Annotated in this window: 79 protein-coding genes and 1 other RNA gene (2 of these 80 cut by a window edge); 26 read left to right on the top strand and 54 right to left on the bottom strand. The window is 61.8% G+C overall.

Annotation, left to right across the window (positions count from 1 at the left end):
- The 4 genes from pyrG to rlmD all read right to left on the bottom strand — a co-directional run.
- Window positions 1-736, bottom strand: the beginning of a protein-coding gene (gene pyrG / locus MHZ97_RS07565; RefSeq protein WP_103794805.1) for a glutamine hydrolyzing CTP synthase. 902 nt of this gene lie to the left of the window's left edge; only the first 736 of its 1,638 coding nucleotides appear in the window; its start codon is at window positions 734-736; the stop codon falls past the left edge of the window.
- A gap of 229 nt (window positions 737-965) precedes the next feature.
- Entirely contained in the window at window positions 966-1,754 is a 789-nt protein-coding gene (mazG, locus tag MHZ97_RS07570) for a nucleoside triphosphate pyrophosphohydrolase (RefSeq protein WP_239314225.1), read from the bottom strand.
- A gap of 60 nt (window positions 1,755-1,814) precedes the next feature.
- The gene (gene relA, locus MHZ97_RS07575; RefSeq protein ID WP_239314226.1) at window positions 1,815-4,046 is read right to left on the bottom strand and encodes a GTP diphosphokinase; all 2,232 of its coding nucleotides are present in this window, start codon (window positions 4,044-4,046) and stop codon (window positions 1,815-1,817) included.
- Between the two features lie 33 nt (window positions 4,047-4,079).
- Window positions 4,080-5,393, bottom strand: coding sequence for a 23S rRNA (uracil(1939)-C(5))-methyltransferase RlmD (gene rlmD, locus MHZ97_RS07580; protein ID WP_239314227.1), 1,314 nt, complete (start codon window positions 5,391-5,393; stop codon window positions 4,080-4,082).
- 77 nt (window positions 5,394-5,470) lie between these two features.
- Between rlmD and barA the strand changes: the two genes are divergently transcribed.
- Complete coding sequence (gene barA, locus MHZ97_RS07585; protein WP_239314228.1) at window positions 5,471-8,200, top strand: two-component sensor histidine kinase BarA; 2,730 nt, start codon at window positions 5,471-5,473, stop codon at window positions 8,198-8,200.
- A 29-nt stretch (window positions 8,201-8,229) separates the two neighbouring features.
- A complete protein-coding gene (locus MHZ97_RS07590) occupies window positions 8,230-8,370 on the top strand; it encodes a hypothetical protein (RefSeq protein ID WP_158253386.1) in 141 nt (46 codons plus the stop codon).
- A 23-nt stretch (window positions 8,371-8,393) separates the two neighbouring features.
- On the opposite strand, the gene lplT is transcribed toward MHZ97_RS07590, so the two are convergent.
- The 12 genes from lplT to MHZ97_RS07650 all read right to left on the bottom strand — a co-directional run bounded on the left by lplT (window position 8,394) and on the right by MHZ97_RS07650 (window position 31,609).
- Entirely contained in the window at window positions 8,394-9,596 is a 1,203-nt protein-coding gene (lplT, locus tag MHZ97_RS07595) for a lysophospholipid transporter LplT (RefSeq protein ID WP_239314229.1), read from the bottom strand.
- Window positions 9,593-11,743, bottom strand: a complete 2,151-nt coding sequence (aas, locus tag MHZ97_RS07600) for a bifunctional acyl-ACP--phospholipid O-acyltransferase/long-chain-fatty-acid--ACP ligase (protein ID WP_239314230.1) — start codon at window positions 11,741-11,743, stop codon at window positions 9,593-9,595. The genes lplT and aas overlap by 4 nt, the downstream gene beginning before the upstream one ends.
- Window positions 11,744-11,820: 77 nt before the next feature.
- Window positions 11,821-13,209, bottom strand: coding sequence for an efflux transporter outer membrane subunit (locus tag MHZ97_RS07605; protein WP_239314231.1), 1,389 nt, complete (start codon window positions 13,207-13,209; stop codon window positions 11,821-11,823).
- A gap of 3 nt (window positions 13,210-13,212) precedes the next feature.
- Window positions 13,213-16,314 (bottom strand): efflux RND transporter permease subunit, encoded by a 3,102-nt coding sequence (locus MHZ97_RS07610; RefSeq protein ID WP_239314232.1) that lies wholly within the window; start codon window positions 16,312-16,314, stop codon window positions 13,213-13,215.
- A complete protein-coding gene (locus tag MHZ97_RS07615; RefSeq protein ID WP_239314233.1) occupies window positions 16,311-19,514 on the bottom strand; it encodes an efflux RND transporter permease subunit in 3,204 nt (1,067 codons plus the stop codon). The genes MHZ97_RS07610 and MHZ97_RS07615 overlap by 4 nt, the downstream gene beginning before the upstream one ends.
- Entirely contained in the window at window positions 19,511-20,740 is a 1,230-nt protein-coding gene (locus MHZ97_RS07620) for an MdtA/MuxA family multidrug efflux RND transporter periplasmic adaptor subunit (protein WP_239314234.1), read from the bottom strand. The genes MHZ97_RS07615 and MHZ97_RS07620 overlap by 4 nt, the downstream gene beginning before the upstream one ends.
- Before the next feature lie 145 nt (window positions 20,741-20,885).
- On the bottom strand, window positions 20,886-22,283 hold the full coding sequence (locus MHZ97_RS07625) for an efflux transporter outer membrane subunit (protein WP_239314235.1): 1,398 nt from the start codon (window positions 22,281-22,283) through the stop codon (window positions 20,886-20,888).
- A complete protein-coding gene (locus MHZ97_RS07630) occupies window positions 22,273-25,410 on the bottom strand; it encodes an efflux RND transporter permease subunit (protein WP_239314236.1) in 3,138 nt (1,045 codons plus the stop codon). The genes MHZ97_RS07625 and MHZ97_RS07630 overlap by 11 nt, the downstream gene beginning before the upstream one ends.
- Window positions 25,411-25,419: 9 nt before the next feature.
- Window positions 25,420-26,556 (bottom strand): efflux RND transporter periplasmic adaptor subunit, encoded by a 1,137-nt coding sequence (locus tag MHZ97_RS07635; protein WP_239314237.1) that lies wholly within the window; start codon window positions 26,554-26,556, stop codon window positions 25,420-25,422.
- A 177-nt stretch (window positions 26,557-26,733) separates the two neighbouring features.
- Window positions 26,734-26,922: a toxin-antitoxin system HicB family antitoxin gene (locus tag MHZ97_RS07640; RefSeq protein WP_103794791.1), complete on the bottom strand. Its 189-nt coding sequence runs from the start codon at window positions 26,920-26,922 to the stop codon at window positions 26,734-26,736.
- Window positions 26,923-27,335: 413 nt separating this feature from the next.
- Complete coding sequence (locus MHZ97_RS07645; RefSeq protein WP_239314238.1) at window positions 27,336-29,063, bottom strand: penicillin-binding transpeptidase domain-containing protein; 1,728 nt, start codon at window positions 29,061-29,063, stop codon at window positions 27,336-27,338.
- 272 nt (window positions 29,064-29,335) lie between these two features.
- The gene (locus MHZ97_RS07650; RefSeq protein ID WP_239314239.1) at window positions 29,336-31,609 is read right to left on the bottom strand and encodes a molybdopterin guanine dinucleotide-containing S/N-oxide reductase; all 2,274 of its coding nucleotides are present in this window, start codon (window positions 31,607-31,609) and stop codon (window positions 29,336-29,338) included.
- Window positions 31,610-31,787: 178 nt separating this feature from the next.
- On the opposite strand from MHZ97_RS07650, the gene galR reads away from it, so the two are divergent.
- Window positions 31,788-32,789 (top strand): HTH-type transcriptional regulator GalR, encoded by a 1,002-nt coding sequence (galR, locus tag MHZ97_RS07655; protein ID WP_103794789.1) that lies wholly within the window; start codon window positions 31,788-31,790, stop codon window positions 32,787-32,789.
- Here galR and MHZ97_RS07660 read toward each other — a convergent pair.
- Both MHZ97_RS07660 and lysA read right to left on the bottom strand, forming a co-directional pair.
- A complete protein-coding gene (locus tag MHZ97_RS07660; RefSeq protein ID WP_239314240.1) occupies window positions 32,786-33,238 on the bottom strand; it encodes a GNAT family N-acetyltransferase in 453 nt (150 codons plus the stop codon). The genes galR and MHZ97_RS07660 overlap by 4 nt on opposite strands.
- 8 nt (window positions 33,239-33,246) lie before the next feature.
- On the bottom strand, window positions 33,247-34,503 hold the full coding sequence (gene lysA / locus MHZ97_RS07665) for a diaminopimelate decarboxylase (protein WP_103794787.1): 1,257 nt from the start codon (window positions 34,501-34,503) through the stop codon (window positions 33,247-33,249).
- Between the two features lie 98 nt (window positions 34,504-34,601).
- Here lysA and MHZ97_RS07670 point away from each other — a divergent pair, with 98 nt between their 5' ends.
- Window positions 34,602-35,522 (top strand): LysR family transcriptional regulator, encoded by a 921-nt coding sequence (locus MHZ97_RS07670; RefSeq protein ID WP_239314241.1) that lies wholly within the window; start codon window positions 34,602-34,604, stop codon window positions 35,520-35,522.
- On the opposite strand, the gene MHZ97_RS07675 is transcribed toward MHZ97_RS07670, so the two are convergent.
- Window positions 35,519-36,682, bottom strand: coding sequence for an MFS transporter (locus MHZ97_RS07675; RefSeq protein WP_239314242.1), 1,164 nt, complete (start codon window positions 36,680-36,682; stop codon window positions 35,519-35,521). The two genes, MHZ97_RS07670 and MHZ97_RS07675, sit on opposite strands and share 4 nt — an antisense overlap.
- Before the next feature lie 355 nt (window positions 36,683-37,037).
- On the opposite strand from MHZ97_RS07675, the gene MHZ97_RS07680 reads away from it, so the two are divergent.
- Window positions 37,038-37,664 carry a serine protease gene (locus MHZ97_RS07680; protein WP_239314243.1) on the top strand — a complete coding sequence of 209 codons (627 nt, stop codon included), beginning with the start codon at window positions 37,038-37,040 and terminating at the stop codon, window positions 37,662-37,664.
- 118 nt (window positions 37,665-37,782) lie between these two features.
- Here the strand turns inward: MHZ97_RS07680 and lysS are convergent, their stop codons facing one another.
- From lysS to xerD, 5 genes are all read right to left on the bottom strand, one after another.
- A complete protein-coding gene (lysS, locus tag MHZ97_RS07685; protein ID WP_103794784.1) occupies window positions 37,783-39,303 on the bottom strand; it encodes a lysine--tRNA ligase in 1,521 nt (506 codons plus the stop codon).
- A gap of 9 nt (window positions 39,304-39,312) precedes the next feature.
- A protein-coding gene (gene prfB, locus MHZ97_RS07690; protein ID WP_103794783.1) for a peptide chain release factor 2 occupies window positions 39,313-40,411 on the bottom strand; the annotation gives its coding sequence in 2 pieces (ribosomal slippage) (window positions 39,313-40,335 and window positions 40,337-40,411; 1,098 coding nt in all).
- 129 nt (window positions 40,412-40,540) lie between these two features.
- Window positions 40,541-42,274, bottom strand: coding sequence for a single-stranded-DNA-specific exonuclease RecJ (gene recJ, locus MHZ97_RS07695; protein ID WP_239314292.1), 1,734 nt, complete (start codon window positions 42,272-42,274; stop codon window positions 40,541-40,543).
- A gap of 6 nt (window positions 42,275-42,280) precedes the next feature.
- On the bottom strand, window positions 42,281-42,991 hold the full coding sequence (gene dsbC / locus MHZ97_RS07700) for a bifunctional protein-disulfide isomerase/oxidoreductase DsbC (RefSeq protein WP_103794782.1): 711 nt from the start codon (window positions 42,989-42,991) through the stop codon (window positions 42,281-42,283).
- Window positions 42,992-43,012: 21 nt separating this feature from the next.
- A complete protein-coding gene (xerD, locus tag MHZ97_RS07705; protein WP_374044266.1) occupies window positions 43,013-43,939 on the bottom strand; it encodes a site-specific tyrosine recombinase XerD in 927 nt (308 codons plus the stop codon).
- Window positions 43,940-44,007: 68 nt separating this feature from the next.
- Between xerD and fldB the strand changes: the two genes are divergently transcribed.
- Entirely contained in the window at window positions 44,008-44,526 is a 519-nt protein-coding gene (gene fldB, locus MHZ97_RS07710) for a flavodoxin FldB (RefSeq protein ID WP_239314244.1), read from the top strand.
- Window positions 44,527-44,569: 43 nt separating this feature from the next.
- Here fldB and MHZ97_RS07715 read toward each other — a convergent pair whose 3' ends face one another.
- Window positions 44,570-44,977: a protein YgfX gene (locus MHZ97_RS07715; RefSeq protein WP_239314245.1), complete on the bottom strand. Its 408-nt coding sequence runs from the start codon at window positions 44,975-44,977 to the stop codon at window positions 44,570-44,572.
- Window positions 44,952-45,218 (bottom strand): FAD assembly factor SdhE, encoded by a 267-nt coding sequence (gene sdhE, locus MHZ97_RS07720; RefSeq protein ID WP_103794779.1) that lies wholly within the window; start codon window positions 45,216-45,218, stop codon window positions 44,952-44,954. Before sdhE ends, MHZ97_RS07715 begins: the two co-directional genes overlap by 26 nt.
- Window positions 45,219-45,433: 215 nt before the next feature.
- Here sdhE and ygfZ point away from each other — a divergent pair, with 215 nt between their 5' ends.
- Window positions 45,434-46,417 (top strand): tRNA-modifying protein YgfZ, encoded by a 984-nt coding sequence (gene ygfZ / locus MHZ97_RS07725; protein ID WP_103794778.1) that lies wholly within the window; start codon window positions 45,434-45,436, stop codon window positions 46,415-46,417.
- Between the two features lie 33 nt (window positions 46,418-46,450).
- Here the strand turns inward: ygfZ and MHZ97_RS07730 are convergent, their stop codons facing one another.
- Window positions 46,451-47,101, bottom strand: a complete 651-nt coding sequence (locus MHZ97_RS07730) for a hemolysin III family protein (protein ID WP_103794777.1) — start codon at window positions 47,099-47,101, stop codon at window positions 46,451-46,453.
- Between the two features lie 170 nt (window positions 47,102-47,271).
- Here MHZ97_RS07730 and MHZ97_RS07735 point away from each other — a divergent pair, with 170 nt between their 5' ends.
- Window positions 47,272-47,991 carry a MurR/RpiR family transcriptional regulator gene (locus MHZ97_RS07735; RefSeq protein ID WP_239314246.1) on the top strand — a complete coding sequence of 240 codons (720 nt, stop codon included), beginning with the start codon at window positions 47,272-47,274 and terminating at the stop codon, window positions 47,989-47,991.
- Window positions 47,992-48,104: 113 nt separating this feature from the next.
- Window positions 48,105-49,544 carry a 6-phospho-beta-glucosidase gene (locus MHZ97_RS07740; protein ID WP_239314247.1) on the top strand — a complete coding sequence of 480 codons (1,440 nt, stop codon included), beginning with the start codon at window positions 48,105-48,107 and terminating at the stop codon, window positions 49,542-49,544.
- Window positions 49,545-49,582: 38 nt separating this feature from the next.
- Here MHZ97_RS07740 and MHZ97_RS07745 read toward each other — a convergent pair whose 3' ends face one another.
- From MHZ97_RS07745 to MHZ97_RS07780, 8 genes are all read right to left on the bottom strand, one after another.
- On the bottom strand, window positions 49,583-50,335 hold the full coding sequence (locus MHZ97_RS07745) for an SDR family oxidoreductase (protein ID WP_239314248.1): 753 nt from the start codon (window positions 50,333-50,335) through the stop codon (window positions 49,583-49,585).
- 58 nt (window positions 50,336-50,393) lie between these two features.
- A complete protein-coding gene (gene gcvP / locus MHZ97_RS07750; RefSeq protein ID WP_239314249.1) occupies window positions 50,394-53,267 on the bottom strand; it encodes an aminomethyl-transferring glycine dehydrogenase in 2,874 nt (957 codons plus the stop codon).
- An 82-nt stretch (window positions 53,268-53,349) separates the two neighbouring features.
- Entirely contained in the window at window positions 53,350-53,736 is a 387-nt protein-coding gene (gene gcvH / locus MHZ97_RS07755) for a glycine cleavage system protein GcvH (protein WP_103794772.1), read from the bottom strand.
- A gap of 22 nt (window positions 53,737-53,758) precedes the next feature.
- Window positions 53,759-54,853, bottom strand: coding sequence for a glycine cleavage system aminomethyltransferase GcvT (gcvT, locus tag MHZ97_RS07760; RefSeq protein ID WP_239314250.1), 1,095 nt, complete (start codon window positions 54,851-54,853; stop codon window positions 53,759-53,761).
- A gap of 442 nt (window positions 54,854-55,295) precedes the next feature.
- Window positions 55,296-56,498, bottom strand: a complete 1,203-nt coding sequence (gene ubiI / locus MHZ97_RS07765; RefSeq protein ID WP_239314251.1) for an FAD-dependent 2-octaprenylphenol hydroxylase — start codon at window positions 56,496-56,498, stop codon at window positions 55,296-55,298.
- A 13-nt stretch (window positions 56,499-56,511) separates the two neighbouring features.
- Complete coding sequence (ubiH, locus tag MHZ97_RS07770; RefSeq protein WP_239314252.1) at window positions 56,512-57,690, bottom strand: 2-octaprenyl-6-methoxyphenyl hydroxylase; 1,179 nt, start codon at window positions 57,688-57,690, stop codon at window positions 56,512-56,514.
- Window positions 57,687-59,009 carry a Xaa-Pro aminopeptidase gene (gene pepP, locus MHZ97_RS07775; protein ID WP_103794768.1) on the bottom strand — a complete coding sequence of 441 codons (1,323 nt, stop codon included), beginning with the start codon at window positions 59,007-59,009 and terminating at the stop codon, window positions 57,687-57,689. The genes ubiH and pepP overlap by 4 nt, the downstream gene beginning before the upstream one ends.
- A gap of 50 nt (window positions 59,010-59,059) precedes the next feature.
- On the bottom strand, window positions 59,060-59,638 hold the full coding sequence (locus MHZ97_RS07780; protein ID WP_239314253.1) for a YecA family protein: 579 nt from the start codon (window positions 59,636-59,638) through the stop codon (window positions 59,060-59,062).
- A 170-nt stretch (window positions 59,639-59,808) separates the two neighbouring features.
- Between MHZ97_RS07780 and zapA the strand changes: the two genes are divergently transcribed.
- From zapA to MHZ97_RS07795, 3 genes are all read left to right on the top strand, one after another.
- Window positions 59,809-60,138, top strand: coding sequence for a cell division protein ZapA (gene zapA, locus MHZ97_RS07785; protein ID WP_033752202.1), 330 nt, complete (start codon window positions 59,809-59,811; stop codon window positions 60,136-60,138).
- A 39-nt stretch (window positions 60,139-60,177) separates the two neighbouring features.
- A non-coding RNA gene (gene ssrS, locus MHZ97_RS07790) (6S RNA) lies at window positions 60,178-60,361 on the top strand.
- Between the two features lie 76 nt (window positions 60,362-60,437).
- Window positions 60,438-61,031, top strand: coding sequence for a 5-formyltetrahydrofolate cyclo-ligase (locus MHZ97_RS07795; RefSeq protein ID WP_239314254.1), 594 nt, complete (start codon window positions 60,438-60,440; stop codon window positions 61,029-61,031).
- Window positions 61,032-61,106: 75 nt separating this feature from the next.
- Here the strand turns inward: MHZ97_RS07795 and serA are convergent, their stop codons facing one another.
- Window positions 61,107-62,345 (bottom strand): phosphoglycerate dehydrogenase, encoded by a 1,239-nt coding sequence (gene serA, locus MHZ97_RS07800; protein ID WP_239314255.1) that lies wholly within the window; start codon window positions 62,343-62,345, stop codon window positions 61,107-61,109.
- Between the two features lie 280 nt (window positions 62,346-62,625).
- Complete coding sequence (rpiA, locus tag MHZ97_RS07805; protein WP_239314256.1) at window positions 62,626-63,285, bottom strand: ribose-5-phosphate isomerase RpiA; 660 nt, start codon at window positions 63,283-63,285, stop codon at window positions 62,626-62,628.
- 207 nt (window positions 63,286-63,492) lie between these two features.
- Here rpiA and MHZ97_RS07810 point away from each other — a divergent pair, with 207 nt between their 5' ends.
- Window positions 63,493-64,398, top strand: a complete 906-nt coding sequence (locus MHZ97_RS07810) for a LysR family transcriptional regulator ArgP (protein ID WP_103794763.1) — start codon at window positions 63,493-63,495, stop codon at window positions 64,396-64,398.
- Between the two features lie 145 nt (window positions 64,399-64,543).
- Here MHZ97_RS07810 and MHZ97_RS07815 read toward each other — a convergent pair whose 3' ends face one another.
- From MHZ97_RS07815 to tkt, 7 genes are all read right to left on the bottom strand, one after another.
- Complete coding sequence (locus MHZ97_RS07815) at window positions 64,544-65,284, bottom strand: oxidative stress defense protein (RefSeq protein ID WP_103794762.1); 741 nt, start codon at window positions 65,282-65,284, stop codon at window positions 64,544-64,546.
- Window positions 65,285-65,421: 137 nt separating this feature from the next.
- Window positions 65,422-66,051 (bottom strand): arginine exporter ArgO, encoded by a 630-nt coding sequence (gene argO, locus MHZ97_RS07820; RefSeq protein WP_103794761.1) that lies wholly within the window; start codon window positions 66,049-66,051, stop codon window positions 65,422-65,424.
- Between the two features lie 124 nt (window positions 66,052-66,175).
- A complete protein-coding gene (mscS, locus tag MHZ97_RS07825) occupies window positions 66,176-67,054 on the bottom strand; it encodes a small-conductance mechanosensitive channel MscS (RefSeq protein ID WP_103794760.1) in 879 nt (292 codons plus the stop codon).
- Window positions 67,055-67,262: 208 nt separating this feature from the next.
- The gene (gene fbaA, locus MHZ97_RS07830) at window positions 67,263-68,342 is read right to left on the bottom strand and encodes a class II fructose-bisphosphate aldolase (protein ID WP_239314257.1); all 1,080 of its coding nucleotides are present in this window, start codon (window positions 68,340-68,342) and stop codon (window positions 67,263-67,265) included.
- Between the two features lie 105 nt (window positions 68,343-68,447).
- Entirely contained in the window at window positions 68,448-69,611 is a 1,164-nt protein-coding gene (pgk, locus tag MHZ97_RS07835; protein WP_239314258.1) for a phosphoglycerate kinase, read from the bottom strand.
- Window positions 69,612-69,662: 51 nt separating this feature from the next.
- The gene (gene epd, locus MHZ97_RS07840; protein WP_103794757.1) at window positions 69,663-70,682 is read right to left on the bottom strand and encodes an erythrose-4-phosphate dehydrogenase; all 1,020 of its coding nucleotides are present in this window, start codon (window positions 70,680-70,682) and stop codon (window positions 69,663-69,665) included.
- A 299-nt stretch (window positions 70,683-70,981) separates the two neighbouring features.
- The gene (gene tkt / locus MHZ97_RS07845) at window positions 70,982-72,979 is read right to left on the bottom strand and encodes a transketolase (RefSeq protein ID WP_224481618.1); all 1,998 of its coding nucleotides are present in this window, start codon (window positions 72,977-72,979) and stop codon (window positions 70,982-70,984) included.
- Window positions 72,980-73,252: 273 nt separating this feature from the next.
- Between tkt and MHZ97_RS07850 the strand changes: the two genes are divergently transcribed.
- On the top strand, window positions 73,253-74,011 hold the full coding sequence (locus MHZ97_RS07850; protein ID WP_239314259.1) for a M48 family metallopeptidase: 759 nt from the start codon (window positions 73,253-73,255) through the stop codon (window positions 74,009-74,011).
- Window positions 74,012-74,048: 37 nt separating this feature from the next.
- Here MHZ97_RS07850 and MHZ97_RS07855 read toward each other — a convergent pair whose 3' ends face one another.
- From MHZ97_RS07855 to speA, 8 genes are all read right to left on the bottom strand, one after another.
- Window positions 74,049-74,621, bottom strand: a complete 573-nt coding sequence (locus MHZ97_RS07855; RefSeq protein ID WP_375337766.1) for a YidB family protein — start codon at window positions 74,619-74,621, stop codon at window positions 74,049-74,051.
- Entirely contained in the window at window positions 74,512-75,435 is a 924-nt protein-coding gene (speB, locus tag MHZ97_RS07860) for an agmatinase (protein WP_103794753.1), read from the bottom strand. The genes MHZ97_RS07855 and speB overlap by 110 nt, the downstream gene beginning before the upstream one ends.
- A gap of 186 nt (window positions 75,436-75,621) precedes the next feature.
- Window positions 75,622-76,842 (bottom strand): HlyD family type I secretion periplasmic adaptor subunit, encoded by a 1,221-nt coding sequence (locus MHZ97_RS07865; RefSeq protein ID WP_103794752.1) that lies wholly within the window; start codon window positions 76,840-76,842, stop codon window positions 75,622-75,624.
- Window positions 76,839-79,019 carry a type I secretion system permease/ATPase gene (locus MHZ97_RS07870; RefSeq protein ID WP_239314261.1) on the bottom strand — a complete coding sequence of 727 codons (2,181 nt, stop codon included), beginning with the start codon at window positions 79,017-79,019 and terminating at the stop codon, window positions 76,839-76,841. Before MHZ97_RS07870 ends, MHZ97_RS07865 begins: the two co-directional genes overlap by 4 nt.
- On the bottom strand, window positions 79,016-80,356 hold the full coding sequence (locus MHZ97_RS07875; RefSeq protein ID WP_239314262.1) for a TolC family outer membrane protein: 1,341 nt from the start codon (window positions 80,354-80,356) through the stop codon (window positions 79,016-79,018). Before MHZ97_RS07875 ends, MHZ97_RS07870 begins: the two co-directional genes overlap by 4 nt.
- A 190-nt stretch (window positions 80,357-80,546) precedes the next feature.
- Window positions 80,547-98,441 (bottom strand): Ig-like domain-containing protein, encoded by a 17,895-nt coding sequence (locus MHZ97_RS07880; RefSeq protein WP_239314263.1) that lies wholly within the window; start codon window positions 98,439-98,441, stop codon window positions 80,547-80,549.
- 236 nt (window positions 98,442-98,677) lie between these two features.
- Entirely contained in the window at window positions 98,678-99,454 is a 777-nt protein-coding gene (locus MHZ97_RS07885; protein ID WP_239314264.1) for an EAL domain-containing protein, read from the bottom strand.
- Window positions 99,455-100,158: 704 nt separating this feature from the next.
- Entirely contained in the window at window positions 100,159-102,135 is a 1,977-nt protein-coding gene (speA, locus tag MHZ97_RS07890; protein ID WP_239314265.1) for a biosynthetic arginine decarboxylase, read from the bottom strand.
- A 717-nt stretch (window positions 102,136-102,852) separates the two neighbouring features.
- On the opposite strand from speA, the gene metK reads away from it, so the two are divergent.
- The 8 genes from metK to ruvX all read left to right on the top strand — a co-directional run bounded on the left by metK (window position 102,853) and on the right by ruvX (window position 110,297).
- On the top strand, window positions 102,853-104,004 hold the full coding sequence (gene metK, locus MHZ97_RS07895; RefSeq protein ID WP_103794746.1) for a methionine adenosyltransferase: 1,152 nt from the start codon (window positions 102,853-102,855) through the stop codon (window positions 104,002-104,004).
- A gap of 434 nt (window positions 104,005-104,438) precedes the next feature.
- On the top strand, window positions 104,439-105,836 hold the full coding sequence (locus tag MHZ97_RS07900; RefSeq protein WP_103794860.1) for a sugar porter family MFS transporter: 1,398 nt from the start codon (window positions 104,439-104,441) through the stop codon (window positions 105,834-105,836).
- A 238-nt stretch (window positions 105,837-106,074) separates the two neighbouring features.
- Window positions 106,075-106,587 carry a SprT family zinc-dependent metalloprotease gene (locus tag MHZ97_RS07905; RefSeq protein WP_103794745.1) on the top strand — a complete coding sequence of 171 codons (513 nt, stop codon included), beginning with the start codon at window positions 106,075-106,077 and terminating at the stop codon, window positions 106,585-106,587.
- 76 nt (window positions 106,588-106,663) lie between these two features.
- Window positions 106,664-107,371, top strand: a complete 708-nt coding sequence (endA, locus tag MHZ97_RS07910) for a deoxyribonuclease I (RefSeq protein WP_239314266.1) — start codon at window positions 106,664-106,666, stop codon at window positions 107,369-107,371.
- A 73-nt stretch (window positions 107,372-107,444) separates the two neighbouring features.
- A complete protein-coding gene (gene rsmE / locus MHZ97_RS07915) occupies window positions 107,445-108,176 on the top strand; it encodes a 16S rRNA (uracil(1498)-N(3))-methyltransferase (protein ID WP_103794743.1) in 732 nt (243 codons plus the stop codon).
- A gap of 116 nt (window positions 108,177-108,292) precedes the next feature.
- Window positions 108,293-109,237 carry a glutathione synthase gene (gshB, locus tag MHZ97_RS07920; RefSeq protein WP_103794742.1) on the top strand — a complete coding sequence of 315 codons (945 nt, stop codon included), beginning with the start codon at window positions 108,293-108,295 and terminating at the stop codon, window positions 109,235-109,237.
- Between the two features lie 80 nt (window positions 109,238-109,317).
- The gene (locus tag MHZ97_RS07925) at window positions 109,318-109,881 is read left to right on the top strand and encodes a YqgE/AlgH family protein (RefSeq protein ID WP_103794741.1); all 564 of its coding nucleotides are present in this window, start codon (window positions 109,318-109,320) and stop codon (window positions 109,879-109,881) included.
- Window positions 109,881-110,297 carry a Holliday junction resolvase RuvX gene (gene ruvX / locus MHZ97_RS07930; RefSeq protein ID WP_103794740.1) on the top strand — a complete coding sequence of 139 codons (417 nt, stop codon included), beginning with the start codon at window positions 109,881-109,883 and terminating at the stop codon, window positions 110,295-110,297. Before MHZ97_RS07925 ends, ruvX begins: the two co-directional genes overlap by 1 nt.
- On the opposite strand, the gene MHZ97_RS07935 is transcribed toward ruvX, so the two are convergent.
- Window positions 110,266-111,318, bottom strand: coding sequence for a type IV pilus twitching motility protein PilT (locus MHZ97_RS07935; RefSeq protein ID WP_103794739.1), 1,053 nt, complete (start codon window positions 111,316-111,318; stop codon window positions 110,266-110,268). The genes ruvX and MHZ97_RS07935 overlap by 32 nt on opposite strands.
- Before the next feature lie 16 nt (window positions 111,319-111,334).
- Between MHZ97_RS07935 and MHZ97_RS07940 the strand changes: the two genes are divergently transcribed.
- The 4 genes from MHZ97_RS07940 to hemW are packed head-to-tail and all read left to right on the top strand — an operon-like array spanning window position 111,335 to window position 114,352.
- A complete protein-coding gene (locus tag MHZ97_RS07940) occupies window positions 111,335-112,042 on the top strand; it encodes a YggS family pyridoxal phosphate-dependent enzyme (protein ID WP_103794738.1) in 708 nt (235 codons plus the stop codon).
- A 12-nt stretch (window positions 112,043-112,054) separates the two neighbouring features.
- Entirely contained in the window at window positions 112,055-112,609 is a 555-nt protein-coding gene (locus tag MHZ97_RS07945) for a YggT family protein (protein WP_103794737.1), read from the top strand.
- 17 nt (window positions 112,610-112,626) lie between these two features.
- A complete protein-coding gene (locus tag MHZ97_RS07950; RefSeq protein ID WP_239314267.1) occupies window positions 112,627-113,220 on the top strand; it encodes an XTP/dITP diphosphatase in 594 nt (197 codons plus the stop codon).
- On the top strand, window positions 113,213-114,352 hold the full coding sequence (gene hemW / locus MHZ97_RS07955; RefSeq protein WP_103794735.1) for a radical SAM family heme chaperone HemW: 1,140 nt from the start codon (window positions 113,213-113,215) through the stop codon (window positions 114,350-114,352). Before MHZ97_RS07950 ends, hemW begins: the two co-directional genes overlap by 8 nt.
- 37 nt (window positions 114,353-114,389) lie before the next feature.
- On the opposite strand, the gene MHZ97_RS07960 is transcribed toward hemW, so the two are convergent.
- A protein-coding gene (locus MHZ97_RS07960) for an ABC transporter ATP-binding protein (RefSeq protein WP_239314268.1) crosses the window boundary here: on the bottom strand, window positions 114,390-115,343 show its 3' portion. The gene runs 117 nt beyond the window's last position; the window shows 954 of its 1,071 coding nt (coding positions 118-1,071); its start codon lies beyond the right edge, outside the window — the gene reads right to left on this strand; it ends in the stop codon at window positions 114,390-114,392.

Genomic DNA, 115,343 nt, shown 5'->3' on the forward strand with positions numbered 1-115,343 from the left:
TGTAGATGGAATCGACGTCTTTCAGCGAGATAACCGCTTTTTCCGGCACGTTACAGAACAGCGCAATTTTGGCGCGTTCGTTAGCCGGTACGGCGCGGTCGGAACGGCAGATCAGCACGTCCGGCTGGATGCCGATAGAGAGCAGCTCTTTTACCGAGTGCTGGGTCGGCTTGGTTTTCACTTCGCCCGCCGCCGCCATATAAGGCACCAGCGTCAGATGCATATACATGGTGTGTTCGCGACCAACATCAACCGCCATCTGGCGAATCGCCTCCAGGAACGGCAGCGATTCGATATCGCCAACGGTGCCGCCAATCTCTACCAGCACCACGTCGTGACCTTCGCCACCTTCGATAATGCGTTCTTTAATGGCATTGGTGATATGCGGGATGACCTGAATGGTCGCGCCGAGATAGTCGCCGCGGCGCTCTTTGCGCAGCACTTCAGAGTAGATACGACCCGTGGTGAAGTTGTTGCGGCGCGTCATTTTGGTGCGGATGAAGCGCTCGTAGTGACCCAAATCCAAATCGGTTTCGGCCCCGTCGTCGGTGACAAAGACTTCACCGTGCTGGGTAGGGCTCATGGTGCCCGGATCGACGTTGATGTAGGGATCCAGCTTCATGATGGTCACGTTGAGACCACGTGCTTCGAGAATGGCTGCGAGGGAGGCTGCGGCAATGCCTTTACCCAGAGAGGAAACGACCCCGCCGGTCACAAAAATATAATTCGTTGTCATGCTGAACCTGAGAGTTTAGGTTTAAAGACGGTGGAATAACCAGGACGGGAAAACAGTATACCTGAAACCCCTGTTAGCCACAATTGATGAATCACCGCCATCCTCCAACGCATTGCAGCGGGTAACATAGCGGATAGCGGCCAGGGAAATGTTGACGCAGGTCACAACTTTTTTCTCACGCTGAATCGAGTAAGCGCGACCGGCTAAATTGCATGCACTGCTGGAATAATCAGCGTTTTTCGCCCTGCTTAACCTGCTGCCAGGCCGCTTCCATCTGCTCCAGCGTGGCGTCCGGCATAGCGAGCCCTTGGGCGGCAATAATCGCCTCCACGGCGCGGAAACGGCGCTCGAACTTGTCATTCGCCTTTTGCAGCGCGGTTTCCGCTTTGCTGCCCAGATGGCGCGACAGATTGACCGTGGCGAACAGCAGATCGCCGATCTCCTCCTCCAGCTTGTGCGGATCGATAGTCGCCTGCTGCGCCTCGTGCATCACTTCATCAATCTCTTCATGCACTTTATCCAGCACCGGGCCAATGGAGGTCCAGTCAAAGCCGACGTTATGGCAGCGCTTCTGGATTTTATGCGCGCGCATCAGCGCCGGCAGCGCTTTGGGGATGTCGTCGAGCGCCGAATGCTGCGCTTTTTCCGCCCGCTCTGCGCCCTTGATCGCCTCCCAGTTTTTCAGCACTTCCGCGCTGTCCGCGACGCTGGCGTCGCCGAAGATATGGGGATGCCGGCGCTCCAGCTTGTCGCTGATGGCATTGCAGATGTCGTCAAAGTCAAAGCGCTGCTGCTCGCTGGCCATCTGCGCGTAGAACACCACCTGAAACAGCAGATCGCCCAGTTCGCCGCGGAGATCCTCGAAGTCTTCACGCTGGATGGCGTCCAGCACTTCATAGGTCTCTTCCAGCGTATAGGGTGCAATTGAGGCGAAGGTTTGTTCGCGATCCCACGGGCAGCCGCGTTGCGGATCGCGCAGGGTTCGCATAATGCCCAGCAGGCGATCGAGTGCGCTCATAGTCAGTCCTTGTTAAACCGGAGATAAGAGGCGGGATGGGCACGCGCCCATCCCGCAACATCAGTGAAGACGTCGGGCGTCGATGATATCAGGCACCTGGTTCAGCCGCGACAGCACGCGGCCCAGCACCTGCTGATTGTAGATTTCAATATCCATATCGATGGTCGCCAGCTGCTTTTTGGTGTCGCTGCGGCTGGAGACGCCCAGCACGTTGACCTTCTCATTGGCAAGAATGGTGGTGATATCGCGCAGCAGCCCGCTGCGATCGTTGGCGGTAACGCGCACCACCAGCGAGTAGCCGCTGGAGTAGCTTTCGCCCCACACCGCGTCAACGATGCGTTCCGGCGCGTGGGCGCTCAGCTCGGCAAGCTGGTCGCAGTCGGCGCGGTGGATAGAGATGCCGCGCCCCTGGGTGATAAAGCCGACGATATCGTCACCGGGAATCGGCTGGCAGCAGCGCGCAATATGGTGCATCAGGTTGCCGACCCCTTCGACCACCACGCGGCCGCTCTCTTTGCGCGCCGGCGGCGTGTAACTTTTCTGCGTCAGCTGGCGCAGCGCCTCGCGATCTTCCTCTTCCGCGCTCGGCTTGTTGAGCTTCGCCTGCAGGAAGTTGACCATCTGGTTGAGGCGAATATCGCCGCCGCCGATCGCCGCCAGCAGCTCGTCGAGCGAGGTGACGTTATAGCGCGGCAGCAGCAGCTTCTCCGCTTCGCGCAGGCTGATATCGAGCTGGTTCAGCTCGCTGTCGAGTATCTGACGGCCCGCCGCGATGTTTTTGTCGCGATCCTGCTTGCGGAACCAGTTATGGATCTTGGCTCGCCCGCGACTGGTGGTGATATAACCGAGGTTGGGGTTAAGCCAGTCGCGGCTCGGATTGGGCTGTTTCTGGGTGATCACTTCCACCTGATCGCCCATCTGCAGCTGATAGGTAAAGGGCACGATGCGGCCGCCGATCTTGGCGCCGATGCAGCGGTGGCCGATATCGCTGTGAATATGGTAGGCAAAGTCGAGCGGCGTCGATCCAGCGGGCAGATCCACCACGTCGCCTTTTGGGGTAAAAACGTATACGCGATCGTCGAACACCTGGCTGCGCACCTCTTCCAGCATCTCGCCGGAGTCGGCCATCTCTTCCTGCCAGGCGATCAGCTTACGCAGCCAGGCGATGCGCCCTTCGTGTCCCGAAGCGCCGCGCGCGCTGCCGGTGCTCGGCCCCTCTTTGTATTTCCAGTGCGCGGCGACCCCCAGCTCGGCATCCTCGTGCATCTGCCGGGTGCGGATCTGAATTTCCACGGTTTTGCCTTTCGGCCCGAGCACCACGGTATGAATCGACTGATAGCCGTTCGGCTTCGGGTTGGCGACATAGTCGTCAAACTCCGCCGGCAGATGGCGGTAGAGGGTATGCACAATGCCGAGCGCGCCGTAGCAGTCCTGCAGACGTTCGGCAACGATGCGCACCGCGCGCACGTCGAAAAGCTCATCGAACGCCAGCGACTTCTTCTGCATCTTGCGCCAGATGCTATAGATATGTTTCGGACGGCCGTAAACCTCGGCGCGCACCCCCTCTTTCACCATCTCTTTGCGCAGCGTATCGACAAAGTTCTCGATGTACTGTTCGCGGTCGATACGGCGCTCGTGCAGCAGTTTGGCGATGCGTTTGTATTCGTCAGGATGCAGGTAGCGGAAGCAGTAATCCTCCAGCTCCCATTTCAGCTGGCCGATACCGAGCCGGTTGGCGAGGGGCGCATAGATATTGGTGCTCTCTTTGGCCGCCAGCACGCGTTCATCTTCCGGCGCGTCTTTCATCTCGCGCAGGTTCATAATGCGTTCCGCTAGCTTGATCACCACGCAGCGGAAATCTTCCACCATCGCCAGCAGCATGCGGCGCACGTTGTCCACCTGCTCGGAAGCCATGGAGTCGTTGTGGATCGCTTTCAGCTGGCGAATGGCGTCCATATCGCGCACGCCGTGTACCAGCGTAACGATGCCGCTGCCGAAGGTTTCGCTCAGCTCCTCTTCGCTCACCACCTCCGCATTCGCCAGCGGGAAGATCAGCGCGGCGCAGGAGCTTTCGATATCCATGCTAAGCATCGAGAGGATCTCCACCATCTCGATGCCGCGCCACAGCAGCAGCGACTGATCGGGGTGATCCTGCGTCTGGGCTTCGCAATAGCGCCAGGTCTCAGCGATACGTTCACATGATTGCGGGTTGGCAATGCCAAGACTGGCGATCCACTGATCGAGAGCGAACTCCCCTGCCGTATTTAAATGCGCACTTCTGACCGCAACCATATCCTCTCCTGCCACAGCAGCATCAATTGCCGCTTATGTTTTGCTGAACAGCACCATGGATTCGAGATGACGGGTATGAGGGAACATATCCAGCATCGCGACCCTTTCCAGATGGTAGCCCGCCGACAGCAATGTCTGGCTGTCGCGAGCAAGCGTTGTAGGATTACACGAAACATAGACCACGCGCTCCGGCGCAAGTTTAACCAGATGCGCCATCACGCCCGCAGCCCCGGCGCGCGCCGGATCGAGCAATACCTTGTTAAATCCCTGCGCCGCCCATGGCTGGCGCGTGACATCTTCCTCCAGGTTATGCTGGAAAAAGCGGACATTTTTAAGATTATTCAGTTGCGCATTATACGCTGCCTGTCGCACTAATGCTGCAACACCCTCCACACCCACAGCATTTTGTACGATTTTTCCTACAGGGATCGTAAAGTTTCCCATGCCGCAAAAGAGATCGAGCACGCGATCTTCCGGCTGCAGATCGAGCCAGGCGATCGCCTGCGCCACCATCTGCTGGTTAACCGCGTCGTTGACCTGAATAAAGTCCTGCGGGCTAAAGGTCAACCGCACGTCGCCCGAGTGGTAAAAGGGCTCGTCGCCGCGCACCTGCTCCAGCCGCTCGCCATCGTCGAGAAACAGCATCAGCCTCTGCTCATGCGAAAAACGTTCCAGTTTTTCGCGGTCGTCGGCGTGCAGCGCGTCGAGATGGCGCAACACCACCAGCGGCCCGTTATCCGCCAGCACCAGCTCAAGATGCCCCAGCCGGCTGGCCGCCCTGAGCGCGCTAAGGCAGTCGCGCAACGGCAGCAGCAGCGCTTCAAGTTCGGGCGCCAGAATGGGGCAGGTGCGAATCGCCACCAGATCGTTGCTCGCCTCCTGACGAAATCCCATCCGCAGCTCGCGCGTTTTAGGCTGCCACTGCAGGCCGAGGCGCGCGCGACGGCGGTAGCCCCAGGCGGGCCCGGCGAGGATGGCGTCCACCGCGACGGTGCGCTGCGCCGCCTGGCTCAGCATGCGCGACAGCGCCGCCGCTTTGCTGTGCTGCTGCAGCGGCTCGGCGGCATGCTGCTGCTGACAGCCGCCGCAGCGGGTAAAGTGCGGGCAGCGCGGCGTCACGCGCTCCGGGCTGAGGCTGAGCAGCCGCGTTGCCTTGCCGCGCGCGTACTGGCGCTTCTCCTCCACCAGCGTCACTTCCGCCTGTTCGCCGGGCAGCGCGCCGCTGATAAACAGGGTTTTACCCTGATGCCGTGCCACGCCCTGGCCAAAGGGGTCGAGTTCGTCCACGGTAACGGTAATGCGTTGCTTAGTCGTCACGCGCTGTTTTGCGGAGTAAAATTGCGCCATAGTGTTCTACATTCTCAATAAAATTCAGCGTGCGCGCGTTGTTGCGCACAGGATAACGGGTTAAGCCAGCGACTATTATGACGAAATACAGCCTGCGGGCGCGAATGATGATTTTAATTCTGGCGCCGACGTTACTGATTGGGCTGCTGCTTAGCTCGTTTTTCGTGGTGCATCGCTACAACGAACTGCAGCGGCAGGTGGTGGACGCGGGCGCCAGCATCATTGAGCCGCTGGCGGTCTCCAGCGAATACAGTATGACCTGGCACGACCGCGAAGCGCTGCGCGCGCTGGTCAGCCTGCTGCACCGTCGTCATTCCGATATTGTCCGCGCCATTTCCGTGTTCGACAACAATAACCGCCTCTACGTCACCTCGAACAGCAACCAAAACCTCGGCCTGATGCAGAAAGAGGATATCCACGCGCTGCCGGACGACGTCTCGATGGAGCGCCACGGCACGCTGCTGATCCTGCGCACGCCAATTACCGCTGAACACTATGCGACAGATGAACAGCCCAGCGAAGTGGCGAAACCGGCGGGCAATCCGCTCGGCTACGTGGCGATTGAGCTCGATCTTCAGTCGGTGCGTTTGCAGCAGTATAAAGAGGTCTTTGTCGCCACCCTGATGCTGCTGTTCTGTCTCTGCATCGCCATGCTGTTTGCCTACCGCCTGATGCGTGACGTTACCGGCCCGATTCGCAATATGGTTACCACCGTCGACCGCATTCGCCGCGGCCAGCTCGACAGCCGCGTCGAGGGCTATATGCTGGGAGAGCTGAGCATTCTGAAAAACGGCATCAACGCCATGGCGATGTCGCTCACCGCCTACCACGAAGAGATGCAGCACAATATCGATCAGGCGACCTGGGATCTGCGGGAAACGCTGGAGCAGCTTGAAATTCAGAACGTCGAGCTGGACCTGGCGAAAAAGCGCGCCCAGGAAGCGGCGCGCATCAAGTCGGAGTTCCTCGCCAATATGTCTCACGAGCTGCGCACCCCGCTCAACGGCGTGGTCGGCTTTACCCGCCAGATGCTGAAAACCGCGCTCGGCGCCACCCAGCGCGACTATATGCAGACCATCGAGCGCTCGGCGAATAATCTGCTGAGCATTATCAACGACGTGCTCGACTTCTCTAAGCTGGAAGCGGGCAAGCTGGTGCTGGAGTCGATTCCCTTCCCGCTGCGCGCCACCCTGGATGAAACCATCGTGCTGCTGGCGCCGTCGGCGCACGAAAAAGGGCTGGAGCTGACGGTGCTGTGCGACTGCAGCGTGCCGGATAACGTGATTGGCGATCCGCTGCGCCTGCAGCAGATTCTGATCAACCTGCTGGGCAACGCCATTAAGTTTACCGAGCGCGGCACTATCGATCTGCGCGTCGAACAGCGCAACGTCAGCGCCACGCGCGTCGAGCTGGAGATTCAGGTACATGACTCGGGCATCGGCATTTCCGAGCAGCAGCAAACCCAGCTGTTTCAGGCGTTTCGCCAGGCTGACGCCAGCATCTCCCGTCGCCACGGCGGCACCGGGCTGGGTCTGGCGATCACCCAGAAGCTGGTCAGCGAAATGGGCGGCGAGATCGCCTTCCACAGCCGCGTCGATGAAGGCTCGACCTTCTGGGTGCGGATACCGCTCGATCTCAATCCCAACGCGCCGACGCTGCCGCGCGCGCTCGACGCCCTGTCGCGCTCGCGCATGGCCTACGTCGAGGCGCACGCCGCCTCGGCCGACGCAACGCTGAAGATGCTGCGCGTGACGCCGCTGCAGATCGAGCACAGCGAAACACTGTCGGGGCTGCGCGAGCCGCACTATCCGCTGCTGCTGGTCGGGCTGCCGATTGATATCACGCAGCAGGCGTTGCTGGACGATGCCTTTATCGACGCCCTGCTCAATCGCGCCGACTGCGTGCTGCTGGCGCTGCCGAGCGCCATGATGCTGCTGGCGGACCGGCTCAAGGTGCGCGGCATTCACGGCTGCATCACCAAGCCGGTCTCCACCACGCGACTGCTGCCGCTGCTGGCCGATCTGCATACGCGCCAGCGCAGCGAACTGCCCAACGGCGCGCGCCTGCCGCTGCGGGTTATGGCGGTGGATGACAACCCCGCCAACCTCAAGCTGATCGGCGCGCTGCTGGAGGAGCAGGTGCAGCATATCCTGCTGTGCAACAACGCCGAGCAGGCGATCGCCGCGGCGCGCACCCAGCCGCTGGATATTATCCTGATGGATATCCAGATGCCGGAGATCGACGGCATCCGCGCCAGCGAAATTATTCGCAGCCTGCCGCTGCACGCCAGTACGCCGATTGTGGCGGTTACCGCGCACGCCATCGACGGCGAGCGCGAACATCTGATCAAAGCCGGCATGAACGACTATCTGGCGAAGCCGATCGACGAAACCCGGCTCAGCCAGCTGCTGGCGCGTTACAGCCCGGCGCTGCCTGCGGTAGCCGCGCCGGTGCCGACGGTTTCGCCCTCGCTCGACTGGGAGCTGGCGCTGCGCCAGGCGGCGAATAAACCCGACCTGGCGCGCGATATGCTGAAGATGCTGCTCGACTTTCTGCCCGAGGTACAGCAGAAGCTCGACGCCTTTATGGCGGCGAAAGATGCGCAGGGCCTGCGCGAAATCATCCATAAGCTGCACGGCAGCGCCAGCTACAGCGGGGTGCCTCGCATGAAGCAGCTCTGCCGCCAGCTGGAGAAAAACCTGCGCCAGAGCGGCGATATCGACGATCTGGAGCCGGAGCTGCTGGAGCTGCAGGATGAGATGGAAAACGTGGCGCGCGAGGCGCGCAGGCTGCTGGGTGAAAGCTAACGTGGCGCACGAGGCGCGCAGGCTGCCAGGTGAAAGCTAAAGAGAAGAAAAAAGAGCGCGGCAACAGGCAGCTCAGCGCGCTTTCTGCCGCCACGTCACAACAGCCGTGGCGGCAGGCTAACGCGGCGGCGCTGGCCGGACTCAACCGCATCACGCCAGTGCGCGGTTGACTATCGCACCAGAACCGCCTGTTTTAACGCGCGGCGGCTTTTGGCCGCCATAGCCACAGCACCGCGATCGCCAGCGCAAACAGCGCGCCGAAGCCGACGCCGGTCGCCACTGCGGGCGCGCCCGCTTTTACCGCCAGCGTATAGAGCCCCAGCATCACCAGCATGGCGATATTCTCGCCGAAGTTCTGCACCGCAATCGCATTGCCTGCGCCAACGCTCGCCTTACCACGCGCCTGCAGTACCGCATTGAGCGGCACCACAAAAAAGCCGCCCAGCGCGCCAATGACCATCAGCAGCAGGTAGGCGCTCAGCAGTGAATGCTGCAGCGAGAAGATCGCCACCATCACGCCGATCAGCACGCCGGCAGGCATGCAGCGGCGCACCGTCTCCAGCGTAACCAGCTTCGCCGCCGCGCCGGCCCCGACTACGATGCCGATCGCCACCATCGCGTTAAGCGTGGTCGGCGTGGCGTTGTCGCTGATGCCGAGCGCCACCGGCACCCACAGCACCAGCAGAAAGCGCAGCGTTACGCCTGCGCCCCAGAACAGGCTGGTGCCAAGAATGGAAAAGCGCGTCTCGCCGTTATGCCACAGCGTCGAGCAGGCCTGGAAAAAGCGGCGCAGCATGGCGCCGAGGTGCCAGCTCTGCCCCGGTCGCGCCGCGCTAAGCTTCGGAATCATCAGGTTCGCCGCCACCGCCACCGCGTAGGTGGCTGCGCAGAGCGCCAGCGCCGCCGACAGGCTCCAGTCGGCAAGCGCGCCGCCCGATACCGACCCAAGCAGGATTGCGGCGATGGTAGAGCTTTCCATCATGCCGTTGGCTTTTACCAGCTTCTCGCCGGAAGTCAGCTCGGTGAGAATGCCGTACTTGGCGGGCGAGTAGGCCGCCGCGCCGATGCCCACCAGCGTATAGCCCACAAAAGGATTGAAGCCAGAGCAGATCAGCAGTGCGCCCAGCAGCTTGAGGCTGTTGGCGAGCATCATTACCCGGCCTTTGGCGAAGCTGTCCGCCATCTGGCCGACAAAGGGCGCCAGCAGAATATAGGCGGCGACGAACAGCATCTGCATCACCGGCTGGCTCCAGTCGGGATAGAGCTCGCTTTTCAGCAGCGCCAGGGTGGCAAAAAGCAGCGCGTTGTCGCCAAAGGCGGAAAAAAACTGCGCACACATTACCGCCAGCATGCCGCGCGATCGCAGGGATAGCGCCTGCGCCTCTGGACTCTTCATGCCTGCTCCTCTTCCGCCAGCTGTTTCAGGCTGACATAGTCCGGCTTGCCGCTGCCCAGCATCGGCAGCTGTTTCATCACGCGGATATCGCGCGGCACGGCCAGCTCCGGCGCGCCCAGCTCGCGCGCCGCTTTCTGCAGCGCGTCGCGCTTGAGTTCGGCGTCGGTGGTAAACAGCACCAGCGCTTCGCCGCGGTTGCCGTCGGCGCGCAGCGACGCCGCGTGCTGTTTCTCCGGCGACGCCTTCAGGGCGATCTGCTCGACGCTCTCCAGCGACACCATCTCACCGGCAATCTTGGCGAAGCGTTTGGCGCGTCCCTGAATCTGACAGAAGCCGCCTTCGTCAAAGCTGACGATATCGCCGGTATCGTACCAGCCCGCCTCCAGCTGCCCTTCGCCGTTGTCGGCGGCGGGCGCTTCCAGCACGCCGGGGTTCTCAACCCGCAGGTAGCCCTTCATGATGTTCGGCCCGCGCAGCTGCAGCCGACCGCCCTGTTCAATGCCCTCTACCGACATCAGACGCGAATCCATGCCCGGCAGAATGCGGCCCACGGTGTGCGGTTTCGCCGCCATCGGCACGTTGATTGCCACCACCGGCGCGCACTCGGTCACGCCGTAGCCCTCAAGAATGCGGATGCCGTACTTCTCCATATAGATCTGGCGCGTCGCTTCCTGCAGCTTCTCCGCGCCCGCCACCACATAGCGCACGCGGGCGAAATCGTAAGGCGCGGCAAAGCGCGCATAGTTGCCGAGAAAGGTCGAGGTGCCGAACAGCACGGTGCAGTTGCGGTCGTAGACCAGCTCCGGCACGATGCGATAGTGCAGCGGGCTGGGGTAGAGAAATACCTGCGCGCCGGTCATCAGCGGCGTAAACAGCCCCACCGTCAGACCGAAGGCGTGGAACAGCGGCAGCGCCGACATAAACTTATCGCGCGGGGTAAAGTCCGCCACGGTGCGGATCTGCTCCACGTTCGCCAGCAGGCTTTTATGGGAATGCACCACGCCTTTGGGGTTGCCTTCCGAGCCGGAAGTGAACAGCACCATCGCCGCCTCTTCCGGCTGGCGCGCCACCTGCGCGCGGCGCGGCAGCAGCAGGTGTGCCAGGATCCAGAGCTTGTCCTGGGTGGTCACGGTGTCGCGCAGATCCTCCAGATAGATCCACTCAACCCCGGTCAGCCCCTGCGGCAGATGCCAGAGGTTGCCCTTCTCCAGAAACTGGCGCGAGGTAAAGACGGTTTTCACCTGCGACGCGGTCAGCGCCGCGCCCATGCCCTTGACCCCGGCGGTGTAGTTAAGCATCGCCGGCACGCGCCCGCGCATCGACGCGCCGAGAATTGCCGCCGCGGTCACCGTCGCGTTGGGCAGCAGCAGGCCGACAATCTCACCCGGCTGGCTGTAGCGCTCAAGAATGCGCCCGACGCCGAGCGCCTTTTTCAGCAGCCCGGTATAGCTGTCGGGCTGCATATTGACATCTTCGATGCAGGGCTTAAACGCGCCGTAGCGGGTGCGGGCGTTAAGGAAGGCGTCATAGAGCGTTTCGCGCGGGCGCACCGCCATGCGCGCCTCCATCATAATATGGTGCAGGTGCTCGCCCGCGAGCTGGCGCCGGTCGCGCGCCCGCTTCGCCTCCGGCATCGGAATGCGCGTCGCCGGCAGGATGGTCAGGGTGATACGGGGAAAAAGACGGCGCTTAAAGACCCCCGCCAGGCGGCCGAAAGGGGTGTACTCGGCCCCCTCGATGCGCATCGGCACCACGTTGGCCTGGGATTTGGCGGCGACGAAACCCGCACCGCTGTAGATCTTCATCAGCGAGCCGGTGACGGTAATGCGCCCTTCCGGGAAGATCACCACCGGGCGGCCGCTGTCGATCAGCCGCACCAGCTGCTTGATCGACATCGGCCGGGTTGGATCGAGCGGAACAAAATCGATCAGCGGCTTCACCAGCCGCATATACCACCGCTCGCTCACGGCGGAGTAAACGGCGAAAACCGGCCTGACCGGCAGGAACAGCGCCAGCAGCACGCCGTCAAGAAAAGACATATGGTTCGGCGCGATCAGCACTTTGTCCTGATGCAGCGCGGCGGCGTCGCCGCGCAGTTCCACCCGCCACAACAGACGGCAGAGTAGACGAAAAAATCTAAACAACATGCCAGCTCCTTAGCATCGTTAAAAAGGTTACTAACGATGCAGGATCTGGCGTCGTTCGACAAGCGTCAAGGCGCGATTTAGGGCGTCGGCTGCCAGCCGCCGCCGAGCGCGGCGATCAGCGCTACGCTGGTGGCCCACTGCGTGCTTTGCAGCGACAGCAGGCTCTGCTGCGCGCTCAGGCTGCTGGTTTCAGTGGTGGCGACGTCGAGATAGTCGATCATGCCCGCTTCATACTGGTTGCGCGTTACGCGCGCCGACTCGCGCGCGGCGTCGGTGGCGCGCTGCTGGGCCCCCAGCTCCTCGGTGAGGGTGTTCAGCTCCACCAGATCGTCCTCGACTTCCTGCATCGCCGTCAGCACCGCCAGCCGATAGCTGGCGACGCTGGCGTCGTAGGCGGCGCGCGCCTGATCCACCTTCGCCGAGGTGGCGCCGAAGTCGAGCAGCGTGCCGCTCAGATCGGGGCCGAGCGACCAGACGCGGTAAGGCAGCGAGAAAAGATTATGCAGCGCCGAGGCGCTGGTGCCGCCGCTGGCGCTCAGCGTCAAATCGGGATAGTAGCCAGCTATCGCCACGCCGACCGCGGCGTTGGCGGCGGCGACGTTGCGCTCGGCATAAGCGATATCGGGTCGGCGCTGCAGCAACTGCGACGGCAGCGCCTGCGGCAGCGGCGGCAGCGTTGCGGTCAGCTTCGTCGCCGGCAGGCTGAAGTCGGCGGGCGCTTTGCCGATCAGCAGCGCGATGGCGTGCTCCAGCTGGGCGCGCTGCCACTGCTGGTCGAGCGCCGAGGCGCGGGCGCTCTCCAGCTGCATCTGCGCCTGGGCCAGGGTGGCGCGCGATTCGCTACCCGCCTGATATTTATTGCCGATGATCTTCAGGTAGCGCTCGTAGGCCGCCACGCTCTGCTGATAGCGGGCGATCTTCTCATCCATAATGCGCAGCTGAAAATAGTCCTGCGCCAGCTCCGACTGGGCGCTGAGCGTCACGTTCGCCAGCTCGGCGGCGCTCGCCTGGGCGCTGGCGGCGTTCTCTTCCCGGGTGCGCCGCAGTTTGCCCCACAGATCCACCTCCCAGCTGGCGCTCAGCTGCGCCGAGTTGCTGTTGGTGACACTGCGCGCGCCGCTGCTGGTTGAACGGGTGCCGCTGCGCGTCCCGCTGGCGTCATAGCCGATGGTCGGGAAGAGCGCGGCGCGCGACTGGGCGGCCAGCGCCTGCGCTTCGCGGTACTGGGCGGCGTAGCTGGCGACATTCTGGTTAGAGATGCTCACCTGCTGCAGCAGGCCGCTCAGGGTGTCGTCGTGATAGACCCGCCACCATTCACCTTTGTTCTGGTCATCCTGCGGCGCGGCGCGCTGCCAGCCTTTGGCCTCTTTATAGTGCAGCGGCACGCTGGCGCTGGGGCGCTGATAGTCGGGGCCGACGACGCAGCCGCCGAGCAGCAGCAGTAAAGCGAGAGAAAACTTTTTCATTGATCAGGATTCCGCATGGCGCAAGCGGCGCCACTGACGTTGGGTGGCGCGACTCAGGCGGTCGAGCCAGAGGTAGACGACCGGCGTGGTAAACAGGGTCAGCAGCTGGCTCAGCGCCAGCCCGCCCGCGATTGCCATACCGAGCGGGCTGCGCAGATCGGCGTCGCCGCCGCTGCCGAGCGCCAGCGGCAGCGCGCCGAAAAAGGCCGCCAGCGTGGTCATCATAATGGGGCGAAAGCGCATCAGGCACGTCTGCACGATCGCCTGCTGCGGCGACAGGCCGAGACGGCGCTCGGCGTCGAGCGCGAAGTCGATCATCATAATGGCGTTCTTTTTGACGATGCCGATCAGCAGGATGATGCCGATTAGCGCAATCAGCGTGAGCTGCGTGTCGGTGAGCAGCAGCAGCAGCAGCGCGCCGACGCCTGCCGACGGCAGCGTTGAGAGAATGGTCAGCGGATGCACATAGCTCTCGTAGAGCACGCCCAGCACGATATAGACCGCCGCCAGCGCCGCCAGAATCAGCCAGGGCATGGTGGCCGTCAGCTGGCCAAAGGCGGCGGCGGTGCCGGCGAAACCGGCCTGGATGCTGGAAGGCAAACCGAGCTTCGCCATCGCCTGCTTAATCAGCGCCTGCGCCTGCTCCAGCGAGACGCCGTCGTTAAGGTTAAACGCGAGGGTGCTGGTGGCCGACTGCCCCTGATGCGCTACCGACAGCGGCGCGTTGCCGCTGGTCAGGGTCGCGAAGGCGGAGAGCGGCACCCGGTCGCCGCTGTCGTTAATCACGTAGAGCTGCTGCAAAATCGCCGGATCGCGCGTGTAGCTGTCGTTAAGCGACATCACCACGTGATACTGATTCAGCGTGTGATAGAGCGTAGCGACCTGGCGCTGGCTGAAGGCGTTGTTCAGCAGGGTGTCGAGCATCTGCACGTTGACGCCGAGGCGCGTGGCGCGGTCGCGATCGATAGCGATCACCACCTCCTGACCGCCGGTTTGCGAGTCGGAATCGACGCTGTTGAGCTGCGGGATCGCCGCCAGCGCCGCCTGCACTTTCGGCGTCCAGGTGCGCAGCAGATCGAGATCGTCCGCCTGCAGGCTGTACTGATAGCTGGCGTTGGCGCTGCGGCCGCCGATATGCAGATCCTGCGCCGCCATCAGGAACATCTGCGCCCCTGCGATATGGCTGGTTTTCATGCTCAGCCGGTTGGCCACTTCGGTGGCGGTGGCGTCGCGCTGGTCGAGATCCTTCAGCCGCACAAAGAAGTTAGCGCTGTTGCGCGAGCCGAACATGCCGCTGCCCATTGAGGACATCACGCTCTCTACCGCCGGATCGGCCTGAATAATTTTGGTAAACATCAGCATCTTCGGCTTCATCGCCTGAAAGGAGATGTTCTGGTCGGCGCGCAGCGCGCCCATCAGCACGCCGGTATCCTGATTGGGAAAGAAGCCCTTCTGCACCACGGTATAGAGAAACAGATTGAGCAGCACGGTGAGCAGCAGGCTGAGCATCGTCAGCTTCTGGTGGCGCATCACCCAGTCGAGCCCGCGCGCATAGGCCGCCAGCAGCGCATTGAGCCGGTTCTCGATAAACTGATAGAGCGGATGCGGCCGTTTGCTGACGCGCGGCTTGCGCTTCAGCAACCGCGAGCAGAGCATCGGCGTCAGGCTGAGGGAAACAAACATCGAGATCAGCAGCGACACGGTGAGCGTAATGGCGAACTCGCGGAACAGACGGCCAACAATGCTGCCCATCAGCAGGATGGGAATAAACACCGCGATCAGCGATACCGTCATCGACAGCACGGTAAAGCTCACCTCGCGCGCACCGCGCACCGCCGCGCGCACCGGCCCTGAGCCCTCTTCAATATGGCGCGTGATATTCTCCAGCACCACGATGGCGTCATCCACCACAAAGCCGGTGGAGATAATCAGCGCCATTAGCGACAGGTTGTCGAGGCTGTAGCCCAGCAGATACATCACCGCGCAGGTGCCGATCAGCGACACCGGCAGCGCCAGCGCCGGGATCACCACCGCCTGCAGGTTGCGCAGGAAGACAAACACCACGGCGATCACCAGCAGCACGGCGATCAGCAGCGTCTCTTCAGTGTCGTAGAGCGAGGCGCGCACCCCAGGCGAACGGTCGATCACCACTTTGAGCTGGGTATCGGCGGGCAGATCTCTCTCCAGCGCCGGCAGCTGCGCCTTAATGGCGTCGATGGTGTCGAGCATATTGGCGCCCGCCTGGCGCTTAATGCCGATCATCACCGACGGCGCGGCGTTAAGGAAACCGGCCTGATACTGATCCTCCACCGAGTCGTAGACGGTAGCGACGTCATGCAGCCGCACCGCCTTGCCATCCTGATAGCTGACGATGAGATCGCGATACTGCGCCGCCTTGTCGAGCTGGCCGTTGCTGTCCACCACCCACGACTGGCTGCTGCCCTGCAGCATCCCCTTCGGCAGGTTGGTGGTGCTGCTGGCGATGGCGCTGCGCACCCGATCCAGCGAAATACCGTAGTGGGTCAGCTTCTGCGGCTGCAGATCGATCCGCACCGCCGGCAGCGCGCTGCCCATCAGCGACACCTCGCCCACGCCCTTTACCTGCCCCATCGCCTGCTCAATCTTGCTTTCCGCCAGATCGTAAAGCTCGCCCGCCGAGCGGGTTTCAGAGGTGAGCGCCAGCATCACGATGGGCGCATCGGAAGGGTTAGCTTTGTGGTAGGTCGGCAGCGACTCCATGCTGCTCGGCAGCAGGCTGCGCGAGGCGTTGATCGCCGCCTGCACGTCGCGCGCCGCGCCGTTGATATCGCGGTTCAGCTCAAACTGCAAAATAATATTGGCGGATCCCTGCGAGCTGCTGGAGGTCATTTCGGTGATGCCGGCGATCTGCCCCAGCGCGCGCTCCAGCGGCGTCGCCACCGTCGCCGCCATGGTTTCCGGGCTGGCACCCGCCAGGCTGGCGCTCACCATAATAGTAGGGAAATCGACCTGCGGCAGCGGCGCGACCGGCAGCAGCCGATAGCCGAGGGCGCCGAGCAGCAGAATCGCCAGCGTCAGCAGCAGCGTGGCGACCGGACGGAAAATAAACAGCCGCGTCAGGTTCATGACGCGCCTCGCGACTGCTGCTGGCGGCGTTTCACCCAGGCGTTGCCGCGCTGCGCAAGCGCGTCAAACCAGAGATAGATCACCGGCGTGGAGAAGAGCGTCAGCACCTGGCTGACGATCAAGCCGCCGACGATCACCAGCCCCAGCGGCTGGCGCAGCTCCGCGCCCGATCCCGACGCCAGCATCAGCGGCAGCGCGCCGAGCAGCGCTGCCATGGTGGTCATCAGAATCGGACGAAAGCGCAGCAGGCAGGCCTGATGGATCGCCTCGCGCGGGCTGAGGTGCTGCTTGTTCTCCGCCTCCAGCGCAAAGTCGATCATCATAATGGCGTTCTTCTTCACGATACCGATCAGCAGGATCACGCCAATTAGCGCAATCAGGCTAAATTCGCTGCCCGCCAGCAGCAGCGTCAGCAGCGCGCCGACCGCCGCCGACGGCAGCGTGGAGAGGATGGTCACCGGGTGAATAAAGCTCTCGTAGAGAATGCCCAGCACCACGTACATGGTGAGCAGCGCCGCGAGGATCAGCCACAGGGTGTTGCCGGTGGCGCTCTGGAAGGCGGAGGTTTCGCCCTGGTAGCGCAGCGTAATGCTCGACGGCATCTGCAGCTGCTGCCGCACCTCGGCGATCGCCTTCTGCCCATCCTCCAGCGAGTAGCCGCTGTTGAGGTTAAAGGAGATCATCACCGCCGGGAACTGATTCAGGCGCATATGCATCAGCGAACCAGCGCGCTGGTGGATAGTGGCGACAGCGGTCAGCTTTACCATACCGCTGCTGGTGCTGTCGCTGGCGGAGGTTGACGTCGAGGTCGAGGTCGAGGTCGAGGTCGAGGTCGAAGAGGAGGTTGAACCTGTCGCCGAACTGTCGCTGGTGGCGGGCTGCAGATAGACATCCTCAAAAGAGGCGGGCGACTGCTGATAAGCGGGCGCCACCTCCAGCACCACGCGATACTGGTTCGACTGGGTAAAGATAGTCGACACCAGACGCTGGCCAAAGGCGTTATAAAGCGCAGTATCGACGTCCGACGCGGTAATGCCGTAGCGCGCCGCTTTATCGCGGTTCAGTTCGACATAGGCCACGCGCCCCTGATCCTGCAAATTGCTTACCACACCGTTAAATTCCGCCCGCTTCTGCAGCGCCGCCACCAGCTGCGGCGACCAGGTCACCAGGTTTTCGCTGTCGGCGTCGTCGAGGGTGAACTGATACTGGCTCGGCGTCACCTGGTCGTTAACCGTCAGATCCTGCGCCGGCTGCATAAAGAGCTGGATGCCCACCACCTGCTTCGCCGCCTGCTGCAGCTGTTTGATCACCACGTCGGCCTTGTCGTCGCGCTGGTCAAACGACTTCAGGTTGATTTGCAGCCGCCCGCTGTTGAGGCTGGTATTGTTGCCGTCAATGCCGATAGTGGAAGAGACGCTCTCTACCGCCGGATTCGCCAGCACCACCTTCGCCAGCGCCTGCTGACGCTTCGCCATCTCGCTAAAGGAGACATCCTGCGACGCCAGCGTAATACCCTGGATCAGCCCGGTGTCCTGGGTCGGGAAGAAGCCTTTCGGCACCGCCATATAGAGCAGCGCGGTCAGCGCAAAGGTCGCCAGCGCCACCAGCAGCGTCAGCTTCTGGTGGTTGAGCACCACCGTCAGCAGCCGATCGTAGCCGCGGATCAGCTTGTCGAACAGCTCGCCGCCCTTGCGCGCAAAGCGCGACTGCCGCTCCGGCGGGATATGGCGCAGCAGGTAGGCGCACAGCATCGGCGTCAGGGTCAGCGAGACCAGCATTGAGACCAGAATCGACACCGCCAGCGTGATGGCAAACTCGCGGAACAGTCGCCCCACCACGTCGCCCATAAACAGCAGCGGGATCAGCACCGCAATCAGCGAGAAGGTCAGCGAGATAATAGTGAAGCCGATCTGCTGCGACCCTTTCAGCGCCGCCTGCATCGGGGTTTCGCCCTCCTCCAGCCGCCGCGAAATATTTTCCACCACCACGATAGCGTCATCGATAACAAAGCCGGTGGCGATGGTCAGCGCCATCAGCGACAGGTTATTGAGGCTGAAGCCCGCCAGATACATCACGCCGAACGTGCCCACCAGCGACAGCGGCACCGCCACGCTGGGGATCAGCGTCGCCGCCACGTTGCGCAGAAAAAGGAAGGTCACCATCACCACCAGCGCGATGGAGAGCATCAGCTCGAACTGCACGTCGCTGATGGAGGCGCGGATGGTCTGTGTGCGGTCAGAGAGAATGGTCATCTTCACGCCGTCCGGCAGCGCGGCCTGCAGGGTCGGCAGCGCCGCCTTGATGTTGTCCACTACCTGGATCACGTTGGCGCCCGGCTGGCGCTGTACGCTGATAACAATCGCCGGGCTGTTGTTGGCCCAGGCGGACTGGAAGCTGTTCTCCGGCCCCTGCTCGATATGGGCGATATCCTTCAGGCGCAGCGCCGCGCCGTTCTGGTAAGTGAGGATCAGGTTGCCGTACTCGTCGGCGGTGCGCAGCTGGTCGTTGGCGTCGATGGTGACCGAGTGATATTTGCCGTCAAAGCCGCCCTTCGAGCCGTTGACGTTGCTGTTGCTAATCAGCGTATTAACGTCTTCCAGCGTCAGATGATGGGCGGCGAGCGCCGTCGGGTTCATCTGCACGCGGATCGCCGGCTGATGGCCGCCCGCCAGCGTCACCATGCCGACGCCGGAGATCTGCGACAGCTTCAGCGCCACGCGGGTATTGACCAGATCCTGCACCTGGGTCAGCGGCAGGTTATCTGAACTGGCCGCCAGGGTGATCACCGCGCTGTCCGCCGGGTTGACCTTTTTATAGGTCGGCGGATTGGGCAGATCGCTCGGCAGTAGATTATTCGCAGCGTTAATCGCCGCCTGCACCTCCTGCTCCGCCACGTCGAGCGAGAGATCGAGGCCGAACTTCAGGGTAATGATGGAGGAGCCGCTGGAGCTGGTGGAGCTCATCTGGCTCAGCCCCGCCATCTGCCCCAGCTGACGCTCCAGCGGCGAGGTGACCGACGAAGCCATCACGTCGGGGCTGGCACCGGGATAGAGCGTGGTAACCTGAATCGTCGGGTAGTCCACCTGCGGCAGCGCCGAGGTAGAGAGAAATTTATAGGCGAAAATGCCGGCGACCAGCACGCCCACCATCAGCAGGATGGTGGCGACCGGGCGCAGGATAAACAGGCGTGACGGGTTCATTTTGCCTCGGCGGTTGCGGTCGGTTGCGTCTCATCCGCCAGCGCGACTTTGCTGCCGTTGGTCAGGCGATCGATGCCTTCGGTCACCAGGCGGTCGCCGGGTTCAACGCCCTTGAGGATCGCCTGCTTGTCGTCACCGAACGCCGGGCCGGCGGAGACCGCTTTGCGCGTCACGCTGTTGTCTTTATTGATAAGGAAGACAAAGCTGCCGTCGCTGCTCAGCTGCAGCGCCTGCGACGGGATCACCGTCGCCCCTTTCAGGGTGCGGGTCTGCAAACGCAGATTAACGAACTGGTTGGCGTAGAGCGCCTCATCCTCGTTGGCGAAGGTCGCCTTCAGCGCCACGGTGCCGGTGCTGGTGTCGATCTGGTTGCTGATGAACCTCACCTCGCCCTGCGCCAGCGCGCGGCTGTTGTCCTGGTCGAACGCGGTGACCGGCAGCGCCTGGCCGCTGTGCAGCGCCTTGATCAGCTCGGGGATATGGCTCTGCGGCACGCTAAAGGTGGCAGCGGCGGGCTGCATCTGGGTAATGGTCACCAGGCCGGTGGTGCTGGAGCTCTGCACCATATTGCCCGGGTCCACCAGCCGCAGCCCGACGCGGCCGCTGACCGGCGCGGTGATGCGCGCATACTCGATGCTCAGCTTCGCGCTGGCGATCTGCGCCTGGTCAGCGGCCACCGCGCCGCGATACTGGCCGACGGTGGCAGTCTGGGTGTCGAGGTCCTGACGCGCCAGCGAGTCCTGCGCGTAAAGCTTGCGGTAGCGCGCCAGCGTCAGCTCGGCGCTTTTCAGCAGCGCCTGATTTTCGCTCAGCTCAGCCTGGTACTGATTCAGCGTCGCCTGGAAGCTGCGCGGGTCAATCTGCGCCAGCAACTGCCCCGCCTCCACTTTCTGCCCTTCGGTGAAATAGACCTTCTCCAGCTGGCCGTCGACGCGGCTGGTGACGGTGACGCTGGCGTTGGGAATCACCGTGCCGAGCGCGTTCAGGTAGACCGGCACGTCGGCGGTGGTCGCCACGCCGCTGTGCACCAGGGTGGTGGCGCCGCCCATCATCGCCATGTCCGGCGGCCCGCCGCGTCCCGCGTGGCGTCCGCCGGGCGGCATCGCCCCCTGCCCTTTGCCGAACGGCAGCACGCGCCAGACGACGCCGGCAATAATCACCATCAGGATTAACAGCAGCAGCCATTTAAGCCAGCGGGAACGGGAAGAGCGGGACGCATTAGTCATGGTTAACATCTTGCCTGGAGTAAAAAGGAAAAAATCCCCTTTTTTTCAGGGGATTATTGAGTCTTTGAATTATCACTTCGCGTATTATCCGCGAAAGCGCGGCTATTTTTCCATCGGCAAACCGTAAGGGTTTCGTTAAGAAAAATCAGGCTTTCCAGCCGCCGCCCAGCGCTTCATACAGCGTAATTTTCTGGTTTAGCTGGCCCAGACGCGCGGCGATCCACGCCTGGCGCGCACTATAGAGCGAACGCTGCGCCACCAACACATTCAGATAGTTGTCAACGCCTTGCTTGTAGCGCAATTCAGAATAATCGTAATCGCGCTGGTTCGCCGCTACCTCTTTTTCCAGGACCGCCAGTTGATCCTGCCAGGTGTCCTGTCCGGCCAGCGCGTCGTTCACCTCTTTAAATGCGGTCTGGATCGCCTTCTCATAGTTAGCAACCTCGATGCGCTTCTCGATATGGGCGATATCCAGGTTGGCCTGGTTCACGCCGCCGTCGAAGATCGGCAGGTTGATGGAGGGCACAAAAGACCAGGAAGCGGTGCCGCCCTCCAGCAGATGCCCCAGCGAACTGCTGGTCGAGCCGCCCGACGTGGTCAGCGAGATGCTGGGGAAAAAGGCGGCGCGCGCTGCGCCGATATTGGCGTTGGCCGCCTTCAGCGTATGCTCGGCGGCGATAATGTCCGGGCGGCGCGTCAGCAGATCGGACGGCAGCCCAGCCGGCGTCGCCGGGAAGTCCCAGCGGCTGTTCAGCGTGGCGTTTTTCAGCAGATCGACCGGTAGATCGGCGCCCGCCAGCAGGCGCAGCGCGTCTACATCCTGGCGCACCTGGCGCGTGTAGCTCGCCACGTCCGCCTCGGCGCTGCGCACCGTGCTCTCCGCCTGCGCCACGTCCAGATTGCTACTCACCCCGCCGCGATAGCTGAGCTGCGTCAGCTGGTACGATTTCTGCTGGCTCTGCGCGGTCTGCTGCGCCAGATGCAGCAGATCGTTATCGGAACAGAGCGTCAGCCAGGCCGACGCCACCTGGGCGATCAGCGAAATACGCGTGGCGCGCTCGGTCGCCTCGGTGGAGAGATACTGCTCCTGCGCCTCGTTGCTCAGGCTGCGCAGACGGCCGAAGAAGTCGAGCTCCCACGAGGTGACGCCCAGCCCGGCGTTTAGCTCGTGATAGGTCACCGCGCCGGTGGTTTTGGTGTTGTAGAGATTGGCCGGCTCGTGCGCCGAGGTCTGGCTGGCGGTGGCGCTGATCGACGGCAGCAGCGCGGCGCGGTTGACCTGCACCGTGGCGCGCGCCTGCTCGACGTTGAGCGCCGCGACGCGCAGATCGCGGTTGTTTTGCAGCGACAGCGCGATCAGCTGGCGCATGCCGGCGTCGGTAAAGAAGCTCTGCCACGGCAGATCCGCCACGTTGCCGACCGGCGTCGGCTGGTCGTAGCTCGTCTCTACCGGCATCGCCGGACGATGGTATTCAGGCTGTAAGCTACAGGCCGTAAGCAGCAGAGCCAGCGGCGGCAGCGTCCAGCGAATATTAACGATCATGATTTATTTCCTCAGCGGCCGCGTTGCTCTTCTTACGTGAGAAGAGTTGCGCCACCACCACATAGAACATGGGAACAAAAAAGATGGCGAGGAAGGTGGCGGTAATCATCCCGCCCGCCACCGCCGTGCCGATAGAGTGCTGACTGCCCGCGCCCGCGCCGTTGGATATCGTCAGCGGCAGCACGCCGAGAATAAAGGCCATCGAGGTCATGATGATGGGTCGGATACGCAGCCGCGCCGCCTCGACCGCCGCCTCGACCAGGGTTCTGCCTTCGCGCTCGTGTAGCTCTTTGGCGAACTCGACGATCAGGATGGCGTTTTTCGCCGCCAGTCCGACGGTGGTCAGCAGCCCGACCTGAAAGAAGACGTCGTTCTGCAGGCCGCGCAGCAGCACCGCGCTGATGGTGCCGAGAATGCCGAGCGGCACTACCAGGATCACCGACAGCGGGATCGACCAGCTCTCATAGAGCGCCGCCAGGCAGAGAAACACCACGAGGATCGAGATGGCATAGAGCTGCGTGGTCTGCGAGCCAGACGCCTGCTCCTCATAGGAGATGCCGTACCACTGCACGCGGAAGCCCTTCGGCAGCTTCGCCGCGATCGCTTCAACCGCCTTCATCGCCTCACCGCTGCTGTAGCCCGCCGCCGGCGAGCCCTGTATCTCCTCTGCGGTCATGCCGTTGAAGCGTTCAAAGTGTGGCGAGCCGCTGACCCATTTGCCGCTGGCGAAGGCGGAGAACGGCACCATGGTTCCGCTGCTGTTGCGGAAATACCACTTGTTGAGATCTTCCGGCTTGACGCGCGACGCCGCCTTGCCCATCAGGTAGACCTGCTTGACGCGGCCGTTGTACATAAACTGGTCGATATAGCTGGATCCCCAGGCCACCGATAGCGTGTTATTGATGTCAGTCATGCTGAGGCCGAGCGCGCTGGCGCGTTCGTCGTTGATCTCCAGCTGGAACATCGGCTCATCTTCCATGCCGTTCATGCACACCTGCGCCAGACGCGGATCCTGGTTCGCCAGCTGCACGAACTGATGAGTCGCGTCCATCATCTGCTGATGGCTGTGCCCGGCGGTATCCTGCAGATAGAAGTCGAAGCCGGTGGCGTTGCCCAGCTCCATCACCGCAGGCGGCACCATGGCAAAGATCCTGGCGTTCGGGTAGCTGGCGAAATGGGCGCTGATGCGCGCCGCCAGCGCCTTGACGCTCTGGCCGCTCTGCGTCCGCTCGCTCCAGTCTTTGGTGCGCACAAAGGCCATGCCGCTGTTCTGCCCGCGTCCGGCAAAGTTAAAGCCGTTGACGCCGAACATGGTGGTGACCACCGAGGCTTCGTTCTTTTGCAGGTAGGCGTTGAGGTCGTTCAGCACCTGCTGCGTGCGCTGCGACGAGGCGTTCACCGGCAGCGTCACCTGCACCATCATCAGCCCCTGATCTTCATCGGGCAGAAAGGTGGTCGGCACGCGGGTGAAGAGGAAGCCGGTGACGCCGACGATCGCCAGATAGATCACGATAAACAGGCCGCGCCGCGAAATCACTTTGCTGACGCCGCGCTGGTAGTGCAGCGTGCCACTGTCGAAATGGCGGTTGAACCAGCCCGCCAGGCCGGTGGTTTTATGCTCCGCCGAGGCGCGCTTCAGCAGCGTGGCGCAGAGTGCCGGGGTGAAAATCAGCGCCATCAGCACCGAGAGCGCCATCGCCGACACGATGGTGATAGAGAACTGGCGATAAATCACGCCGGTCGAGCCGGAGAAAAAGGCCATCGGCAGCAGCACCGCCGAGAGCACCAGCGCGATGCCGAACAGCGCGCCCTGGATCTGCTGCATCGACTTAATGGTGGCGGCTTCTGGATCGAGCCGCTCTTCATGCATCACGCGTTCGACGTTCTCTACCACCACGATGGCGTCATCCACCAGCAGCCCTATCGCCAGCACCATGCCGAACATCGTCAGGGTGTTTACGCTGTAGCCGAAGGCGGCAAGAATGCCGAAGGTGCCGAGCAGCACCACCGGAACCACCATGGTGGTGATCAGCGTGGCACGCAGATTCTGCAGGAAGATCAGCATCACGAAGAAAACCAGCACGATCGCTTCGATCAGGGTTTTCACCACTTCTTCGATCGAGGCGCTCACCACCGGCGAGGTGTCGTAGGGGTAGGTGACCTCGACGTTGTCCGGCAGCGCATCCTTCAGCGAGGCGATAGTGGCGCGCACCGCGTTGGCGGTATCTAGCTCGTTGGCGCCGGTCGCCAGGCGCAGCGCAATGCCGGCGGAGGGCTTGCCGTTCATGATCGAGTCGATGGTGTAGCTCTGCGGCCCCAGCGCCACGCTGGCGACATCCTTCAGGCGGATCTGCGCGCCGTCGCTGTTGACCTTGAGCAGCACGTTTTCAAACTGCTTCACCGTGGTGAAGCGCGACTTACCGAGAATAGTGGCGCTGGTTTTGGCGTCGGGAATGGTCGGCAGGCCGCCGAGCGAGCCGGACGACACCTGCACGTTCTGGTTGCTGATGGCGGTGCTGACGTCGCTCGGCATCAGGTTATATTTGTAGAGTTTCGCCGGATCGAGCCAGATGCGCATCGCATACTCCGAGCCCAGCACCATAAAGTCGCCTACGCCTTTGGTGCGCGAGATGGGATCCTCCAGCTTCGACACCAGCATATCCGCCAGATCGCTGTTGCTCAGCTTGCCGTCTTTCGAGATCAGGCCGATCACCATCATAAAGTTCTTCTGGTACTTGCGGATGCGGATGCCCTGCTGGGTGACGTCGGAAGGAAGCTGCGACTCGGCCAGCGAGACGCGGTCCTGCACCTGCACCTGAGCGATATCGGGGTTGATGCCCTGGTTAAAGGTGGCGATGATCTGCGCGCTGCCGTCGCTGGCGCTGCTCGACTCGAGATAGCGCAGGCCGTCCAGCCCGTTAAGCTGCTGTTCGATCACCTGCACCACGGTGTTCTGTGTGGTTTCCGCGCTGGCGCCTGGATAGGTTACCGAGATCGACACCGCCGGCGGCGAAATATCGGGATACTGATTAACCGGCAGGTTCAGCGCGGCGATGGCGCCGACCAGCATCACGATGATCGCCACAACCCAGGCGAAAATCGGACGCTTGATAAAGAATGTAGACATGACCTCTCCTTACTGGGCCGACGGATCGGTCATCGACAGGCTGACGCTGCCTGCGTCAGGCGTATCCTGAGTGTTGGCGGCCACGGCCTTGACCTTGCTGCCGCTGCGCACGTTTTGCAGACCATTCACGATCACCTGCTCGCCGCTCTTCAGGCCGCTGTTGACCAGCCAGTCTCCTTTCACCATCTCACCGGTGGTGATGCTGCGCTGTTCGACGCTGCTGTCCCCTTTGACGACGTAGACGTAGGGCTGCCCTTTGGTGTCATGCATGATCGCCTCCTGCGGCAGCAGAATGCCCTGCTGCTGTACCCCCTGCGGCAGAATGGCATGCACGTACATGCCGGGCAGCAGCTCGTTATGCGGATTGGGGAAAACGGCGCGCAGCACTACAGTGCCGGTGGTTTCGCTGACGTTCACCTCAGAGAAGGCGAGCTTGCCCTCCAGCGGATAGGCGCTGCCATCTTCCAGCTGCAGCTTCACGGCGGCGGTGTTGTCGTCCACCTTTGCCAGCTTGCCCTGCGCCATGGCGCGACGCAGGCGCAGCAGATCGGCGACCGATTCGCTGACGTCGACGTAGATCGGATCGAGTTGCTGAATGGTGGCGAGATAGTCGGTCTGGCCGTTGGTGACCAGCGCGCCGGCGGTGACCAGCGAGCGGCTGATATGCCCGGCTATTGGCGCTTTCACCAGCGTGTAGTCGAGGTTGACTTTGGCGGTCTCGACGTCAGCTTTGGCGGTGCGCTCGGCGGCGACGGCGTCGTCGTAGGTCTGCTGGCTGATGGCGTGCGCCGCTGCCAGCGGCTGATAGCGCTTAACGACCATGGCGTCGTTCTGCCAGGTCGCCAGCGCTTTGTCATAGGCCGCTTTATAGGTGGCCGGATCGATCTGGTAGAGCGGCTGCCCCGCCTTCACTTCGCCGCCTTCGGTAAACAGCAGCTTCTGCACCACGCCGCTGACCTGCGGGCGCACCTCAGCCGTTTTCACCGCGTTAGTGCGGCCGGGGAGCTGCGTCAGCAGCGTTACGGGCTGGCTGTTTACCGTGGTAACGCCCACTTGCGGCACGCTGGAGGCCGCAGGCTGGCCGCCTCCCTGATCGCAGGCCGCCAGTAAAAACACTACGCTGGCAGAAAGGAGTTTCAGGCGCATAGTTCTTCTCATCATAAGCAAGTGAAAGTAATGAGAGTGATTACTCTCAGAAGGAGAACTATTGTAGGGAGAGGCGGTTCAGGAAGCTGTCAAGGTTGCGTAAAATATATTTTCCAAACGATAACCCTAAACCTTTCGTGCGGCGATCCCGCACGTTTTGTTCAGGATCGAGCCAGCTTATCCCTGAGGGATGATGCCGCGACGACGCAGCTCGCGCCGCGCCAGCTCTTTCAGCCAGCAGCCGAGCGTGACGTTTTCCGCCTCGGTGAGTTCGCGCAGCTGCTGGTGCAGCTGAAGCGGAATGCGCAGTTGAAACGCAGCGGATTTCCCCTCACCGCGCGGCGTTCGATCTTTAGTTTTCGGCATAGGTTCTTCCATCAGCGATAAAACGCCTTTTGCGACGCTACCCACGCCGCAAAAGGCTGGCGATCCGTTATGGAATGCGGCACAACGTTTCGTTGCAAGTAGCCTGCCACAGCGGCGATTTTTTTGTTCGTGGCAAAGCGTTAAGAGCAGGTTAAGAGATGTGAGAAGGTGGCAAAGCGGTTACAGCAGGCAAAAAAAAACCCACGCATCCGCGTGGGTTGGTGCAATAAACAGGGTGGATTATCCTTGCGGATGCCGCTGCATGGTGCAGCGCGTTTTCGCACCTATCAATACCTCTGGGACTGTTATCCTCGCACTCTGCGGCGGGACAAAACAGCGCGAAAACGCAACGGAATTCGGGGAAATGAAACCAGGTATGAATAATTTCGCTACCTGGTTACATGCTGATTTTTCTAAGATTTATCTGAAGGCTTGCTGTAGATAGCGTCCGGCGCGATATTCATATGCTTCAGCACCGGCCCCATGATATTACCGAAGATCGGCGCGGCAACCGAGCCGCCGAAGTGATCGCCGGCGGTGGGATGGTTGATCATCACCACCAGCGCCACCTCTGGATGGCTGGCAGGCGCAACGCCAGCGGTATAGTTGATATAGCCGCCGTCATATTTGCCGCTGTCGCCCATCTTCTCCGCCGTACCGGTTTTGGTCGCCAGCCGGTAGCCCGGCACCGCCGCTTTGATACCGGTGCCGCCTGGCAGCACGTCGCTCTCCAGCATATGCACCACCTCTTTTACCGTTTCCGGGTTCGCCACCTGCTTGCCGAGCACCGGCGGCGTCACGCGGGTAATCGACAGCGGGCGGTAAACGCCGAACGAGCCGAGCGTGGCGTATTCACGCGCAATCTGCAGCGGCGTCACGCGCAGCCCATAGCCGAAGGAGAAGGTCGCGCGCTCGATATCGGCCCAGCGCTGACGGTGCGCCGGAAAGTAGCCAACGCTCTCGCCGGTCAGCCCCAGGCCGGTGGGTTTGCCGAGGCCAAAGGCCTGATAGGTATTGACCAGCGCCTCGGCAGGCATCGCCAGCGCAATATGGGAGACGCCAATGTCGCTCGATTTTTGCAGAATGCCGGTCATGGTCAGACGCGGCCAGTGGCCAACGTCGCGGATCAGGTGGCCGTTGACCCGGTAGGGGGTGGTGTCGATCACCGAATCGGGGCGCACCAGATGGCGCTCCAGCCCCTCCATCACCACCAGCGGCTTCACCGTTGAACCCGGCTCGTAGCTGTCGTTGATCGCCGCGTTGCGCATCTGCGCCGGCGTGGCGCCGTCGTAGTTGTTGGGGTTAAACGACGGATAAGAGGCCATACCGAGAATTTCGCCGGTGTCGATCTTCACCAGCACCGCCGCGCCGGAGTCCGCTTTGTTGAGCAGCACGCCGTCGCGCAGCTTGCTGTAAAGGGTGTACTGATCGAACTTGTCGATGCTGAGCTGCACCGTCGGCGGCTGGGTCGGCGGCGTATAGCTCAGCATGGAAATAATGTGGCCTGCGGCATCCTGGCGGTACACCTCTTTGCCCGGCACGCCCTGCAAAATCTTGTCGTAGCCCTTCTCCAGCCCGTTCAGGCCGATATTGTCCGCGCCGACGATGCCGATCAGCGGCGCGGCCGCCTCGCTCATGGGATAGAAACGGCTGTCGTCATAGACCTCGCTGATGCCCTTCAGGTGCAGCTCGGCAATATCTTTGGCGATGCCAAGCTCGACCTTGCGGCCCAGATAGAGAAAGCGGCGTTTCGGATTGGCGGTGATCTGCGCGGCGATCTGCTCGGGACGCATATTGAGCGCCGAGGCCAGATAGGCCCATTTGGCGCTAAGGAAGTCGGGATTCGCCTCCAGCACGCGCATCGGATCGGCGATAACGTCGCGCGACGGCACCGAGAGCGCCAGCGCTTCGCCGTTGCGATCCAGCAGGGTGCCGCGGTTGGTCGGCAGCGTAACGGTGCGCAGCGAGCGCTGATCCGCCTCATGCTCCAGCATCGGCTGGTTCAGAAACTGCAGATCGGCGATGCGCGCCAGCAGCACCACCATGCAGGTCAGCACGCCAACGCAGATCAGGCGAAAACGAAACGGGTTAAACGGGGCTTTGATCTGGTCTTTTCCCAGTAGTTTTTTTATCCGGGGCATGGCAATCCGCTGCAAAGAAAAGTAAAAAAATATCCACGCGAGCAGTTATAAAGAAAGCGCTACGCCGTTAACAGGAAAACTGTGTATCAGTTCGTAATCGGCGCGTCAGGCAAAAAAAACCTGCGCATCTGCGCAGGTTGGTGTAATCAAGAAAATCTATTGATGTTCACCCATCAATACCTCTGGGACCCTGACTGTAGCAAGGCCGCGAAACGGGCTGCCATCACCTAAACGCAACAGTGTCCGGCAAAATGTAACCAGCCATGTGATTGTTACGCGATTTTGCAATCCACATGCTTTTTGATCTCGACCAGGCAGCTCATGGCGTTTGGCCCCTGCGTCAGTGACGAGGTGCCGATATCCAGCGTCAGCACGTTGGGGTTGCCCGCGCGGTCGAACGGCTGCCACTCTGCGCCGAAGCCGGGATCGAACCAGGCGCCGGTGGCGACGATCACCACGCCCGGCGTCAGCCCGTCGGTAAGGCGCACGCCCGCCAGCATCGCGCCGCGCGCGTTACGCACCTCAATCACCTCACCGTCGGCGATAGCGCGCGCCGCTGCATCCTGCGGATGCATATAGAGGGTTTCATGGCCGGCGGTTTTGTTGCCCTGCACCGTCGGCGTAGCGTCAAGCTGGCTGTGCAGCCGATCCGACGTCTGCACAGAGATCATATGCAGCGGGAACTGCTCGCTCAGCGAGGCGCCCAGCCACTCCTGAGGCTCGCGCCATTCGGGGTGACCGGCGAAATCCGCCAGCTGGTAATCGGCAATGGTCTGGCTGAAAAGCTCGATCTTGCCGCTGGCGGTTTTGATCGGGTTGCGCGCGGGATCGGCGCGGAAATCCTCCATAAAGACGTAGGGCTTGCCTCCCTCCGGGATCTCGACGAAGCCGCGCGACCAGAACTCGGCGAACGCCGGGAAATCGATCCCCTTGCGCGCATGGGCCGTCGCACACTGCTGGTAGAGGTATTCGATCCACTGCCGCTCGTCGCGCCCCTCGGTAAACTGCTCGCGATAACCGAGGCGCTCGGCGAGATCGGCGAAAATATCGAAGTCGTTACGCGCCTGGTGCTGCGGCCTGATCGCCTGATGCATCGCCAGCACAAAGCGGTCGCGCGAGGAGCCGCCGATATCGTTGCGCTCCAGCGTAGTGGTGGCGGGCAGTACGATATCCGCCATCTGCGCCGCCGGCGTCCAGACGATATCCTGCACCACCACAGTGTCCGGTTTCTGCCAGCCCTCTACCAGCCGGTTAAGCTGCTGATGGTGGTGGAAGGGATTGCCGCCCGCCCAGTGCACCAGATGGATATCGGGATAGGTCAGGGTCTCGCCCTGGAAGCTGTAAGGCTGGCCCGGATTAAGCAGCATATCGCTGATGCGCGCCACCGGAATCGACAGGCCGGAGGGATTGGGGCCGGTGGCCATCAGCGGCGCCGGGCCGTCCTGACGCGGATTGCCGACGCTGTTCATTGAACCGTGGCCGAACGAGAAGCCCGCTCCCGGCAGGCCCGGCTGGCCAAGCATCGACGAGAGCGCGATCATCATCCAGTAAGGCTGCTCGCCGCGATGGGCGCGCTGTACCGAATAGGAGCAGGTAATAAAGCTGCGCTTGCCGATCAGCTGCTCTGCCAGCTGAACAATGCGCTCCGGCGCAATGCCGGTGATGCGGCTCGCCCAGCCGGCGGTTTTGGCGACGCCGTCGCTTTCCCCCAGCAGATAGGCGCGCAGCTGCGGCCAGCCGGTGCAGTGGCTGGCGAGAAACGCCTCGTCCACCGCGTTGCGCTGGGCAATTTCGTAGCCGAGCGCCAGCATCAGCGCCACGTCGGTGTTGGGACGAATCGGGATCCAGTCGGCGTTAACAAACTCAGGGCAGTCGTCGCGCATCGGGCTGATATTGATCACCGGCGTGCCTTTGGCCGCCAGCTGCTCCAGCGCCGGCTTCAGGCTGTGCTGGCCTGCGCCGCCTGACGCCACCTGTGCATTTTTCAGCGCCAGCCCGCCGAAGGCGACGAAGATCTCCGCGTGCTCAACCACCTGCGGCCAGTCGGTGACGCGGCCGGTCAGCGGCATATAGGTGCCGATCACATAGGGCAGGAAGAACTGCGCCGCGCCCCAGCTGTAGTTGCCCTGCTGGTCGACGCCGCCGCCGCCCTGAAAATAGAAGCGACGCACCAGGGTGCGCGCGTGGTTGACGCGGCCCGCCGACGACCAGCCGTAAGAACCGTTGAAAATGCCGGAGGCGCCGTAGCGTTCGCGGATGCGGCGGTTTTCCTCCGCCACCAGATCCAGCGCGGTCTCCCAGTCGACGGCGACAAAATCTTCGCGGCCGCGCAGCGTACGGTCGCTTTTTTCGCGCGACTTCAGCCAGGAGCGGCGCACCATCGGCTGCCGAATACGCTTGTCGGAGTAGACCAGCTCGGGAATGGTGTTCAGCATCGGCGACGGATCGGCGTCGGCGAAGAACGGCTCGCAGCCAGTCAGGCGATCGTTTTCAGTAACGGCGGTGAATGCGCCCCAGTGCGCCAGATGTGGCACTCGCTTTTTCATGGTTTTATTTACGGCAGGTAAGGGAAAAATGCAGGATAGCATGCGACCCCTCGCCGGGTTAAGCCTGGAGTTTTGCCCCTTTTTGCGACGGCGCAGACATTCTGTCAGCTTGATACAGACCGCCTTTTCCGTAACACTGCTGCCATGTGTAAACGTTTTCCCTAAAGCAGGTCGAGGCATGGCTACGATTAAGGATGTTGCCAGACTGGCGGGTGTTTCCGTCGCGACGGTGTCCCGTGTAATTAATAATTCGCCTAAGGCCAGCGAGAGTTCGCGCCAGGCCGTCAGCCAGGCGATGGAGGAGCTGCAGTATCATCCCAACGCCAACGCGCGCGCGCTGGCGCAGCAGTCAACGGAAACCCTGGGCCTGGTGGTCGGCGACGTATCTGACCCTTTTTTCGGCGCAATGGTTAAGGCGGTTGATGAGATCGCCGGGCAGACCGGCAACTTTTTGCTGATTGGTAACGGTTACCACAATGAGCAAAAAGAGCGTCAGGCGATTGAGCAGCTGATGCGCCATCGCTGCGCCGCGCTGGTGGTGCATGCGAAGAAGATTCCCGACGCCGAGCTGGAGTTGCTGATGAAGCAGATGCCCGGCATGGTGCTGCTGAACCGGCTGCTGAAGGGGTTTGAACAGCGCTGTATCGCCCTTGACGACCGCTACGGCGCCTGGCTGGCGACGCGCCACCTTATCCAGCAGGGCCATCAGAATATCGCCTTTATCTGCTCGACCCACCCGATTTCCGACTCCGAAGATCGTCTGCAGGGCTACTACGACGCGCTGAAAGAGCACGGCCTGCCCAGCAACGATCGGCTGGTGACCTTTGGCGAACCGGATGAAGTGGGCGGCGAGCAGGCGATGACCGAGCTGCTGGGACGCGGCCGCAGCTTTACCGCCGTGGCCTGCTATAACGATTCGATGGCCGCCGGCGCGCTGGCGGTGCTGAGCGACAACGGCGTGCGCGTGCCGGAAGAGATGTCGCTGATCGGCTTCGACGACGTGCTGGTGTCGCGCTACGTGCGTCCGCGCCTGACCACGGTGCGCTATCCCATCGTCACCATGGCGCAGCAGGCGGCGGAGCTGGCGCTGGCGCTGGCCCACGCGCAGCCGCTGCCGGAGGTGACCAATATGTTCAGCCCGACGCTGGTGCGGCGCCATTCGGTAAGCGGGCCGGGCTAAAGCTCGCGCCGGTAGAGCATGACCTTTTTAGCGGGATAGTCGAGCGCCTCGCCCGCCGGCGTCCAGCCGCAGCGTTCGTAATAGCCCGCGAAAGTTGACCAGAGCCACAGGCTGCGGTGGCCGCGCTGGCGCGCATAGTCGATCACATGCTGCTGCAGCGCCACGCTCAGGCCGCTGCCGCGCGCGCGCTCATCAACGTAGAGCGCAGCCAGCCAGGGAAAGAGATCCTGACGGGCGATCAGATCGCAGCGCCAGAAGCCCACCGTACCCAGCGCCCTGCCCGCGTCGTCGACGGCAACGAAGGTGACGGGAAACTCCGCCTCGCCCAGCGAACTCTCCACCACGCTGGCCATAAAATCGCGGCTGTTATCCGCGTCAAAGGCGCGCCACAGCCAGTCGGTTACCTGACCAGCCAGCTGCGGCGCGTCGCGCAAAGAGAGAATTTTCACCCGGCGCCTCAGTTCAGCTCTAGCGCCAGCAGTTCCTGAATGGTCTGCGCGCGGCGGATTTCGCGCGGTTTGCCCTGCTCAAACAGCACTTCCGGGATCAGCGGGCGGCTGTTGTAGTTAGAGGACATTGACGCGCCGTAGGCGCCGGTATCGTGAAACACCAGATAGTCCCCTGGCTGCGCCGCCGGCAGCGTGCGCGTCTCTACCTTGCCGCCCTCCTGCTGGGTAAAGACGTCGCCCGACTCGCACAGCGGCCCGGCAACCACGCTTTCGCGTTGTGTTTGCTCGTCGATAGCGCGACCGTCGCCCGCCAGCAGCGAGATATGGTGATAGCTGCCGTACATCGACGGACGCATCAGATCGCTGAAGCCCGCATCCACCAGCACGAAGTGGCGGCTGCCCATCTCTTTTACCGCGCGCACCTGCGACACCAGCACGCCTGACTCGGCAACCAGAAAACGGCCTGGCTCGATCTCCAGCTTAACGGCGTGGCCGAGGTGAGCGGCGATACGCTGGCGCGCCGCGTCCCACAGGCCAAAATAGTGGGCGGTGTCGATCGCCTCTTCGCCGAAACGGTAAGGAATGGAGAGGCCGCCGCCGGCGGAAATCGCCTCCAGATCGTGATCCAGCGCGATTACCTGCTCCACCATCGCGTCGCACACCTGCTGCAGGTGGCCGTAATCGACGCCGGAGCCGATATGCATATGCAGCCCGATCAGGCGCAGCCCGTAAGCGTTGATCGCCGCCAGCGCCTGCGGCAGCTCGCTGTGCCAGATACCGTGCTTGCTGTTTTCACCGCCGGTATTGGTTTTCTGGCTGTGGCCGTGGCCGAAGCCGGGGTTGATACGCAGCCACACCGCGTGCCCTGGCGACACCTGGCCCAGCTGATGCAGCATATCCACCGAGCCGGCGTTGACCGGCACCTTGAGTTCGGCAATGCGCGCCAGCGTCGGCCGGTCAAAAACGTCGGCGGTGAAGACGATATCGTCGCCGCCCGGCTGAAAGCCCGCCGCCAGTGCGCGCTCGATTTCGCCGAGGGACACAGAGTCGACTTTAACGCCCGCCGCGCGCATCAGGCGCAGAATATGAATATTGGAGCAGGCTTTTTGCGCGAAGCGCACCACGTCAAAGGCGCGCAGCTGTTCGATGCGCTGCTCAATAATCTGGGCGTCATAGGCCCAGAACGGGCCGTTGTACTGCTGCGCCAGCGGCAGCAGCTGCGCGGCGTTAAGCGCGGTGGTGTGGTCGGTTAAGGCGCGTGGCATAAGGATTCTCCTGTGAGTTATCCCTATTAAGCCAGACGCGTGCCATGCTGAAAAATATCTGTTTTAATAGCCTCTATGCAAAATGGATATGGCTGACCATGGCGAAAATAAACTGGCGACATATAGAGATTTTCCAGGCGGTAATGACCAGCGGCAATCTGACGCAGGCCGCCGCGCTGCTGAACACCTCCCAGCCCACCGTCAGCCGCGAGCTGGCGCGGCTGGAGAAGCAGCTGGGATTAACGCTCTTTAGCCGCGTGCGCGGTCGGCTACAGCCCACGGTGCAGGGACTGCGCCTGTTCGAAGAGGTGCAGCGCTCCTGGTACGGGCTGGATCGCATTATGGAAGCGGCTGACGGGCTGCGTCAGTTTCGTCAGGGCGAACTGTCTATCGCCTGCCTGCCGGTCTTTTCGCAGTCGCTGCTGCCGCCGCTGGTGCAGCCCTTTATGCAGCGCTATCCCGACGTCAGCCTGAATATTATCCCGCAGGAGTCGCCGCTGCTGGAGGAGTGGCTGTCGGCTCAGCGCTACGATCTCGGCCTGACGGAAACCCAGCATGCGCCCGCCGGCACGGAGCGGCTGCCGCTGCTGACCTGCGACGAGGTGTGCGTGCTGCCGCAGGGGCATCCGCTCTGCGCGCGCGCGGTGCTGACGCCGCAGGATTTCGCCGGTGAGAACTATGTCAGCCTGTCGCGCGCCGACAGCTATCGCCAGCTGCTGGATACGCTGTTTCATGAGAATGGCGTGGAGCGCCGGCTGGCGCTGGAGACGCACAGCGCGGCGTCGGTCTGCGCCATGGTGCGCGCGGGGGTGGGAATTTCGGTGGTGAATCCGCTGACGGCGCTCGACTATGCCGACAGCGGCGTGGTGATGCGCAGGTTCAGCGTCGCGGTGCCCTTTACCGTCAGCCTGGTGCGGCCGCTGCACCGCCCCGCGTCGGCGCTGGTGGCGGCCTTTGTCGACCACCTGCAGGCGCAGGTGGCCGACTTTCCTCAACGCATCGCCGAACGGCTCGCTTAAGCGCGCACCGCGGCGGCGTTGCCGCCCGCTTTGCGGAAGGTGATCAGGCAGATAACCAGACCCACCGCCGCCAGCGCGGCGGCGGCCACCGGCACGGCGGTCAGGCCGTAGCCGTGACCGATCACCGCGCCGCCGACCCACGCGCCCAGCGCGTTGCCGACGTTAAAAGCGGAGATATTCAGGGTCGACACCAGATTCGGCGCCTCTTTGCCGTGGCGCACCACGTTGATCTGCAGGCCAGGTACGGTGGCGAAGGTCGCCATTGCCCACAGGAACAGCGTCACCTCCGCCAGCCACAGCGCATGGCTGGTCCAGCTAAACAGCAGTGAGAAGATGGCGATCAGCGAGAAGCTTAAAATCAGGCTAAAGGAGACTTTCCAGTCCGCCAGCTTGCCGCCGAGAATATTGCCCACGGTCAGACCGGCGCCGATCAGGAACAGCGTCCAGCTGACGCCGCGCGCGCTGATGCCGGTTACCTGCAGCAGCAGCGGCGCAATATAGCTGAACAGCGCAAACATCGCCGCGGCAAAGAAGACCGTCATCAGCAGCGAAAGCCACAGTTTACCGTTGGCCAGCGCGCTGATTTCGCTTGCCAGATGCACCGGCTTCTCTTCTTTATTGGTGGGCAGGCTGATAATCAGCGCGATAAAGGCGAATACGCCGATAATGGCGACGCCCCAGAAGGTGGCGCGCCAGCCGAACAGCTGACCAAACCAGGTGCCGAGCGGCACGCCCAGCACGTTCGCCAGCGTCAGGCCGGTGAACATCAGCGCCACCGCCGACGCCTGACGGCTCGGGGCCACCAGACTCGACGCCACCACGGCGCCGATGCCGAAGAAGGCGCCGTGACAGAGTGCGGTAATCACGCGAGCCATCATCAGCAGGTTGTAGGTGTAGGCGAGCGCGCAGAGGGCGTTGCCGATAATAAAGATGCTCATCAGCAGGATAAGCGTCTTTTTACGCGGCAGCCTGGCGGTCAACAGCGCCATAATCGGCGCGCCGATGGCGACGCCCAGCGCATAGCCGCTGATCAGCCAGCCAGCCGACGGGATCGAGACCCGCAGATCGCCCGCCACCTCGGGCAGCAGGCCCATAATGACGAACTCGGTGGTTCCAATCGCAAACGCACTCAGCGCCAGCGCCAGTAAAGCAACAGGCATAACACACTCTCCCAATCGATATGCAGGTGAACGCCGCAGCGGACGCCGGGCGCGGACGATTATAAATATTTGAACTTCGTCACACTGAGTATTAAATCATAGCCGTCAGCCTGCATATACCCTGCGTGCGGCAAGGATCTTTTGCCGCTGGCGCAACAATAAGGCGCCGGACGCGTGACGGAATCTTAACAATACCTCGCCTTTTTTCGCGCTACGCTGAATAACAGAGGCGAGGCGCGCGGCGCAAAGGCGCGTTTTTCTTCTGGATTCAATCAGGTAAAGGAATGGCGCAAGTTGCCGATACACCAGATGCGTTATCCGGTAATGTAAAGCCATTCTTATGCGGGGAGAGAATATGCAACGGCTAATCGCCCTGACGGCGCTCTGTCTCAGCGGCTGCTCCGTCGGCCACTATGAGTACAGCAGCGAAGCGCAAAAGCGCGTCGATATGACCTATACCGGCATTCCCACCGCGCTTGGCCTGGGGACGCTGGGCACCACCATCCCGCTGACGGCGGAGTACAGCCTGACCGCCGCGCACGTCGCCAAATTTTCGCTTTATCGCGTTAAGGCCTGGCATCCAGAGTGCGATCTCGCTGTGGTCTACCACAAGAATGCCGGGACCCATTTGCCGCCGCGCTTTCGTAACAGCCACATCGGCGACAGGGTCAATCTTTACGGCTATAGCTTTATCAGCGCGATGCCGGTCAGCTCCAGCGGGCAGAACCTGATCAATACCTCGCTGGCGAACAGCTGGAACAAGGCGGAGTGCGTGGTGGTGGCGGCCAGTGCGGGCGTGGTGAAAGGGATGTCGGGTGGTGCGGTCTATAACGCCTCAGACGATACCCTGGCGGGGGTGATCGTCGGCTACAGCAGCCGTATTGATGATAACCAGAGCGGGAAAACCCTCTACCGCGATGTCGCGCTCTACGTGCCCTATGCGCGTTTCGAGGCCTGGCTGAATGGCGTGGTGAAGTCTTAAAGAAAAAGGCCGGAAAATCCGGCCCTGATGGCTGCTGGTCTGAGGCTCACGCGGCTGGCAGGGCCAGCCGCGTTTTAAGCTTATGCGCTGCTAAAAGGGCCAGAAGGTTGGCGTGCTTTTACTTCGCGGTCGGGCGCAGCGCCGGGAAGAGGATCACGTCGCGAATGGTATGGCTGTTGGTGAACAGCATAACCATACGGTCGATGCCGATGCCCAGACCCGCCGTCGGCGGCAGACCGTGCTCCAGCGCCGTCACGTAATCTTCGTCGTAGAACATCGCTTCGTCGTCGCCTGCATCTTTTGCGTTAACCTGCTGCTGGAAACGCTCCGCCTGATCTTCCGCATCGTTCAGCTCGGAGAAGCCGTTGCCGATTTCGCGGCCGCCGATAAAGAACTCGAAGCGATCGGTAATTTCCGGGTTCTCGTCGTTGCGGCGCGCCAGCGGCGACACCTCTGCCGGGTACTCGGTAATGAAGGTCGGCTGAATCAGATGCGCTTCCGCCGTCTCTTCGAAAATCTCCGTGACTACGCGGCCCAGGCCCCAGCTCTTCTCGACCTTGATGCCGATAGCACTGGCGATCGCTACCGCTTTATCGAAATCATCCAGATCCGCCAGATCGGTTTCCGGGCGGTACTTTTTGATCGCTTCGCGCATGGTCAGCTTCTCAAACGGCTTGCCGAAATCGAACTCCTGGTCGCCGTAAGGCACCCTGGTGGTGCCGAGAACATCCTGCGCCAGCGTGCGGAACAGGCTTTCGGTCAGTTCGATCAGATCTTTGTAATCCGCATAGGCCATATAGAGTTCCATCATGGTGAACTCAGGGTTATGGCGCGGCGAGATGCCTTCGTTGCGGAAGTTACGGTTGATTTCGAAGACGCGATCGAAACCGCCCACCACCAGACGCTTCAGGTAAAGCTCCGGTGCGATACGCAGGTACATATCGATATCGAGCGCGTTGTGATGGGTGATAAAGGGACGCGCAGAGGCGCCGCCTGGGATCACCTGCATCATCGGGGTTTCAACTTCCATAAAGTCGCGGCCGACCATGAACTGGCGAATGCCGGCCATGATTTGCGAACGAATTTTAAAGGTGTTGCGCGACTCGTCGTTGGCGATAAGGTCCAGATAGCGCTGACGGTAGCGGGTTTCCTGATCGGCCAGGCCGTGGAACTTGTCCGGCAGCGGACGCAGCGCTTTGGTCAGCAGACGCAGCTCGTGGCAGTGAATCGACAGCTCGCCGGTTTTGGTTTTGAACAGCTTGCCGCGCGCGCCGAGGATATCGCCGAGATCCCACTTCTTGAACTGCTCGTTATAGAGGCCTTCTGCCAGATCGTCGCGCGCCACGTAAAGCTGAATGCGGCCGCCCACGTCCTGCAGGGTAACAAACGACGCCTTGCCCATAATGCGGCGGGTCATCATACGACCGGCGACGCTGACCTCGATGCCGAGATCTTCCAGCTCTTCGTTGCTCTTCTCGTCATACTGCGCGTGCAGCACGTCCGAGGTGGCGTCACGGCGAAAATCGTTAGGAAACGCCACGCCGTTTTCACGCAGCGCGCTGAGTTTTTCGCGACGCGCTTTCAGTTCGTTATTTAACTCAAGGGCGGCATCAGCGCTCTGCGGTTGTTGTTCAGACATGTCGGTTCCTTATAGCCCTGCTTTTAAGCTTGCTTCAATAAAACGGTCAAGATCGCCATCCAGCACCGCCTGCGTGTTGCGGGTTTCAACGCCGGTGCGCAGATCTTTAATGCGAGAGTCGTCCAGCACATAGGAGCGGATCTGGCTGCCCCAGCCAATGTCGGACTTGTTATCTTCCAGCGCCTGCTTCTCAGCATTTTTCTTTTGCATCTCAAGCTCGTACAGCTTCGCCTTCATCTGCTTCATCGCCTGATCTTTGTTTTTATGCTGAGAGCGGTCGTTCTGACACTGGGTCACCGTGCCGGTCGGAATATGGGTGATACGCACCGCGGATTCCGTACGGTTAACGTGCTGACCGCCCGCGCCCGACGCGCGGTAGACGTCAATGCGCAGATCCGCCGGGTTGATGTCGATATCGATATCGTCATCCACTTCCGGATAGACAAACGCAGAGCTGAATGAGGTGTGGCGGCGGCCGCCGGAGTCGAACGGACTCTTGCGCACCAGGCGATGCACGCCGGTTTCGGTGCGCAGCCAGCCAAAAGCGTAGTCGCCGGAAATGCGCACGGTGGCGGATTTCAGACCGGCCACTTCGCCTTCTGATTCTTCGATGATTTCGGTTTTAAAGCCTTTGGATTCGGCCCAGCGCAGATACATGCGCAGCAGCATGCTGGCCCAGTCCTGCGCTTCGGTGCCGCCGGAACCGGCCTGCAGATCGATATAGCAGTCGGCGCTGTCATATTCGCCGGAGAACATACGGCGGAACTCCAGCTCGCCCAGCTTGCTCTCCAGCGTGTCGAGTTCGGCAACGGCTTCGTTAAAGGTCTCTTCGTCGTCCGCTTCCACCGCCAGCTCCAGCAGCCCTTCTACATCTTCCAGGCCCTGCTGCATCTGATCGAGCGTGCTTACTATCGCTTCCAGCGACGAGCGCTCTTTGCCCAGCGCCTGAGCGCGTTCAGGCTCGTTCCAGACGTCTGGCTGCTCCAGTTCGGCGTTTACTTCTTCGAGGCGTTCTTTCTTAGCATCGTAGTCAAAGATACCCCCTAAGAACGGCGCTGCGCTCGGTGAGGTCCTGGATGCGGTTTTTAACCGGATTAATTTCAAACATGGCTTCGGGTCTTTTCGCTGAATGTCGGGATGGAAACCCCGCAGTCTAACTGAAATAGCGGTGAGATTGTAGGGTTTCAGTCGCGCGCCAGCGGCGGCGGATCGGCAGCCGATCCGCCATAAAGGCGCGTTAACTCAGCGGCCAGAGGTGATCGATAATCAGCTGCACCGAGCGATTGCCGCGGTATTCGTTGATATCGAGCTTAAAGGCGAGCTCTACCTGACGCACGCTGTTGTCGGGCCAGAGAGTGGTGTCGACGTTAAAGGCGATGCCGTCAATCAGCGGCCCGCCGCCGAGCGGCTCCAGCATCACCTTCAGATGCCGTTCGCCGACCAGACGCTGCTGCAGCAGCTTGAATTTGCCGTCGAAGGCGGGCTCGGGAAACGCCTGTCCCCAGGGGCCCGCCTCACGCAGCAGCTCGGCGGTCTGCAAGCTGAACTCGCCCGGCTGCAGCGCGCCGTCTGACCAGATCACGCTCTGCAGCGACTCTTCGCTCAGCCACTCGCCCAGCAGGTCGGCGAAGCGCTGGCGGAACGCCTCAAACTGCGCCTCCTCCAGCGACAGGCCCGCCGCCATGGCGTGGCCGCCGAACTTCAGCATCATGCCGGGATAGAGCGTATCGAGCCGCTCCAGCGCGTCGCGCAGGTGCAGGCCGGGAATCGATCGTCCAGAGCCTTTTAGGGTGCCGTCGCCCGCCGGCGCAAAAGCGATAACCGGGCGGTAAAAGCGCTCTTTCAGCCGCGAGGCGAGAATACCGACCACGCCCTGATGCCACTCGGGATGGTAAAACGCCAGCCCCAGCGGCAGCTCGGTCTGCTGACGCTCCAGCGTCTGGCAGAGCGCCAGCGCCTCGCTCTGCATGCCCTGCTCAATCTCTTTGCGCGTCTGATTGAGCGCATCAAGCTCATTAGCCAGCATGCGCGCCTGGGTAATATCGTCGGTAAGCAGCAGCGCCACGCCCACTGACATATCGTCGAGCCGTCCCGCCGCATTCAGGCGAGGGCCGAGGGCGAAGCCAAGATCGCTCGCCACCAGCTGGCGCGCGTCGCGGTTGGCGATCTCCAGCAGCGCGCGAATACCGGGACGGCATTTCCCGGCGCGAATGCGGCTCAGCCCCTGCCACACCAGAATGCGGTTGTTGACGTCGAGCGGCACTACGTCGGCGACGGTGCCGAGCGCCACCAGATCGAGCAGCTCCGCCAGATTTGGCTCCGCGCGCGTGGCGCCAAACCAGCCCAGCTTACGCAGGTGCGCGCGCAGCGCCATCATCAGGTAAAAGGCGACGCCGACCCCCGCCAGCGCACGCGACGGAAACGCGCAGTCGCGCAGGTTGGGGTTCACTATCGCCTCCGCCTCAGGCAGGGTTTCGCCGGGCAGATGGTGATCGGTGACCAGCACCGGAATGCCGTGCTGATGGGCGCAGGCGACGCCGCTGTGGGATGAGATACCGTTATCCACCGTCAGGATCAGCTGCGCGCCGCGCGCGCGCGCCTGCTCGACCACTTCCGGACTCAGGCCGTAGCCGTCGTCAAAGCGGTTAGGCACTAGATACTGCACGTTGTGGCCGCCCATGCTGCGCAGCGCCAGCACCGTCAGCGCGGTGCTGGTGGCGCCGTCGGCGTCGAAATCGCCAACCACCATAATGCGGCGTCCGTCGAGCAGCGCCTGATGCAGCAGCTCCACCGCCGCATCCAGCCCGCTCAGCGAGGTGAAAGGCAGCAGATGCTTCGCGCCGCGCTCCAGCTCAGCCGCGCTGCGCACGCCGCGCTGCAGATAGAGTCGTTTAAGCAGCGGCGGCAGATCTGCCGGAAGCTGGTCCTCGACGCCGATCTCGCGCCGCCGCAGTTCTACTGATTTAATCACCGCCAATTAGCCACCGCGCTTCTGCTGATCCAACACCTGCTTCAGCTCCTGCGGCCCCTGATAGCCCGGAATCATCATGCCGGAGTCGGTCAGGATCGCCGGGGTGCCCTGAATGCCGTAGAGAATGCCCAGCTTGTAGTGCTGGTCGAGGTCGATCTTGCAGCTGTCCGGCGCGCCCATCTGCGGCGCGTTGCCCTTCATCGCTTCGTCGAACGCTTTGTTGCGATCGGCGGCGCACCAGATCGCCTTCATGCTGTTTTCCACCTGGCCGTGCAGCCCTTCACGCGGGAAGGCGAGATAGCGCACCGTGATGCCCAGCGCGTTGTAGTCAGCCATCTGCTCATGCAGCTTGCGGCAGTAGCCGCAGGTGATGTCGGTGAAAACGGTAATAACGTGCTGCTCTTTTGCCGCCTTATAGACGATCATCTGCGGCGCCAGCGCCTCGACCTTTTTGTCGAGCAGCTGATTGGTGACGTTCACCGGCTGCGCGCCGCTAACGTCGTAGAGCGGCCCCTGGATCATATGCTTGCCATCTTCGGTGACGTAAATTACGCCGCTTTCCGTCAGCACGGTTTTAAATCCCGGCAGCGGTGACGGAACGATTTCCGTTTGCTTCAGACCCAGCTTTTTCAGCGACTGCAGGATCGCGCCGTCATCGGCCTGTGCCACGCTGCTGAAGGCGCCAGCCAACAGGGCCAGCAGGAGAAATTTCTTCATCTTCTTTCCTTAATGTCCGCGTCAGGCGCGCGGATGATGCTGTTGATGCAACTGACGCAGCCGCTCGGTGGCGACGTGCGTATAAATTTGCGTGGTCGAGAGATCGCTGTGTCCCAGCAACATCTGTACGACACGCAGGTCAGCGCCGTGGTTCAACAAATGGGTGGCGAAGGCGTGCCGCAGCACGTGCGGCGACAGCTTTTCGCTGTCAATGCCCGCCAGCACGGCGTAGTGCTTGATGCGGTGCCAGAAAGTCTGGCGCGTCATCTGCTGCGCCCGGCTGCTGGGAAACAGCACGTCCAGCGTCTGGCCGTTAAGCAGCCAGGGGCGGCCATGTTCAAGGTAATGCTCCAGCCAGTAAACGGCCTCTTCGCCCAGCGGTACCAGCCGCTCTTTGTTGCCTTTACCGATAACGCGCACCACCCCCTGACGCAGGCTGACGTCGCTCATGGTCAGCCCGACCAGTTCAGAGACGCGCAGCCCGGTGGCGTAGAGCAGCTCCAGCATCGCCTTGTCGCGCAGCTCCAGCGGAATCTCGGTGCTGGGCGCCTGCAGCAGCCGCTCCACCTGCGCCTCACTGAGATCTTTCGGCAGCCGCTGGGGCAGCTTCGGCGCGGAAAGCAGCGTGCTGGGATCGTCGCTGCGCAGCTTTTCGCGGTAGAGATACTGAAAGATGCGGCGCATGGCGCTGAGCAGCCGCGCCGAACTGCTGGCTTTATAGCCGCCTTCCAGCCGTTCGGCGAGAAACTGCTGCAAATCTGCCGTTTGCAGCGTCAGCAGCGTTAGCCCGTGATGGCTCAGCCAGTCGGTCAGCGTTTTTAAGTCCTGACGGTATGAGGACAAGGTATTTTGCGCCAGATTGCGTTCAATCCAGAGCGCATCCAGAAACTGTTCTGTCAGGTCACTGTCTTGCACGGTATCCCCGCCTTGAGGTGAAATCGTGCTCATTATGCCTGAATCCGCCCTGCTTCTGATACAATTGCGCCAAAGTCAGTCTTAATCCGGGCATTATCTGCATGAAAATTGGTCTTTTTTACGGCTCAAGTACCTGCTATACCGAAATGGCCGCAGAGAAAATCCGCGACTTTATTGGTGCTGAACTGGTCGCGCTGCACAACGTGAAAGATGACGATCCGCTGCTGATGGAACAGTACGACCTGCTGATTTTAGGCATTCCGACCTGGGATTTCGGCGAGCTGCAGGAGGACTGGGAAGCGATCTGGCCGCAGCTGCCGACGCTTAATCTGCGCGGTAAAATCGTCGCGCTCTACGGCATGGGCGATCAGCTTGGCTATGGCGAATGGTTTCTCGACGCGCTCGGCATGCTGCATGAGCTGCTGCAGCCGATGGGGGTAAAATTCGTCGGTTACTGGCCGGTAGACGGTTATGAATTTACCAGCCCGAGGCCGCTTAGCGCCGACGGCTCGCAGTTCGTCGGCCTGGCGCTGGATGATGTGAACCAGTTTGACGTCACCGATGAGCGCATCGAACAGTGGTGCGAGCAGATCCTGACCGAGACCGCCGCGCTGCTGTAGCCACCGGCTTACGAGTTTTAGCCGCACTGCCGTAGCGGCCAGCTTACCCGTTAGCCGCGCGGCCGAGTAAGCGGGCGCGGAGCGCTCGCCACCGGGCGTCCGGCATCATATCCTGCAGCAGCCACAGTCTGAGCGTCCGCCCCTTCTCACTACGCAACACCAGCAGCGCCGCGCCCGGTAGCCAGCGAATCGGCCCGGCGATGCGCCAGCGCCCGCCCTGCCAGCTGTCATCACTTTTATGCTGTAGCATTCCGCGCCGCTGCGCCAGACGGCACTGCTGCTGCCGACACTCGCGCAGCATCAGCAGCAAAAGCGGGAGTTTTATCAGCCAGAAAAAGGCGGGCAGCGGCGCAGCTGCCACAATCAGCAGCGCACCTGACGCCAGCACGCCGTGCAGCAGGCGCGCCAGCCGCGACGGCCGCAGCTTACATTGCCACGGGGCCGCGTTCACGGTTGCGCTGCTGGATCAGCTGCACAATGCGCTTCAGCTCCGGATCGGCCGGTTCACCGTGATTCATCATCCAGTTAAAGAGATCGGGGTCGTCCGCCTTGAGCAGCGCGACAAACGCCTGTTTGTCGGTGTCGTTGAGGCTGTCATATTCATATTTAAAGAAGGGCATGATGGCGACATCCAGCTCCAGCATGCCGCGACGGCAGGCCCAGTGAATGCGCGATTTGTCATGAATATCCATATGTATTTTTCCGCGGTTCAGAGAGTGCGGCTAGTGTAACCTGGTTTTATCACGCCTGCCGAGGCCGTTGCGGTGCTGTGCGATACGCCGCACGCCACCGCCCGTCGTGAGCAAACCGACTCGCGATTTGTGCGCCTGATTCGGTAAACCGGTTGCAAAGCCAGTGCGCTCTTTTAACATTGTGTTCAGGACTCACCTTTTAATCAGGACAGCCAATGCCTATTTTCAGCTTACCGCCGCGCCAGCCCGTGGCCGCCTCTCGCCTGCCGTTAACCCTGATGTCGCTGGACGGCTGGGCGCTGGTATCGGTGCAGGGCGCCGACAGCACCTCTTATCTGCAAGGCCAGCTTACCCTGGACGTCGCCGCGCTGGGCGCGGATCAGCATCGCCCGGCGGCGCACTGCGACGCTAAGGGCAAAATGTGGAGCAATCTGCGCCTGTTCCATCGCGGCGAAGGTTACGCCTATCTGGTGCGCCGCGAACTGCGCGACACGCAGCTGGCGGAACTGAAAAAATATGCGGTGTTTTCGAAAGTAACGCTGGCGCCGGATGATGACGCGGTGCTGCTTGGCGTCGCCGGCTTTCAGGCGCGCGCAGCGCTTACCAGCCTGTTTGACGCCCTGCCGGACAGCGACCATCCGGTGGTGCAGCAGGCGGAGAGCACGCTGCTGTGGTTCCCGACGCCCGCGGAGCGCTTTCTGATCGTGACCACGCGCGAGCAGGCTCAGGCGCTGCAGCAGAAGCTGGCCGGCGACGCGCAGCTCAACGACAGCGCGCAGTGGCTGGCGCTCGATATTGAAGCGGGCATCCCGGTGATCGAGCCGGCGACCGCGGCGCAGCTGATCCCGCAGGCCGCTAACCTGCAGGCGCTCGACGCCATCAGCTTTAAAAAAGGCTGCTATACCGGCCAGGAGATGGTGGCGCGCGCTAAATTCCGCGGCGCCAACAAGCGTGCGCTGTACTGGCTGGCCGGGCAGGCGAGCCGGGTGCCTGCGGCGAACGATTCGCTGGAGCTGCAGATGGGCGAGCGCTGGCGTCGAACCGGTACGGTACTGGCCGCCGTTCAGCTTGACGATGGCGAGGTGTGGGTACAGGTGGTAATGAACAACGATCTGGAACCAGAGAGCGTGCTGCGCGTAGAGGGCGACGAAGGCGGACGCCTGCTGATTCAGCCGCTGCCCTATTCGCTGGAGGAGTAGCGTCTGGCCGCGGCCCTCTTCCGCCGCGGCGAGTTACATCACGTAAAAGTAGATAGCACAGAAGTGGCAGGCGCTGCCGCCCAGCACAAAGGCGTGCCAGATAGCGTGGTTATAAGGTATGCGCCGCGCCACATAGAAAATAACGCCGAGCGAATAGATAATACCGCCCAGCGCCAGCAGCCAGATGCCGCCCGGCAAGAGCGTCAGCGCCAGCTGGTAGATCACCACCAGCGACAGCCAGCCCATACAAAGATAGGTCACCAGCGACAGCGCCTTGAAGCGGTGCGCGATGGTGAGCTTAAAGATAATGCCCGCCAGCGCCATCCCCCAGATGACCACCATCAGCCCATGCGCCAGCGGCGACTTTAGCCCCACCAGCAGAAAAGGGGTGTAGGTGCCGGCGATCAGCAGATAGATAGCGCAGTGATCGAGCTTTTTCAGCCAGCGTTTGGCGCGCTGCTGAGGAATGGCGTGATAGAGCGTCGAGGCGAGAAACAGCAGGATCATGCTGCCGCCATAGAGGCTGTAGCTGGTGATGGCAATGGCGTTGGCACCGGCTTCAGTCGCCTGTACCAGCAGCAGCACCAGACCGACTATACCGAACAGGCAGCCGAGACCGTGGCTAATGCTGTTGGCGATCTCTTCAGCAAGCGAGTAGCCCTGGACGGCTAAGCGATTATTCATTATGGCGCGTTCCTGAACGTGATGTGTGGATTTTCTGACCACCAGCATACTCGGAAAATTTTGAGAGTACACTTGTACGCTAAAATTAATCTGTGAGTGGGTGTTACCGTCCGCGCAGCGCAAATCTGATACACTGCGCGCAGATCCATTTTCTATGAGCGCGCCCGCAGATGTTCTCTCATCACGACCTTGCCAGCCTGAATGACCTTGAGATGCAGGTTTATCACGACATTATCAAGCACCCGGAAAGCGTCAGCTATATGACCATCCGCGAGCTGGCGGAACGGGCGGGCGTTTCCACCACCACCGTGCTGCGTTTCTGCCGCAAGATGCAGTGCGACGGCTGGTCGGAATTTCGCATTCGTTTCCGGCTGGCGCAGCAGCAGGCGCAGCCCGCGCAGGCCAACGTCGGCGTCAGCGAAATGCTGAGCTTTTTCAAAAGCATTAATAACGACGAATTCAGTGAGCTTATTTCCCGTGCGGCGGAGATGATTAATCGCGCCGAACAGATTTTCTTTATTGGCGCAGGCACGTCGGGCAGCCTGGCGAAATATGGCGCGCGCTTTTTCTCTAACGTCGGAAAATTTAGCCACTATATCGACGATCCCTATTATCCGGTAAGCGGAAATCTGGATGAAAATACGCTGGCGATACTGCTTTCCGTCTCTGGTGAGACGCCGGAAATATTGCGCCTTGCCAGCCAGTTCAGCCTGCGGCACTGTCAGACCCTGGCGATCACCCACTCCGAGAGCAGCTCGCTGGCGAAAATGAGCGATTTCACCCTGGCTTACCATGTGCCGGTAATTCGCCTGAGCGACAACTGCGATATCACCACGCAGGTGCCGGTCATGTATATTCTCGAAGCTATTGGCCGCCTGCTGAATAAATAAAACAGGCTGTTTTACCGGCGTAACATATTACCTCAGCGCGCCGGTGTTATAGCGTGACTTCCTTTTTTGCTTTGCTACACTCGCGGCAAGATTTATTTCGCTGAGAGGGACGTATGCATAACGAATCAGGCTTTCCGCAACACTTTTTATGGGGCGGCGCGGTGGCGGCGCATCAGGTCGAGGGCGGCTGGGACCAGGGCGGCAAAGGCGTCAGCATCGCCGACGTGCTGACCGGCGGCTCACACGGCGTCAGCCGCGTTATCACCGACGGCGTGCAGCCGGGCAACCACTATCCCAACCATCAGGGCGTGGAGTTTTACTCGCGCTTTAAAGAGGATGTTGCGCTGTTTGCCGAGATGGGCTTTAAGTGTTTTCGTACCTCTATCGCCTGGACGCGCATCTTCCCCAATGGCGACGAGCAGACGCCGAACGAGGCGGGCCTGCAGTTTTACGATGACCTGTTCGACGAACTGCTTAAATATGGCATCGAGCCGGTTATCACCCTCTCCCACTTCGAGATGCCTTATCATCTGGTGAAAGAGTATGGCGGCTGGCGCAGCCGCAAAGTGGTGGATTTCTTTGTGCGCTTTAGCGAGGTGGTAATGCGTCGCTATCAGCATAAAGTGAAATACTGGATGACCTTTAACGAGATCAATAACCAGCGCAACTGGCAGTATCCGCTGTTTGGCTACTGCTGCTCCGGCGTGGTGTTTACCGAGCACGAGAAGCCGGAAGAGGTGATGTACCAGGTGATGCATCACCAGTTTGTCGCCAGCGCAAAAGTGGTCAGCCTTGGCCACGCCATCAATCCCGATTTCCAGATCGGCTGCATGATCGCCATGGTGCCAATTTATCCGTACTCCTGCCATCCTGACGACGTGATGCTGGCGCAGGAGGCGATGCATCAGCGCTATGTCTTTAGCGACGTGCAGATGCGCGGCGCCTGGCCGGCCTACACCCTGAAAGAGTGGGCGCGCAAAGGCTATCAGATCCAGATGGAAGCGGATGACGCCGAGACGCTGCGCAACGGCTGCACCGATTATGTCGGCTTTAGCTACTATATGAGCAACGCGGTAAAACACGACGCCAGCGGCGTTGACGATCCCATTACCGGCTTTGACGGCGTGGTAAAAAATCCGCACGTCGGCGCCTCCGACTGGGGCTGGCAGATCGATCCAACCGGGCTGCGCTATGCGCTGAACGTGCTCTACGAGCGTTATCAGAAGCCGCTGTTTATCGTCGAAAACGGCTTTGGCGCTATCGATAAAGCGAATGAGAACGGCGTGATTGAGGATGACTACCGCATCAACTACCTGCGCGCGCATATCGCCGAGATGAAAAAAGCGGTGGCGCATGACGGCGTCGAGCTGATGGGCTATACGCCGTGGGGCTGCCTCGACTGCGTCTCGTTCACCACCGGCCAGTACGATAAGCGCTACGGCTTTATCCACGTCAATAAAAACGACGACGGCAGCGGCGATTTCGCCCGCTCGCGCAAGAAGAGCTTCGGCTGGTATCAGCAGGTGATCGCCAGCAACGGCGAAACCCTCTGATTCTCGCCAGGCTGCGCCGGACGGGCGCGGCCTGGCGGTCAGCGGCCGCCGGCGGCGTCGATAAAGGTGCCGGTAATATAGGAAGCCGCCTCGCTCGCCAGCCAGACAATCGCTTCGGCAATCTCTTCCGCCTCTCCGCCGCGCCCCATCGGGATAATGCCTGCCGTGGCCGCCACGCGATCGACGCGTCCCGGCTCGCCGCCGTCGGCGTGCATCTCGGTATAGATAAAGCCGGGCCTGACGCTGTTGACGCGGATGCCCTGCGCCGCCACCTCCAGCGATAACCCTTTTGTCAGCGAATCCATCGCCCCTTTCGACGCCGCATAGTCGACATATTCTCCCGGCGCGCCAAGACGCGACGCGGCGGAGGAGACGTTAATAATCGATCCGCCTAGGCCGCCGTGCTGCGTGCCCATGCGCTTTACCGCTTCGCGACAGCAGAGAAAGGCGCCGGTCACGTTGGTGGCAAAGACGCGCTGCAGCCGTTCGGCGCTGAGATCCTCAACCCGACACTGCGTAAAGAGGATGCCCGCGTTGTTGACCAGCACGCCGAGCGGTATCGCCTCCGCGTCCAGCCGCTGAAACAGCGCCATTACCTGCGCCTCCTCTGCGATATCCGCCTGTACGGCAAAGGCGTCGCCGCCCTGCTCGCGGATCTGCGCTACCACCTGCTGCGCCTCTTCCGCGCGCTTCAGATAGTTGACCGCCACGCGGTAGCCCTGCTGCGCCAGCTTTAGCGCCGTCGCGCGGCCAATTCCCCGGCTTGCGCCGGTCACCAGAGCCAGTCTCATATTTTCTCCATAAAAAAGGGCCGGATAAGCGGCCCTTGATAGCAGTGTTGCGTGGCGTTTACTGATAATCGCTCATCGGCACGCAGGAGCAGAACAGGTTGCGATCGCCGAACACGTCGTCGAGGCGCTTCACCGTCGGCCAGTATTTATTGTCGCTGCCTGCCGGGAAAACCGCCAGCTCGCGGCTGTAGGGGTGATTCCACTCGCTGACGATTTCGGTCTGGGTATGCGGCGCGTTCACCAGCGGGTTATCGTCCGCAGGCCATTCGCCGTCGGCTACCCGGTCAATCTCCATGCGGATAGAGAGCATCGCGTCGATAAAGCGATCCAGCTCGATTTTGCTCTCAGATTCGGTCGGCTCCACCATCAGGGTGCCGGCGACCGGGAACGACATGGTCGGCGCATGAAAACCGTAATCGATAAGACGCTTGGCGATATCCAGCTCGCTGATGCCGGTCTGCTCTTTCAGCGGGCGAATGTCGAGAATGCACTCATGCGCCACGCGGCCGTCGCGGCCGGCATAGAGAACAGGATAGGCTGACTGCAAACGGCTGGCGATATAGTTGGCGTTAAGAATCGCGACCTGACTGGCACGCTTCAGACCTTCGGCCCCCATCATGCGGATATACATCCAGCTAATCGGCAGGATAGAGGCGCTGCCAAACGGCGCCGCCGATACCGCCCCCTGCTGCGTCAGCATCTCCTCGATCTGCACCACGCTGTGGCCCGGCACAAAGGGCGCCAGGTGCGCCTTCACGCCGATCGGCCCCATGCCCGGGCCGCCGCCGCCGTGCGGGATGCAGAAGGTTTTATGCAGGTTGAGGTGCGACACGTCCGCGCCGATATAGCCCGGCGTGGTAATGCCTACCTGCGCGTTCATATTGGCGCCGTCGAGATAAACCTGACCGCCATACTGATGCACGATCTGGCACACTTCACGGATAGTCTCTTCATAGACGCCGTGCGTTGAGGGATAGGTCACCATAATGCAGGAGAGCTGCTCGCCAGCCTGCGCCGCTTTTTCGCGCAGGTCACCGAGGTCGATATTGCCCTGCTTGTCGCAGGCCACCACCACCACTTCCATACCCGCCATCTGTGCTGAAGCGGGGTTAGTGCCGTGCGCGGAGCTGGGGATCAGGCAGAGGTTGCGCGTCCCTTCGTTGCGGCTTTCGTGATAGCGACGGATCGCCAGCAGGCCAGCGTATTCGCCCTGCGCGCCGGAGTTTGGCTGCATGCAGAGCGCGTCATAGCCGGTGAGCTGCACCAGCCACTGCGACAGCTGGCCGATCATCTGCAGATAGCCCGTGGCCTGCTCCGCCGGGCAGAACGGATGCAGTTCGGCGAACTCCGGCCAGGTGATGGGGATCATCTCAGCGGCGGCGTTCAGCTTCATGGTGCAGGAGCCGAGCGGGATCATCGCCTGGTTCAGCGCCAGATCCTTTTTCTCCAGGCTGTGCATGTAGCGCATCATCTCCGTTTCACTGTGATAACGGTTGAAGACCGGATGGGTCAGGATGGCGCTCTGGCGCTGCAGCGCGGCGGGGATCGCCTGGCTGTCGGCCGCGACGGCGGCGTCCAGCTTATCGATATCCTGGCCGTGCTCATCGCCCAGCAAAATGGCGAACAGCGCCTGCACATCTTCACGGCGCGTGGTTTCGTCCAGCGTGATGCCGACCGCGTGATGAATATCGCTGCGCAGGTTAACGCCGAAGCTCTGCGCGCGGCTGAGCACCGCGCCTTTGTCCTCAACCTCGACCGTCAGGGTGTCGAACCAGCTGTTGTGGCGCAGCTTCAGCCCGCCGTTTTGCAGCCCGGTTGCCAGAATGGTGGTGAGACGATGGATGCGGGAGGCGATGCGCTTCAGTCCTTTCGGACCGTGGTAAACCGCGTAGAGGCCAGCGATATTGGCAAGCAGCACCTGTGAGGTACAGATGTTCGAGTTCGCCTTTTCACGGCGGATATGCTGCTCGCGCGTCTGCATCGCCATGCGCAGCGCGGTATTGCCCGCGGCGTCGCGCGACACGCCGATAATGCGGCCCGGCATTGAGCGCTTGTGCTCGTCGCGGCTGGCGAAAAAGGCGGCGTGCGGCCCGCCGTAGCCCATCGGCACGCCGAAGCGCTGCGCCGATCCAAACACGATATCTGCGCCCTGCTTGCCGGGCGCTTCCAGCATCACCAGCGCCATAAAGTCCGCCGCGACGCTGACCACGACTTTGCGGTTTTTCAGCTCGGCGATCAGCGCGCCGTAGTCGTGCGCTTCACCGGTGGTGCCAACCTGCTGCAGCAGCACGCCGAACAGCTCTTCGTGCTCCAGCGCTTTCTCGGCGCGGTCGATAATCAGCTCGAAGCCAAAGGTCTCGGCGCGGGTGCGCACCACGTCCAGCGTTTGCGGATGGATATCGTCCGCGATAAAGAATTTACCGGCGTTTTTAAGCTTGCTGACGCGCTTCGCCATCGCCATCGCTTCCGCTGCCGCCGTGGCTTCATCCAGCAGCGAGGCGGAGGCGACGTCCAGACCGGTTAAATCGAGCGTCACCTGCTGAAAGTTAAGCAGCGCCTCCAGGCGGCCCTGCGACACTTCCGGCTGATAGGGGGTATAGGCGGTGTACCAGCCCGGATTTTCCAGCATATTGCGCAGGATCACCGGCGGCGTGACCACCGCACTGTAGCCCATGCCGATCCAGGATTTAAAACGCTGATTCTGACTGGCGATCGCTTTAAGCTCGGCCAGCGCCTGCTGCTCGGTCGCCGCGTCGCCGACGGCGGGCGGGCCAGGCAGCTGGATGTCGGCAGGCACAATGGCGCCGATCAGCGCGTCCAGCGAGCTGGCGCCGATCGCCTCCAGCATCAAAGCCTGTTGTTCCGGCGAAGGGCCGATATGGCGTTCAATAAAGGCGCCGTTGTGTTCGAGCTGGCTCAAAGTCTGGGTCATTTGCAGTCAATCCTGAATCGGGCTGGAGTACAGAGAAAGCAAGGGATGAAAAGCGGCCAGCGAGGCCTGGCCGCCCTGTTGCTTATTCGTCGATGGAGGCTTTGTAGGCGTCCGCATCCAGCAGCGAATCGAGTTCGGATTCGTCGCTGGGTTTGATTTTGAACAGCCAGCCGGCGGCGTAGGGCTCGCTATTGACCAGCTCTGGCGCGTCGCCCAGCGCGTCATTGACGGCGACGATCTCGCCGCTGACGGGGGCATAAATATCGGACGCGGCTTTGACCGATTCCGCGACGGCACACTCTTCGCCAGCGGCGTAGCTGTTGCCGACCTCCGGCAGATCGACAAAGACCATGTCGCCCAGCAGCTCCTGAGCGTGCTCGGTGATGCCGACGGTAAAAGTGCCGTCCGCTTCCTTACGCACCCACTCATGGCTGTCACGGTATTTCAATTCGTTTGGCACATTGCTCATCGCCCTTTCTCCTGAAAATAGATTACTGAACCGGCTTGCCGCCGCGTACAAAAACAGGTTTGGTTACTTTTACCGGCAGTTCACGCTGGCGGATCTCGACGATAGCGTTTTCGCCAATTCCGGCCGGCACGCGCGCCAGCGCGATGCTGTAACCGAGCGTCGGCGAAAAAGAGCCGCTGGTGATAACGCCCTGCTGCAGCTGGCCCTGCTCATCGGTAAAGCGCACCGGCTGGCCGCCGCGCAGCACGCCTTTCTCCGTCATGATCAGGCCAACCAGTTTTTCTGTGCCTCTCTCACGCTGCATCTCCAGCGCTTCGCGCCCGATAAAATCGCGATCGGCCGGCTCCCAGCAGATGGTCCAGCCCATATTGGCCGCCAGCGGCGAGACGCCTTCGTCCATCTCTTGCCCGTAAAGGTTCATGCCCGCTTCCAGACGCAGCGTGTCGCGCGCGCCCAGTCCCGCTGGCTTTACGCCCGCTGCCAGCAGCCCCTGCCAGAAATCGGCGGCCGCAGCGGCAGGCAGCGCAATTTCATAGCCCGCTTCGCCGGTGTAGCCGGTGGTGGCGATAAACAGGTCGTCGGCCTGTACGCCGAAAAAGGGCTTCATCCCGGCCACCGCGTCGCGCTGCGCCGCGCTAAACAGCGTCTGCGCCTTCTGCTGCGCCTGCGGTCCCTGCACGGCGATAAGCGCCAGATCGTCGCGCTCGGTCAGCGCCACGCCATAGGCCTGAGCGTGCTCGCCAATCCATGCCAGATCTTTCTCGCGCGTTGCCGAGTTGACGACAAGACGGAAGAAGTCTTCGGTCATAAAGTAAACAATCAAATCGTCGATGACGCCACCAGAGGCGTTCAGCATGCCGGTGTAGAGCGCTTTGCCGGGCTGCGTCAGGCGGGCAACGTCGTTCGCCAGCAGATGCCGCAGAAAGTCGCGCGTCTGGGCGCCGTGCAAATCGACGATAGTCATATGCGAAACGTCGAACATGCCGGCGTCCTGACGCACGGCGTGGTGTTCGTCTATTTGCGAGCCGTAGTGCAGCGGCATCATCCAGCCGTGGAAGTCCACCATGCGGGCGCCGCAGGCCTGATGCTGTTCAAACAACGGAGTGTGCTGAGTCATAACCATCCTGTCGCGAAGCGGGTAAGTTTCGGGCGGGCGTTAGCCTGCTGAGCGCCCGACGCAAACGTTCTCTTTTCCCTGACGTTATCATTGAAAAGACGATTTAACCATAAGCTGTACAGGGTCGAATTGAAGCATGTCTTTTAAGGGGTGCGCAAAGGCAACAGCATAATTAACTGTGTTTTTGTGATTTGCCACGCAGGAAAGAGGCGCATCACCGTTATGCGCAGCAAGATAATCAGCAATGGCGCGCGAAATGTTAACAACCTACCCGGCGGGCCAGCACCTCGGATAACTAAAACTAATGCGATGAAGGGGGTGAAATTAGAATAAATCAAACGAGGCTCGCTCAGGGTGCAGCCCCGCTCCTTTTTGGTGCAAAGGGATCCAAAAGGCGTAAAAAAGCCAGCGCAAGGCTGGCTCAGGTAACGCAGCGCGCGGCTTAGCGCAGCCAGGCGGGCATATCGTGCAGCCCCATCGCCTGACGCAGCATCGCGGGTTTGACGCCCGGCAGCGTATCCGCCAGCTTCAGCCCCAGATCGCGTAGCAGCTTCTTCGCCGGATGGGTACCGGCAAACAGCTCGCGAAAGCCCTGCATGCCCGCCAGCATCAGCACCGCGCTCTGTTTGCGGCTGCGCTCGTAGCGACGCAGATAGAGATGCTGGCCGATATCCTTGCCCTGCTGGTGCAGGCGGCGGATTTCGCCAATCAGCTCCGCCGCGTCCATAAAGCCGAGATTAACGCCCTGCCCCGCCAGCGGGTGGATGGTATGCGCGGCGTCGCCTACCAGCGCCAGCCGGTGCGCCGCGAAATTGCGGGCATAGCGCGCCATCAGCGGGAAGGATTTACGCTCGCTCTCCAGATGACAGAGGCCGAGGCGCATATCAAACGCTACTGCCAGCTGCTGATTAAACAGCGCCTGCGGCATGCTCGCCAGACGGCTCGCCTCCTGCGGCGACAGCGACCAGACGATAGAGCTTAGGTGCGGATCCTGCATCGGCAAAAATGCCAGAATGCCGTCGCCGTGGAAAACCTGGCGCGCCACCGCGTCATGGGGCAGCTCGGTGCGAATATTCGCCACCAGCGCATGATGATCGTAATCCCAGAAGGTTAAGGGGATATCCGCTTTATTGCGCAGCCAGGAGTTGGCGCCGTCGGCGGCAATCAGCAGGCGCGCGGTGAGCATCTCGCCATTCTCCAGGGTGACGAAGGCTTCGTTTTCGCCGAACGCCACCTGCTGCAGCTGCGAGGGTGCCATAAGCGTCACGTCGCTGCAGCGGCTGGCGCGCTGCCAGAGCGCGCTGTGGATCGCCGGGTTTTCCACAATATGTCCCAGATGGGTCAGCCCCTGCCGATCGTCGTCGAAGCTGATAGCGCCGAAACTGTCGCGATCCCACACCTCCATGCCGTGATAGGCGCTGGCGCGCCGCGCCAGAATATCGGACCAGACGTCCAGCTTCTGCAGCAGCCGCTCGCTGGCGGCGTTGATCGCCGACACGCGCACCGACGGCGGCGCGCTGACGTCAAACTGCGGCTCCGCCGTTTTTTCCAGCACGGCGACGCGCAGCCCGCTGCCCTGCAAACCGCAGGCGACCGCCAGTCCTACCATGCCGCCGCCGGCGATAACCACATCAAAACTTTGCATCGGTGCCCCTTAGTTAACGCTTAACCCAGCCAAGCGTGCGCTCGGCCAGTTGATTACGCAGCCACGGCAGATGATCCATCGTCATCAGCCCCAGATTTCGTCCCGCCACCAGCGGCGCGTAGCGGTTGGCGAACAGCCGCACCAGCCCGTCGGTAATGCCGATCGTCGCCGCGCGATCGGGCTGACGGCGCTGCTGATAGCGATGCAGAACCCCATAACTGCCTGGATCCTGCTGCTGGCGATGCGCGGCCGCCAGGGTTTCCGCCAGCGACATAACGTCGCGCAGCCCGAGGTTAAAGCCCTGTCCGGCGATCGGGTGCAGCGTTTGCGCCGCGTTGCCCACCAGCGCCAGACGATGCGACACCTGCTGCCCGGCGCTTTGCAGCGCCAGCGGATAGCTCTCGCGCTGGCCGCAGTGGGTAAAGCGCCCCAGTCGCCAGCCAAACGCGCGCTGCAGCTGCGCCAGAAATTCGCTGTCGCTCCAGCGCTCTACTTCTGCGCGCGCCGAGAGCGGATGACACCATACCAGCGACAGGCGATTGTCCGACATCGGCAGCAGCGCCAGCGGGCCATGTTCGGTGAAGCGCTCAAAGGCGCGTCCCTGATGCGGCAGCTGCGTAGAGACGTTGGCGATGGTCGCCAGCTGCTGATAATCCTCGCGATGCCACTGAATGCCGAACGAGGCAGCAAGCGGCGAGCGAGAGCCGTCTGCGGCCACCAGCAGCGCGCCCTCCAGCTGTTCGCCCCCCTCCAGCGTTACCTGGACGCTACCCTGGCTGCGCTGCGCGTCGATAACGCGCGCCGGACAGCGTAGCGTTACGCCCGGCGCGCTTTTCAGCCGCTCGAACAGCTGCCGGCCTACGGCAAAAAGCTCGACGACGTAGCCGAGCGCCGGGATCTGATAGGTTCCGGCCTCCAGCGTGACGAAGCCAGCATGACCGCGATCGGAGACGTGGATATCGGTAATCGGCGTGGCGTATTTTTCAATGCTGCGCCAGAGATCGATATCGATCAGCTGCTGACGGGTGCCGGCGGCCAGCGCGATGGCGCGGCTGTCATACCCTGGATGGGCGCGGCTGTCGGGCGCGCTGTTCTCAATCAGCGTGACCGGCAGCTGCCCTTGCGTAAGGTGGGAAATGGCCAGCGCCAGCGTCGCGCCGGTCATGCCACCTCCGGCGATAATAACCCTCATGGCTGACGCGCCGCTGCCATCAGCGCCTCGATTGCATCCGCGTCCTTGACCACGCTGTCGGTGAGATTCTCATTGCCCGCTGCGGTGATCAGGATGTCATCTTCGATGCGAATGCCGATGCCGCGATAGGCCGCAGGCACATCGGCATCCGGTGCGATATAGAGCCCCGGCTCCACGGTCAGCACCATCCCCGGCTCCAGAATGCGGTCGCGCGACGGGGTGCCGTAGTGGCCGACGTCATGCACGTCGAGACCCAGCCAGTGGCTCAGGCCGTGCATAAAGAACTGGCGATGCGCCTCTTCGGCGATCAGCGTTTCGACGTCGCCCTGCAGAATGCCCAGCTCCACCAGGCCGCTGACCATAATGCGCACCACCTCCTCATTAACGTCACGAATGCTGACGCCGGGACGGAAGAGCGCCAGCGCTTTTTCAAGCGAGGCGAGCACGATGTCGTAAATGGCGCGCTGGGGCGCGCTGAATTTGCCGTTGACCGGGAAGGTGCGGGTAATATCGCCGGCGTAGCCGTGGAATTCGCAGCCCGCGTCAATCAGCACCAGATCGCCGTCGCGCAGCTCGCTCTCATTTTCGGTGTAGTGGAGGATACAGCCGTTTTCGCCTGAGCCGACGATGGTGTTATAGGAGGGAAAGCGCGCGCCGTGGCGGTTGAAGACGTAGTGGATTTCGCCTTCCAGATGATACTCGAACAGGCCAGGACGGCACGCCTCCATGGCACGGGTATGCGCCAGCGCGCTGATTTGCCCGGCGCGACGCAGGAGCGCTATCTCCTCTTCATCCTTGAACAGACGCATTTCATGCACCCAGGGACGCCAGTCGGTGAGGGTCGCCGGCGCGCTGAAATTCTGGCGAAAGCCGCGGCGCAGTTTATCCAGCGCCGCGAATACCAGCGCATCCGCTTCCGCATATTCACCCTGCGCGTGATAGACCACGTCCAGCCCGTTCAACAGCAGATGCAGCTGCTGGGCGATATCCTCCCAGGGCAGCGCGCGATCGACGCCCAGCTTTTCAGGGGCGGCATCCTGACCCAGCCGACGGCCAAACCAGATCTCCGCCGTGAGGTCCCGCACGCGGTTGAACAGCACGCTATGATTGTGCGTTTCGTCGCTTTTTATCAGTACCAGCAGCGCCTGCGGCTCGTTGAAGCCGGTGAAATACCAGAAGTCGCTGTTCTGCCGGAAGGGATATTCGCTGTCGTTGCTGCGGGTCACCTCCGGCGCGGCAAAGATCAAGGCGGCGCTGCCGGGAGCCATTTTCGCCAGTAGCGCCTGGCGACGCTGCTGGAACCTGTCCAGAGAAATCATGTTTGCACTCCCTGTAGAAACGGGCGCGCTCGCGCCCTGAGATATCTGGCTTAGTGTAGCGTCGGTTTTTTCACTTCGGGGGCGGTAGGCTGCGGGCGCGTGAAGGTATCGTGGCACAGCAGCGCCGCCACGCGCACATATTCAATCACCTCTTCCAGCGACTGCTCCAGCTCTTCCTGGTCTTCATCTTCATCATAGCCGAGCTGGGCGATGGTACGCAGATCGTCAATCGCTTCGCCGGTTTCACCGGTGACTTTCTCCAGCTTCGGCTGCGTGACGCCCAGGCCGAGCAGAAAGTGGTTAACCCAGCCCGCCAGCGCGTCGGCGCGGTCGAAGACGCTGATATCGTCGTCGTCCGGCAGCATCAGCTGAAACAGGTAGCCTTCCTCTTCCAGCGTATCGGCGGTGCTGTCGCGCAGCGCCTGAAGCGGCAGCGCCAGCCCCTGAGAGAACGCCATGCCTTCATTGGTCAGATCGTGCACCAGCGTTTTCCAGCTGGCGTCCTGATTGCCGCCGCACAGAATGCCGCTAAGCAGGCCATGCATTTCTGCTGGCGTCATCCCCACGCCCTGTTGAGAGAGCGCCGAAGCCAGCGCGTTGTAATCGGGGGTTGCGTTCTGTAAAGACATAAGTATTCGTCGTCGTTGGCAGAATAAGTTCGTGTTATGCTACCACTAGCTGCCTCAAGGTTTCCAGAAAAGGGGTTGTAAGTTATTTCGCGGGTCTATATAGTTGCCCGCCTCCCAAAGCATTGAGTCTGAAGGGAGCTGCGGGCGAAGTAATCAGTCAGGAAGGTGGCATGTCTGCACAACCAGTAGATATACAAATTTTTGGTCGTTCATTGAGAGTGAATTGTCCGCCTGAACAGCAAGATGCGCTGAATGCGGCTGCCGATGACCTCAATCAACGGTTGCAAGATTTAAAAGTTCGCACTAGAGTCACAAATACCGAGCAACTGGTGTTCATCGCCGCGTTAAACATTTGCCATGAACTGGCGCAAGAGAAAATGAAAACGCGCGATTATGCTGCTAATATGGAACAACGTATCCGTATCCTGCAGCAGACAATTGAACAGGCTCTTGTTGAGCAAGGTCGCATAACCGACCGCCAGGGTGCGAAGTTCGAATAATACTTTATGGTTGCTGCGCAGCGGCAACGGTGAAGTCCATTTTCTCTGAGATGTTTGCAAGCGGGCCAGTCCCCTGAGCCGATATTTCATACCAACAGAGTGTGGCGCTCTGTAACCTGTGAGCATGCTCGGTTCGTCCGAGAAGCCTGATGGTTGCGACGGCACATTCACCTTGAACCAAGGGTTCAAGGGTTACAGCCTGCGGCGGCATCTCGGAGATCTCCTTCTGTTCTGCATCTGTCTTTCCCCGTTGTGAATGATATAGTTGCTTAATCAGCGACTATATCAACGGGGTTCCTGTGTCCCAGCCCTCTCTGCTTGATCGACACCATATTCGCCAGCATGTGCGCCACCTGCGCCGCGACCTGACGCCTGAACAGCAGGAGCAGGCCGCCGATCTGATGGCGGAACACGCCGTTAACTTCGCGCCTCTCGCCAGCGCCCGCCATGTCGCGCTCTTTTTATCAGTGGATGGCGAGCTTAACACCCGCCCCCTTATCGCTAAGCTCTGGCAGCAGAAAAAGCAGGTCTATCTGCCGGTGCTGCACCCTTTCGCCCCCGGCCATCTGCTGTTTCTGCGCTATACGCCGGAAACGACGCTGACGCCGAACAAGCTGCGCATCCCCGAACCGCCGCTCGATATCCGCCAGCTGATTACGCTGGATCGGCTGGATGTGATGCTGGTGCCGCTGGTGGCCTTTGACGACAGCGGTCAGCGGCTCGGCATGGGTGGCGGCTTTTACGACCGTACGCTGCAGAACTGGCGTCAGCACGGCTTTTTACCGGTTGGTGTAGCGCATGACTGCCAGCGGGTGGAGCGCTTGCCTGCCGAGGAGTGGGATGTGCCCTTGCCCGCCGTGCTGACGCCGTCGCGTCTGTGGCAGTGGGAATAGCAGAAGTGAATCAGGGAAGTAACAGCCGGGGCCATCTGCGACAACAGCAGACGGCCCACTTTCGGTAAAGCTGGATCAGTAGAGCAGACGGGCGCGAATGGTGCCCGGAATCGCCTTCATCAGCTGCAGCGCTTTGTCCGCCCGATCCTGCGGCGCATCGATATCGATCACCACGTAACCCATCATCGGCGAGGTTTGCAGGAACTGCGCGGCGATGTTGATCCCCTGCTCGGCGAAGATCTGGTTGATCGCCGTCAGCACGCCCGGACGGTTTTCATGGATGTGCAGCAGACGACTGGCGCTGGCGCCGTGCATCGGCAGCGATACTTCCGGGAAGTTGACCGCCGAGAGCGTTGAGCCGTTATCGGAATATTTCGCCAGCTTGCCCGCCACTTCAATCCCGATATTCTCCTGCGCTTCCTGGGTAGATCCGCCGATATGCGGCGTCAGGATCACGTTGTCGAACTCGCACAGCGGCGAATTGAAAGGTTCGCTGTTGGTTGCCGGCTCCAGCGGGAAGACGTCGATGGCGGCACCGGCCAGATGCTTGCTCGCCAGGGCATCGCACAGCGCCGGAATATCGACCACGGTGCCGCGCGAGGCGTTGATCAACAGCGCGCCCTTCTTCATCTGCGCCAGCTCCTGCGCGCCGATCATATCCTGTGTCGAAGGCGTTTCCGGCACGTGCAGGCTCACCACGTCGCTCATATTCAGCAGATCGGCAAGGTGACGCACCTGCGTGGCGTTGCCCAGCGGCAGTTTGTTTTCAATATCGTAGAAAAAGACGTGCATGCCGAGGCTTTCAGCCAGCACGCCAAGCTGCATGCCGATATGACCGTAGCCGATAATGCCGAGCTTTTTGCCGCGCGCTTCAAAAGAGCCAACGGCGTTTTTGTTCCAGATGCCGCGGTGTGCTTTGGCGTTCGCCTCGGGAATGCCGCGCAGCATCAGCAGCATTTCGCCGATAACCAGTTCAGCGACCGAGCGGGTATTGGAGAATGGCGCGTTGAATACCGGAATGCCGCGCGTCGCCGCAGCGTTGAGATCGACCTGATTGGTGCCGATGCAGAAGCAGCCTACGGCGACCAGCTTTTCCGCCGCGGCGAAAATCTCTTCCGTCAGCTGGGTGCGGGAGCGGATGCCGATAAAGTGCGCATCCCGAATGGAGGCTTTCAGCGCTTCGTCATCCAGTGCGCCTTTATGGAATTCGATGTTGGTGTAACCCGCCGCGCGCAGATTCTCCAGCGCGCTCTGGTGGACGCCTTCCACCAGCAGGAACTTAATCTTGTCTTTTTCCAGTGATACCTTTGCCATTTCCCCGACCCTATTGTGATTTCAACAATGGCCGCCATAAGCGCGCCTTCTGTCAAAATATCAAAATTTACGCCTGCGGCAATACAACCGATTGCCTGACGGCCAGCACGGGGAAGCCCGAGCCCAGCACATTGCCGCACAAAATCGGGAGCTGAACCACGAACAAAGAACGAACCTGCTGCGGATGACGGTTATGTGACATAAGTCACCGAATTTAGGCAGCAGAAGAAAAGATGTTTTGCGCAGGGAAATAACCGGCGCGTTTAGCGCGCCGGACAGATCATTTTTCGATGGTTTTTACGCCATCCGGCGTGCCGATCAGCGCAATATCGGCACCGCGCGTGGCAAACAGCCCAACGGTGACCACGCCGGGCAGCGCGTTGATGGTTTTTTCCAGCTCGACGGGTTCGAGAATCGTCAGGTTATGCACGTCGAGAATGATATTGCCGTTGTCGGTGACAACATGCTGGCGATACTCCGGCAGGCCGCCGAGCTTAACCAGCTCGCGGGCGACAAAGGCGCGCGCCATCGGGATCACCTCGACCGGCAGCGGGAAACGCCCCAGCACGTCCACCTCTTTCGAGGCGTCGGCGATGCAGATGAACTTGCGCGCCACGGCCGCGACGATCTTCTCACGCGTCAGGGCCGCCCCGCCGCCTTTGATCATCTGCATCTGCGGGTTGATCTCATCTGCGCCATCCACGTAGATCGCCAGATCGTCAATCTCATTGAGATCGAAGACCGGAATGCCGAGCGCCTTTAGCTTGAGCGTTGAGGCTTCTGAGCTGGAGACGGCACCTTCAATCTGCTGTTTCATGGTGGCGAGCGCGTCGATAAAGTGTGCGGCGGTGGAACCGGTGCCGACGCCGACGACAGTACCCGGCTGCACATATTTCAGTGCAGCCCAGCCTACGGCTTTTTTCAGTTCATCCTGGGTCATGATATGTTTAAAACCTGTGCGACAACGAAGTGCGCGTAGTATAAAGCAACCCTCGCCGAATGTGCGCGGCTGTTTCCGCTGGCGTGATCGCTTTGGAAGCCAGCCCGCAAAAAAGGCGACGCGCGGCGCAGGGAAAGCGCCTTTGACGCGCGTCAGATGAATTTTTTGTGGCATAGTATCGTCCACCCTGAAGGAGAGAGAACAACAATGAAACGCCCCGATTATCGAACGCTTCAGGCGCTGGACGCAGTGATTCGCGAACGCGGCTTCGAGCGCGCCGCACAGAAGTTATGCATAACGCAGTCGGCCGTCTCGCAGCGTATCAAACAGCTGGAAAACCTGTTCGGCCAGCCGCTGCTGGTGCGCACCGTGCCGCCGCGCCCGACCGAGCAGGGACAGAAGCTGCTGGCGCTGCTGCATCAGGTAGAGCTGCTGGAAGAGGAGTGGCTGAGCGACGAGAACGGCGGCACCACGCCGCTGCTGCTGTCGCTGGCGGTCAACGCCGACAGTCTGGCGACCTGGCTGCTGCCCGCCCTGAAAGATGTGCTGGCGGACTCGCCGGTGCGCCTTAATTTGCAGGTCGAAGATGAAACCCGCACCCAGGAGCGGCTGCGCCGCGGCGAAGTGGTGGGCGCGGTCAGTATTCAGCCGCAGCCGCTGCCGAGCTGCCTGGTGGATCAGCTTGGCGCCCTCGACTATCTGTTCGTCGCCTCGCCAGAGTTCGCCGCACGCTACTTCCCGAACGGCGTGACCCGCTCGGCGCTGCTGAAGGCACCAGCGGTTGCTTTTGACCACCTTGATGATATGCATCAGGCCTTTTTGCAGCAGAATTTCGACCTGTCGCCCGGCAGCGTACCCTGCCATATCGTTAACTCGTCAGAAGCCTTTGTGCAGCTGGCGCGCCAGGGATCGACCTGCTGTATGATCCCGCATCTGCAGATTGAGCGCGAGCTGGCAAGCGGCGAGCTGCTCGATTTAACGCCGGGTCTCTGCCAGCGCCGCATGCTCTACTGGCACCGCTTCGCGCCGGAGAGCCGCCTGATGCGCCGCGTTACCGACGCGCTGATTTCACACGGCCACCGCGTGCTGCGTCAGGATGATTTAGCGGCCTGAATCCGTATGCGCCTTTAGCAGGGTGCAGAGATGAGCGGCCTGTTTGCGCGGGCGGAGCCGGCAAAGATGCCGTTGGCTCGGGTTAGCTTGCCCGCGTCGGCATAATCGCAATAAAAAAAAAGGGGCGCGTAGCGCCCCTTCTCTGTTACTGCTGCGTGCCAGCCGTATTCGGTTTGATATCGAAGACGACATCCACCTGATCGTCAAAGTGAATGCTCTGCTGCTCGTAGGTCTGCTGCGCTGAGGTATCCGCAGCCGGCGCGGCCGCCTTATACATGCGCGCCATCGGCATCGGCTGATAGTTGGCTACGTGGTAGCGAATGCTGTACACCGGGCCGAGCTTCGCGTTGAAGCCCTCAGCCAGCGCCGCAGCCTGCTGCGTCGCGTTATCAATCGCCGCCTTGCGCGCCTGCGCCTTATAGCTTTCAGGATTGGTGACGCCCAGCTCGACCGAGCGGATCTCGTTCAGGCCGCTTTTCAGCGCGCCATCCAGCAGCTCGTTCAGCTTATCCAGCTGACGCAGCGTCACCTGAACCTGACGCACCGCGCGGTAGCCTTTCAGCACCGACTTGCCCTCTTTGGTGTAGTCATACTCCGGCTGCGTGCTGAGGTTAGCGGCATCGATATCTTTCTTCTCAATGCCGTTTTTCTGCAGGAAATCGAAATATTGCGCCACGCGGTCGTCGGCCTGTTTTTTCGCGTCCGCCGCGTCTTTAGAGGAGACGTTGACCACAATAGAGAGCGTGGCGATATCGGGGCGCGCATCAACGGTCGCCTGACCGGACGTCACGACATGCGGGCCGTTCGGCAATTCGTCAGCCAGTGCGCTTAAGGGCAGCGCTAACGCGCCTGTCATGGCGGCCAGCGCCAGTGCTTTCAGTTTCACGAAAGTCCTCCTTGAGATCTCTGTTTTGCTGCGGCATAGAAGACGCAGGCTTGAACAAAATAGTATGCACTGCTAAGAGCATATTATACCGAAAAAGTTCCTGCTTTACTTATCTTGTTCTGTCGATTTAGGACGATTCAATTCATAAGCGGCGCCAGGCCCTGCAGCGCCAGCTGGCTGGCAATGATCCACATCACGCCACCCACAACTAAATTGATAATCCGCTGCGCTCTGACGGTGCGCAGGCGAGGCGACAGCCAGGCGGCCATCAGCGCCAGCCCAAAAAACCAGATTACCGATGCGCTAATGGTGCCCAGCGCAAACCAGCGGCGCGCCGTGGGCGTGGGGAGCTGTCCGCCCAGACTGCCCAGCACCACAAAGGTATCAATGTAGACATGGGGATTGAGCCAGGTGACCGCCAGCAGGGTAGCAATAATCCGCCAGCGGCTCTGCCTGAGCGCCTGACTGCTCGCCACATCGATATCGCCGCGAAAAGCGCTGCGCAGCGCGTTCCAGCCGTACCACAGCAAAAACGCGACGCCAGCCCAGGTAATCAGCATCAGCAGCAGCGGCGACTGATGCAGCAGCGCGCTGCCGCCAAAAATACCGCCGCAGATCAGGGCGATATCGCTCAGCGTACAGAGCGATGCCGTCATCAGATGATACTGACGCTTAACGCCCTGATTCATCACGAAGGCATTTTGCGGCCCCAGCGGCAGAATAAGCGAAGCCCCAAGAGCGAGCCCTTGTAAGTATATGGATAACACGGGATTTTCCTTACATCGGTGAGATGCAGGCAGTATAGAGAAGCGGGATTATTAGCGGAAATGCAAAAATTTAATCGGGCATTAGAGAGGGTAATACAGGCGGCGCGAACGCCGCCCGCCAGCGTTACTGCGCCTGTGCCTGTGCCTCAGCTTCAGGCTGCATAACGCGATGCAGATGAACATCCATTTGCGGATAAGGGATACCAATGCCCTTCGCATCCAGCGCGCGCTTGAAGTTTTTCAGCAGATCCCAGTAAACGTTTTGCAGGTCACCGCTGTTGCTCCAGCAGCGCACCACAAAGTTAAGCGATGAAGCGCCCAGTTCGTTAAGGCCGATCTGCACGCCCATATCCTGCAGTACGCGCGGATCGCTTTTCACCACTTCGTCCAACAGCGCAATCACCTCATCGACATCCGCCTCGTAGGCGACGCCAATAATAAACTCATTGCGGCGCACCGGCTCGCGCGAAAAGTTAACGATATTGCCTGCAATGATTTTGCCGTTCGGCACCACAACAATTTTACCGTCTGCGCTTTTAAGCGTGGTTGAAAAAATCTGTACGTTGAGCACCGTGCCCATGACGCCGCCCAGATCGACAAACTCACCTGCGCGGAAGGGACGGAAGGTCACCAGCAGCACGCCCGCCGCGAGGTTAGAGAGCGACCCCTGCAGCGCCAGACCAACCGCCAGACCGGCGGCACCCAGCACGGCAATCACCGAAGCCGTCTGCACACCGACGCGCCCCAGCGCCGCAATCAGCGTAAAGGCAATAATGCCGTAGCGTACCAGCGCGGAAAGAAAGTCTGCGACCGTTTTGTCGATATGACGCGCGACCAGCACGCGGTTAATGCCGCGGGAAATAACGCGCGCCACGATCATCCCCAGGATCAGAATCACGATAGCCGCTACGATATTGACCGCGTAGCTAAGGATTAACGCCTGATTACGCACCAGCCAGCCACCGGCGTTATGAATGCCGTCTACGACGTTTAAGTCTTCCATTTGAGAGCCCTGTTGTTGAATTCCCTGCCGGGAAAGTCAAATCACAGCCAGAAAATTCCGGCAAACCAGATAACAAGGGTAATAAACATTGGGGGGATATGCCAAATTCCCGTTGAATTTGCTGCAAATTCAGGCGGATTAGCGGGATGACGGCATAAAAAAGGCCAGATCCGACGATCTGGCCCGCGTTGTAAACCCGCGATGGGGATTACAGACGATCGATAGCGTTCAGCTCTTTGAAAGCCTGCTCAAGGCGCACGACCATTGAGGCCTGCGCCGCACGCAGCCAGACGCGCGGATCGTAGTATTTCTTGTTCGGGCTGTCAGGACCCTGCGGGTTGCCGAGCTGGCCTTGCAGATACTCTTCGTTCTTTTTGTAGTACTGCAGGATACCGTCCCAGGTCGCCCACTGCGTGTCGGTATCGATGTTCATCTTGATCACGCCGTAGCTGATAGACTCTTCGATCTCTGCTGCAGAAGAACCGGAACCGCCGTGGAAAACGAAGTCCAGCGCGTTGTGCGGCAGGCCATGTTTTTCACACACATATTTCTGCGAGTCGCGCAGAATGGTCGGGGTCAGCTTAACGTTGCCCGGCTTGTAGACGCCGTGTACGTTACCGAAAGAGGCAGCAATGGTGAAGCGCTTGCTGATTTTGCTCAGCTCGGTGTAGGCGTAGTCCACATCTTCCGGCTGGCTGTAAAGGGCAGAAGCGTCAACGTGGCTGTTGTCCACGCCATCTTCTTCACCACCGGTTACACCCAGTTCGATCTCCAGCGTCATGCCCATTTTGTCCATGCGCGCCAGGTATTTGCTACAAATCTCGATGTTCTCTTCCAGCGACTCTTCAGAGAGGTCAATCATGTGAGAAGAGAACAGCGGTTTGCCGGTTTTTTTGAAGTGTTCTTCGCCCGCGTCCAGCAGGCCGTCGATCCACGGCAGCAGTTTCTTCGCGCAGTGGTCGGTGTGCAGGATAACCGGCACGCCGTACTGCTCAGCCATCAGATGAACGTGGTGTGCGCCAGAGATCGCACCGAAAATTGCTGCGCCTTGCGGCTTGTCAGTTTTAAAAGCTTTACCGGCGATAAACGCGGCGCCGCCGTTAGAGAACTGGACGATAACCGGTGCTTTAACTTTCGCAGCGGCTTCCAGTACGGCGTTGATGGAGTCAGTGCCGACGCAGTTTACCGCTGGCAGCGCGAATTTGTTCTCTTTCGCTACCTGGAAGATCTTCTGAACGTCATCACCAGTGACAACGCCGGGTTTAACGAAATCAAAAATTTTAGACATGATTGTGTCCTGTTTCGTGACCGACTATCCCCTGCGGGGACAGCGCTTTAAACGCCCAACGGGGCAAGTCTTCAGGCGACGCGCCAGGGCGTCGCCCCCAAAGGATTACTGCTTAGCACGCTCTTCCAGCATCGCGACCGCAGGCAGTTTTTTGCCTTCGACGAACTCCAGGAACGCGCCGCCGCCGGTAGAGATGTAAGAGATTTTGTCTTCGATGCCGAACAGGTCGATAGCCGCCAGGGTATCGCCGCCGCCTGCGACAGAGAACGCGTCGCTGTCTGCGATGGCGTTCGCCACGATCTCGGTGCCCTTACGGAAGTTCGGGAACTCGAATACGCCGACCGGGCCGTTCCACAGAATGGTTTTCGCCTCTTTCAGCACTTTCGCCATCGCCTGCGCGGTTTCGTCGCCGAAGTCCATAATCTCTTCGTTATCCGCCACTTCGGAAACCTTTTTCACGGTTGCCGGGGCAGTTTCAGAGAATTCCGTGCCAACGCGTGAATCGGTCGGAACCGGAATGCCGTACTGGTCACGCAGGCCTTTCGCCGCTTCAACGAAGTCTGGCTCGTAGAGCGATTTGCCGACCTTGTTGTCGATAGCGACGAAGGTGTTGGCGATGCCGCCGCCGACGATAACGGTGTCAGCGATTTTCACCAGCGACTGCAGCACGTCGAATTTAGTGGAGACTTTTGAGCCGCCGACCACCGCCACCAGCGGACGCTCCGGGTTGCTCATGACTTTGCCCAGCGCTTCCAGCTCGGCTGACAGCAGCGGACCGGCACAGGCGATCGGCGCGAACTTGCCAACGCCGTGGGTAGAGGCCTGCGCACGGTGCGCGGTACCGAACGCATCCATAACGAACACGTCGCACAGCGCGGCATATTTTTTCGCCAGCGCTTCGTCGTCTTTCTTCTCGCCTTTGTTAAAGCGAACGTTTTCCAGCACTACCAGCTCGCCCGTGCCAACTTCAACGCCGTCGAGGTAATCTTTTGCCAGAGTCACGTTAGTGCCGTTCAGTTTCTCTTTCAGATAGTTAACAACAGGCAGCAGGGAGAATTCTTCGTTGTATTCACCTTCGGTCGGACGACCCAGGTGAGAGGTGACCATCACTTTTGCGCCCTGTTTCAACGCCGATTCGATGGTAGGCAGAGAGGCACGGATACGTGCGTCTGACGTCACTTTCCCTTCTTTTACTGGTACGTTGAGATCGGCACGGATCAGAACGCGCTTACCAGCCAGATCCAAATCGGACATCTTAATTACAGACATGGTGAACCCTCTCGTTGATTCTCATAAGTTTTGCCAGGCGCAAACCGCGCCTTACCTGAAACCGCTTGCGGCCATCGCTAACGTCGTGTCGAGCATTCGGTTAGCAAAGCCCCATTCGTTGTCGCACCAGACCAGGGTCTTGATCAGGCGCTGACCGCTGACCCGCGTTTGCGTGCCGTCCACAATGGCACTGTGCGGATCGTGGTTAAAATCTACAGAGACTAACGGTAATTCCGTATAGTCAACTATACCACGAAATGCCCCTTCTGACGCGTTTTGCAGCAGCGCGTTGACCTCGCAGGCCGTTACCGCCTCGCGAACGGAAACGCTGAGATCGATGGCCGTCACGTTGATGGTAGGCACGCGCACCGCAATCGCTTCAAAGCGATCGTTGAATTTCGGAAAAATACGCGTAATGCCGGCGGCCAGTTTGGTATCGACCGGAATGATCGACTGGCTGGCGGCGCGCGTGCGTCGCAGATCGCTGTGATAGGCGTCAATCACCTGCTGATCGTGCATCGCCGAGTGGATAGTGGTTACGGTGCCCGACTCGATGCCGAAGGCGTCGTCCAGCAGTTTGATCACCGGGATAATGCAGTTGGTGGTGCAGGAAGCGTTGGAAACAATGCGGTCAGTTTGTTTAAGAGCCTGTTCGTTGACGCCGAACACCACGGTGGCGTCGAGATCGCTGCCGCCTGGATGGGAGAAGAGCACCTTCTTCGCCCCCGCCTGCAGATGCGCTTCGCCGTCCGCCCGGCTGCCGTAGACGCCGGTACACTCCAGCACCACGTCGACGTTAAGCTCCCGCCACGGCAGCGCGTCGATAGCGGCGTGATGCAGAATGCGGATGGTATCGTCGCCGACCCACAGCAGATCGCGCTCCTGACGCACCTCAAAGGCGAAGCGGCCGTGGCTGGTGTCGTACTTGAGCAGATGCGCCATGCCGGCTGCCTCCGCCAGTTCGTTAATTGCCACCACGGTAATTTCGGCGCGACGCCCGGTCTCATAAAGCGCGCGCAGCACGTTGCGCCCAATGCGGCCGAAGCCATTTATCGCCACCCGAATGGTCATCTTTTCTGCCACTTCCTGCTAATAAACGTGCCGATAGCCTGAGCGTTTCACGCGGGTTTGTACAGGAGATTTTCACAGGCTCCGCGCCAAAATCACTGCGTAAAAACGCCTGACTGAAACGGTTCAGCTACAATAAAGCATGGAAGGAATAACGGGAATGACTGCGATCAAATGCGCCGCTGATTATTGGATCTACGTCACATTTTTGCCACTGGGACGGCGATTACTGAAGGAATAATAAAGCCTGCCATAAAAAAGGGACGCCTCGCGGCGTCCCCTTCTCATTTTGCGCGATGAACTCAGGAGGCCAGCACCGCTTTCGCCTGCGCGACCACGTTGTCGACGGTAAAGCCGAACAGCTCAAACAGCTTCTCCGCCGGCGCCGATTCGCCGAAGGTGGTCATGCCGACCACCGCGCCGTGCAGGCCGGTATATTTCTGCCAGTAGTCGGCGATGCCCGCTTCGATAGCAACGCGCGCGCCGATCGCTTTCGGCAGCACCGCTTCGCGGTAGGCGGCATCCTGCTTGTCGAACGCGTCGGTAGAAGGCATGGAAACCACGCGCGCCTTCACGCCTTCGCTGCTCAGTTTGTCGTAAGCGGCAACCGCCAGCTCAACTTCAGAACCGGTGGCGATCAGGATCAGCTCCGGCTGGCCGTCGCAATCCTTCAGGATATAGCCACCGCGCGCGATGTTCGCCAGCTGCTCAGGGGTACGATCCTGCTGCGCCAGGTTCTGGCGAGAGAAGATCAGCGCGCTCGGGCCATCTTTGCGCTCGATAGCGTATTTCCACGCCACCGCTGACTCAACCTGGTCACACGGACGCCAGGTGCTCATGTTCGGCGTGGTGCGCAGGCTGGCCAGCTGCTCGACCGGCTGGTGCGTCGGGCCATCTTCGCCGAGACCGATAGAGTCGTGGGTGTAGACCATAATCTGACGGATCTTCATCAGCGCTGCCATACGCGCCGCGTTGCGCGCATATTCCACGAACATCAGGAAGGTCGCGGTGTAAGGCAGGAAGCCGCCGTGCAGCGCAATACCGTTAGCGATGGCGGTCATACCGAACTCACGCACGCCGTAGTGGATATAGTTACCCGCCGCGTCGACGTTGATCGGCTTAGAGCCGGACCACATGGTCAGGTTGCTCGGCGCCAGGTCGGCGGAGCCGCCCAGATATTCCGGCAGCAGCTTGCCGAACGCTTCGATAGCGTTCTGCGAGGCTTTACGGCTGGCGATTTTCGCCGGGTTCGCCTGCAGCTGTTCGATAAACTTCTGCGACTCTTCCTGCCAGTTAGCCGGCAGCTCGTTGCTGACGCGACGTTTGAACTCGGCAGCCAGCTCCGGGAAAGCCTGCGCGTAGGCGGCGAACTTCTCGTCCCACTTCGCCTCTTTTGCCTGACCGGCTTCTTTCGCATCCCACTCGGCGTAGATTTCTGATGGGATCACAAACGGCGCGTGCGCCCAGCCCAGCTGTTTGCGGGTCAGCGCCACTTCGTCATCGCCCAGCGGTGCGCCGTGCGAGTCATGGGTGCCAGCCTTGTTCGGCGAGCCGAAGCCGATAACGGTTTTGCACATCAGCAGTGAAGGCTTGTCGCTTACCGCTTTCGCTTCGTCGATCGCCTTCGCGATAGCCGCCGCGTCGTGGCCATCTACGCCGCGCACCACGTGCCAGCCGTAGGCTTCAAAGCGCTTCGCGGTGTCGTCGGTAAACCAGCCGTCGATATGGCCGTCGATAGAGATGCCGTTGTCGTCATAGAAAGCGACCAGTTTGCCCAGCTTCAGGGTGCCCGCCAGCGAGCAGACTTCGTGCGAGATGCCTTCCATCATGCAGCCGTCGCCCATAAACACATAGGTGTTGTGATCGACGATATCGTGGCCCGGACGGTTAAACTGCGCCGCCAGCGTACGCTCGGCGATGGCGAAGCCAACCGCGTTGGCGATGCCCTGGCCCAGCGGGCCGGTAGTGGTTTCCACGCCTGGGGTGTAGCCGTATTCCGGGTGACCTGGAGTTTTTGAATGCAGCTGGCGGAAATTCTGCAGCTCGCTCAGCGGCAGATCGTAGCCGGTGAGGTGCAGCAGGCTGTAAATCAGCATTGAGCCGTGACCGTTTGACAGCACGAAGCGGTCGCGATCTGCCCACAGCGGGTTGGTCGGGTTATGGTTCAGGTAGCCGCGCCACAGCACCTCGGCAATATCTGCCATACCCATCGGGGCCCCCGGATGTCCCGATTTGGCTTTCTGTACTGCGTCCATACTTAACGCACGAATGGCGTTGGCAAGCTCTTTACGAGAGGGCATTTTCTACTCCAGGTCGGATTAATGATTCGCCTATTTAACTCATTGTTATTAATGATTTATCGGGCAAAACAAGGAAAAAGTCGCTCATCAATGTACATGAAAATCGGGGCAAAAGTACATGCCGCACCGTGCTAAATGTCGCCGCTCCGTCTGGCATTTACGGCAATGTCTGCTAGCGAAGAGGCCAATGACAGGCTATAACCCACTCTTTACCGTATCTGACCCTTTTTCAGATACCTGCTTTTCTTACCTTGTTACCGACAGGATGTACGCATGACGATCAAGACAGGCATCATGGCAATCACTCTCGCGGCGCTGCTCAGCGGCTGCCAGGGCATGGACAATAACGCGCTGCTGCAGTCGGGCGCGCAGGCTTTTCAGGCCTATACCCTTAACGACGCCCAGGTAAAGCAGCTCAGCGATCAATCCTGCGCGCAGATGGATAAAGAGAACCAGCTCGCGCCAGCTGACAGCACTTACCAGCAGCGCCTGAACAAAATCGCCGCCGCGCTGGGCGACAACATCAACGGCACGCCCGCCAACTACCGCGTCTACGTCACCAAAGATGTTAACGCCTGGGCGATGGCCAACGGCTGCATCCGCGTCTATAGCGGCCTGATGGATATGATGGATGATAACGAGGTTGAAGGCGTGCTGGGGCATGAGATGGGCCACGTCGCGCTGGGCCACACGCGCAAGGCGATGCAGGTTGCCTTTGGCACCACGGCGGCGCGCACTGCGGCCGCGTCGGTCGGCGGCGTAATCGGCTCGCTGTCGCAGTCGCAGCTGGGGGATCTGGGCGAGAAGCTGGTCAACGCGCAGTTCTCACAAACCCAGGAGTCGCAGGCGGATGACTACTCCTACGATCTCCTGAAGAAACGCGGTATCGATCCGATGGGGCTGGCGACCAGCTTTGAGAAGCTGGCGAAAATGCAGCAGGGCCAGCAGAGCAGCCTGTTTGATTCGCATCCCGACTCCGCAGCGCGCGCGCAGCATATTCGCGAACGCATCGCGGCGGACGCCGGAAAATAAGCGAGTGCGCGCCGCCCTGCGGCGGCGCGCCTTCAGGCTATCGCTTAAAAAGCTGATCGACCATCGATCCCAGATCGCGCTGCTTGTCGTGCAGGGATTGATCGTCCATCTGGCCCTGCGGCGACATGCGGTCAATCAGGTGCGGCAGCAGCTCCGCCAGCCTGCCGGAGGCGCCGTTCATGTCAGTGCCCAGCTTCTGCGCCAGCGACTGCATCGCCTCTTCGCCAAACGCCGACTGCAGCTGACCGCCGCTGACCGACTGGTTGCTGCCGGTGCCGATCCAGGAGCTTAAGATTTCGCCCAGGCCGCCCTGCTGGAACTTCTGCAGCAGCACCTGAACCCCGCCCTGCTCCTGCACCCAGTTCCAGACCGCCTGCAGTTCGCCTAAGGTATTGCGTCCGTTGCCGTTGCCTAAGGCACCGACTAATTCATCAAGTAAGCCCATTATGCTCTCCGTTACGGTTAAAACCGGGCGCGCGCGTGCGCCCGGCTCGAAGGGATTATTCGCCTTTGTTCGCCGCCTGTACGTGCAGCATATCGAGCGCCAGCGTCGCGGCGGCCAGCGAGGTAAGATCGGCGTGATCGTAGCCGGGGGCCACCTCCACCAGATCCATGCCGACAATGTTTAGCCCCTGCAGGCCGCGCACCAGTTTGGTCGCCTTGTCGGTGGTAAGCCCGCCGATTACCGGCGTGCCGGTGCCGGGCGCGTGCGCCGGATCCAGACAGTCGATATCAAAAGTCAGGTAGACCGGCATATCGCCGACGGTGCGCTTCACTTCCGCCAGGATATCGTCGACGCTGCGATCGTTGACCTGCGCCGCATCGAGCACGTTAAAGCCGAGGCTCTTGTCGAACTCGGTACGGATGCCGATCTGCACCGAGCGCTGCGGATCGATCAGCCCCTCTTGCGGCGCGGTATAGAACATGGTGCCGTGATCGAACGTCGGGCCGTTAGAGTAAGTATCGGTGTGGGCATCGAAATGCACCAGTGCCAGCTTGCCGAAATGCTTCGCGTGGGCGCGCAGCAGCGGCAGCGTGACGTAGTGATCGCCGCCAAAGGTCAGCATGCGCTTGCCGTTCGCCAGCAGTTTTTCCGCGTGCGCCTGCAGCTTGTCAGAGAGATCCTGCGAATCGCCGAAGGCGTAAACCAGATCGCCGCAGTCCACAACGTTAAGACGCTGACGCAGATCGAAGGTCCAGGGCCAGCGGCACCCTTCCCAGGCGAGGTTGGTGGAGATCTGACGGATCGCGCCCGGTCCCAGACGGCTGCCCGGACGGCCAGAGGTCGCGGCGTCGAAAGGCACGCCGGTGATGACCCACTCGGCGTCGCTGTCGTAGGGCTGGAAGTTGACTGGAAAACGCATGAAGCCGAAGGCGTTTGAAACCAGCGAATTGTCGTACTGATTGCCCAGGGTGTTATACATAAATCATCCTCACTGCCGCATGGCGTTAAGTTACAGGTAATAAAGACCAGATAAAAAAAATCCCCTCCGCGTCGTTAAGCCCGACGAGGAAGGGATGTTTGCGTTACCGCATTTTACGCAATTATTGCGGAGTTCGGCGCGCGCTGCAATGTGCGACGCGCCTGAAACCAGATTGTCGCGCTGACATTAGCGCTCCCGCAGCGCCTCTTTGGCGCGGTTAAACGGCTTGACCAGATAGTCCATCACCGTTTTCTCCCCGGTTTTAATATCGACCGTGGAGACCATGCCGGGGCTGATCGCGAAGCGGCGTCCCGCTTTGTTCTGCACGTAGTCGGTCTCAGTGCGGATAAAGACGCGGTAGTAGTAGATCTCCGGCTTCACCTCATCCTGAATAGTGTCGGGCGAGATGCTCTCCACTACGCCGTGCAGCCCGCCGTAAATAGCGTAATCGTAGGCGGAGATCTTCACCAGCGCCTGCTGGCCGGGATGGATAAAGGCGATATCGCGCGGCGAGAGGCGCGCCTCGATCAGCAGGCGGTCATCCATCGGCACGATATTCATCAGCTCGCCGTTGGGCGGGATCACCCCACCGACGGTAGTGACCTTGATGTTTTTCACGATGCCGCGCATCGGCGAGCGCAGCGTCAGGCGGCTGACGGTATCTTCGCGCCCCTTCACCGTCTGCGCCAGGCTGTCCGCCTCCGCCGACGCCTTCGCCAGATCCTCGCGCGCCTGCACGTAGTACTGCGAGCGCATATCGGTAAGCTTCAGCTCCAGATCGGACTTGTCGCGCTGCAGCCGCAGCACCTCAACGCTGCTGGCGGCCCCGCTTTTCGCCAGACGCTGGGTAATGCCCAGTTCGCGGTTGGCCAGGGCAAGCGACTGCTGGATCTGCGCCGTCGCATCTTTTAACTGCGCGCGTCGGGTGGTGTAGAGCCGGGTTTCCGAGGCGATCAGATCGGGAAAAGCTTTCAGCTCGTCGGGAAAGCGCAAAGGCTGATCGTTCACCTCGGCGTAGAGCCGCGCGCTGGCCGCCAGCGCCGCCCGGTAGCGCGCCGCGCTTTCGCCGACGCTGGAGACGGATCGCGTTGGATCGAGCTTCGCCACGATCTGCCCCGCCTCGACCCGATCCCCTTCATGCACGTTAAGCTCGGCGAGGATCCCGCCCTCCAGCGAACTCAGCACCTGATCGCGCGAGCTGGGGATCACCTTGCCGGTGCCGGTCGATACCTCATCCAGCACGCCGAACCACGCCCAGATCAGCCCGACCAGCAGCAGAAAGAAGCTGATGACGATCAGGCGCACCGAGCCGCTGTAGTAGCTCTCCGAATGCAGATCGCCGTTAAGATCGTCTGAGGTCTCCGCTTCGGGCGCCACCAGCCGCAGTTTTGTCGATAGCTCGCTCATGCCTGATCCTCCGGGCGATTCAGCGTCGGCCGCGCCGGCGGCAGCGCGCTCTCTTTCGGGCTGTCCATCACCAGCTGTCCCTCTTTTAATACCAGCACGCGATCCACCAGCGCGAGGATAGCGGCGCGGTGGGTCGCCACCACCAGCGTGCGGCCGTTAAGCCACTGGCCGAGCCGTTCGATAAACTCTTTTTCGGTGTGATCGTCCAGCGAGGCGGTCGGCTCATCCAGCAGCACGATATTGGGATCGCGCAGCAGCATGCGCGCCAGCAGCACCGACTGCCGCTGCCCGCCGGAAAGCCCGACGCCGCCCTCCATCACCGGATGATCGAGGCCGAGCGGCAGGCGGCGAATAAAGTCCGCCCCGCCGCTTACCGTCAGCGCGGCAAAGATCGCCTCGTCGCTGGCGTGCGCCGCCCCCATCGTCAGGTTTTCGCGCAGGGTGCCGTGAAACAGCCGCGCGTTCTGCGTCATCAGGCCAACGTTGCGCCGCACGTCGGCAAGATCGATATGCGGCAGGCTCAGGTTGTCGAGCCGCAGCTCGCCTCCCACCAGATCCATGCCGCCGATCATCGCCTGTAGCAGGGTCGATTTGCCCGATCCGTTGCGGCCCAGCACGGCGACCCGCTCGCCCGGCTTGATGGTCAAACTTTTAATGCGCAGCGCGATGGTGGCGGAGTCGCTGTAGTAGCGAAACATCGCCTCGCTGAACTGGTAGTGGCCGAACAGCACCGGACAGTGAATACGCGTTTCGTCCTTGCTGTTCTCAACCGGCAGCGCCATCAGCGCGTCAAGGCTGGTTTTCGCCGCCTTGACCTGCTGCCAGCGCGCCAGTACGCCGCACAGGGTGCCCATCGGCGCGATCATGCGCGACGAGAGCAGCGACGCCGCGACGATGGCGCCGGTGGTGATATCGCCGTTGATCACCATCGGCGCGCCGATAACAATGACGCTGGCATAGACCAGCCCCTGTACCGTCACGCCCCAGCTGATCAGCGAGTGCATCACTTTGCGCATCTCCACCCCGGACTGCGCGGTGATGCGAATATAGCTGTTCCACTGCTGCAGAAAGCGATCCTCCGCCTGCATCAGCTTGATATCCTCCAGCCCCTGCACGCTCTCCACCAGCACCGCGTTGCGCAGCGTCGACTCTTTCAGCGACTGATGCGCCAGCCTTGCCAGGGTTTTCTGCTTCAGCACGCCGGGCAGGATCATCAGGATCACCGCCACCGGTGCGATCCACGCCAGCTGCGGCGCGATAATCGCCATTACCAGCATAAAGAGCAGGAAAAAGGGCATATCGACGATAGAGCTGACGGTGGTGGAGGTCACCATTTCGCGGATCGCCTCCAGCTCGCGCAGCTGAGAGATAAAGGTGCCGGTAGAGCGCGGAATCGCGCTGTTGCGCAGCCGCAGCGCATGGCCGAACACCCGATCGGAGACGCGCATATCGGCGCGCTTGCCGAGCAGATCGGTGACGTGATCCCGTGCGACGCGCAGGATATAGGTGAAGATCACCGAGATAACGACCCCACCGTAGAGCACGTAGAGCGTGGGATAGGACTGGGCCGGGATCACCCGATCATAGACCTGCATCGAGAAGATGATGCCCACCAGCGCCAGCAGATTGATGAGAAACGATCCCAGCATCACGTAGCCGTAGGGGCGCAGATCGCGCAGCACCAGCCGCCGCAGCCAGTCGGGCTTAAGGGTCTCCAGATAGCGATCGACGCGGCTGTCTTTAGCGGCGGTGAGCGGACGAAAGGCGGCGGCGAAGCGGATATCGGGTAACAGCGCTGCCAGCGCCAGCGGCGTCGGCTGTTCATCGCCGCTGAAGTGTACCCGCACCTCATCTTCGCCGTCGAAGCTGACGATGACCCCGACCTGGCCGTCCGTCAGCTCCACCGCCAGCGGCAGCCGCCAGTGGTTAATCTCCCACTTATTATCCTGATAAAGCTGCAGCGACATCCCCGCCTGGCGCGCCAGATGGCGCAGCGCCTTGTCGCGCGTCTGTTTGCCCTGCCATTCGCTGGCGGCGAGGATCATGCCCGGCGAACAGGGCAGACGATAGTGAGCGGCGATCAGGATAATGGCTGTCGCCCAGCCCTGAAGCGGCACCCCGCCTTCTGCCCCCTCGGGCTTGCCGGCGGGCAAATCTGGAAGCTGCATTTGCGTCATGGCTGGATCTCCACGGACTGGATCCGCTGATTATTCAGGGCGAACGCCGACCGCATATGGCCGGTGCTGTAAAGGCAGTCGAGCTGCAGCGCGCGCAACTGGCTGATGGTTTGCTGCAGCGTAAAGCGGGTCTGGAACACCTCCTGCTCGGCGTTAAGCACGTCGAGCAGCGGACGGGTGCCGAGCTGCAGATACTGGTCCTGATAAAGCTGCTGAGTTTTCTCCCCTAGCTGCTGCTGCCGCGCCTGAATGGCCAGGCTGAGCGCCAGGCTTTGCGACTGGCTCTGCGATTCGTTTAGCTGCTGGCGCGCCTTCAGCCGCGCCGAGTTCACCGCCGCGTTGGCCGCGGTCAGCGCATTGGCGGCGGCGTTGCGGCTGGCGGTCATGCCGCCGCCCTGATAGAGCGGCATCTCAACTTTGACCCAGGCGGAATATTGCGTGCGATCCAGCGTCTCGCTGCTGGCGTAGTGGTTGTTAAGGTAGTGCGTGACCTGCGGCTCCAGCGAAATGGTAGGCAGCATCTGCGCGTTGGCGTTGTCCAGCTTCGCCTGCGCCTCGTTGGCCTGCGCCCAGGCGGCGAGCACCGCCGGAATCGTGCGGTCGTCGCTTTTCGCGGCCTCGCATGAGCGCATCAGGCTGGCAGGAAAGTCGTCGCTGACCTTTTTCACCAGCGGCCAGCCGAGATAGGTCGCCAGCGTGGCGCGCCAGCGGTCAAGGTTCGCCTGATACTGCGTGAGTACGGTGCGCGCCCCTTCAATACGCGCGTCGGTTTGCGTCGCGTCAGAGAGCGAGGCGGCCCCTTCATTATTACGCTGGCGCGCGAGATCGCCGATTTTCATCAGCGCTTCCAGCTGCTGCTGGGCGATCTTCACCAGCTGCTGATAGCCCTGCACCTGCACCAGCGCCGCGGCGGTGTCGTGCGCTACGGTGTCGATGCTCACCAGCACGTTAGCCTGCTGCTGGGCGACGCCCGCCTCGGCGGAGCGTACCGAGCTGCTGACCTTGCCGAAGTCATAGAGCATCTGGGAGACCGACAGCACGAACGACGGGCTGTAGCCCTTCTCGCTGTAGCTGTTGCTGTAGCCGTTGTTCATGCCGCCGCTGATTTGCGGATAGTATTTGGCTTTCGCCACGTCCACCTGATCCGCCTGCTCAAGCAGCTTTCCCACCGCTTCGGCGATATCGGGATGCCACTGGATCGCCCGCTGCACCGCCTGATTAATGGTCAGGGAGTCGGGCACGCGCGCCAGCGCCGGTTCGGCGCTTTCGCCGGTTAAAGAGGGCAGATCCTGCTGTTTTGCCAGGCCGGTGGCGGTGATCTGGCTGGCCGTCTGCATCAGATCGCTGCTGGCCGCCAGAGCGGAAGAAGTTGTAAAAAAAGCGATGCCAGCACAGAGAACGCTGAGCTTAAAAGAACGGCGATATATTGCGCTTAATTGCATCCGATCCATCGTTTTCCACTCGTCAGTTAGAGAAAGGGGCGCATCCCTGCGCCCGATAATGCTTCCCTGCCAGACATCACGGCGATCAGACCGTGTGGTTCTGGTGCGGCTGTTGCAGTAGCTCCTCCAGTGATACGTTGACCCCTTCCAGCGTGACCAGCTGCGTACTGCTGTAGGCGGTGCCGGTGCCGTCACGATCGATCGACAGAACGGTATTGCCATCTGCGGTATGGTCGACCTTCACGAAGTCGTTGACGTTGCTGGTCGCGTCGTTCCAGCCGACGAGCAGACTACTGATATCGATCTTGTCGCCGTCGGCGACAGAGAAATCGGTCCAGGTGTCGTGCCCGTTGCCGCCGACGGCATCCGCGCTGTTGAGCAGGTGATACACCAGGGTATCGGCGCCCGCTCCGGCAGTCAGGGTGTCGTCATAGGCGCTGCTGGTCAGCGCATCCGCGCCTGCGGTTCCGGTGATAAGCGGATGCAGGTCAATGGTGAAGCTGTTGGTGGTCACGGTGCCGTCGGCTGCCGTCAGGCTATAGCTGAACACCTCTTTATGCGCGATATCCTGCGCGTTAACCGCCGAGTTCAGGGCGTAGGTATAGTGACCATCGGCGGTGATGCTCAGGGTGCCGTAGTCGCCCGCCACCAGCGTAATGCCGCTGCTGCTGACGGCGGTCGTCAGCCCCGCCTCGTTGGTGATGCTCAGCGCGCCGGTGTGCGCAGCGGTGCTGTCGCCGTAGATGCTGCCGCTTGCGGTGGTGCCGTCATCGCCGCTCGATTCAACAAACAGGCTGTTTATTGAGAAGAGCGTCGCGGACGGGCCGTTGTGCAGACCTACGGTCAGGGTGGCCGTGGTCACCGTGCCGCTGGCGTCGCGCACCGAATAGCTGAACACGTCGGTGGCTGGCACCGTATCGGCATCCAGGCCCGCTTTCAGCGCATAGGTGTAGTTACCTCTGGCGTCGATGGTCAGGGTGCCGTAGGTGGTGTTGATCACCGTATTGCCGGTCGCTGCGATGGCGCTGCTGCCTACCGTGGTCACCTGCGTGCCTGCTGGGATCGTGCCCGCCACCGAGCTGGTGTCGTTCGCCAGCAGGTTACCCGTTACGGTCGCCGCCACCGTGACGGCCAGCGTCGTGATATCTGACGTCGTGGTAATGGTGGTGGCAGGCAGGACGCTTGCGCCAGTACTGGTGCCCAGCAGCACCGCGTAGTTGCCGGTGCCAAGGTTGCTATAGGTGACGTTGCCGCCCGTCTGCGTCCCTATCGTCAGGAAGGTAGAGATGTAGTTGGCGTTGCTCGATTTCACCACCCAGGTGCCATTCGCCTGCTGCTGATAGAGGTAGAGCGTATAGGTCGAGGTCAGCGCCACGAGGCTGGTGGCCGACGCGTGCAGCGTCACCGTACGGGTATCGCCCGCGCCGACGCTGAACTGATAGGCGCCGGCACTCTGCAGCACGCTAAGGGATAGCGTGCTGCCCAGGTTCGTGCTCAGCAACGCCACGCCGCTGGTGCTGGTATTGGCGTTGGTGATGGTGCCGGTCTGGGTGCTGTAATCCACTTCGGTGGTGTCGTTGGCCGCCACCACGCGGATGGCGCCCAGTACCGTCGCGGCAGGCGATACGTTGCCCGCGCGGTCGGCCTGGGTCACCGACAGCGTTGCGCCGGTGGTCTGCGCGGTTGTCAGCGTCAGCGAGAAGCTGCCGTTGGCCGCCACGGTGCCGCTGCCGATGGCGTTGCCGCCCGCGTCGCGTACCGTTACCGTCGCGCCCGCTTCGCCGCTGCCGGTCAGCGTGGTGCCCGCTGAATTGATCGCCAGCCCGCTGACCGCCGTCGGCGCCACGCTATCCACCACCACGCTTGCCGCCGTGGTGCCGCTAACGTTGCCGGCCGTATCCGTGACCGTGACGCTCAGCGCATGGGTACCCTGCGACAGCGTGGCGGTGGTAAAGCTCCAGGCGCCGCTGCTGCCCGCCACTACGCTGCCCAGCAGCGTAGTGCCGTCAAAGATAGTGACGGTTGAGCCCGCTTCCGCCGTGCCGCTCAGGACCGGCGTGGTGTCGCGCGTTGCGCCACCGCTCGGCACCGTTACGGCTGGCGTGACCGAGTCGTTGGTGATCACCAGGGTACTGGCCGCCGGCGCGGTGGTATCGATGGTCAGGGTGGTGTTGACCCCCGGACTCACGTTGCCCGCCGCATCGGTCGCGGTGACGGTCAGGGTGTGCGCGCCGCCGCTCAGCGTCGGGCTAATCAGACTCCACTGGCCGTTGCTGCCTACCGTCGTGGTGCCCAACAGCGTGGTGCCCTCATAGACGCTGATGCGCGCGCCGACTTCACCGCTGCCGCTCAGCAGCGGGGTGTTGTCGTTGGTGACGCCGCCGTTAGGAATCGTCACCGGCGTGCTGCCGTTGTTGTTGCTTACCGTCAGAGCGGTTACCGCCGCGGGTGCCGTGGTATCGACAATGACCGTAGACGCGGTAGCGCTGCTGACGTTGCCTGCCAGGTCGGTGACCGTCACGCTCAGCGGATGCGAGCCCTGCGCCAGCGCGCTGGTGGTAAAGCTCCACGCGCCGCTGCTGCCTGCCGTGACCGTGCCCAGCAGCGTGCCGCCATCAAAGATGCTGATGCGGCTGCCCGCTTCCGCCGTGCCGTTCAGGGTCGGCGTGCTGTCGCTGGTCGATGCGCCGTTCGCTACCACCGTGCCGGTAACGTCGTTAACGATCTGCAGCGTCGAGGCAGACGGCGCCACCGTATCCACGTTAATGGAGACCGTGGCCGAGGCGGCGCTGGTGTTGCCCAGCGCGTCGCGCACCGTCACGCTTAGCGGATGCACACCGTTGCTCAGCGCGCCGGTAGTGAAGCTCCACGCGCCGTTGGCGCCTGCGGTGGTAGAACCGAGCGCCGTGGTGCCGTCAAAGATCACCACGATAGCGCCCGCTTCCGCCGTGCCGCTCAGGGTTGGCGTGTTGTCGTCAGTGACGGAGCCGTTTGCCAGGCTGCCCTGAATCGTCCCGACGTTGTCGCTTACCGTCAGATTGGTGACCGCCGCTGGGGCCGTGGTATCGACGGTCAGCGTCAGGGTGGTCGGCGAACTGGTATTGCCGACCGCATCGGTGGCGGTCACGCTCAGGGTATGAGCGCCATCCGCCAGCGTCGGCGTGACAAAGCTCCACTGGCCGTTGCTGCCCGCCGTCACTGTGCCCAGCACCGTGGTGCCGTCAGTGATGGTGATGCGGCTGCCCGCCTCGGCGCTGCCGGTCAGCGCCGGCGTGCTGTCGTTGGTGCTACCGTTGTTGGCGATCGGCACCGGCGTGGTGCCGTTATTGTTGCTGGCCGCCAGGGTCACGGCCGCAGGCGGCGTGGTATCTACCACAATGCTGGCCGTGGTGGCGCCGCTGACGTTGCCTGCCGGATCGGTCACCGTCACGCGCAGCGCGTGCGCACCTTCAGCGAGGGTACCCGGAGCAAAGCTCCAGGCGCCGCCCGTGCCGACGATGGCGGTGCCCAGCGTCGTCGCGCCGTCATATAGCGTGACCACGCTGCCCGCTTCCGCTGTACCGCTCAGTACCGGCGTATTGTCGTTGGTGGTTCCGCCATTCGGCACCGTCACGTTGGCGGCGTCGTTGGTGACCACCAGCGTCGATGCGGCTGGCGCGACGGTATCCACCGTCAGGTTAAACGACGTCGCGGCGCTGGTGTTGCCCGCTGCGTTGGTCACCGTCACGTTCAGGGTGTGTCCGCCGTTGCTCAGCGCGCCGGTGGTGAAGCTCCATGCGCCGTTCGCCCCCGCCGTTACCGTGCCAAGCAGCGTCGTGCCGTCGTAGACGGCTACGATGTTGCCTGCGCCAGTGGTGCCGTTAAGGGTTGGCGTGTTGTCATCAGTCACCGCGCCGTTTGCCAGGCTGCCCTGCGTCGCCCCAACGTTATCGCTAACCGTCAGGTCGGCGACCGGCGCTGGCGCGGCGGTCGCAACCGTAAAGGTCAGCAGTGCGGCTTCGCTGACATTGCCCGCCGCATCGGTGGCGGTCACGCTCAGGGTATGCGGGCCGTCGGCCAGCGTCGGCGTGGTGAAGCTCCACTGACCGTTGCTGCCCGCCGTTACGCTGCCCAGCAGGGTGTCGCCGTCAGAGATAAGGATGCGGCTGCCCGCCTCCGCCGTCCCTGTCAGCACCGGCGTGCTGTCGTTGGTGGTGCCGTTACTGGCGATCGGCGTCGCCGTGGTGCCGTTGTTATTGCTGGCGGTCAGCGTCGTAACAGGCGCTGGCGCCAGGGTATCGACCACCACCGTCGCAGTGCCGGACGATACGCTGACGTTGCCCGCCGCGTCGGTGACGCGTGCGCTCAGCGTATGCGTGCCCTGCCCCAGCGCGCTGGAGACGAAGCGCCAGCTGCCGCCGCCGTCCGCCGTAACGGAGCCAAGCGCCGTGGTGCCATCATAGATGGTGACCAGGCTGCCCGCCTCGGCGGTGCCGCTGACCACTGGCGTGTCGTCATTGGTGAAGCCGCCGTTCGGCACCGTGGTATTGGTGGCGTCGTTGGTGATGGTCAGGTTGGTGGCCGTCGCAGGCGCAATGGTATCCACGGTAAAGTCGATGGCGGCAGAGCGGTCGCTCAGGTTGCCCGCCACATCCGTTACCGTCACGCTCAGCGCGTGCGGCCCGTTGGTCAGCAGCGGCGAGACGAAGCTCCATGCGCCGTCCGCTCCCGCCGTGGTGGAGCCGATAATGGTGTCGCCGTCATAGACGGTGACCAGCGCACCCGCTTCGGTGGTGCCGCTCAACTGCGGCGTGTTGTCGTTGGTGGCGCTGCCGCTGGCGATCTCCGTCGGCGTGGTGCCGTTGTTGTTGCTCAGCAGCAGACCGCTGGCGGTGGTCGGCACCGTGGTATCAACGGTAATGGCGATGGGGCCAGCCGACGCGCCGGGGTTGCCGGTCGCATCTACCGTGGTGATGCTAATGCTGTGCGCCCCTTCCGCCAGCGCCGCTGGCGTAAAGCTCCACACGCCGCCCGAACCGACGGTGACGCTGCCCAGCGTGGTGGTGCCGTCAGTGATGGTCACCACGGTGCCAGCGCTTGCTGTGCCGCTCACCACCGGCGTGGTATCACGGGTGGAATCGCCGCTGGAGAGACTGACCAGCGTGCTGCCGCTGTCGTCGGTAAGCTGCAGCGTACTGGTGGTCGGCGGCAGGCCATTCTCAATGGTAATAGTGAATGGCGCGCTTGCCGTGCCGACGTTACCCGCCACATCGGTCTGCGTCACGGTAAAGCTGTGCGGCCCGTTGCTCAGTGCGCCGGTAGTAAAGCTCCAGGCACCGCCGGCATCCGCCGTCACCGAGCCCAGCAGCGTATCACCATCATAAAGGGTAACGAGGCTGCCAGCCTCCGCCGTGCCGCTCAGCGTCGGGGTGTTGTCGTCGGTGACTGCACCGTTGGCCAGCGGGCCAGTGGTGGCGCCCGCGTCGTCGCTCACCGCCAAATCGGTGATGGCCGCTGGCGGGGTGAGATCGACGTTAATGGTGTAAGGCAGCGCCTCGGCGCTGACGTTGCCCGCCGCGTCGGTGACCGAGACGGTATAGCTGTACTGCCCCTCGGTCAGCGTGCCGGTCTCGAAGCGCCAGACGCCGCTGGCGTTCACCGTGGCGGTGCCGATCAGCTCGCTACCCTCATAGATATTGACCGTCGCGCCCGCCTCGGCGGTGCCGCGCAGCACCGGCGTGTCGTCGTTGGTGGTACCGTCATTGCCGATCAATACCGGCGTCGCGCCGTTGTTATCGTAGATATCAAAGGTCGCAACCGGCTGCGGCGGCGTGGTGTCCACGGTCAGCGTAACGGAAGAGGTGGCGCTGACGTTGCCTGCCGCATCGGTCACGGTGACGTTCAGCGTATGCGCGGCGTCGGAGAGCGCGGCCGCTGGCGTCAGGCTCCAGATGCCGTCGCCGCCCGCCACCACCGAGCCAATCGCGGTCGTGCCGTCATAAACGGTAACGAGACTGCCCGCCTCTGCCGTGCCGCTGATGGCTGGCGTGCCGTCGTTGGTGATGCCGCCGTCGGCAATAGTAGTGCCGGCGTCGTTACGCAGCGTCAGTGCGCCAGCCGGTTCCGGCGGCGTGACGTCAACCACAAAGGTAAAGGCGTCAGAACGCGCGCTGACGTTGCCGATCTCGTCAGTGACCGTGGTGCTCAGGGCATGACTGCCGTCCGCCAGCGGCGGCGTGGTCAGGTTCCAGTTGCCCTGGCTGTCTGCCGTCGTCGATCCAATCGCCACGTCGCCGTCATAGATGGTGACCAGGCTGTTGGCCTCCGCCGTGCCCGCCAGCAGCAGCGTATTGTCGCTGGTGGCGGCGTTCGGCGTCAGCACCACCGTTTCCGGGCCGTTGTCGCTGCTGACCGTTAGCGTTGAGAGATCCGGCGCCAGGGTGTCGACGGTAAAATCGATCGCCGCTGAAGCCGGGCTGGTGTTGCCTGCCGCATCGGTGAGGGTCACCGTCAGGCTATGCGTGGCGTCGCTCAGCGCCGGCACCGTGAAGCTCCAGAGGCCGTTCGCGCCGACCGTGGTGGTGCCGAGGGCGCTGGTGCCGTCATAGACGGTAACGATGCTGCCCGCCTCGCCGCTGCCGCTCAGCTGTGGCGTGCTGTCGCTGGTTGTGTCGCCGTCAGCGATCGCCACCGCCGTCGCGCCGTTATCGCTGTTGAGAACGATATCCGCCGCCGTTTCGGGCGCGGTGGCGTCGATAACCACGCTAATGGCGGCGGACGCGCCAGCGTTGCCTGCCGCGTCGACAGGCGTGACGGTGAAGGTATGGGTGCCGTCGTCAAGTGCAGTCGGGGTATAGCTCCAGCTGCCGTCGGCGTTGACCGCGGCGCTGCCGAGCAGCGTCGTGCCGTCGTAGACGTTAACCGTGCCGCCCGCCTCGGAGAGACCGCTCAGCACCGGCGTATTGTCCTGGGTCAGGCCACCGTCCGGAATAGCCGTCGGCGTCGCGCCGCTGTCGTTGCTCATCGCCAGAGCGGTTACGGCCGCAGGCGGTTGAGTATCCACGTTCAGCGCGACGGCGGCGCTGGCCGGGCTGGCGTTACCCGCCGCGTCCGTGACCACTGCGCTCAGGCTATGGGCGCCGTCGTTAAGCGTCGGCGCGGTGAAGCTCCAGCTGCCGTTGCCGTCTACGGTGGTGCTGCCGAGCACCGCCGTTCCGTCGAAAACGGTAACCAGCGTGCCCGCTTCGGCCGTGCCGCTCAGTACCGGCGTGTTGTCGTTGCTCAGGCCGCCGGGAGGGATTGTCGCCCCGGTGGCGTCGTTAGTGAGCGTCAGCCCGGTCGCCGCTTCAGGCGCGGCGGTATCGACGGTAAAGTCGATCGGTGCGGTGTTGCCGCTGCTGTTGCCCGCCGCATCCGTTACGCTCACGCTCAGGCTGTGCGCCCCGCTCGCCAGCGTCGGCGTAGTAAAGCTCCAGTTGCCCTCTGCCCCAACCGAGACGGAGCCAAGCAGCGTATCGTTGTCATAAACGGTGACAATGCTGCCCGCCTCAGCGGTGCCGGTCAGCACCGGCGTGGCGTCATTGGTCACGCTGCCGTCGGCGATCGGCGTCAGCGTCTGGCCGCTGTCGTTGTTGACCAGCACGTTAGCCGCCAGCGCAGGCGCGGTGGTATCCACGCTGAAGCCCAGGGCTTCTGAGGCTGGCCCGACGTTGCCCGCCGCATCGGTGACAACGGTGGTGAAGCTGTGCGCGCCTTCGGCCAGCGCGGGTGAGGTAAAGCTCCAGCTGCCGTCAGCGTTGACGGTCGCCGTGCCCAGCACAACCGCACCATCAGAGACAGTGACCGTGCCGCCCGGCTCCGCCGTGCCGCTCAGTACCGGGGTGTCATCGCTGGTCGCGCCGCCTGCCGCTACGGCGACGCCGCTCTCATCGTTGGTCAGCACCAGTCCGGTCGCCGCCGCAGGCGCGGCGGTGTCGACCGTAAAGCCGATCGACGCAGACGGCGCACTGCTGTTGCCGGCGGCGTTGGTTACCACCGCGCTCAGGCTGTGCGCGCCTTCGCTCAGCGCTGGCGAGGTGAAGCTCCAGCTGCCGTCGCCGCCGACTGTGGCCGTTCCCAGCACCGTAGTGCCGTCGGAGACGGTAACGGTGCTGCCCGCCTCAGCGGTGCCGCTCAGCACCGGCGTGGTGTCGTTGGTCAGGCCGCCCGCCGCGATCGCCGTGCCGCTGGCGTCATTGGTGAGCACCAGATCCTGCGCCGCCGCTGGCGGAGTTAAATCGACGCTGAAGGGATAGGCCGCCGACGCCGGGCCAGCGTTGCCCGCGGCATCGGTGACCACGGCGGTCAGGCTGTGTTCACCCGCCGCCAGCGCGGGCAGCGTAAAGCTCCAGCTGCCGTCTGCGCCTGCCGCAACAGAGCCAAGTTCAGTATCGCCGTCGTAAAGGGTGACTACGCCGCCCGGCTCCGCGGTGCCGCTCAGCACCGGCGTAGCGTCACTGGTGGTGCCGTTTGCCGGGATGGTGGTGCCGCTCTGATCGTTGGTCAGCGACAGGCCCAGCGCCGCATCCGGCGGCAGGGTATCTACCGTAAAGCTCAGCGCATCGGTCGGCGCGCTGACGTTGCCCGCGCTATCGGTCACGGTCGCCGTCAGGCTGTGCGAGCCGTCATTCAGTACAGGCGAGGTAAAGCTCCAGCTGCCGTCGGCATCGGCGGTAACCGATCCCAGCACGGTGTCGCCGTCAGAAACGGTAACCAGGCTGCCCGCAGCGGCGCTGCCGCTCAGCACCGGCGTGTCGCTGTTGGTGAGTCCGCCCGCAGGAATAGCCGCGCCGCTCTCGCTGCTGAGCAGCAGATCGGTCGCCGCAACCGGCGGCGTGGTATCGATGGTGATGGTCAGCGGGTCGGAAGCTGGCCCGACATTGCCCGCCGCATCGGTGACGGTCGCGGTCAGGCTGTGGTCGCCTTCGCTCAGCGCCGGCGACGTAAAGCTCCAGCTGCCGTCGCTGTTCACCGCCGCAGAGCCGAGCACGGTTGCGCCGTCATAAAGGGTAACGATGCCGCCTGCCTCAGCGGTGCCGCTCAGCACCGGCGTTGGATCGCTGGTTACGCTGCCGGAGACCGGCACAGGCGTGCCGCTCTGGTCGTCGCTGATCTGCAGGTTGGTCGCCGCCGCCGGCGGCGCGGTGTCTACCGTGACCAGAATCGGCGTCGTGCTGGCGCTGCTGTTGCCCGCCGCATCGGTGACCACGGCGCTCAGGCTGTGATCGCCGTCGGCCAGCGTCGGCGTGGTATAGCTCCAGTTGCCGTCGTCGCCCACCGTGACGCTGCCGAGCACGGTGTCGCCGTCAGACACCACAACAGTGCTGCCCGGCTCAGCGATGCCGCTCATCTGCGGCGTCGCATTGTTGGTGGCGTCGCCCGAAACCAGCGGTGCGCCATCGTCGCTCAACACCACGTCCGCAGGCAGAGACGGCGGCTGGGTGTCAACGGTGATGGCCACAGGCGCGGAGGCGGGGCCGGCGTTACCGGCCGCGTCGGTGACCACGGCGGTCAGGCTGTGGCTGCCGTCAGCGAGCGTCGGGGTGGTGAAACTCCAGCTGCCGTCGGTGCCTGCCGTAGTGGTGCCCAGCACGGTAGTGCCGTCAGAGACGGTTACCGTGCTGCCCGGCTCGGCGCTGCCGCTCAGTACAGGCGCGCTGTTGCTGGTCGGCGTATCGGTGGCGATCGGATCGCCGTTGGCGTCCGTCAGCGTCACGCCGGTCGCGGCAGCGGGTGCGGTGGTATCGATGGTCAGGGTCAGCGGCGCGGACTCAACCAGGTTGCCGGTGGCATCGGTGTAGCTGGCGAGGAAGGTATAGGTGCCGTCCGCCTGCGTCGCAGGCGTAAAGCTCCACTGCCCCGCGGCGTCGGCCGTCACGCTGCCCAGCACGGCATCGCCGCTAAAGAGCGTGACCAGCGCGCCCGCCGTCGCAAGCCCGCTCAGGACCGGCGTCGCATCGGAGGTGACGGCACCGTCGGCCAGCGGGACCAGCTGGCTGCCGCTGTCGTCGGTCGCCTGCAGAGAAACGGTGGCCGGCGGCAGATCCGCCTGAACATTCAGGTTAAAGGCTGGCGTCGGCAGGCTGACGTTGCCCGCCGCGTCGGTCACGGTCACGGTCATGCTGTGGTTGCCGTTGCTCAGCGCGGCGGTGGTCAGGCTCCAGTTGCCCGCGCCATCCGCCGTAACGGTGCCGATCAGTACGTCGCCGTCATAGACGCTGACGAGCGCGCCCGCCTCCGCCTGGCCGCTGAGGGTCGGCGTGTTGTCGTCGGTGGTGTCGCCAGAGGTCAGTGGCCCCTGGCTGCCGCCGACGTCATCACTTACCACCAGGCCGCTGGCGGCGGCTGGCGGCGTGGTATCGACGGTAAAGGTCAGCGGCGCGGAGGCCGGGCCGACGTTACCGGCCAGGTCGGTCTGGGTGGTGGTGAGGCTGTGCGGCCCCTCCGCCAGCACCGGCGAGGTAAAGCGCCAGTTGCCGTTAGCGTCCACGGTCGCGGTGCCCAGCAGGCTGCCGTTGTCGGAAACAGCAACGGTGCTGCCCGGCTCGCCGGTGCCGCTCAGTACCGGGGAGTCGTCGCGGGTAACGCTGCCGTCGCCAAGCGGCGCGCTGGTGCTGCCGTTGTCGCCGGTGAGCTGCAGGTTATCGGCCGCGTCCGGCGCAACGGTATCGACGGTGATGTTCAGCGGACCGGCGTTGCTGGTGGTGCCGTCCGGCCGGACGATGGTGGCATAGAAGGCGTGCGGGCCGTTCGCCAGCGAGAAGAGCCGGAAAGACCACTGGCCGCTGCCGTCTGCCGTGGTGCTGCCCAGCAGCGTATCGCCGTCATAGAGCGTGACCACGCTGTCTGGAGCGGCGAGGCCGTTCAGCACCGGACTGTCGTTATTGGTGACGGCCCCGTCGTTCAGCGGCGCGGCGGTAGTACCGCTTTCATTGACCGCCTCCAGCGGCGTGGTCGCCGGCGGCAGATCGCCGTCAACGGTCAGCGCGAAGGCGTCAGACGCCGGGCTGACGTTGCCTGCCGCGTCGGTGAGGGTGGTCGTCAGGCTGTGCGCGCCGCTGCTCAGCGTCGGCGTGGTGAAGTTCCAGCTGCCGTCAGTGTCGACGGTGGTATAACCCAGCACGGTCTGGCCGTCATAAATGGTTACCAGCGCGCCTGGCTCGCCCTGACCGGTCAGGGTCGGGGTGCGATCGTCGGTGGTGTCGCCTGAGGCGAGCTGGCCTGTAGCCTCGCCGTAGTTGTCAGTGACCACCAGGCTGCTCACCGCCGCAGGCGCGGTGGTGTCAACGTTAAAGGCCAGCGGTTCGGAGGCCGGGCCGCTGTTGCCCGCCAGATCGGTCACCGTGGCGGTCAGGCTGTGGCCGCCCTCGCTCAGCGCTGGGGTAATAAAGCTCCAGCTGCCGTCGGCGTTAACCGTGGCGGTGCCGAGCACCTGGTCACCGTCGGAGACAGTGACGGTGCTGCCCGGCTCGGCGCTGCCGCTCAGGGTTGGGGTGGTGCTGCTGGTCGATCCCCCTGCCCCTACCGGCTGTAGCGTGCCGCTGCGGCTGTCGCTCAGCACCAGATCGCCCGCGGCCGCTGGCGGCGTGCTGTCGACGTTAAAGACAACCGGCGCAGAGGCGCTGCTGACGTTGCCCGCCGCATCGGTCACGGTGGCGCTCAGGCTGTGACCGCCTTCGGCCAGGGTCGGGGTGGTAAAGCTCCAGCTGCCGTCCGGGCCAGCGGCGACGCTGCCCAGTACATTGTCGCCGTCGGAAACGGTAACGATGCTGCCCGGCTCTGCCGTGCCGCTCAGCACAGGCGTTGTATCACTGGTGGCGCCCGTGGTAACCGGCACCAGCGCGCCGCTGGCGTCGCTGCTTAGCTGCAGGCCGCTGACCGCATCCGGCGCGACGCTGTCGATAGTGATATTCAGCACCGGCGATGGCGTCACGCTGCCGTCCGCGTTGGCGGTGTCGGCGCGGAAGGCGTAGACCCCCTCATCCAGCGCGGCGGGCGTAAAGCTCCACTGGCCTGCCGCATCGGCGGTAACGCTGCCGATCGCCACGTCGCCGTTATAGAGGGTGACCAGCGCCCCGGCGGTGGTCAGGCCGCTCAGCACCGGCGTGGTATCGCGCGTTGTGGCACCGTCGGCCAAATTCACAAGGGTACCGCCGCTGTCGTCGGTGACCACCAGCGAGGCGGTGGCAGGCGGCAGACCGGCGTCAACGGTAAGATCGAACGCCGCGGTCGGCGCGCTGACGTTGCCTGCGGCGTCGGTAACGGTGACGGTCAGGCTGTGCGCGCCATCGCTCAGGGTCGGCGTGGTGAAACTCCAGCTGCCGTCAGCACCTGCCGTCACGCTGCCGAGCAGCGTGTCGCCGTCGTAGACGCTGACAATGCCGCTGGCCTCCGCCGTGCCGCTCAGGGTCGGCGTGCTGTCGTCGGTGGTGTCGCCTGAGGCGAGTTCGCCCTGCGCGTCGCCCACGTCATCGGTGACAACCACGCCTGTGGCGGCCTCCGGCGCGGTGGCATCAACGTTGAACAGCAGCGGTGCAGAAGCCGGCCCGGTGTTACCCGCCGCGTCCGTCACCGTCGCGGTGAGGCTGTGGCTGCCGTCGGCCAGGGCTGGCGAAGTAAAGCTCCAGAGGCCATCCTGCCCGACCGTGGCGCTGCCCAGCACGGCGTCGCCGTCAGAAACAGTAACAATGCTGCCCGGCTCGGCGCTGCCGCTCAGCACCGGCGAGGCGTCGCCCGTGGTGGCGCCTGCGGCAATCGGCGTGGAGACGCCGTTGCTGTCGCTGCTGAGCGCCAGATCGGCGGCGGCGGCTGGTGCCTGCGTATCCAGGGTAAAGGTGACCGGCGCGGTTGGCGCGCTGGCGTTGCCGGCCGCGTCGGTTACCACCGCCGTCAGGCTGTGGCTGCCGTCGGCCAGCACCGGCGAGGTAAAGCTCCAGCTGCCGTCCGGGCCAGCGGTGGCGCTGCCCAGCACCGTATCGCCGTCAGAGACGGTAACGACGCTGCCCGGCTCCGCCGTGCCGCTCAGCACCGGCGCGCTGTTGTTAGTAAGGCCGCCGATCGGATCGCCGTTCTCATCTACCAGCGCAACCCCGGTGGCGGTTGCTGGCGCGGCGGTGTCGATGGTGATGGTCAGAGGAGCGGAATCGGTGATATTGCCCGCGGCGTCGGTGACGCTGGCGCGGAAATCATAGGTGCCGTCTGCCAGCGCAGCGGGGGTAAAGCTCCACTGGCCGTTAGCGTCGGCGGTGACGCTGCCGATTGCCGCGTCGCCGTTATAGATCGTCACCAGCAGTCCGGCGCTGGTTGCGCCGCTCAGCACCGGCGTCGCGTCGCGGGTGCTGGCGCCGTCGGCGAGATCCACTGGCGCCCCGCTGCTGTCGTCAGCGACGGCCAGCGTCAGGGAGACAGGCGGCTGGCTGGCCGCCACGGTCAGGTCGAAAGGCGCAGTCGGCGCGCTGACGTTGCCTGCCGTATCGGTAACGGTGGTAGTCAGGCTGTGTGGGCCGTCGGCAAGCACCGGCGAGGTAAAGCTCCAGCTGCCGCTGCCGTCAGCGGTCGCCGTGCCCAGCAGGGTGTCGCCATCGTAGACGCTGACGATGCTGTTCGCCTCCGCCGTGCCGCTCAGGGTTGGCGTGCTGTCGTCGGTGGTGTCGCCGAACGTCAGTGTCCCCTGGCGATCGCCAGCGTTATCCGTCACGGTGACGCCAGAGGCCGCCTGCGGCGCGGTGGTATCCAGAGTAAAGACCAGCGGTGCGGAGGATGCGCTGACGTTGCCCGCCGCATCGGTCACGGTAGTCGTCAGGCTGTGGCCGCCTTCGGCCAGAGTCGGGGTGGTAAAGCTCCAGCTGCCGTCCGGGCCAGCGGCGACGCTGCCCAGCACAGTGTCGCCGTCAGAAACGGTAACGATGCTGCCCGGCTCCGCCGTACCGCTCAGCACCGGCGCAGGGCTGTTAATAGCGGCGTCGTCCGCTACCGGCGCGCCGCTGGCGTCGGTCAGGGTGGCGTCAGTCACCGCCGCGGGGGCGACGGTATCGATGGTGACGTTCAGCACCGGCGATGGCGTGACGCTGCCGTCCGCGTTGGCGGTGTCGGCGCGGAAGGCGTAGGGGCCGTCCGCCAGCGCCGCTGGCGTAAAGCTCCACTGGCCCGCCGCATCGGCGGTAACGCTGCCGATCGCCACGTCGCCGTTATAGAGGGTGACCAGCGCCCCGGCGGTGGTCAGGCCACTCAGCACCGGCGTGGTATCACGGGTGCTGTCGCCGTCAGCCAGGGTGACAAGGGTGCTGCCGCTGTCGTCGGTCACCTCCAGAGAGCTGGTGGCGGGCGGTACGCTGGCGTCAACGGTGAGGTCGAATGCCGCGGTCGGCGCGCTGACGTTGCCTGCGGCGTCGGTAACGGTGACGGTCAGGCTGTGCGCGCCGTTGCTCAGCGCCGGCGTGGTGAAGCTCCAGCTGCCATCAGCGCCCGCGGTCACGCTGCCGAGCAGCGTGTCGCCGTCATAGACGCTGACAATGGTGCTGGCCTCCGCCGTGCCGCTCAGGGTCGGCGTGCTGTCGTCGGTGGTGTCGCCTGAGGCGAGTTCGCCCTGCGCGTCGCCCACGTCGTCGGTGACGACCAGCGCGGTGGCCGCATCCGGCGCGGTCGCATCAACGGTAAAGGCGATCGGTGCAGAGGCCGGTCCGGTATTGCCCGCCGTATCGGTTACGGTGGTCGTCAGGCTGTGGCCGCCGTCGGCAAGGCCTGCGGCGGTAAAGCTCCAGCGGCCGTCTCCGCCAACGGTCGCGCTGCCGAGCACGGCGTCGCCGTCATAAACCGTGACAATGCTGCCCGGCTCGGCGCTGCCGCTCAGCACCGGCGAGGCGTCGCCGGTGGTGGCACCTGCGCCGACCGGCGTGGAGACACCGCTGCTGTCGCTGCTGAGCGCCAGATCGGCGGCGGCGGCCGGTGCCTGCGTATCCAGGGTAAAGGCTACCGGCGCAGTTGGCGCGCTGGCGTTGCCGGCCGCGTCGGTTACCACCGCCGTCAGGCTGTGGCTGCCGTCGGCCAGCACCGGCGAGGTAAAGCTCCAGCTGCCGTCCGGGCCAGCGGTGGCGCTGCCCAGCACCGTATCACCGTCAGAGACGGTAACGACGCTGCCCGGCTCCGCCGTGCCGCTCAGCACCGGCGCGCTGTTATTGGTCAGGCCGCCGTTGGCAATCGGATCGCCACTGGCGTCGACCAGCGAGACGCCCGCTGCGGCTGTTGGCGCGACGGTGTCGACAGTGACCGACAGGATGGCGGAGTCGGCAATATTGCCTGCGGCGTCGGTGACGCTGGCGCGGAAATCATAGGTGCCGTCTGCCAGCGCGGCGGGGGTAAAGCTCCACTGCCCGTTGATATCGGCAGTGACGCTGCCGATGACGCTGTCGCCGTTATAGAGCGTTACCAGCGCGTTGGCGAAGGTGACGCCGCTGAGTACCGGCGTGGTGTCGCGGGTGCTGGCGCCATCGGCCAGATCGACCGGCGCGCTGCCGCTGTCGTCGGTAATAACCAGCGTGCTGGCAGCCGGCGGCTCGCCGGCTGCGACGGTGAAATCGAACGGCGCGGACGGCGCGCTGACGTTGCCTGCCGCATCGGTCTGCGTCAGGGTCAGGCTGTGGGCGCCGTTGCTCAGCGTCGGGGTGGTAAAGCTCCAGTTGCCGTCGGTGCCGACCGTGAGGCTGCCGATCGCGATGCCGTTATCGTAAATGGTCAGCAGCGAGTCGGGCTCCGCCTGGCCGCTCAGAACAGGGGTGGCGTCGTCGGTAGTGGCGCCTGACGCCAGCGGGCCGGTGCTGTCGCCGACGTCATCAGTGACCATCAGACCGCTGACCGCCTCCGGCACCTGCGTATCGACGGTAAAGATCAGCGGCGCGGAAGGCGCGCTGACGTTGCCCGCCGCGTCGGTTACGGTGGCGGTCAGGCTGTGGCTGCCGTCGGAAAGCGCACCGGAGGTAAAGCTCCAGCGGCCATCGCTGCCTGCGGTTGCCGTGCCCAGCAGGGTGTCGCCGTCGCGTACGGTGATGATGCTGCCCGGCTCAGCGCTTCCGCTCAGGGTCGGGGTATTGTCATTTGTTGCGCCGCCAGCGGCCACCGCTGCGCCGTCATCATTAGCCAGCTGCAGATCGGCCGGAGCCGTCGGCGCCAGGGTGTCGATGGTGATAGTCAGCACCGGCGAGGAGGTAATGGTGCCGTCCGCATTGGTGGTATCTGCGCGGAAGGCGTAGCTGCCGTCCGCCAGCGCGGCGGGGGTGAAATTCCACTGGCCTGCCGCATCGGCGGTGACGCTGCCGATCGCCGCGTCGCCGTTATAGAGGGTGACCAGCGCGCCCGCAGTAGTCAGGCCGCTGAGCGTCGGGGTGTTATCCGCCGTGGCTGCGCCATCGGCCAGCGGCACCAGGGTGCTGCCGCTGTCATCGGTGATTTCCAGCGAGCTGGTGGCCGGTGGTAGATCCGCTGCGACGTTAATCTGGATCGCCGCCGTCGGCGCGCTGACGTTGCCCGCCGCATCGGTCACGGTCGCCGTCAGGCTGTGGCTGCCATTGCTCAGCGCCGGTGTGGTAAAGCTCCAGCTGCCGTCGGCATTGGCCGTAACCGTGCCCAGTAAGTTTGCGCCGTCATAGACGCTAACGACGCTGCCCGCTTCGGCCTGGCCGCTCAGCGTTGGTGTATTGTCGTCGGTGGAGCTGCCGGAAGCGAGCGGCCCCTGGCTGTCGCCGACGTCATCGGTCAGCTGCAGGTTGCTGGCGGCGTCCGGCGCGATAGTATCGACGGTAAAGGTCAGCGTGGTTGCCGGGCTGACGTTGCCTGCGGCGTCGGCAGCGGTAATGCTCAGCGTATGGCTGCCTTCGCTCAGCGCGGCGGGGGTGAAAGACCAGCGGCCATCGCTGCCTGCGATAACCGTGCCCAACACGGTGCCGTTATCGGAAATCGTGATGGTACTGCCCGCTTCGGCCGTGCCCTGCAGCGTCGGCGTCGCGTCGGCTGTTGCGCCGTTTGCGGCGATGGGCGTCAGGACCGCGCCGTTGTCGCTGGTCGCGCTCACGTCGGTTAGCGTCGGCGCCAGGGTATCAACGGTAAAGTTTAGCGGGTCGGTGGGGCTGCTGATATTACCTGCAGCGTCAGTGACCGTTACCGTCAGGCTGTGCTGGCCATCCGCCAGCGTCGGGGAGGTAAAACTCCAGCTGCCGTCAGCATTGACGATTGCCGTTCCCAGCAGCGTGCCGTTGTCATATACGCTGATGGTGGCGCCCGCTTCCGCGGTTCCGCTTAAAACGGGCGTATTGTCATCGGTGACGCCGCCTGCGGCAATGGCACCCTGGGTGCTGCCGACGCTGTCGCTAATCACCAGATTCGTAGCCGCGCCGGGCGCGGTGGTATCGCCTGTGCCGCCGCCGCCGCCACCGCCTGTACCACCGCCGTCACCACCGCCTGTACCGCCGCCTGTACCGCCGCCGTCGCCGCCTGTGCCACCGCCGGTATTATCGCCGCCGTCAGTACCCTCTCCACCACCACCGTCGCCGCCACCACCACCGCCGCCGTTAGCGGCGAACAGCGCGCCGATACCGGCCAGCGCCGCACCGCCGATACCAAAGGCGGCAATGGTGTTGTCACTGGTCAGGTTCTCGGCCAGCAGCCCTTCAGTGCTGTCGATAGAGATATACTGGAACCCCTGCTGGCCGGGATCTTCAACCCACCAGAGCGCGCCCTTGTCATCCTGCAGCACCAGGTCGCTTTCACCTGCCGGGCCATAAAAATTATGAATAACAACCTTTTCGCCAGAGTTGGTGGTAACGATAAGATCGTTGCCGTTACGCGTGAAAGATTTGATGTCAGATCGATTGAGGTTGAGTTTAACCACACTTGGAGTGGACAAATTGACGTCGCTGCCACTCAGCTGCGAGGCGATAGTACCGCCTTTAGGCGTTACTGAGATATTATTCATGTTATGTATATCCCATTGAGGTTATTAATATTCATAAAAATGCCCGGCACCCTGAGATCCCGGTTTTCCGTGAATAACGCTGTGTGCTATTCACTCCCCTCTTTGTCGATCCCATCTGTCTGACGAAATCGCACTGAGCCGTGTTGAGTCTTTATCCTGGTGAGGGAAACACTTTTATTTTTCTAATAACCACAAAGGGCTAGCCCGCTTCCGTAATAACGGAAACAGGCGGCATATCATAAAAAGTTAGGGTAGCTGACGGTAGCAGGCTGCTGTTTTTTTATGGTTCTGGATGGAAATACTTTTGTAGTGTGATCAATGACATCTGCCATCCTGCGCGCGAGCCAGTGGCGGCCCTGCAGGCCGATAATCTGTTTATGCACCGCCCGTTGCAGATGCTGTTCTGTTTCAATGCCCAGGACGATCACGCCGCTGCTGAAATCGTTTACATGATTAAGCAGCGTATCAAAGGCGTAGCCTTCGCCATATTTCCAGAAGAAGTCACGGCTGATTTTGACATATTCAAACAGGCCGCTGCTGAGCATCGACAGCGTTGAACCACCCGCGGCAAAATCGTCCAGCCATAATAACGCCGGGGTAATACCTGCCAGCTTTTGCAGCAGCAGACGATCGGCAGCGCGATAGCGTTCGGTGAAAAAGGCGGAAATTTCGAGACGCAGTAGCGGCAGCCGATCCAGCCTCTGCTGTATCGCCTCACTATTTAAAATGCCGCGAATAATATCGCCATCGATATTCAGGCTAACAAGCTGCGTAAAACCGCTTTTATAAAGCGACTCAAGCTGTTTTAGCTGCAGCTGAAACAGCTGCCACTTTTCCGCTTCAAGCAGGCAGTCAAACAGATGATGTTCGCTGCTGGCTTCCGCCAGTTCAGGCATGCCGCGATCCGGCGTAAAGCGCGTCAGCAGCTCCCACGCCATCACTTTCCCTGAGGGAGCATGAATCGGGTCGAGCAAAAAAACGTAATGCTGACGAAGATGTAGTTGGCGACCCATTCTGCTGCTACCCGCTCAACCTGATAAGTCAGCCGCCTGTAAGCAGCAGCAGAAATGTCAGGAAAACTCATATGAACGTTAAGAAAACCCTGAAGATTCTTAACACCTTAAACTGATGCTAACGTACAACTTACATTTTGAAAAATAGATTTAAGCCAAACCGGACTGGAAATTCAATAGACAGAAGCAATCAATAAAGGCTGACATAAGATATTTTTTGCCAAAAAAATCATAAAACATGCCTTAAATTAATCTCTACTCCAGACTTGACGAAATCAAAAATATCTACTCATATGTTTTTATTGACAAAAATATATATACACTTTCGACAAACATCACTTTCGCTGATAAATTTTATCTGGAGCGAAAACAGCCGCGGCTTCCAGAAAGCGTCAGAAATAAAACGCCCACCCCTAATTCTGCTTTAGTTATATTGTTTAAATTTAGTAATATATAAGCCTGAAAATTATCAGCCATACAGGCAATAAATTTAACGATCAAGACGCTCTGAACAAAGACCAACGCTAACGCCTCGTTTTTCCTGAAAAATTCAGCGACGTTGTAAATCCAGGGTATAAAGCGAGGCTTTACGAAGCTTAACCGGGGCGAAAAAGTGATAGCGCTCACAAAACCGGTAAAAAGGGAGATTGCAGGCGGGAAAAGAGGCTGCCGGGCCCCAGGCGGAGCCCGACGTGAAGCGTTAGTTACTCATCTTCAAGGTAGGTATAGCCGTACAGGCCGCTTTCAAACTCTTCCAGGAACTGCGCGCGCAGCTCATCGTCGAGATCGGTCTCTTTAACCTGATTACGGAACAGCGTCATCAGCTCGTCGGGGTTAAGCTGCACGTACTCCAGCATATCCGCCACGGTGTCGCCCTCATCTGACAGCTCAACCTCGACTTCACCGCCCGCGCGCGCGTAAACGTTGACCGCCTCGGTATCGCCGAACAGGTTATGCATATTGCCGAGGATCTCCTGATAGGCACCGACCATAAAGAAGCCGAGCATCGGCGGATTCTTCGGGTCATATTCCGGCATTGGCATGGTAGCGGCAATGCCGTCGCCGTCGACGTAGTGATCGATGGTGCCGTCGGAGTCGCAGGTGATATCCAGCAGCACCGCGCGGCGCTCCGGCTTTTTATTCAGCCCTTCCAGCGGCAGCACCGGGAAGAGCTGATCGATGCCCCAGGCATCCGGCATCGACTGGAACAGCGAGAAGTTAACGTACATCTTGTCCGCCATACGCTCCTGCAGCTCGTCGATAATCGGACGGTGCGCGCGGTTGCTCGGATCGAGATGTTGCTGAATATAGTGGCAGATGCTCAGGTAAAGCTGCTCCGCCCAGGCGCGCTGCGTCAGATCGTAGGTGCCGGAGGCGTAGCCGGTGTGGATATCGTGCAGATCCATCTGGCTGTCGTGCAGCCACTCGCGCAGCGAGCGACGCACGTCAGGTTCATGCATCTCCTGCCAGGTTTCCCACATGCTGAGGATCGGGCGCGGCGCATCCTCTTCCGGCGCCTGCGGCGTGATGAACTCGTTACGCTCTACGCCGATAATGTTGGAGACCAGCACGGTATGGTGCGCGGTAACGGCGCGGCCCGACTCGGTGATCACCGTCGGGTGATCCAGACCATGCTCTTCGCAGGCGTCGCCAATCGCCCAGATAACATTGTTGGCGTACTCGTTCAGACCGTAGTTAACCGAACAGTCGGACTGCGAGCGGGTGCCTTCATAATCGACGCCCAGACCGCCGCCGACGTCGAAGCATTTAATGTTGACGCCAAGCTTCGCCAGCTCAACGTAGAAGCGCGCCGACTCGCGCACCCCGGTGGCGATATCGCGGATATTGGCCATCTGCGAACCGAGATGGAAGTGCAGCAGCTGCAGGCTGTCGAGACGGCCGGCGTTGCGCATAATCTCCACCAGCTGCAGCACCTGCGACGCCGAGAGGCCGAACTTCGATTTTTCACCGCCGCTTGACTGCCATTTGCCGGAGCCCTGCGACGCCAGGCGCGCGCGGATGCCGAGACGCGGCACCACGTTCAGACGCTCGGCCTCTTCCAGCACCAGACGCACTTCCGTCATCTTCTCGATGACCAGATAGACTTTGTGGCCGAGCTTTTCGCCAATCAGCGCCAGACGGATATATTCACGGTCTTTGTAGCCGTTGCAGACGATCACCGTACGGGTTTTGCCCGCGTGCGCCAGCACCGCCATCAGCTCCGCTTTAGAGCCCGCTTCCAGCCCCAGCGGCTCGCCGGAGTTGACCAGCGATTCGATCACGCGCTTGTGCTGGTTGACCTTAATCGGGTAGACCAGGAAATAGTCGCCGCGGTAGCCGTAGGATTCGCGCGCGCGTTTAAACGCCGCGTTAATGGAGCGCAGACGATGCTGCAGGATTTGTGGAAAGCAGAACAGCGCAGGCAGACGCTGGCCCTGGGCTTCGCGCTCTTTCACCAGATTCGCCAGATCGACGCGCAGCGTCGGCTCGTCCGGATTCGGACAGACGCTGACGTGACCGCGTTCGTTAACGTCGTAGTAGTTATTGCCCCACCAGGCAACGTTATAGGTACGCAGCATTTTGCTGGCATCCTGGTCGTTCATTGCAACCTCCTGCATTGAGCGGAGCACACCCTGTTCGCCAGCTGACGAACCCTTGATAGTCTTCATGTCGCCAGACATCACGAACCTCGAATTTCTGTTGGAATGTGAAAAAAGCACAAAGCTAAGTGTAAAACACCCTGGCCCGTAACGTATAAGTGGACCTCGAATGCATCACGACGTTCACCGACGCGCGAACGCCAGTAAAGCGTCAGTTAAGAAGGTACAGGTTAACCGGCGCGCGTGTCGGGAGAATGACCGCAACAGGCGATACGTCGGAAAAGAGTAGAATAGGCAGGAAAGGAGAACGCCAGCGCGCCCGTTAAGCGCAGAGAACCGCAAGAGAGTAAAGCGTGGTTCATTACTTCTGTCACCTCCACACATGTTTTCGCATGTGGAAACAATCTGGGCGAACGTCAGAGAGGCTCTGACAGTGGCTACGCGCAGCGGCGTCATCCTCAGGGCTGCGTCAGGCAGCAGCGGCGTTTTATACCGCCTGACGGGCAAAATTGCAAAGCGTTTCGCTGGTCTGCCGCCGTTTAGCGTCACGTTTTTTTGCCAGCCACCGCTTTTCCGAAAAATGCGGAAACAGAAAAAGGGCTGGCATTTCGCTCACCCCTTAACCTAAAATAGCCGTCCAGATGGTTTTCCATCTAAACTGGTTAACATCCAGGCGGTTTCCGTCTGGCTTACTGACACTTCTTACTGCTCGCGGCTTTGCCTGAAGGGGCGTCAAGTAGGATCACCTCACTTACGCTATGCAGTCGAATTCAAACCATTTGTAAGGTAAAGAACAGAATGGCTAAACACCTTTTTACGTCCGAGTCCGTATCAGAAGGACATCCTGATAAAATCGCCGACCAGATTTCTGACGCCGTGCTGGACGCCATCCTCGAGCAGGATCCCAAAGCGCGCGTGGCCTGCGAAACCTACGTAAAAACCGGTATGGTGCTGGTCGGCGGTGAGATCACCACCAGCGCATGGGTCGATATCGAAGAGATCACCCGCAATACCGTACGTGAAATCGGTTATGTCCATTCCGATATGGGCTTTGACGCCAACTCCTGCGCCGTACTGAGCGCCATCGGCAAGCAGTCGCCTGATATTAATCAGGGCGTTGACCGCACCGACCCGCTGGAGCAGGGCGCGGGCGACCAGGGGCTGATGTTCGGCTACGCCACCAACGAAACCGACGTGCTGATGCCGGCGCCGGTAACCTATGCGCACCGTCTGGTGCAGCGCCAGTCTGAAGTGCGTAAAAACGGCACGCTGCCGTGGCTGCGTCCCGATGCGAAAAGCCAGATCACCTTCCAGTACGACGCGGGCAAAATTGTCGGCATCGACGCGGTGGTGCTGTCAACCCAGCATGCGGAAGATATCGAGCAGGCCACCCTGCGCGAGGCGGTCATGGAAGAGATCATCAAGCCGGTGCTGCCAGCCGAGTGGATCAACGCCAGCACCAAATACCATATCAACCCGACCGGCCGCTTCGTTATTGGCGGCCCGATGGGCGACTGCGGCCTGACCGGACGTAAAATCATCGTTGATACCTACGGCGGCATGGCGCGCCACGGCGGCGGCGCTTTCTCCGGCAAGGATCCCTCGAAGGTTGACCGTTCCGCTGCCTACGCAGCACGCTACGTGGCGAAAAACATCGTTGCCGCCGGCCTGGCTGACCGCTGCGAGATTCAGGTCTCCTACGCTATCGGCGTAGCGGAGCCGACCTCTATCATGGTGGAAACCTTCGGCACCGAGAAGATCTCAACCGAACAGCTGACCCTGCTGGTGCGCGAGTTCTTCGACCTGCGCCCTTACGGCCTGATCCAGATGCTGGACCTGCTGCAGCCGATCTATAAAGAGACCGCCGCTTACGGCCACTTCGGTCGCGAACACTTCCCGTGGGAAAAAACCGACAAGGCCGCTCAGCTGCGCGAAGCTGCGGGCCTGTAAGGTTTCTCTTCTGAGGCTCTCCTCTGTAACAGGGGGAGAGCCTTGTTTTTTAGCGCCTTTTCTCCCCGCCCTGCGCCCTGCTCAGCACATTTTCTTTTCTCAACTACACTTCTCAGACTCGTCAACGGCAAGCGTGATACCGATTACAAATTGAAACGCTTTAATAATCTGTTATTTAGGATTTAACCTCCGTGGTTATTCGGCTGAAAATGCGTTATTTTCAGCGTCCTCTGATAGCCGATAATTGACGCCATGTCGGAAACTTAACAAGTGCTATACCTTACTGGTTACTTAACCTTTTCGGGCTGAATATGCTGAATTTCAGGGTTTCGGCGTGTGTAAGCGATTACATCAGCGTGATCGCTATCACTTTTTCCCCGAAAGAGGTTTTTTAACATTAGATAACAACAATGATTGATAAACTCGGAGGCAAAATGCCTGGCAACACTCACAAAAGCAGAACCTCAAACAAGGCGATGACCTTGTTTGTCTGCTTTCTTGCGGCTCTCGCAGGGCTGTTATTTGGACTCGATATCGGCGTTATCGCGGGCGCGCTGCCGTTTATCGCTAAAGACTTTAACGTTACCGCACACCAGCAGGAGTGGATCGTTAGCTCCATGATGTTCGGCGCCGCGGTCGGCGCGGTCGGCTCCGGCTGGATGTCGTCGCGTCTCGGTCGTAAAAAGAGCCTGATGGCGGGCGCTATTCTGTTTGTTATCGGTTCGCTGTGGTCCGCTATGGCGCCGAACCCGGAAATGCTGATCGTCGCACGCGTGGTGCTGGGTCTCGCCGTCGGCGTTGCCTCTTATACCGCGCCGCTCTACCTGTCTGAAATCGCGCCGGAAAAAATCCGCGGCTCGATGATTTCGCTCTATCAGCTGATGATTACGATCGGTATTCTTGGCGCCTATCTCTCCGACACCGCCTTTAGCGCGTCCGGCGACTGGCGCTGGATGCTCGGCATCATCACCATTCCGGCGGTGCTGCTGCTGGTAGGCGTTATGTTCCTGCCCAACAGCCCGCGCTGGCTGGCGGCCAGAGGCGACTTCCGCGACGCCCAGCGCGTGCTGGATCGTCTGCGCGACACCAGCGAGCAGGCGAAACGCGAGCTGGAAGAGATCCGCGAGAGCCTGAAGATCAAGCAGTCCGGCTGGCAGCTGTTCCAGGGCAACAGCAATTTCCGCCGCGCGGTGTTCCTCGGCGTGCTGCTGCAGGTAATGCAGCAGTTCACCGGTATGAACGTCATCATGTACTACGCGCCGAAGATTTTTGAAATTGCCGGCTTTACCAATACCACCGAGCAGATGTGGGGCACCGTTATCGTTGGCCTGGTCAACGTGCTGGCGACCTTTATCGCCATCGGTCTGGTAGACCGCTGGGGCCGTAAGCCGACCCTGATCCTGGGCTTCCTGGTGATGGCAGCGGGTATGGGCGTACTGGGCACCATGCTGCATATGGGCATTCACTCGCAAGGCGCGCAGTACTTCGCTATCGCCATGCTGCTGATGTTTATCGTCGGCTTCGCCATGAGCGCCGGCCCGCTGATTTGGGTGCTGTGCTCGGAGATCCAGCCGCTGAAAGGCCGCGACTTCGGTATTACCGTTTCGACCGCGACCAACTGGATCGCCAATATGATTGTCGGCGCGACCTTCCTCACCATGCTGAATACGCTGGGCAACGCGAACACCTTCTGGGTCTATGCGCTGCTGAACGTCTTCTTTATTGTGCTGACCCTGATGCTGATTCCAGAGACCAAAAACGTCTCGCTGGAGCATATCGAGCGCAACCTGATGTCCGGCAAGAAACTGCGCGACATCGGTTCAAACAACTAAGTACTCAGGCGGGTACGCTCGCCTCCAACAGCGCGCAACCATGCTCGCAAGCGGGTGAGATGGTCCGAAGAGCAAAGCGTCCCGCGACAGAGATGTCGCGGGCCGAGCGGGCAAGGATGCCGCTTTTTGCGTCTTTGCGATCGGACCATCTCACCCGCACTGCACAAAAAGGTGGGCCTTGCAGCCCGCCTTTTTTATTTGATTGAGTTCTTCCCTCTCGCCGCCTATGCTTTCCGCCATGAAAACGCCCCGACTTCCCATCGCCCTCCAGCAGGCCGTTATGCGCTCGCTGCGCCATTTTTTACAGCTTGCCAGCGACAGGCTGGAGCGCCCTTTTGCCGAACCGACGCTGGTCTACCAGCAGCGCGGCACGGCGGCCGGCACCGCCTGGCTGGAGAAGTGGGAAATTCGCCTTAATCCGGTGCTGCTGCTGGAAAATCAGCAGGCGTTTATTGAGGAAGTGGTGCCGCACGAGCTGGCCCATCTGCTGGTCTGGAAAGTCTTTGGCCGCGTGCCGCCGCACGGCAAAGAGTGGAAGTGGATGATGCAGGAGGTGCTTGGCGTACCCGCGCGCCGCACCCATCAGTTCGAGATCGCCTCGGTGCGTGCCGCCACCTTTCCCTACCGCTGTGGATGCCAGCAGCATCATCTTACCCTACGCCGCCATAACCGCGTGCTGCGCGGCGAAAGCGAATACCGCTGCGTGCGCTGCAAAAGCCTGCTAAAACCGGGCGACTATTCGCCAGCCTGAGGGCAATTCCCATTCCGCTCGCGGCGCCATTCTGCTACCCTGCCGCCCTTTTTTACCGACTGAGAAAAATTGCATCATGTCTCGCAAAATGATCTGCGCCGTCGCGCTGCTGCTCTGCCCTCTTGCCGCCCAGGCGATCGCGCTGAACAACTACCATCAAAATAACTTTCAGCAGGCGAAAACCTTCGCTGCGGCGATCAACGCCGACGCGCCCGGCTCTTTCTACTGCGGCTGTAAAATCAGCTGGCAGGGTAAAAAAGGCATTCCCGATCTCAACAGCTGCGGCTATCAGGTGCGTAAAAACGCCAACCGCGCCGGACGCATCGAGTGGGAGCATGTCATGCCCGCCTGGGAGTTTGGCCACCAGCGTCAGTGCTGGCAGAACGGCGGCCGCAAAAACTGCAGCAAAGATGCCGACTATCGCCGCATCGAAAGCGATCTGCATAACCTGCAGCCCGCCATCGGCGAGGTGAACGGCGACCGCGGCAACTTCGCCTACAGCCAGTGGAACGGCGGCGAACAGCAGTATGGCCAGTGCGCCATGAAGGTAGACTTCAAGAACAAGCAGGCCGAGCCGCCCGCCCGCGCGCGCGGCGCCATTGCGCGCACCTACTTCTATATGCGCGACCAGTACCATCTGCGCCTGTCGCGCCAGCAGACCCAGCTATTCACCGTCTGGAACAAGCTCTATCCGGTCTCCAGCTGGGAGTGCGAACGCGACCAGCGTATCGCGCGCGCGCAGGGCAATCATAATCCTTATGTGCAGCAGGCTTGCCAGCGTTAAAATCACTGCCCTACACTAACGTCTTCTCGATATTGCCGCGCCGGGTGCGCGGCGCTCAGCTTTCAGGGCCTGTATGCGCATACCTCGCATTTATCATTCCGAACCTTTAACCAGCGGCAGCGAGATCGCGCTGGACGAAGACGCCTCTAACCACGTTGGGCGCGTTCTGCGTATGACCAGCGGCCAGCGTCTGGCGCTCTTTGATGGCACTAATCTGACTTTTGCGGCAGAGATCACTCTTGTAGATAAAAAGCGTGTAAAAGTAAGAGTCCTTGAAGGCCAGCCCGACGATCGTGAGTCTCCCCTGTTTCTGCATCTCGGCCAGGTGATGTCGCGCGGCGAAAAGATGGAGTTCACTATCCAGAAATCGATTGAACTGGGCGTGAGCGTGATAACGCCCCTCTTTTCGGAACGCTGCGGCGTTAAGCTGGATGCCGAACGACTGGCGAAAAAACTTCAGCAGTGGCAAAAGATCGCTATCGCCGCCTGCGAACAGTGCGGCCGCAACCGTGTGCCGGAAATCCGCCCGGCGATGACGCTGGAGGCCTGGTGCGCCGAGGCTGACGACAGCCTGAAGCTTAATCTGCATCCGCGCGCGCAGCAGAGCATTAATACGCTGCCGCAGCCGGTTGAGCGGGTTCGCCTGCTTATCGGCCCCGAAGGCGGCCTGAGCGCCGAGGAGATCGCGATGACGGGCGAGCACGGTTTTACCGATATTTTGCTCGGCCCGCGCGTTTTACGCACGGAAACCACCGCGCTGACCGCGATTACGGCACTCCAGGTGAGGTTTGGCGATCTCGGCTAGGGAATAATCAGGGGTTATATTAAGACGCGCGCAGCACTTACTGGCGTCCTGACTGGTCAGCCTGCGCTGACCGCACAGAACGAGGCGGAAAAAACCGCCTCTCTGAGGAGAGAATAATGATTAAGCTAGGCATCGTGATGGACCCAATCGCGTCCATCAACATTAAAAAAGACACCAGCTTCGCCATGTTGCTGGAAGCACAGCGCCGCGGTTACGAAATTCACTATATGGAGATGGCCGACCTCTCGCTGCGCGGCGGCGTCGCTTACGCACGCACTCGCCTGCTGAGCGTCGATCAGAACTATGATAAATGGTATGAGTTCGGCAGCGAGCAGGAGATTAAGCTGGCCGATCTCAACGTGGTTCTGATGCGTAAGGATCCGCCGTTCGACACGGAGTTTATCTACGCCACCTATATTCTGGAGCGCGCCGAAGAGCAAGGCACGCTGATCGTTAACAAGCCGCAGAGCCTGCGCGACTGTAACGAGAAGCTCTATACCGCCTGGTTCTCTGAGTTCACGCCAGATACGCTGGTGACGCGCAGCAAAGAGAAACTGCGCGCCTTCTGGCAGGAGCACGGCGACATTATTATGAAGCCGCTGGACGGCATGGGCGGCGCGTCGATTTTCCGCGTAAAGCAGGACGACCCGAACTTTGGCGTGATCACCGAGACGCTGACCAACCACGGCCAGTTCTTCTGTATGGCGCAGAACTATCTGCCAGCCATTAAAGAGGGCGACAAGCGCGTGCTGGTCGTGGACGGCGAGCCGGTGCCTTACTGCCTGGCGCGCATCCCGCAGGGCGGCGAAACGCGCGGCAACCTGGCCGCTGGCGGCCGCGGTGAAGCGCGCCCGCTGAGCGAAAGCGACTGGGAAATTGCCCGCCGCGTCGGCCCGACGCTGAAAGCAAAAGGACTGATTTTTGTCGGCCTGGATATCATTGGTGATAAACTCACGGAAGTGAACGTCACCAGCCCGACCTGCGTGCGTGAAATTGAAGCCGCATTCCCGATCTCCATCACCGGTATGTTGATGGACGCTATCGAGAAGCGTCTGGGCTGAGCATGACCCTGGAGCCAGGCTCCGTGATCAACCCAAACCGGCGCAGACTCGCGCCGGCTATTTTGGTACATCGAGTGAGAATGAATTTACAGCATCATTTTTTGATTGCCATGCCTTCCCTACAGGATCCCTTTTTCAAACGCTCCGTGGTCTATATCTGCGAGCACAATGAAGAAGGCGCGATGGGTTTGATTATCAACAAGCCAATGGAAAATCTGACGGTCGAAGGCATTTTAAAGAAGCTGAAAATCACGTCAGGCGAGCGCGACCCCGCGATCCGCCTGGACAAACCGGTTTTCAGCGGCGGCCCGCTGGCTGAGGATCGCGGCTTTATTCTTCACTCCGCCCAGCGCATCTTCTCTTCCAGCATCCGCATTTCCGACACCACGGTGATCACCACATCCCGCGACGTGCTGGAGTCGCTCGGCACCGCTTCGCAGCCGGAGCATGTGCTGGTGGCGCTGGGCTACTGCGCCTGGGAGAAAGATCAGCTGGAAAACGAGCTGCTGGAGAACGCCTGGCTTACCACCCCCGCCAACAGCAATATTCTGTTCCAGACGCCGATTGCCGATCGCTGGCGCGAAGCGGCACGCAGCATCGGCATCGATATTCACAGCATCGCCAGCGATGCGGGACACGCCTGATGTCGACGCAAACCTTGCTGGGCTTCGACTTCGGCACCAAAAGCATCGGCGTGGCGGTCGGCCAGCAGCTGACCGGCAGTGCGCGACCTCTCGCCGCGCTGAAAGCGCAGGACGGTACCCCGGACTGGCTGCAGATAGAGCGCCTGCTGAAAGAGTGGCAGCCTGATTTTGTGGTTGTCGGCCTGCCGCTGAATATGGACGGCACCGAGCAGCCGCTTACCGCGCGCGCGCGCAAGTTCGCCAGCCGGCTGCACGGGCGCTTCGGCGTGCGCGTCGAGCTGCAGGATGAGCGCCTTAGCACGGTAGAAGCGCGTGCCGGCCTGTTCGAGCGCGGCGGCTATCGCGCGCTGAATAAAGGCTCGGTGGATTCGCAGTCGGCGGCGATTATTCTGCAGGACTGGTTCGAAACCCACTGACTTCCGCGCAGCACTCGCCTGGCTCCGCTGCGATCAGCCCTTCCCGCTGCCGCGCCAGCAGGCTCTGCGCGAAGGTTTGCATCCCGGCCTGCGCGCCGGTTTGCAGCAGCGCGCCGATCTGATGCATCTTGCCGTCGCGGATCAGGTTCGCCACAGCGGGCGTGGCGACCAGCACTTCAAACAGCCCAATGCGTCCGCCGTCTCGCGCCGCCGCCAGCTTCTGCGCGATTACCGCCTTCAGGCTGCCCGCCAGCTGGGCGCGCACCAGATTTTTCTCCTCGGCCGGAAAGACATCCACCAGACGATCTATCGCCTGCGCCGCGCCGCGCGTGTGCAGCGTGGCGAGCACCAGATGGCCGGTTTCGGCGGCGGTAAGCGCCTGGCGAATGGTGTCGCTGTCGCGCAGCTCGCCCAGCAGAATAACGTCGGGATCTTCACGCAGCGCGGCGCGCAGCCCGAGGCTGAACGAGGCGCAGTGCGCGCCGATCTCGCGCTGCTGGATCAGCGATCGCTGGCTCTGGTGGATGAACTCAATAGGATCTTCCAGGGTAATAATGTGCTTCGCCTGCTGACGATTGATGGCGTCGACCATCGCCGCAAGCGTAGTGGATTTGCCGCTGCCGGTGGCGCCGGTTACCAGAATCAGCCCATCCTCCAGCCGCAGCCAGCAGGGCAACACGGGCGGCAGGCGCAGGCTCTCCAGCGTCGGGCAGCGGGTCGCCAGGGTGCGCAGCGCCAGCGACAGCCCCTGCCGCTGACGAAACAGACTGGCGCGCAGCCGCTGACCGTCAGCCAGCGAGAAGGCGAAGTCGGTTTGCCCCTGCGCCGCCAGCTCTTCGCGCTGACGCGCGTCGAGATAGCGCCCGGCAGCGCGCGCCAGCCAGTCGGCCGTCAGCGGCGCAAGATGGGGGATGCGCTCCAGCCTGCCGTGGCGCCGCCAGCGCGGCGAATCTCCGCTGCACAGGTGCAGATCGGCGGCATTATGCTTTACACTAAGCGCCACTATTTCTTCCAACTCCATAGATAGCCTCCTGACGATGACCTCAATCCAGCACAACCTACAGCAACTGCGTCAGCGAATCCGCGCTGCCGCAACGCAATGCGGGCGCGATCCAGAAGAAGTTACGCTGCTTGCCGTCAGTAAAACCAAACCTGCGAGCGCGGTCGAAGAGGCGATTAACGCCGGCCAGCTCGCCTTTGGCGAAAATTACGTGCAGGAAGGGGTTGAAAAGATTGCGGCGCTGGCCGCACATCCAGAGGTTGAGTGGCACTTCATCGGCCCGCTGCAGTCGAATAAAAGCCGCCTGGTCGCGGAGCATTTCGCCTGGTGTCATACGGTGGATCGCCTGAAGATCGCTCAGCGCCTGAACGATCAGCGTCCCGCCTCGCTGCCGCCGCTGAATGTGTTGATTCAGGTAAATATCAGTGACGAAAACAGCAAATCTGGCATCATGCTGGAGGCCTTGCCTGAACTGGCGCAGCAGGTCGCCGCGCTGCCGCAACTGCGCCTGCGCGGCCTGATGGCGATCCCGGCGCCAGAGAGCGACTACGGGCGTCAGCTGGCGGTGTGCCAGCGCATGGGCGAGGCCTTCCGCCAGCTAAAGCAGCGCTTTCCCGACGTCGATACGCTTTCTCTGGGAATGAGCGACGACATGGAGGCGGCTATTGCCGCAGGCAGCACCATGGTGCGCATCGGCACCGCGATTTTCGGCGCGCGGGACTACGCGCGCAACCCACAACAATAATTGAGGAACCTCATGTTAACACTGACGTTTTTAGTCAAAACGCTGATCGACCTGTATGTGATGGTGCTGCTGCTGCGCATCTGGATGCAGTGGTCGCGCTGCGATTTCTACAATCCGCTGTCGCAGTTTGTCGTGAAGATCACTCAGCCGATCATTAAGCCGCTGCGCCGCATTATTCCGGCCATCGGTCCGGTCGATACCGCCTCGCTGCTGCTGGCGTTTGTGCTGACGACGCTGAAATACCCGATTCTGCTGCTGATCCAGGTCGGCGCCTTCTCGGTCGATCCGGCCAACCTGCTGGTCGGCCTGCTCTCGCTGGTAAAATCCGCTGGCTATCTGGTGTTCTGGGTGATCATTATTCGCTCGCTGATGAGCTGGATCAGCCAGGGCCGTGGCCCGCTGGACTACGTGCTGGTGCAGCTGACTGAACCGCTGATGGCGCCGATTCGCCGCATTCTGCCTGCGATGGGCGGCATCGACTTCTCTGCGATGATTGTCATTCTGGTGCTCTACGCCCTGAACTTCCTGGGTATGGATCTGTTTCCAGGCCTCTGGTTTCTGCTGTAAATATGACTGGAACTGCTATGCAAAAAGTTGTGCTCGCTACCGGTAATCCCGGCAAGGTACGTGAACTGGCGGATCTGCTCTCCGCCTTTGGCCTGGATATCGTGGCGCAAACCGATCTGGGGGTAGAGTCGGCAGAAGAGACCGGCCTGACCTTTATCGAAAACGCCATTCTGAAAGCGCGCCACGCCGCGCAGATCACCGGCCTCCCCGCCATCGCCGACGATTCAGGTCTGGCGGTGGATGCGCTGGGCGGCGCGCCTGGCATCTATTCGGCGCGCTACGCGGGTGAATCCGCCAGCGATCGGGAGAACCTTGAGAAACTGCTGAAGGCGCTGGAAGCGGTGCCGGATGGCGAACGTCAGGCGCAGTTCCACTGCGTGCTGGTCTATCTGCGCCATGCGGAAGATCCGACGCCGCTGGTGTTTCACGGCAGCTGGGCGGGCGAAATCACCCGCTCCGCCGCTGGCGAAGGCGGCTTCGGCTACGATCCCATCTTTTACGTGCCCGAACTGGGCAAAACCGCCGCTGAGCTGAGCAAAACGGAAAAAGGCGCGGTTTCTCATCGAGGCAAAGCATTGACGCTGCTGCTGGAAGCGATGCGCAATGCCTGATTTACCGCCGTTAAGTCTCTACATCCATATTCCGTGGTGCGTGCAGAAGTGCCCCTACTGCGACTTCAACTCCCATGCGTTAAAAGGCGAGGTGCCGCACGTCGAGTATGTGCAGCACCTGCTGCGCGATCTGGAAAATGACCTGCCGCTGACCCACGGGCGCGAGGTGCGCACCATTTTTATCGGCGGCGGCACGCCCAGCCTGCTGAGCGGCGAGGCGATGCAGCTGCTGATGGATGGCGTGCGCGCGCGGCTGCCGCTGGCGGCGGATGCGGAGATCACCATGGAGGCCAATCCCGGCACCGTGGAGGCGGACCGCTTCAGCGCCTATCAGCTGGCGGGCATTAACCGTATCTCTATCGGCGTGCAGAGCTTCGACCCGCAGAAGCTGACGCGGCTGGGACGCATTCACGGCCCGGACGAGGCGAAGCGCGCCGCGCAGCTGGCGGAAGGGCTGCATCTGCGCAGCTTTAACCTCGACCTGATGCACGGCCTGCCCGATCAGTCGCTGGAAGAGGCGCTAAGCGACCTGAAGCAGGCGATCGCGCTTAATCCGCCGCATCTCTCCTGGTATCAGCTGACTATTGAGCCGAATACGCTGTTCGGTTCACGCCCGCCGACGCTGCCGGACGACGACGCGCTGTGGGATATTTTCGAGCAAGGGGATCGCCTGCTGACCGCCGCCGGCTATCAGCAGTATGAGACCTCCGCCTACGCGAAGCCGGGCTACCGCTGCGAGCATAACCTTAACTACTGGCGCTTTGGCGACTACCTCGGCATCGGCTGCGGCGCGCACGGCAAGCTGACCCAGCCGGACGGCCGCATCGTGCGCACCGTGAAGACGCGTCATCCGCGCGGCTTTATGCAGGGGCGCTATCAGGAGAAGCAGTATGAGGTCGCTGACGTTGAGAAGCCGTTCGAGTACTTTATGAACCGCTTCCGCCTGCTGGAAGCGGCGCCGCGTGAGGAGTTTGCGCGCTATACCGGCCTGAGCGAGCAGACGATTCGCCCGCAGATGGATGCGGCGATCGCCGCTGGCTACGTGGCGGAGAGCGCCACGCACTGGCAGATAACGGATAAAGGAAAGCTGTTTTTGAACTCGCTGCTGGAGCTGTTTCTGGCGGAGGAGTAAGTGAAAACAACGAGGGCGGCGCAGGCCGCCCTCAGCGTTACGCCTTTGGAAAGATCCACAGATGGTTTTCAGGCAGCGCCAGATGGCAATGCTGCGGATCGCGCACCTCATTGCCGTAGGCGCGAATAGCAAAATCGTCCCCCGCGGTGCGGAACAGATACTCCCAGCGATCGCCGAGATACATGCTGGTAACCAGCGGCAGCGCCAGCTGATTCTCGCCCGGCCCGTCAACCAGCCTTACGCGCTCTACGCGGATCACCGCCGTCGCCTCCTGGCCCTGCTGCACCCCCTCTCCCGCTCTGCCCCACAGGCTCCAGCCTTTGCCCGTAATGCGCGCTTTACCGTCACGCAGCTCGGCGACGGTTCCGTGCAGCCGGTTGTTGCTGCCCATAAACTCGGCGGTAAACAGGGTTTTGGGCGCGCCGTACATCTCCTGCGGCGTGCCCTGCTGCTCGATCTTGCCGTTATTCAGCAGCAGGATGCGGTCGGAAATCGCCATCGCCTCGTTCTGGTCGTGGGTCACCATCAGCGCCGACAGGCCCAGCTTGATGATCAGCTCACGCAGGAAAACGCGCGCCTCTTCCCGCAGCTTGGCGTCGAGGTTCGACAGCGGCTCATCCAGCAGGATCACCGGCGGGTTGTAAACCAGCGCGCGGCCAATGGCAACGCGCTGCTGCTGTCCGCCCGAGAGCTGATGCGGATGGCGCTTGCCCAGATGGCCCAGCCCCAGCTGGGTAAGTACGTCCTGCACCCGCTGATTAATCTCCGCGGAAGCGACCTTACGCAGCTTCAGCGGATAGGCCACATTTTCGAACACCGTTTTATGCGGCCAGAGCGCGTAGGACTGAAACACCAGCCCGAGGTTGCGCTCTTCCGCCGGGATCTCACTGCGCGGCGTCCCGGCATACACCTGATTTTTGCCAATAACGATACTGCCCTGCGTCGGCTTTTCCAGCCCGGCAACGGCGCGCAGCAGCGTGGTTTTACCGCT

The organism is Pantoea sp. ACRSC (assembly GCF_022346785.1).
GTDB classification, from domain to species: Bacteria; Pseudomonadota; Gammaproteobacteria; order Enterobacterales; family Enterobacteriaceae; genus Pantoea; species Pantoea alvi.

Coding starts and splice junctions, on each gene's coding strand:
- gshB (WP_103794742.1), top strand. CDS start 108,293: ATGATTAAGCTAGGCATCGTGATGGACCCAATCGCGTCCATCAACATT.
- MHZ97_RS07650 (WP_239314239.1), bottom strand. CDS start 31,609: ATGAAAAAGCGAGTGCCACATCTGGCGCACTGGGGCGCATTCACCGCC.
- MHZ97_RS07680 (WP_239314243.1), top strand. CDS start 37,038: ATGCAACGGCTAATCGCCCTGACGGCGCTCTGTCTCAGCGGCTGCTCC.
- sdhE (WP_103794779.1), bottom strand. CDS start 45,218: ATGGATATTCATGACAAATCGCGCATTCACTGGGCCTGCCGTCGCGGC.
- barA (WP_239314228.1), top strand. CDS start 5,471: ATGACGAAATACAGCCTGCGGGCGCGAATGATGATTTTAATTCTGGCG.
- MHZ97_RS07610 (WP_239314232.1), bottom strand. CDS start 16,314: ATGAACCTGACGCGGCTGTTTATTTTCCGTCCGGTCGCCACGCTGCTG.
- MHZ97_RS07615 (WP_239314233.1), bottom strand. CDS start 19,514: ATGAACCCGTCACGCCTGTTTATCCTGCGCCCGGTCGCCACCATCCTG.
- MHZ97_RS07850 (WP_239314259.1), top strand. CDS start 73,253: ATGACGATCAAGACAGGCATCATGGCAATCACTCTCGCGGCGCTGCTC.
- relA (WP_239314226.1), bottom strand. CDS start 4,046: ATGGTTGCGGTCAGAAGTGCGCATTTAAATACGGCAGGGGAGTTCGCT.
- rsmE (WP_103794743.1), top strand. CDS start 107,445: ATGCGCATACCTCGCATTTATCATTCCGAACCTTTAACCAGCGGCAGC.
- MHZ97_RS07875 (WP_239314262.1), bottom strand. CDS start 80,356: ATGCAGACGGCCAGCCAGATCACCGCCACCGGCCTGGCAAAACAGCAG.
- pgk (WP_239314258.1), bottom strand. CDS start 69,611: ATGTCTGTAATTAAGATGTCCGATTTGGATCTGGCTGGTAAGCGCGTT.
- MHZ97_RS07630 (WP_239314236.1), bottom strand. CDS start 25,410: ATGTCTACATTCTTTATCAAGCGTCCGATTTTCGCCTGGGTTGTGGCG.
- xerD (WP_374044266.1), bottom strand. CDS start 43,939: ATGAGCACGATTTCACCTCAAGGCGGGGATACCGTGCAAGACAGTGAC.
- mazG (WP_239314225.1), bottom strand. CDS start 1,754: ATGAGCGCACTCGATCGCCTGCTGGGCATTATGCGAACCCTGCGCGAT.
- MHZ97_RS07865 (WP_103794752.1), bottom strand. CDS start 76,842: ATGAGCGAGCTATCGACAAAACTGCGGCTGGTGGCGCCCGAAGCGGAG.
- zapA (WP_033752202.1), top strand. CDS start 59,809: ATGTCTGCACAACCAGTAGATATACAAATTTTTGGTCGTTCATTGAGA.
- gcvH (WP_103794772.1), bottom strand. CDS start 53,736: ATGAGCAATGTGCCAAACGAATTGAAATACCGTGACAGCCATGAGTGG.
- MHZ97_RS07740 (WP_239314247.1), top strand. CDS start 48,105: ATGCATAACGAATCAGGCTTTCCGCAACACTTTTTATGGGGCGGCGCG.
- MHZ97_RS07945 (WP_103794737.1), top strand. CDS start 112,055: ATGTTAACACTGACGTTTTTAGTCAAAACGCTGATCGACCTGTATGTG.
- MHZ97_RS07950 (WP_239314267.1), top strand. CDS start 112,627: ATGCAAAAAGTTGTGCTCGCTACCGGTAATCCCGGCAAGGTACGTGAA.
- gcvT (WP_239314250.1), bottom strand. CDS start 54,853: ATGACTCAGCACACTCCGTTGTTTGAACAGCATCAGGCCTGCGGCGCC.
- lysA (WP_103794787.1), bottom strand. CDS start 34,503: ATGCCACGCGCCTTAACCGACCACACCACCGCGCTTAACGCCGCGCAG.
- rpiA (WP_239314256.1), bottom strand. CDS start 63,285: ATGACCCAGGATGAACTGAAAAAAGCCGTAGGCTGGGCTGCACTGAAA.
- pepP (WP_103794768.1), bottom strand. CDS start 59,009: ATGATTTCTCTGGACAGGTTCCAGCAGCGTCGCCAGGCGCTACTGGCG.
- lysS (WP_103794784.1), bottom strand. CDS start 39,303: ATGTCTGAACAACAACCGCAGAGCGCTGATGCCGCCCTTGAGTTAAAT.
- serA (WP_239314255.1), bottom strand. CDS start 62,345: ATGGCAAAGGTATCACTGGAAAAAGACAAGATTAAGTTCCTGCTGGTG.
- MHZ97_RS07940 (WP_103794738.1), top strand. CDS start 111,335: ATGACCTCAATCCAGCACAACCTACAGCAACTGCGTCAGCGAATCCGC.
- MHZ97_RS07885 (WP_239314264.1), bottom strand. CDS start 99,454: ATGGGTCGCCAACTACATCTTCGTCAGCATTACGTTTTTTTGCTCGAC.
- MHZ97_RS07675 (WP_239314242.1), bottom strand. CDS start 36,682: ATGCCTGTTGCTTTACTGGCGCTGGCGCTGAGTGCGTTTGCGATTGGA.
- mscS (WP_103794760.1), bottom strand. CDS start 67,054: ATGGAAGACTTAAACGTCGTAGACGGCATTCATAACGCCGGTGGCTGG.
- ubiI (WP_239314251.1), bottom strand. CDS start 56,498: ATGCAAAGTTTTGATGTGGTTATCGCCGGCGGCGGCATGGTAGGACTG.
- lplT (WP_239314229.1), bottom strand. CDS start 9,596: ATGAAGAGTCCAGAGGCGCAGGCGCTATCCCTGCGATCGCGCGGCATG.
- MHZ97_RS07880 (WP_239314263.1), bottom strand. CDS start 98,441: ATGAATAATATCTCAGTAACGCCTAAAGGCGGTACTATCGCCTCGCAG.
- MHZ97_RS07735 (WP_239314246.1), top strand. CDS start 47,272: ATGTTCTCTCATCACGACCTTGCCAGCCTGAATGACCTTGAGATGCAG.
- MHZ97_RS07730 (WP_103794777.1), bottom strand. CDS start 47,101: ATGAATAATCGCTTAGCCGTCCAGGGCTACTCGCTTGCTGAAGAGATC.
- speB (WP_103794753.1), bottom strand. CDS start 75,435: ATGTATAACACCCTGGGCAATCAGTACGACAATTCGCTGGTTTCAAAC.
- dsbC (WP_103794782.1), bottom strand. CDS start 42,991: ATGAAGAAATTTCTCCTGCTGGCCCTGTTGGCTGGCGCCTTCAGCAGC.
- MHZ97_RS07925 (WP_103794741.1), top strand. CDS start 109,318: ATGAATTTACAGCATCATTTTTTGATTGCCATGCCTTCCCTACAGGAT.
- ubiH (WP_239314252.1), bottom strand. CDS start 57,690: ATGAGGGTTATTATCGCCGGAGGTGGCATGACCGGCGCGACGCTGGCG.
- MHZ97_RS07605 (WP_239314231.1), bottom strand. CDS start 13,209: ATGAAAAAGTTTTCTCTCGCTTTACTGCTGCTGCTCGGCGGCTGCGTC.
- MHZ97_RS07900 (WP_103794860.1), top strand. CDS start 104,439: ATGCCTGGCAACACTCACAAAAGCAGAACCTCAAACAAGGCGATGACC.
- MHZ97_RS07670 (WP_239314241.1), top strand. CDS start 34,602: ATGGCGAAAATAAACTGGCGACATATAGAGATTTTCCAGGCGGTAATG.
- MHZ97_RS07905 (WP_103794745.1), top strand. CDS start 106,075: ATGAAAACGCCCCGACTTCCCATCGCCCTCCAGCAGGCCGTTATGCGC.
- fldB (WP_239314244.1), top strand. CDS start 44,008: ATGAAAATTGGTCTTTTTTACGGCTCAAGTACCTGCTATACCGAAATG.
- MHZ97_RS07620 (WP_239314234.1), bottom strand. CDS start 20,740: ATGACTAATGCGTCCCGCTCTTCCCGTTCCCGCTGGCTTAAATGGCTG.
- hemW (WP_103794735.1), top strand. CDS start 113,213: ATGCCTGATTTACCGCCGTTAAGTCTCTACATCCATATTCCGTGGTGC.
- aas (WP_239314230.1), bottom strand. CDS start 11,743: ATGTTGTTTAGATTTTTTCGTCTACTCTGCCGTCTGTTGTGGCGGGTG.
- tkt (WP_224481618.1), bottom strand. CDS start 72,979: ATGCCCTCTCGTAAAGAGCTTGCCAACGCCATTCGTGCGTTAAGTATG.
- rlmD (WP_239314227.1), bottom strand. CDS start 5,393: ATGGCGCAATTTTACTCCGCAAAACAGCGCGTGACGACTAAGCAACGC.
- gcvP (WP_239314249.1), bottom strand. CDS start 53,267: ATGACCCAGACTTTGAGCCAGCTCGAACACAACGGCGCCTTTATTGAA.
- MHZ97_RS07810 (WP_103794763.1), top strand. CDS start 63,493: ATGAAACGCCCCGATTATCGAACGCTTCAGGCGCTGGACGCAGTGATT.
- MHZ97_RS07625 (WP_239314235.1), bottom strand. CDS start 22,283: ATGATCGTTAATATTCGCTGGACGCTGCCGCCGCTGGCTCTGCTGCTT.
- ruvX (WP_103794740.1), top strand. CDS start 109,881: ATGTCGACGCAAACCTTGCTGGGCTTCGACTTCGGCACCAAAAGCATC.
- MHZ97_RS07745 (WP_239314248.1), bottom strand. CDS start 50,335: ATGAGACTGGCTCTGGTGACCGGCGCAAGCCGGGGAATTGGCCGCGCG.
- ygfZ (WP_103794778.1), top strand. CDS start 45,434: ATGCCTATTTTCAGCTTACCGCCGCGCCAGCCCGTGGCCGCCTCTCGC.
- MHZ97_RS07870 (WP_239314261.1), bottom strand. CDS start 79,019: ATGACGCAAATGCAGCTTCCAGATTTGCCCGCCGGCAAGCCCGAGGGG.
- MHZ97_RS07640 (WP_103794791.1), bottom strand. CDS start 26,922: ATGCCGAAAACTAAAGATCGAACGCCGCGCGGTGAGGGGAAATCCGCT.
- epd (WP_103794757.1), bottom strand. CDS start 70,682: ATGACCATTCGGGTGGCGATAAATGGCTTCGGCCGCATTGGGCGCAAC.
- MHZ97_RS07780 (WP_239314253.1), bottom strand. CDS start 59,638: ATGTCTTTACAGAACGCAACCCCCGATTACAACGCGCTGGCTTCGGCG.
- metK (WP_103794746.1), top strand. CDS start 102,853: ATGGCTAAACACCTTTTTACGTCCGAGTCCGTATCAGAAGGACATCCT.
- galR (WP_103794789.1), top strand. CDS start 31,788: ATGGCTACGATTAAGGATGTTGCCAGACTGGCGGGTGTTTCCGTCGCG.
- MHZ97_RS07635 (WP_239314237.1), bottom strand. CDS start 26,556: ATGCGCCTGAAACTCCTTTCTGCCAGCGTAGTGTTTTTACTGGCGGCC.
- speA (WP_239314265.1), bottom strand. CDS start 102,135: ATGTCTGGCGACATGAAGACTATCAAGGGTTCGTCAGCTGGCGAACAG.
- endA (WP_239314266.1), top strand. CDS start 106,664: ATGTCTCGCAAAATGATCTGCGCCGTCGCGCTGCTGCTCTGCCCTCTT.
- fbaA (WP_239314257.1), bottom strand. CDS start 68,342: ATGTCTAAAATTTTTGATTTCGTTAAACCCGGCGTTGTCACTGGTGAT.
- MHZ97_RS07645 (WP_239314238.1), bottom strand. CDS start 29,063: ATGCCCCGGATAAAAAAACTACTGGGAAAAGACCAGATCAAAGCCCCG.
- MHZ97_RS07935 (WP_103794739.1), bottom strand. CDS start 111,318: ATGGAGTTGGAAGAAATAGTGGCGCTTAGTGTAAAGCATAATGCCGCC.